Origin of the sequence: Paraburkholderia sp. GAS448, from assembly GCF_050435685.1 — a bacterium.
Taxonomy (GTDB): domain Bacteria; phylum Pseudomonadota; class Gammaproteobacteria; order Burkholderiales; family Burkholderiaceae; genus Paraburkholderia.
The window spans coordinates 172210-286550 of sequence record NZ_JBNDKT010000003.1; the positions used below are offsets into that span (position 1 = coordinate 172210).

Genomic DNA, 114341 nt, shown 5'->3' on the forward strand with positions numbered 1-114341 from the left:
TCATCGAAACGATACTCGTCGGTCACTTCGGCGACACATGGGGTAGCCGTGCCGCGCGCGCGTCCGCCCTCAACGACTATCTGAACGACCGTCTCGTCGCGTTGACGAACAGTCACTATCTGCTGCGTCTGTCGCACGAAAGGCTGGAAAAAGATCTGCTCTCGAAGCCGACCACGCTGCGCGATTCGATTACCGAATTGCGCCGCCTGTCGGTCGAGGGCAGTGCGGAGGCCGCTTCGATTGGCGTGGCAGGAACGGCGCAAGGGCAGATGCAAGGCGAGACGCAAGGCGAGATGCTGCCGGGCGCACATGGCCTGCTCGAGTTCGTCGCCCAGGCATGCCAGATCGAAGTGGCGGCTGTCTATCCGGTGCGCGGCGGGCGGCCGCTTGCCGAGCCGGTTGCACGCATTGGCGACCGCTTCGAGTTCGTTCCGAAGGACGAACTCGTCACTCACGCAATCGGCACGCAGGCCATCGCGCACCTGAAAAGCGAAGACACGCCGCTCGCAAATACGCAGTACCTGGTGTGTGCGCCGCTCGTGTCCGCCGACGGCGTGCTGCTGGCGCTCCTGGTCGTCAAGCGCATGCCATTCCTGTCGCTCAACTTCGACAATCTGCAACTGCTGCTCGTGCTGCTCGGTTATTACGCCGACGGCGTCAAGCATGCGAAATTCGTGCAGAGGATCGTCGATACGGTGCCCGGTTGCCCGTCTGACTTTGCGCTCGACCTTGGCCGCCTCACGCGCATGCAACGCGACGCGGGCGTCGCTTCGTCGCTGGTTGCGCTCGCGTTCCCGCGCGACGAAGCCGGCGATTCGCTGTTCGAGCACGTGATGCGCCGCCGCCGTTCGCTGGACGTGATGTGGCCGGTGCGTAGCGCGACGCAGTCGGTGCTCGTCAACCTGATGCCGGCCACCGATACGACCGGCATCGACGGTTACCTCGCGCGTATCGAAGGGAGCCTCGCGGCGCAATTCAATACCGATCTCGAACGGGCGCGCATCGGTGTGCACACGTTGCACCTCGACGGCACAGATCCTGGCCAGGCGCTGTTGCGTCTTCTCAAGCGAAGCGGCGTCGATGTCTAAAGCCCGGACCCTCATCGTCGCGGCGCTGCTGGCCGTGCTCGCCATGTTTGCGCAGGGCGCGGCGCTTGCGCAGCTCCTGCATCCCGTGCGCGGCGTCGATTCATTGCTGCTTTTCTTCGTGCTCCAGGCGCTCGCCGGTCTGGCGGAAGCCGCCGTCTTTCACGCGTTTTTACCGGCGCGCTACCGGGAACCGCGCGCATGGTCGCTGCTGTTGCTGTGGCTCATATGCACCTTCGTGCCGTTCGGCGGAGGCCTGATCGTGCTTGCAAGCTGCATCTGGGCCGCCTGCTTCCCCGGCTCGAAAGAAAGCGGACTGCTGGGCGACGTGGCGCGCCCCGAGTTCGTCACATGGCTCGTGTCGCGCGTCTCGCACGGCGGCGGCGCGCGCCTGCAGGCGCGGCTCGCGAACACCCAGGTGAGCGCCACCGACCGGCTCTCCGCACTGGTCGCCATCCAGGGCATGCCGACCCGCACGACAGGTACGTTGCTGCGCGAACTGCTCGCCGATCCGCTGGAAGATGTCCGCCTGATTGCCTACGGCACGCTCGATCATGCCGAAAACGAAATCATGCAGAAGATCTTTCATACCGGCAAAGCGCTGGAAGTCGCGGCCGACGACGGCGAGCGCCACGCGCTGAACCGGCGTCTGGCGGAATTGCACTTCGAGCTGGTGTATCAGAACCTCGTTCAGGGCGCGGTGTATCGACACACGCTCGAACAGGCAGACCGCTATGCCCGTGCCGCGCTCGCCACCGACGCTTCCGACGCCGCGCTATGGCTGATCCGCGGCCGCCTCGCGCTCGCCGACGGCAAGCCGGAGGAGGGGCAGGCGTGCATGTCACGCGCCCAGGAGCTGGGCTTTCCGCGCGAACGGCTGGTTCCGTGGCTGGCCGAAGTGGCGTTCCTGAACGGCGACTATCCGCAGGTTGCCGCGCTGCTTGCGTCGCTCGGCAATGCGGCCGTGCTTCCTACACTCAAACCGGTTGTGAGCTACTGGTCATGACGAAACTGTCCCTGCTGCGCCGGGCCGTCGACGCCGATGTCTGCCTGCTCCTCGAAGGCACGTTTCCCTACGTGCGCGGCGGCGTATCGAGCTGGGTCAACGAAATGGTGCGGGCCTATCCGTCCACCCGTTTTTCGATCGTGTTTATCGGCAGCCGCGAGGAAGACTATCCGGGCGCGGCGTATGCGCTGCCTGAGAACGTCGTGCATTTCGAAACGCACTATCTCTACGAGCACGGCGCCGCCGACGAGCGTCAGCCGCACGCAATGGATGGGGACGCCGCTGCGTTCGCCCGCTCGGCGGAGCTACACGCGGCATTACGCGACCGGCGTGGCGAACAGGACGCCGGCGTGTTGATGGCCAGCATGATTCCGATGCTCGGCGAGAGCGGGGCGTTGAGCGAGGCGCAATTTCTGACCAGCCGCCGGGCATGGCAGAACATCGTCGACCAGTATGAGCAGTACTGCACCGACCCGTCATTTACCGACTACTTCTGGACCGTGCGCATCATGCATAAGCCGCTGTGGCAGCTCGCGCGCGTCGCGGAACAGCTGCCGCCGGCGCGCGTGTATCACACGGTGTCGACAGGCTATGCCGGTTTTCTCGGCGCGATCCTGCATCACCGCACGGGGCGTCCGCTGCTCGTGTCCGAGCATGGCATCTATACAAAGGAACGCAAGATCGATCTGCTGCAAAGCCGCTGGATTCGCGACAATCGCGGCGTGTTCGAGCGCGACATCTCAAAGGTCAGCTATTTCCGCGAGCTGTGGGTGCGCTTCTTCGAGGCGATCGGCAAGCTGGCCTACGATGCCGCCGACGAAATCGTCGCGCTGTACGAAGCCAACCGCCAGCGCCAGATTGCCGATGGCGCTAAGGCCAGCCGGACCCAGAGCATTCCGAACGGCATCGACGTCGCCGGTCTCGCGCCGCTCGTCGGGAAGCGCGGGTCGGGTCCGCATCGCGTGGTCGCGCTGATCGGCCGGGTGGTGCCGATCAAGGACATCAAGACCTTCATTCGGGCGATTTTCATCGCGTCGCGCACCTTGCCCGATATCCAGGGCTGGATTATCGGACCGGAAGAGGAAGATCCGGCCTATGCGCTGGAATGCCGCGCGCTCGTGGAGAGCCTTGGTCTCGCCGGCAACGTGAAGTTTCTCGGCTTTCAGCGCATTGACGACGTGCTGCCGAAGATCGACGTGATTGCGCTGACGTCGATCAGCGAGGCGCTGCCGCTCGTCGTGCTGGAAGGCTTCGCGGCTGGCGTGCCCGCCATCACCACCGACGTGGGATCGTGCCGCCAGCTGATCGAAGGCGAAGGCGACGAAGATCGCGCGCTGGGCGCGGCGGGGCTCGTCGTGCAACTGGCGAATCCGGCGGCTTTCGCGTCGGCCGTGCTGTCGCTGCTGGGCGACGATACCCGCTGGCTCGCCGCGCAGCAGGCAGGTCTTGCGCGCGTGCGGCGCTACTACACCCGCGCGCAGATGGTCGAGCGATATCGCATTCTTTATGACCGTCTGGCTGCCGCGCCCGACCGTGCGCCTGGATCGCACGGCACGGCGGAACAGGTCGGGAAGTGCCCGGTGCCGCACAGCGCCCGTGCGGCCGCCACCGCCACCGATACGCAGGAGGCACGCTGATGGCCGGGATTGGTTTCGAACTCCGCAAGATACTGCGCCGCGAGACGCTGACCGGCGTCGCGCGGGCCTATGCCTACGCCGGCCTCATCAGTTCAGGGCCGCTCATCCTGTCGATCTTCGGCATTCTGATCATTGGCGTGCTGAGTCTCGCGTCCGTGATACCGAAATTCGCGATCGTCGAATTCCAGGTGTCGGTGACCTACATCATCGCGCTCAGCCTGATCCTGACGGGACCGCTGCAGCTTTCGTTCACGCGTTTCATTTCGGACCGCCTGTTCGAAAAGCGTGCCGACCTCGTGCTGTCGAACTACAACGGCGTGGTGCTGGTGTCGACCATCGCATCCGGGCTGCTCGGGTTCGTCGCGATGGCCGTGGCGTTTCGCGCCGAGCCGCTCGTCTACCGGCTGTTGATGATCGCGGGCTTCGTGGTGGTGAGCAACATCTGGATCGCGGTGATCTTCCTGTCGAGCGTCAAGCAATACCGGCAGATCCTGTTCGTGTTTCTGATCGGCTATGCGTGTACGGTCGCGTTCGCGCTGTTGCTGAATGGGCACGGTCTCGTGGGGCTGCTGGGCGGTTTCGTCGCCGGGCATCTGGTTTTGCTCGGCGGATTGTCGGGGCTGATCTACCGCGATTATCAGAGCGCGCGCTTCATCTCCTTCGAGGTGTTCCAGAAGCGCTTTGCGTATCCGAGCCTCGCACTCGTGGGCCTGCTGTTCAACCTGGGCGTGTGGCTCGACAAGTTCATGTTCTGGTACGCGCCGGGCACGGGTTCGAAGGTGATCGGACCGCTGCATGCATCCGTGATCTACGACATTCCGGTGTTTATCGCGTATGTCTGCGTGATGCCCGGGATGGCGACTTTTCTGGTGCGCATCGAAGCGGATTTCGTCGAGTACTACGACGCCTTTTTTGATGCCGTGCGTAATGGCGCCACGCTGCGCCATATCAACGACATGCGCGACATGATGGTCGGCAGCGTGCGTACGGGCCTCTATGAAATCATCAAGGTTCAGGCCATCGTGTTGCTGCTCATCGTCGCGTTCGGGCAAAGGCTGCTCGAAGCGCTGCATATCTCTGCGCTCTACATGCCGCTGCTGATCGTGGACGTGGTGTCGGCGAGTCTGCAGGTGTTGCTGCTTGGGCTGCTGAATGTGTTCTTCTATCTCGACGGACGCCGTATCGTCCTGAAGCTGACAGCGGCGTTTGTCGTGCTGAATGGTCTCTTCACCGGCATCACCCTCTGGCTGGGTCCCGATTCGTATGGATACGGATTTGCGCTCGCGCTGCTGGTGGTCGTGATAGCCGCCGTTACCGTGCTCGATCGCAAATTCGCGTCGCTCGAATACGAGACTTACATGCTGCGTCACTAGAGCGTTGACGACGTGAGCCGTATCCTTGAGCCCGGAGTGCGCGTCGCTTGCCTGACAGCGCTTCGAACCTGGCAGCAACGGACGCGCAGGTTGGGGCGGGCGGCTTTCAGCGTGGCGGCCGGGTTCGTGTTGGCACACGGCACGGCCGTACAGGCCGGTGCAGAAAATGCGGCGGAGTTGAGGCAGAGCGCTGGCTTGCAGGTGGGCACGCCGGATGGCGCATCGGGTAGCGCCACAGACAAGGCGATGTCAGAGGCTCGCGCGCTGCCGCCCAGACCCACGTGGGTGGCCTACTACGGCGCCGCGGCGGACATCGACGTGGAGCGGCTGGGCCGCACGTTCAAGGTGATCATCATCGACGCCGATCCCGATCCGGACACCGATTACGGTCCCGCGTTCGACGCCACGCAGATTGCGTTACTGAAAGCGCATGGCGCAAAGGTACTCAGCTACCTGAATTTCGGCGCATGCGAACAGTCGCGATCGTACTGGAGCAGGGTGCCTGCGGGCTTCGTTTCGTGCCGCGCGAACAAGGCCGCGTGGCTCGGCCGCTATCAGGGATACCCGGAATACTGGATGAACGTCGGCAACGCCCAGTTTCAGCATCTGATCGCCGACTACGTCGCGCCTCGTCTCGTCGCCGCGGGCGTCGACGGCTTGATGCTCGACAATGTCGAAGTCATCGATCACGATCGCGACGCGCGGGAGGGGATGTGCGATGCCGCGTGCAGGCAGGGCGGTCTCGATCTCGTCGCAACCTTGCGCAGCCGCTATCCGAAGCTTTCGATCGTGCTCAACAATGCACCTGTGTCTGCCCTCGGCGCGACCGGTGGGCGGGTGGCGTTCCCATTGCTGGTGGACGGCGTATTCGCGGAAGATGTCTTTTTGCCGTCGACAAGCCGTTCGCTCGTCTCTCAACTGCGCGCCTGGTCGGATGCAGCGCGCATCGCCGGACGACGCCACTTTTTTGTCGGCACACTCGACTATGCTACGTCCTGTTCCGCCAATGCCGCTGCACGGCGCGCCTGGAACGCCAGTACGCGCGCTGGATTCAGTCCGTCCGTTGAAACGATTGATCTGGACTCGATCTGCTGGTGGCCATGGTTCAAGGGTAGCGGCTGAGACGGCTGAGTGATTGCATCGACAGGAATGGATCTCTTGAAGTCAAAGAACAGTGACCGTAATCTTGCGCATACCGCGCTTGGCCGCCTCTTGCGCGTCGCGCGCGTGGTCGTGGTTGGCGTGCTGTCTTCTGTAGCGCATGCGCAACCGGCGGGCAGCGCGCCGTCCATCGCATTTTTTTATGGCGCCAATCCGCCGGTTGCTCCTTTGAGCGCGTTCGATGTGGTGGTGATTGAACCGGATAGCGGCTTCGATCCGCTTGCGCACAGGAGCACGCACACGGCCTGGTTTGCCTACGTGAGCGTCGGCGAGGTGGCGCCGCAGCGCCCGTACTACGCCGCGATTCAGAAAGCCTGGCTCATGGGACGCAATGCGGCGTGGGCATCGACGGTGATCGATCAGGACGCCGATGGCTGGCCTGCGTTCTATGTCGAGCACGTGATTGCGCCGCTCTGGAAGCGGGGTTATCGCGGCTTCTTTCTCGATACGCTCGATTCATATCAGCTGGTCGCCACGACGGACGAAGCGCGGGCGCGGCAACAGGCGGGGCTCGTCTCCGTCATTCGCGCGATCAGGGCGCGTTATCCGCAAGCCAGACTGATTTTCAACCGTGGCTTTGAGATTCTGCCGCAGGTGCACACGCTCGTGTATGCGGTCGCGTTCGAGTCGCTGTATCGGGGCTGGGATCAGGTGCAACAACGCTACACCGAAGTGCCACAGGCCGACCGCGACTGGCTGCTTGCGCAGGCAGCGACGATTCGCGAGCGCTATCGTCTGCCGGTCGTCTCGATCGACTACTGCCCGCCGGGCGATGCAGAATGCGCGCAGCTCGCCGTCGCCGCGATCAGTGCAACGGGTATCGTGCCGTACGTGACGGACGGGGCGCTTCAGACTGTCGGTGTGGGCCCGGTTCGCGGCTCGAATTGAAACAGGTGGTCGATCTGGAGGACGTCCACATCTCACCGCAATTGCGTAACAGCGATCAGCAAAACCATACTTCCGATGGCCCCATCCAGAATCCTCCACGCGGTAGCACGTCGAAAGAGGGGCGCGAGCACACGGGCGCCATATCCGAGCAGAACAAACCAGACGGCGCTGACAGCCATGGCGCCGAGGGCAAACGCAACCCGCCCGGAGGGTAATTCACGCGCCCCAGCGGTGCCGATCAGCAGGAAAGTATCCAGATAAACGTGGGGATTAAGCCAGGTGAGCGCAAGCGTCATGAGGACGACGGACAACGCCCGCTGCCCGCCGGCAGACGCAGAAACGGAAGCAGCCGAACCCGCCCCCTGAACCTCGAGCACCGCATGCCCCGGCTTGAAGGCGCGCTTCAGCGCCCCCATCCCAAACCAGGCAAGATACGCAATCCCCACATAAAGCATGGCATGCACGAAAACCGGATACCGTTCGACAAGCGCGGAAGCACCTCCCACACCCGCGCCGATCAGAATGAAATCCGACACGGTGCAAAGTAAAACAATCTTGCCGACATGCGAGCGCATGATCCCCTGCCTGAGCACGAAAGCATTCTGTGCGCCAATCGTGACGATCAGCGAAGCGCACAACGCCGCACCATGTGAAAAAGCGAGCCAGTCCATATACGATCCGATAGACGATTGAGACGAATGACGCTAGTCTGCGGTTTCGTCTCTGGTAAGAAAAGCTAATTTAGTTAACGCGGATTAAGGAACGCTAATGCTCGACTATGCCCTGCTCGATGCGCTCGCCGCGGTGGTTCGTCACGGTTCCTTCGAACGCGCGGCGAACGAGCTGAACGTGACGCCGTCCGCCGTGTCGCAGCGCGTCAAGCTTCTGGAGGAGCGGGTCGGCAGCGTGCTCGTCAAACGTGGCCAGCCATGTGTCGCGACCACATCGGGCGCGCTGCTGTGCCGGCATACGGAACGCGTCCAGCTTCTCGAGGCCGAACTGGGCGGCCGCCTGCCCACGCTTCCCGGCGCGCTCGTCGAATCGTGGCCGACGCTGCGCGTCGCAGTCAACGACGACAGCGTCGGCACCTGGTTTATTGACGCCGTCGCGGGCTTTTGCGTCGAGCGCGAGATGCTGCTCGACCTCGTCATCGACGATCAGGACCACACCGCGCAGCGCATTCGCGACGGCAGCGTGCAGGGCGCGGTCACGACGCAGGCCGAACCGGTGCAAGGTTGCCGCTCCACGCGGCTCGGACGGATGCGCTATCTCGCCGTCTGCGCACCGCAATACCTCGAGCGGCATTTTGCGGACGGCGTCACGCGCGACACGCTGCGCGGCGCACCGTGCGTCGACTTCAATCCGAAAGACCAGCTTCAGAAGCGCTACATGCGCCGCGTCACGCGTGCGGAAATCGATCCGCCACTGCACTGGATTCCACACGTGGCGGGTTTTCTGCGTGCATGCATGACGGGAATGGGCTGGGGCATGTGTCCCGAGCGCATGGTCGCACCGCACCTCGCGCGCGGCGAACTGGTCGAAATGACGCCGGGCAAGCACCTCGACGTCGATCTCTACTGGCAGAGCTGGCGCCTGTCGATCGGCTGGCTCGACGAGTTCAGCGCCGTACTGCGCAAGCGGGCCGCCGAATTTCTCGATTGACGCAGGCAGCCATCCGATCGCATGAAAGCGCCGCTGTGGTCCCTATGCAGCGACCGCGCGTCTTCATCGATCATCGATCATGGATCGCTAGCTGCTCCGGTTGCCTGGCGCCTCCGGCACGGCCGCCGTTTCGCTGGCGGTATCGCTGTCGCGCGTTTCCGGCATCGCGGCCCACACCAGCAGCACAGCCAGCGCGCCGGCACCAGCGAGGCCGAAGAAGCTGGTCGCATTGCCGAAGCGGTCGGCGATGAACCCGGCTGCTGCCGTGCTCAAGGTCGCGCCGATGCCGGCCGCCAGCCCGAAGAGTCCGATGCACAGGTTGTAGCGTCCCTTGCCGCCGGCCACGTCGGCCGCGATGAGCGGCAACATCACGCCGAACACCGCGGCGCTCAAGCCGTCGAGCATCTGCACCGGCACCAGCAGGTAAGGGCTGCTCACCCCAGAGAACAGCAGCGCACGCACGGGCAGCGCGGAGAAGCCGAGCAGCAGGATCGGCCGCCGGCCCCAGCGTTCGGCTGAGCGTCCCACCCACGGCGACATCATCGCGACGATCGCCTGCGGCACGATGATGCACGCGGCGATCACGAGCTGGACGTTGTCGCCCATGCCCGCAGTCACTTCGCCAGCGGCGAGATTGAGCATTGCCGCGTTCGCCAGATGGAACAGCACCACGCACGCCGCGAAGATCAGCATCCGCTTGTCGCGCAGCAGTTCGAGCAGCGTCTCGCGCTCGCCTGGGTCGGTCTTCTTCTTGTGTTTCACCGCGACAGGTGTCGGCGCCGGATTCGTATGAATCATGCTGAGCGCGACAAGGGCGGGCAGCGCAAGCGCACCCGTCAGCCAGAACACGGCGCGCGGCGAAAAGTATTCGCCGAAGAGACCCATCAGGCCGGCCGCGACCGCGCTGCCTATCGACGCCCAGCGCGCATTGCGGCCAAGCCGGTCGCCAAGATCGTGGCGTCCGACGAGCGTGATCGAGATCGCCGCCATCGCCGGCACCAGCATGCAGCTCGCAAAGCCGTGGAAGACCTCGGCGATCATCACCGGCAGCACGGTTGGGCTGGCCGCGAGCAGCAGCGCGCTCAGGATGATGGCGATGATCGCCCATGCCGCAGCGGCCTTTTTGTTGCGTAATGCGTCGACGGCGGCGCCCCCCGGCACCTGGCTCACCATTGCGCTGATCGTGCCGACGGAGAGCGCGAGGCCGATTTCCCCTTGCGTCCATTTGTGCGACGCGAGGTACGACGCGATGAATGGCCCGAAGCCCGTCTGCACATTGGCGACGAAGAAGTTCAGCCAGTCGAGCGCGCGCAGGCTGCGCGCATGGATGAGATGTTGGTTCGTCATCACCTGGGCCGCGCAGAAGAGGCCGTAGCCGTGGATGGCGAAGCGGCTGCGACGGGCGCAGGCGCGGGAGCAGCTGGGGCCGCTGGTGCAGCCGGTGCAGCCGGTGCAGCAGGTGCAGCAGATGCAGCAGATGCAGCCGGTGCGGCAGGTGCGGCAGGCGCAACCGGCGAAACGGCACGGATCGGCTGGTCGGCGGCGTAGGGTGGCGACGCCTTGATCTGCGCTTCGTTGAGATCGATCAACGGCATGAGCGCCTTGTTCCTCACGCCGAAGCGCATCGCCGACCAGTTCGCGGCAATCGTGCGGCGATCCAGATTGATGATGCCGCCCACGTCGAGCACGACCGCCTGCGGCTGTGCATTACCGTCGATCAGCACGTCGACGATACGGCCGACTTTCTCGCCGTTCGACCGTTCGACCGTTGCATCCAGCAAAGGCACCTGCCCGGGGTCGACAGGCGGCGTCGTCGTGCCCGCAAACGGTCCGGCCAGTTTCGGACCCACGGCCGCGGGCGTCTTGCCGGGCGGCACGTTGAGCGTGATCGGCGCGGTTTTCGCGCCGGGCGTGAAGCGGAAAGCCGTCCACGGGAAATTGGCCTTACGGTCGCCAATCCCGAGAAAGCCCTGCAGATTGACCACCATTTCGCGCGGCGTGCCGCTCGCGTCGGTAATCATGTCGACCGCCCGGCCGACGACCTTGCCGTCCGGCCGCTGCACTTCGCTGTCGAGCAGCCCGTGGGCCGCATTGCGGTCGATGATCCGCGTCGTGATGATCGGCGCAGGCGGCGGAGGTGGTGGAGGCGGCGGCGGGGGCGGTGGCGGCTCTTCGACCTTGTGGGGTTTGACAACCGGCTTTTTGGGTTTCTTCTGCGCCTGGTGTTCCGGCGTCTCGGGCTGCTCCGGCGGCTCGGTCGCGACTGGCTCGATGGGTTCCTGCTCGACCGGGATTGCCTCTGCTTCGCGGACCGGCGCGGGCTCCTGCGTGGGATTGAACAGGCTGCAGCCTGACAGGACGAGCGCCACGAGGACGAGAAAGAACGGCAGACGGAAGGCTGGACGTGGGAAACCGCCACTCATCAAGAGGAACTCCATGTGCCATTGCGGGGGCGCGACCGGTCGTGTTGCCTTGCCCGCAGCGATTCGGTTGATAGTGCGTACGCGCCAGAGTTTAACCCGCGACGACCGGCGCGCCCGATTGGCGGCCCATTTGGCGGCCCATTGCGCGGGGTTCGAGGCCCGTTCCGCCCGTCGTTGCCACCTGTTTTTCAGGGGTGAAGGCCGTAGGTGTATACGCGCGGGCTGGGTCCGCGCGTTGCCGCGTCCCTAAGAATATAAGCGTCGCGACATGTCCGGCATGCCATCCATGCGATAGGAGATATGTTTGTGTTCACCTACATTTCGGCACAGCAGGAAGCGAAATCAATCAATAAACGTAACGAGACGAACCCTGATGACGGCCGGCTTTCCGACCGTTTCAGCATGCTGATAAAGGAGGCACTCATCATGATGGAACCCCAGGCCCAGCCGATTAGCGATGTCGGCACCCAGACTTTCGACGGAAAGGGCATTCTCGACCGCTATTTCGAAATCTCCGCACGCGGCAGCACGCAGCGTCAGGAAATCGTCGCGGGCGTCACCACGTTTCTGGCGATGGTCTATTCGGTCTTCGTCGTTCCCGGCATGTTCGGCAAGGCGGGCTTCGATACGAGCGCGGTGTTCGTCGCCGTTTGCCTGACCACCGCTTTCGGTTCAATGCTGATGGGCATCTGGGCCCGACTGCCGATCGCGATCGGCTGCGCGATCTCGCTGACCGCGTTCACCGCATTCGGGCTCGTGCTCGGCAAAGGGCTGCAACCGACGGTCGCGCTTGGCGCGGTCTTCCTGATGGGCCTCGTGTTCACCGGCATCTCGGTGACGGGCGTGCGCTCGTGGATCCTGCGTAACCTGCCGTCGGGCATTGCGCATGGCACAGGCATCGGGATCGGCCTCTTTCTGCTGCTGATCGCGGCGAACGACGTGGGTCTGGTCGTCAAGAATCCGGGCCCGGGGCTGCCGGTGCAACTGGGTCACATCACCTCGCTGCCGGTGATCATGTCGGTGGCGGGTCTCGCGGCCATCTTCGGCCTGGTGCGCCGTCGCGTGCCGGGTTCGATCCTGCTCGTGATCGTGGCGATCTCGGCGCTGGCGATGGTTCTCGATCCGGCTGTGGCGTTCCACGGTGTGTTTGCGTTGCCGTCTCTGTCCGCGCCGGGTCACGCTTCGCTGATCGGTTCGATGGACATCAAGGGTGCGTTGTCGCTCGCGGTGCTGCCTAGCGTGCTGGCGCTGGTGATGACGGCGGTGTTCGATGCCACGGGGACGATTCGCGCGGTCGCAGGGCAGGCGGGGCAACTCGATGAAAACGGCCGCATCATCAACGGCGGCCGTGCGCTGACAGCCGATTCGCTCAGCTCGATCTTTTCGGGCTTCTTCGGTGGCGCGCCGGCTGCGGCTTATATCGAATCGACCGTCGGCGTGGCCGCCGGTGCGAAGACGGGGCTTGCGGCGGCCGTAGTCGGTCTGCTGTTCCTCGTCGTCATGTTCTTCTCGCCGCTGGCTGGCCTCGTGCCTTCGTATGCGACGGCGCCCGCGCTGATGTATGTGGGTCTCCTGATGCTGAGCAGCGTCAGCAAGCTCGACATGAACGACATGATCGACTCGATGTCGGGCCTCGTCTGCGCCGTGTTCATCGTGCTGACCGCGAATATCGTGACGGGCATCATGCTCGGCTTCTGCACCCTCGTGATCGGCCGGGTAGTGAGCGGCGAGTTTCGCAAGCTCAACGTCGGCACCGTGGCGATCGCACTCGTGCTCGCGGTGTTCTATCTCGGCGGCTGGGCGATCTGATGCGCGGCTTCGCGGACGCGATTCGCCGATCGTGATTCACGCATGAACGACTGATCGCCACCTGGTCGGGTCGGGCAGCACGAGGCGCTTCACGGTGTTCACCGTGAGGCGCCTTGTTCTTTGGATCCCGCCCGCGCGACCCGCATTGCAGGCGCGCTTGACATGAGGCACTGATCGTCTAAGCTTAACTCCATGGTTAAGTATCAGGAAGCAACCCAGGAAGCAACCCAGGAAGCGACCCGGGAAGCGGCGCTGGACCGCACATTCGCCGCGCTCGCGGACCCCACGCGGCGCGCGCTGCTCGCACGTCTTTCGGATCAGCGCGACCTGTCGGTCAGCGAACTTGCGCAGCCCTTTGCCATGTCGCTGCCGGCGGTGATGAAGCATCTCGACGTGCTGTCGGGTGCGGGGCTCGTTACGCGGAGCAAAACCGGGCGCACGGTTGCATGCCGTCTGTCCGCCGCGCCGATGGAGGAAGCGATGCAGTGGCTGACCCACTATCAGCGCTTCTGGTCCGAACAGCTTGACCGGCTTGCAGCCTTTGTGGAGGAAGAAGCATGTCCGCCCGACCCAGTCTCACGCTCCAGCGCCGTCTCAACGCGTCGCCCGCGAAAGTCTACGGCGCCTGGACGGAACCGGCGCAAATAGCGAAGTGGTGGCATCCCGCCAGCAACCGTGTCGTGCATGCCGAAGCGGACGTACGCCCAGGCGGCCGGTTTCGCGTGATCATGCGCACGCCGGACGGCGAGGAGCATGACGTGAGCGGGGTATATCGCGAGGTCGTGCCCGACGCGAAGCTTGTCTTTACGTGGGCGTGGCGCACCGCGCCCGAACGCGAATCGCTGGTTACGGTCGTGTTGCGCCCCGAGGGTGAGGCAACCGTTCTTACGCTCACGCACGAACAGTTCGACGACGAAGCCGCGCGTGACAGTCATCGGTCCGGATGGACGGATGCGCTTGACTGGCTCGAACGCCTGTTTGCCTGAGAGGGGTGCCGTATTCAGCCTGGCGCATCGCTTGCGGCGAAGCCTACAGCGACATGTCGAAGGCTGGCTTCAGAAAGAGCTCGATGCCCATCACGATGAGACCCATTGCGCCGGCCGCCAGCGTCAACGTCCCGTACTCGTCATAGCGCGTGTCATAAAGACAGGCGACGACGAACAGGATCGCAAGCAGATTGGTCAGCCAGTCGAAATTGAGTGCGAGATACATCAGGGAATCCGGGCGGTGGTCTCGTCGCGCCTTGTGTTATGCGCGATTCTAGCGAGCCGGGCTTACGGATTCGCTACAGGACGGCGCGGCGTTGCGCGCGCGTCACTGTATCTGTCGCACCGATTACAACGCCTCCAGGACGTTTACACCATCTCGTTGCGGATCCAGTCGATCACCGAGGTGCGCTGCGGCTTCCAGCCGAGCAGTTCACGCGCACGTTGTCCGCGCACGCGGCTGTTCGAACCGAGACCGTACGACGCCATTTCGTAGCCCCATTCCTGTTTCGCTTCGTCGAGCGGCCAGTCTTGCGGCTTGCCCATGCCGAGCACGTCGGCCATCGCGGTCGTCATGTCGCGGAACGACGCTTCGCCGCTTTCGACGAAGTAGAAGGCGCCGGCCGGCGTCTTTGCGAGCGCGAGACAGTATAGCTCGACGACGTCGTCGATATGCACGTTCGACCAGATATTGCCGCCGCTACCCACGTGGCGCACGACGCCGCTCTTCTTCGCCTGGCGCAGCAGGCGCGGCAGTTGCACGCTTTCGGCGCCGGGCACCTTGCCGTGACCGTAGATCAGCGTGTTGCACAGCACGGCCGAACGGATGCCCTTGTTCGCGGCATCGAGCACGAGCCGGTCGATCGCGACGCGTGCTGCCTTGTCGGCGGTCGGCTCGGGGAGCCTGTCTTCGTCGTAGATCGCCTCGGTGCCTTCGCCGCCCGAGGCGTCGCCGACGATGCTCGAGCCGCTCGTATGCAGAAGCGGCTTGCCGGAGCCGGCGAGTCCTTCGATCAGCGCTTCGACCGCGCCACGGTGGTCGCTGCTGGCGGCGTTGATGACGGCATCGGCGGCCTTCGCCTCACCGATCAGCAACGCGCGGTCGTCGAGATCGCCGATCACGGGTTCGATGCCAAGGCGCCGGAGCGCGTCCGCCAGTTCGGGGCGGCGCACGAGCCCGCGCACGTGATGCCCGGCGCGCACGAGGCCTGCCGCGATCGATCCGCCAATAAAGCCGCCTGCGCCGGTAATGAAGATCTTCACAACGTTCTCCTGCTGGTTGATCTGGAAAAGAGGTGCCCAGTATCCGTCGAAGCGATTCTCGCAAAAACCGTGCTAGTCTCAAATCAATATTGACTGGAAATCAAGAATGAAGACTTCCACCGACGAACTGCTGGCCTTCGTCACGGTGATCGACAGCGGCTCGATCACAGCGGCCGCAGAGAAGCTTCAGCAGACGGTGTCCGGCGTGAGCCGCGCGCTCACGCGCCTCGAAAAGAAACTCGATACCGCACTCATACGGCGCACCACGCGCCGCTTGCAGTTGACGGAGGAGGGCGAGCTGTTCCTTGGCCGCGCGCGGGCCATCCTCGATGCGATGGAAGAGGCGGAGGAATCGGTCGCGCGTCGCCGGGAACGGCCGTCTGGACGCCTGCGGGTGGACGCGGCAACGCCCTTCATGCTGCATTGCATTGCGCCGCAGATGAAGGCGTTCAGCGCGCTCTATCCCGAGATCCGGCTGGAACTGACGAGCAACGAGCGCATCGTGGATCTGCTGGAGCAGAAGGTCGATATCGCGATCCGCATCGGGGCGCTGCAGGATTCGACGCTGCATGCCCGCGCGCTTGGCAGCAGCAAGCTGCGCGTGCTCGCGAGCCCGGCCTATCTGGCGGAATACGGCGAGCCGCGCAGCGTCGACGCGCTGCACGGGCATCGCCTGATCGGTTTCACCGCGCCGGACCTGCTGAACCGCTGGCCGCTGCGCGACGGCCCCGACCTGCTGAAGATCGAGCCGGCCATGGCGGCGTCGAGCGGCGAGACGATCCGGCAGCTTGTCCTCAGCCACTGGGGCATTGCCTGCCTGTCCGACTTCATGACTTCCGCCGATGTGCGCGACGGCCGCCTCGTCACGATTCTCGACAACGTGCTCGTCGACGTGCGGCAACCGGTGAGTGCGGTGTATTACCAGAGCGCAACACTCGCCGGCCGCGTGCAGTGCTTTCTCGATTTCATCGCCACGCGGCTGAGGTTCTGACGCCGCAGCCCGCAGCGTGGGTCCTGCCGGCTTTATTGTTCTGTTGCTGGCGGCCGTGACTGACGTGTATATACAAGTCGTGGCCGAACGCCGTGCCGACCTGTGTCGGCAGCGCTGACCCGCGCCCCGCAGGCGGACCTCGCAATCGTAGCGAGATGCGTGCCACAAGGCGCCATGGCGTCTAATGGAAAGCCCTAACGTCGAAACTGCAAAAACGAGTTGTATATACAAGATGGCGACGCTAGACTTCACACACACTTGTATAGACAGGACACTCCATCATGATTCTTACGCCCGGCTACCTGACCCTTCCGCAACTGCGCCAGATCGCCCGTGAGCAGGTCACGCTTCAGCTTGACCCCGCGAGCTTTGCCGCGATCGACGCCGGCGCCAGGACCGTCGCGGACATCGCCGCGAAGGGCGAGCCGGCCTACGGCATCAATACCGGTTTCGGCCGTCTCGCCAGCACGCACATTCCGCGCGACCAGCTCGAACTGCTGCAACGGAATCTGGTCCTGTCGCACGCTGTCGGCGTGGGCGAACCGATGTCGCGTCCCGTCGTGCGTCTCCTGATGGCGCTGAAGCTGTCGAGCCTTGGCCGCGGTCATTCGGGTATCCGTCGCGAAGTGATGAACGCGCTGATTACCCTCTTCAATGCCGACGTGCTGCCGGTGATCCCGGTGAAGGGCTCGGTCGGCGCCTCGGGCGACCTCGCGCCGCTCGCGCATATGTCGGGCGTGCTGCTCGGCATCGGCGAAGTGTTCATTCGGGGCGAGCGTGCCGAGGCGACGGAAGGCCTGCGCATTGCCGGCCTCAAGCCGCTCACGCTGCAGGCCAAGGAAGGTCTCGCGCTCCTGAACGGCACGCAGGCCTCGACGGCCCTCGCGCTCTACAACATGTTCGCGATCGAAGACCTGTATCGCACGGCGCTGGTCTCGGGTGCGCTGTCGGTCGACGCAGCAATGGGTTCGGTCAAGCCGTTCGATCACCGCATCCACGCGCTGCGCGGCCATCAAGGCCAGATCGAAGCCGCAGCGGCGTATCGCTCGCTGCTGGAAGGTTCGGCAATCAATGTCTCGCACGCCGACTGCGACAAGGTGCAGGACCCGTACAGCCTGCGCTGCCAGCCGCAGGTGATGGGCGCGTGTCTCGACCAGATGCGCCACGCCGCTGACGTGCTGCTGATCGAAGCGAACGCCGTCTCCGACAACCCGCTGATTTTCCCGGACACCGGCGAAGTGCTGTCGGGTGGCAACTTCCACGCCGAGCCGGTCGCGTTCGCAGCGGATAACCTGGCACTCGCCGCCGCCGAAATCGGCGCGCTCGCCGAACGCCGCATTGCGCTCCTGATCGACGCGACGCTGTCGGGCCTGCCGCCGTTCCTCGTCCGCGATGGCGGCGTGAACTCCGGCTTCATGATCGCGCACGTGACGGCTGCCGCGCTCGCATCCGAGAACAAGACGCTTGCGCATCCGGCTTCGGTCGATTCGCTGCCCACCTCCGCGAACCAGGAAGACCACGTGTCGATGGCAACCTTCGCCGCGCGCAAGCTCGCCGACATGGCCGAAAACACCGCGTACATCCTGTCGATCGAACTGCTCGCGGCTGCCCAGGGTGTCGATCTGCGCGCGCCGCACAAGACGAGCCCGAGCCTGCAGCGCGTGATGCAGACGGTGCGCAACGAAGTCGCGCACTACGAACTCGATCACTACTTCGCGCCGGACATCGCTGCGATCACGCGCCTCGTGCAGAACGGCACGATTGCCGCGCACTCGCCGCTCTCGTTCGCTTCTGAACAACAGTAAGGCAACGCTGCCACCAGCATGAACGCACCGGCTTATCAGGGGATCAAGGACTTCATCCTCGCCCGCATCCACGCGGGCGAATGGGCGGAGGGCGACCAGGTCCCATCGGAAAACGAACTTGCACGCGAGTTCAACGTGGCGCGCATGACGGTCAACCGCGCGCTGCGCGAATTGACGTCGGAGCAGGTGCTCACGCGCGTGCAGGGTTCGGGCACTTTCGTCGCGCGGCCGAAGTATGAATCGACGCTCGTCTCGATCCGCAGCATTTCCGATGAGATCGTCGCGCGCGGTCATCGCTATCAGGCGAACGTGCTGCACGTCGGCGCGACGATCGCCGACGAGGCGCTCGCCGAAGAAATGCAGGTCAACGCGGGTAACCCGCTGTTTCACTCGCGTGTGCTGCATTTCGAAAACGACGAGCCGGTGCAGTTGGAAGAACGCTGGGTGAACCCTGCTGTCGCGCCTGAATACGCGCTGCAGGATTTCACCGTCACCACGCCGAACCAGTATCTCGTGCGTGTCGCACCGCTGCAACGCGTCGAGTACAGGATCGAGGCACTGGCAGCCGACGCCGATACCCGTACGCTCCTGACGATGGATGAACTGGAGCCCTGTCTGGTGCTGCATCGACGCACCTGGTCGCAGGGCATGGTCGCTTCGGTGGCCAATCTTTGGCACCCCGGCAGCCGTTATCGCTTCACCGGACACTTCTGAACTTTCTCTCTGGGCATTTGAGGGCCACCAACATGAACAACCCGAAACACATCGATCCGCGTCTCGACCCGTCCCGCACGATCCGCGCGCCGCACGGCAGCGAAAAGAGCTGCAAGAGCTGGCTGACGGAAGCCGCGTACCGCATGATCCAGAACAACCTGGATCCGGAAGTGGCCGAACATCCGCACGCGCTGGTCGTGTACGGCGGTATCGGCCGCGCTGCGCGCAACTGGGACTGCTTCGACCAGATCCTCAAGTCGCTGAAAGACCTGAACGACGACGAAACGCTGCTGATCCAGTCCGGCAAGCCGGTCGGTGTGTTCCGCACGCACGCCGATGCGCCGCGCGTGCTGCTCGCGAATTCGAACCTCGTGCCGCACTGGGCGACGTGGGAACACTTCCACGAACTCGACCGCAAGGGCCTGATGATGTACGGCCAGATGACGGCCGGCAGCTGGATCTATATCGGCAGCCAGGGCATCGTGCAGGGTACGTACGAGACCTTCTTCTCGGTGGCGAACCAGCATTTCAACGGCGACCCGAAGGGTCGCTGGATCCTGACGGGCGGCCTCGGCGGCATGGGCGGCGCGCAGCCGCTCGCAGCGACGATGGCCGGCTTCTCGATGATCGCCGTCGAATGCGACGAGACGCGCATCGACTTCCGCCTGAAGACCCGCTACGTCGACCGGAAGGCGAAGACGCTCGACGAAGCGCTCGCGATGCTCGAAGAAGCGAAGAAGGCGGGCAAGCCGGTTTCGATCGGTCTGCTCGGCAATGCGGCGGACGTGTTCACGGAATGCGTGACGCGCGGCATCACGCCGGACTGCGTGACCGACCAGACCAGCGCGCATGACCCGATCCACGGCTACCTGCCGCAAGGCTGGAATGTCGAAGACTGGCGCGAGCGTCAGAAGACCGTGCCGGACACCATCGTGACGCCGGCGAAGCAATCGATGGCCGTTCAGGTGCAGGCGATGCTGACGCTGCAGGAACGCGGCGCCGCAACGCTCGACTACGGCAACAACATCCGTCAGATGGCGCTGGAAATGGGCGTCGAAAATGCCTTCGATTTCCCGGGCTTCGTGCCGGCGTATATCCGTCCGCTCTTCTGCGAAGGCAAGGGGCCGTTCCGCTGGGTGGCGCTGTCAGGTGATCCGGAAGATATCTACAAGACCGATGCGAAGGTCAAGGAACTGATTCCCGATGATCCGCACCTGCACAACTGGCTCGACATGGCGCGCGAACGCATCGCGTTCCAGGGTCTGCCGGCACGGATCTGCTGGGTTGGCGTGAAGGATCGCTATCGCCTCGGTCAGGCGTTCAACGAAATGGTCAGGAACGGCGAGTTGAAGGCGCCGATCGTGATCGGTCGCGACCACCTGGACACCGGCTCGGTCGCAAGCCCGAATCGCGAAACGGAATCGATGAAGGACGGCTCGGACGCCGTCAGCGACTGGCCGCTCCTGAACGCGCTGCTGAACACCGCGGGTGGCGCGACGTGGGTCTCGCTGCACCACGGCGGCGGCGTCGGCATGGGCTTCAGCCAGCACTCCGGCGTGGTGATCGTGGCGGACGGCACCGAGGCCGCGTCGCAACGTCTCGGCCGCGTGCTGTTCAACGATCCGGCGACGGGCGTGATGCGTCACGCGGATGCCGGCTACGAACTCGCGCAGGAAACGGCGCGCGAGGCCGGTCTCAAGCTGCCGATGCTCGGTCGCTGATGACGGCAGCGAACGTGGCGATGAGCGCTACGCCGCACACGACGCTGATACGCGGCGTCGATCTCGTGGCGTCGCCGTGGAAGAACGGCGGCGGCGTCACGCGCGAAGTGGCGGCCTGGCCGGAAGGCGCCGGTCTCGATACGTTCGTGTGGCGCGTGAGCGTCGCCGACGTAGCGCAGCCGGGTCCATTCTCACGCTTTGCGGGCATCGACCGGACGCTCGTGCTGTTGTCCGGCGCGGGCATGCTGCTCGATGACGCGCAAGGCTATACGCATGCGCTGAAGCAACCGCTCGATATCGCGCGCTTCAAGGGCGAAGCCGCCATCGTTGCGCGGCTCGTCGATGGCCCGACGCGCGATTTCAACCTGATGCTGCGTCGTGGCGCGGCCGCGGGCGAAGTCGAGCTATGGCGCGGCGACGGTGAACACACGTTGTCGGCCGACGTCGCGCTGCTGTTCTGCGCCGAAGGCCCGATCGCGGTGACAGTCGGCGATGCCGCTCCGATTCGGCTGGATATCAACGATACGATGCGTATCGACAGGGCTGACGCCGCGCAGGCGTTGCACTGCACGACGGGCGGCACCGGCGCGCTGCTCGCGATCGGCATCCGCTACGCATGACGGACGCGGCCTCGCTGTGTCGAGACCGCGTATTTCGCCCCACACGGCTATGAGCAAGCGATGAAGCAAACCGTCTGGCATCACCTGAAACTTTGCCCGCAGGGCGACCCCAACCAGACGATCGCCGACGCGGCGATCGCCGTGCGCGACGGCCAGATTGCATGGCTCGGCGCCGCACACGAACTTCCCACGGAATATGCGGCCTGGCCGCGCGAAGACCTCGGCGGCGCGTGGGTGACGCCAGGTCTCGTCGATTGCCATACGCATCTGGTGTATGGCGGCCAGCGCGCCGACGAATTCGCCCAGCGGCTCGCGGGCGTCAGCTACGAAGAGATCGCCCGGCAGGGCGGCGGCATCGTGTCGACGGTGCGCGCCACGCGTGCCGCCGACGAAGACGCCTTGTTCCGCCAGTCGGCCGCGCGGCTTGAACCGCTGCTCGCCGAAGGCGTGACTGCCGTCGAAATCAAGTCTGGCTACGGCCTCGACCTGGACAGCGAGCGCAAGATGTTGCGCGTCGCGCGCCGGCTTGGCGAGCGCTATCCGGTATCGGTGTACACGACGTTTCTTGGCGCGCACGCGTTGCCGCCGGAATTCGCCGGACGTGCCGATGACTACATTGCCGAAGTTTGCGACCGCATGCTGCCCGCGCTCGCGGATGAAGGCCTCGTCGATGCGGTCGATGTGTTCTGCGAGCGCATCGGCTTCTCGCTTGCGCAGAGCGAGCGCGTGTTCGAAGCGGCGGAGCGTCGCAAGCTGCCGGTGAAGATGCATGCCGAGCAGCTGTCGAATGGTGGCGGCACGGCGCTTGCCGCACGTCATCGCGCGCTCTCGGCCGATCACCTCGAATTTCTCGACGAAGCAGGCGTTGCCGCGATGAAGGAAGCGGGCACGGTCGCCGTACTGCTGCCCGGCGCGTACTACTTCATCCGCGAGACGCAGTTGCCGCCGATCGATCTGCTGCGCCGCTACGGCGTGCCGATCGCCATCTCCACCGACAGCAATCCTGGCACGTCGCCCGCCACCTCGCTCCTGCTGATGATGAACATGGCGACCACGCTGTTCCGCATGACGGTCCCCGAAGTGTTGCAGGGCGTGACCTGCCACGCAGCGCGCGCGCTCGGCCAGGCGGAGCGCCACGGTACGCTTGCAGCAGGACGCTCGGCCGATTTCGCGGTGTGGTCCGTCGATACGCTCGCGGAGCTCGCATACTGGATCGGCCGGCCGCTGTGTGCGCGTGTCGTACGGGCGGGCGAAACTGTCCATACGCGGCGCGATCACGCGTAGACCCGCCGTCCTGACCACCCTCGAGGTCCGAAGATGACTCAATCGAATCAATCGCTGCTCGCCGAATACGCGTATCTGCCGGGCGGCTGGCGGCGCAACGTGCTGCTGGAATGGAACGCCGATGGCATGCTGACGGCGGTGACGCCCGACAGCACCGCGGCAACCCCGGGTGTCGCGTATGCGGCGGGCCCTGTTCTGCCCGGCATGCCGAATCTCCATTCGCACGCGTTCCAGCGTGCGATGGCCGGCCTCACCGAATATCGCGCGAATGCCACCGACACCTTCTGGAGCTGGCGCGACCTGATGTACCGCTTCGCCGCGCGTATCTCCCCGGAAGGGCTCGGGGCCATCGCGCAATGGCTGTACATCGAGATGCTGAAGGCGGGCTATACGTCGGTGTGCGAGTTTCACTACGTGCATCACACGCCCGACGGCACGCGCTACATGAACCCGGCGGAACTGGCCCAGCGCGTGGTCGATGCCGCGAAGCACACCGGCATCGGCATAACGATGCTGCCGGTGCTGTACCAGTACAGCGGATTCGGTTCGCGCGCGCCGCGCGCCGACCAGCAGCGCTTCATCAACACGCCGGACAGCCTTCTCGATCTGCTCGGAAAATTGCGCCACGCGCGCGGTGAGGATGCGTCGCTGCGCTACGGCGTGGCGCCGCATTCGTTGCGCGCGGTGTCGGAGGATTCGCTGCGCGCCGTGCTCGGGGGCCTCGACGCGATGCTGCCCGGCGCGCCCGTGCACATCCACATCGCCGAGCAGACCGCCGAAGTCGACGCCTGCCTCGAAACCGAAGGCGCGCGGCCTGTGCAATGGCTGCTCGACCGTTTCGATGTCGATTCACGCTGGTGCCTCGTGCATGCAACGCACGTCGACGCCAGTGAAACCGTCGCGCTCGCGAAGAGCGGCGCGATCGCCGGTCTGTGTCTTACGACCGAGGCGAATCTCGGCGACGGTATTTTCCCGGCGCAGGAGTATCTCGAAGCGAAAGGGCGGTTCGGTGTCGGCTCCGATAGCCATATCGGTGTCGACTGGCGCTCGGAACTGCGTCTGCTCGAATACGGTCAGCGGCTCTCACGCCGTCAACGCAATGTGCTGGCCTCCGCAGAGGCAACCCATGTCGCCGATCGCCTGTACGCCGCTGCGCTGGACGGCGGTGCGCGTGCAACCGGCCGCCCGGTCGGCGCGTTGCAACCCGGCTATCGCGCCGACTGGCTCGTGCTCGATGCCGATCATGCGAGCATCGCCGGGCATGCGCCTGACAGCTGGCTCTCGGGTGTCGTATTCTGCGAGCATGGCGAATCGCCGGTTCGCGACGTGTATGCGGGCGGCGAGAAACTCGTCGACAATCGCCGGCATCGCGACGAAGAACGCGCCTACGCGCAATACCGCGTCGCGCTCGCCGACCTGCTGAAGTGATCGAACGGTCGATCGAACGAACTGAACCCGGACTCACATGACTGCATCGAACTCCACACCGGTCTTCTCGCTGCACCAGGGAAGCCTGCCGCTTCTGATCTCGATTCCGCATCTGGGCACGCGCATCCCGGACGACATCGCCGCGACGATGACTCCGGTCGCCGCGCGCACCGACGACTGCGACTGGCATCTCGACCGCCTTTACGCGTTCGCCAAAAACCTCGGCGCATCAATCCTGACGCCGACCTACGCGCGTTATGTCATCGACCTGAACCGTCCGCCCGATGGCGCGAACCTGTATCCGGGGCAGGATACGACGGGCCTCCTGCCCGTCGATACGTTCGACAAGGAGCCGCTGTATCGCGACGGCCAGTTGCCCGACGACGCCGAAGTCGCCCGTCGCCGCGACGCATACTGGAAGCCGTACCACAACGCGATCGAGAGCGAACTCGCGGCGCTGAAGGCGAAGCACGGCAAGGTGCTGCTGTGGGAGGCGCATTCGATCCGCTCGCACGTGCCGCGCTTCTTCGAAGGGCGCCTGCCGGATTTCAACCTCGGCACGGCGAACGGCGCGAGCGCGGCAGCGGGGCTCGCCGACGAACTCGCGGCGATCGTCGAGGCCCATGGCGGCGGCTATACGGCGGTGGCCAACGGCCGCTTCAAGGGTGGTTACATCACGCGTCAGCATGGCCAGCCGGAGCAGGGCGTGCACGCGGTGCAGCTCGAACTGTCGCAGATTACCTACATGCAGGAGCAGATGCCGTATTCGTATGACGATGCGCTCGCCGCGAAGGTGCAGCCGGTACTCGAGGCACTGCTGAAGACCGCGCTGGCGCGGGTCGCGGCGGCCTGAGGCCCGGGAAAGCCGCTGCGCGGCGCATGTCGCCGCGCGTCTCGCGGCCTGTCCCGATGTGCTTCGAGGAGCGCGCCGCAAGCGGCGCCTCCTGCGCGGTTGCCAGATCAGGGGAAACACAAGCATATAGCGCGCCAACCCGCTCGGGCTGGCGCTCCCCGCGTGCCGCACGCCGTTACACCATCCTTCAGTCTGTCAGGAACGCTGCTCCGTTAGACGGGTCAACGGGTAACGCCGTCGATCCGGCGTTTGCAGCGCCGCGCGCGTCGGTGTGCACACGCCATACGTGCGGGTTGCGCGCAGCACGGCGAAGCGACTACCCTTCATGAAGACGACGCCTGCGGTACCGGCCGCGCAGTGGCGTCACGACAACATCGGGCGAGAAAAGATGGACGACTCATCGATGGAAGATTCCGAAGAATCCCAGCTCCCGGTCTGGCGGGCGAACCTTGCGGTGCTGACCCGCGAGGTGGGAGCTGTGACGCGGCTCGCGCGCATGATGACGTTTTCCGCGAGCTATCTGAAGCTGATGCTGTCCGGCCAGCGCGAGTTCAGCGAAGAGTTCGTGCGCGGTGTGGAGGCCGTGACGGGTCTGCCGGCGGGCTGGATGGACACGCCGCATGAAGAGGGCGACATTCCCGCCGATGCGCGCGCCGCGATCGACAACGAGGCGCCGCTTACGCGCTTTCGCGGCACGGCCCATCCCGTCCGCAAGAAATCGGTGCTGCGTCCGCCCGAGCCGATCTTCAGGCAACCGGGCGCTTCGCGACGCGCGGAGGAGGAAGCGTTCGATGCCGAGGCGCACCGGCGTCACGCGCATTTTCGCAAGGTCCGCGATCTTGCGGTGCAGGACGTGCGACGCTTCGAACGCTATTTGAGTCACCCGCCTGTCGAACTCAGCGTGGTTCGCGCCAAAGTCGAGGACGTGCTGGCCGCCACGGATCTCGACGGTCATGTCCATGCGGACCTGGAAGGCCGTCTTGAACAGATCGAAAAGCACCGCGATCTGCTGCTGCGGCATGTGGAGAAACTGCAGGAACTGCTGAACCGGCTTGGCGATGGCGACTGAGCGGCACCGACAGAGACTGACCGCCCCCGATTGCCCAGGCGCGCGCGTTTAAAGCCGCAGTTCAGTCAGGATCTGTTCGGCGAGAAAGTCACACGGCGGCCGGTTCGAGCGCGCGCTGCGCGCCAGTACGATCTCGAGTTCCGGGAGCTTCGGCAGCCCATGGGGGCGACCCAGCTGCACGAAATGCTGCGGCACTGCGCATCGCGCGAGCGGCGCAATCGCAAGTCCGGCCTCGACCATGCTGAAGAGTCCCATCAGGCTCGGGCTTTCATACGACGTGCGGTAAGCGATCTTCGCGCGCTCCAGCGCATGGATCGCATTGGCCCGCGCGACACTGCCGGCACCGAAGAGCGCAATCGGCAATGGCCGCTCCTTCCAGATTTCCCGTCCGCCTGCCGAGCCGGCCCAGACCATCGGCTCGAAGCGGATAAAGTCGCCGCTCAAGCCTTTCATGCGCGTGACGCAGGCAAGATCGACCTTGTTGTCGCGCACGAGCGGCGCGAGCGCGTGGCTCGGCAGACCCATCACCTGGATCTCGACTTTCGGATACGTCGCCGAAAACTTGCGCAGCACCGCAGGCAGCAACGACGACGCGTAATCGTCCGGCACACCGATCGACACCCGGCCTTTCACCTCGGGATGAACCATCGACGCCCATGCTTCGTCGCGCAAGGCGAGCATACGGCGCGCATAGGCGAGCAGCACCTGGCCGTCCTGGGTCAGTGTGACGCTGCGTGGGCCGCGCACGAAAAGCGGCTTGCCGAGCGCATCTTCCAACGCGCGGATCTGCATGCTCAACGCCGACTGCGACCGATGCACAAGCGCCGCCCCGCGCACGAAGCTGCCGGCGTCGGCGATCGCCACCACCATCGAGAGAACGTCGAGATCGAGTGCTTTCATCGGTATCAGAAAAACTGATCGAAAGATTCAATATAACGCGTTTGTCTGAACCTAGGGCGGCCCGCATACTGGCGGCAGTTCAACGATATGCCGCAAGCGCGGCCGGAGACTCACGCAATGCCGATGACCTACGAAGATTTCAAGAAACTGGGAATGCGCCTCGACATGTCGCGCGGCAAGCCTTCTGCCGCGCAGCTCGATCTGTCGCGCGCGCTGCTCGACGAAGCGGGCACGGTAGGGTTCGTGTCGCGCGATGGCATCGATTGCCGCAACTATGGGCACCTGCTGGGTTTGCCGGAAGCGCGCGAATTCGGCGCGGACCTGCTCGACGTGCCGGCTGCACAGGTGGTGGCCGCCGGCAATTCGAGCCTCGAGCTGATGCACGACGCACTCGCGTTCGCGATGCTCTCGGGCGTGCCCGGTGGCGACGCGTGGCGCAGGCATGACGACATCGCGTTTCTGTGTCCCGCGCCGGGCTATGACAGGCATTTCGCGATCTGCGAAGCGCTTGGCATCCGGATGATCGCTGTACCGTTCAACGACGACGGCCCGGATATGGATTTCGTCGAAGCCAAGGTGCGTGACGATGCTTCGATCAAGGGCATGTGGTGCGTGCCGCTCTACAGCAACCCGACGGGCGCGATCTGGTCGGCGCAGGTGGTGCAGCGCCTCGCGTCGATGCAAACCGCCGCGGCCGATTTTCGCCTGATGTGGGACGACGCATACCGCTTTCATCACCTGACCGAACACCATCACACGACGCCCGATATCCTCAAGGCATGCGAGAGAGCCGGCCATGCGGATCGCGCGCTGGTGTTCGCTTCGTTGTCGAAGGTCACCTTTGCGGGTGCCGCGATTGCATTTCTTGCGTCATCGCAGCGGAACATCGCGTGGTGGCAACAGCGTGTGTCGATTCGCTCTATCGGGCCAGACAAGCTGAACCAGTTGCGTCATGTGCGTTTGTTGCGCGACCGGGCGGGGCTCATGCGTTTGATGGAGCGTCATCGCGCCTTGTTGAAGCCGAAGTTCGACGCGGTCGTGGCGACGTTCGATGAGTGGCTCGGCGGCGTGCCGGATGTGTCGTGGAATGAGCCGCAGGGCGGTTACTTCATCAGCCTGTACGCACCGCGCGGGCTCGCGAAGCGGACCGTCACACTGGCTGCTGAAGCCGGGCTGGTGCTCACGCCCGCGGGCGCGGCGTTTCCCTATGGCATCGATCCTGATGACAGCCATCTGCGTATCGCGCCGTCGTTTCCTTCGCTCGACGAGGTGCGCGAGGCGGCGCGGGGCATTGCGCTGTCGCTGTTGAAGGCGATCGAAGAGACACGCCGCTGAAGGCTGTCATGGAGCGGCAGGCGAAGCGATAGCGAACAGAAGGGTGGATCGCGCAAATCTTCCCGCACGTGAGCATTTGCGGTAAAAGAGCGCATGACCGATCGCGCCCGACTCATTCCTCTCATCGTTGCCGCTCCACTGTTCCTGCAAAACCTCGACACGTCGATCATGGCGACGGCGTTGCCGTCGATTGCGCGTTCGCTCGATGTCGAAGCGCTGCATCTGAACCTGGCGATTACTTCCTATCTGCTGAGTCTCGCGGTGTTCCTGCCCGCCAGCGGCTGGCTGGCGGACCGCTTCGGCGCTCGACGGGTGTTCTGCACGGCGATCGCGCTCTTTTCCGCAGGCTCGGCGCTGTGCGGGCTCGCGGGGTCGCTGGGGCAACTGGTCCTCTTCCGCGTGCTGCAGGGGATGGGCGGGGCGATGATGGTGCCCGTCGGCCGGCTGATCCTGCTGCGTAACGTGCCGCCCGCGCGGATGGTCGCGGCGATGGTCTGGTTCACGGTGCCTGGCGCGGTCGGCCGTGTCGCCGGGCCGCTGTTCGGCGGCCTGATCGTGACCATTGCGTCATGGCGCTGGATCTTTCTGCTCAACGTGCCGTTTGGCGTGCTGGGCGTGATGATGGCGTGCGCCTTCGTCGACGATAGCCACGAGCCGCTCCACGAACGCTTCGACCTTGCCGGTTTCATCCTGCTGTCCACCGGCCTCGTTGGGCTGGTCGGCGGTCTCGATACTGCCGGCCGGGGGCTCGTGCCGCAGATGGTGACGTTCGCGTTCATCGGCATCGGTGCGTTGTCGTTGCTGGCGTACTGGCGCTATAGCCGGCGGAATGAACGCGCGATCATCGATCCGGGCATCCTGCGCTACAAGACATATCGCACGGCGGTGGTCGGCGGGATGCCGTTGCGGATTGCCATCGGCGCGTCGCCGTTCCTGCTGCCGCTGATGCTGCAACTCGGTTTCGGGCTTTCGCCGCTGCAGTCGGGCTCGCTCAGCGTGGCGACGGCAATCGGCTCGCTCAGCGTGCGCGCCGTGATGACGTCCGCGATCAGACGCATCGGCTTTCGCCGGCTGCTGATCGGCGCGACCCTCTTGACCGGCACGTTCTACGCCTGCTACGGGCTGTTCCGGCCCACGACGCCGCATCTGCTGATCTTCGTCGTGCTGCTGTTCGGCGGCCTGTTCAACTCGCTCGCGATGGTGACGCTCAACACGCTCGGCTACTCCGACGTGCCCAAGCCGACAATGAGCCGCGCTACTGCGCTGTCGAGCATGGCGCAACAACTGTCGATCAGCGTCGGCGTTGCGTTCGGCGCGTCGCTGCTCGCGTTGACCGCGCACCTGCACGGCGGCAGCGCCGCCCATCTGACGGCGCGCGACTTCTCGCCGGCCTTCGTGGTGGTCGGCATGCTGACGCTGTGTTCGCTGTTTTTCTTCGTGCAGCTTTCGCATGACGAAGGGGCGGAACTGCGGCAACGATAGCGCGCCGGTCTCACCTCTTACCGCATGCGCCGGGCAAGGAATTCGGCTTCGAGCCGCCACGTCACGCCATCGGGTTCGAGCGCAACGCCGGTCCAGCGGAAGGAATCGCTGGCGATATCCGTGAAATTCCAGCGGATCGGCGTGCCGTCCGCGTGCGCGCCGACCTGGATGATGTCGTGGCCGACGCGCCGTCCGATCAACTCGTCGCGCTGACCGGTCGCCGGGTTGAGATAGGTGACGCGCCATGCACGCAGCGTTGCGTCCCAGATGCGCAGCGTCGTGCCGTACATGTCGTCGCCTGCATCGAGGCGAGGCGTGCGCTGGCTGCGCGGCGGCATGATCCATACGTCCTGCACCGCCCGGCCTTCGAGCACCCAGGCGAAATGGCTCTCGCCCTTGATGTGTTGTGCGGCGACGTCGACGCGGTAGTGCCTGACGTCAAGTTCCCAGCTCCCGACGAGCCATCCGTAGACATCGTCGGCTTCGGGAATATCGGCTGCGCGGCCGGGCGCGGCGAGCGCCGGAAAAAAGCCCTGTTCGAGGTTCGCTTCGCTGAGGTTCATCCTGCGTGCTCCGTCGTGTGAAGAATTCATCGACACGCGCGCGGCGCAGCAAAACCGCGTTCGTTGCCGATGTGATAAAACAATCATACGGACCCGGGCGAGGTGACATCTTGGGGAAAATTGCCGCAGATCTGGAACAGGCGCTCGAGCAGCGTGCGCTCGCAGGCGGTCGTGGGCGGACTACCGCGCGTCCCGTCGCGGCGGGCGACGGCTGGGCGATCCACGACATGCTGTGCACCTTCGGCCCACACGATCACCCGTTCGAGGAACAGCACACGGACGTGTGCATCGCAATGGTGGTTGCCGGTTCGTTCACGTGCCGCGCGGATGTCGGGTGTGAACTGCTGACGCCGGGTTCACTGCTGCTCGGCAACACGGGCCAATGTTTCGAGTGCGGACATCGACACGGCGCGGGTGACCGCTGCCTGTCCGTGCGCTACACGCCCGCCTGGTTCGAGCGGCTGGCCGCAGACGCTGGCCTCGGCAGCCGCGATCTGGATTTCCGCCGTCTGCGCATTCCGCCCTTGCGGGTGCTGTCGCCGCTGATTGCGCGGGCCTGCGCCGGCGCAGCGGGGGGCGGGACGGCAACACAGCCGGCCTGGGATGAACTGGTCGTTCAACTGGCCGGGGCCACATTGCAGGCGACTCAGGAAGGCACGCGCCGTATGCCGAAGCCGACGCCCGCGGCCTGGTCGCGCGTCGCGCAGATCGTGCGCATGATCGACGGCACGCCCGATGCTTCCCACACGCTCAGCGGTCTGGCGCGCGCGGCATGCATGAGCGAATTCCATTTCCTGCGCACCTTTCAACAGGTGACCGGCGTGACGCCACATCAATACGTGCTGCGCGCGCGCCTTCGCGCAGCGGCGCTGCGGCTGGCAGACGATACGGCAAAAATCGTCGAGATCGCGCTGGACAGCGGCTTCAACGACATATCGAATTTCAATCACACGTTTCGTGCAGAGTTCGGCGTCAGCCCGCGCGCCTGGCGGGCCGGTGCGCAAAGCAGGGTGCACAACGCATGAGTGAGCGCCGTTTGTCGGGACGCCTGTTGCTCCGGTCATCGCGACGCTCCTGGCGCCGCACATTGCGCCGCTCATTCCGACATTTTGTGCACTTTGGCCTCGTCTCATCGCTGATCGCGTGCTGCGGCGTGACGATCGCGCACGCCGAAGACACCCCCGGTGCGGACGACGTCCCGCCGTCGGTGGTCGAACGCGACGTTCACCTGTTCATCGTGCAGAAAGACGGTTCCATCGAGGAACGCGACGACACGGTTCTGCGCGCGAACACGACGAGCGGCGTCGACGACATCGCGCAGCGCTATGTATGGTTCAACAGGGACATCGAGCAGGTCCAGTTGCTGGCGGCGGAGACGATCGGTCGCGATGGCGTTGCTCATCCGGTGGGCCCGGAAGGTATCCGCGATGTGCAGGAGCCGCGTTCTGCGGGAGCGCCGACCTTTGAGGACGGCGTGCTGCGCACTGTGATCTTTCCGGGCGTCGAGCCGGGCGCGCGCGTGCACCTCGCGTTTCGCAAGACGCGCTCGAAACCGCTGCAGGCAGGCACGTTTTCGTATTTCGTCGAACCGGCGCGCGGGCCGGTCGAGTTGCAGCAACTGATCTTCGATCTGCCTGCCGACGTGCCGCTGCATGCGGATGCACGCGGCTATGTGCCGCTTGATCCCGTGACGGAGAACGGCCGGACCCGCTACACGTTCGAGTATCGCCACGGGACGTACCCGCCGATCGAGAGCGGGGCGGTGGGCTACGCGACATGGGGCGACCGGCTGATGGTGTCCACCACACCGGATTTTGCGGCGTTCGCAGCGCGTTACCAGTCGGCCGCCGCAGACCCGACGACGGCCGATCCGGCGATCGTCGAACTGGTCCGCTCGCTGACCGCGCAGACCGACGCTCCGCGCACCCAGGCACAACTGCTATACGACTGGATGCGCTTCAACGTGCGCTACGTTGCGCTCTTTCTCGGCGAGACGGCGGCGAAACCCCATCGGGCGATCGACATCCTGCGCAACCGGTACGGCGACTGCAAGGATTACGTTGCGCTTTACGGCGCGCTGCTGGCGACGGTCGGCATCCGCAGCGAGCCCGTTTTGCTGAGCCTGGGGCCGGTCTATACGCTGCCATCGGTGCCGGGCTATGGCACGAGCGCGATCAATCACGCGATCCTCTGGATGCCCGATCTGGGACTTTACGCGGACGCCTCGGCGGGCGGTACGGCTTTCGGCTATCTGCCGGCGGGCGTCATGGACCGGCCTGTGCTGCTGGTCGGCGAGGGCGTGCTGTCGCGCACGCCCGCTGTGCAGCCACGCGGGCGCAGCGTGCGATTGCAGATCGACGTCGGCGCGGACGGAAACGCGACGTACATGTATCGCGTCGAGGATACGGGCGCGACCGCCGAGCCTGAGCGAAACATGTTCCGGCGCTCGACACATGCACGCGCCCAGCAGATCGCGTCCGACCGTTTGCGTCAGACGGGTTTGCACGGCACGGCGCAGATCCGCACGGGCGATCTTGCCGCAACGGATGGAGACTTCACGAGTTCGATCCAGGGCACGGTCGAACATCTGGTCTGGCCGGATGGCACGACCGCGCTGCCTGCACTGACGAGCCTGTCAGGCGGCATTGCGACGCAGGTTCAGACGTGGCTGGCGGAACCGGTGCGAACGCAACCGTATGTCTGTATCGGTGGAGATTTCGACGAGACTGCGCAGATCACGCTGCCGGCGAACGTGCGCGTTACCGATGTGCCGCGCGATGCTGCCGTGCGCGCACCGTCTTTCGACTATGCGTCGCACTATGTCTTCGATCCTGCTACGCGGACCTTACAGGTTACGCGGCGTTTGCATGCCGCGTTCGGGCACCAGGTGTGCTCGCCGGAAGAGTTTGCGCAGTCGCGTGCCGCGCTGGAGCGTGTCGAGCGGGACGCATTCTCGCAGGTGGTGGCGAAAGCCGAGGGAGGCTAGTCGAGGCTCGTGCCGCCCCGCGCGTTGAAAGCGGGACGGCACGGGGGTGGGTAAGACCGTTGCAGCGGAGGAAGGCCTAGCTGCCGCTCTTCGTGACCACCGGGACCCAGACACCGCCCTTCACCTGATACAGCGTGGACTGGGCATTCTTCAGCGCACCGGTGTTGTCGAACGAGATCGGCCCGGTCACACCTTCGAAGCTGATGGTCTTCAGCGCAGGGCGGTACACCGACGGCGTGGACGACTTCGCCGCCTGCATCGCCCTGATCGCCGCCCACGTCGCGTCATAGCCGAACGGCGCATAAGACAGGATATCGACGCCGTACTTCTTCCTGAACTTGTCGGAGAAGTCCTTGCCGCCGGGCAGTTGCGCGAGCGGCCTGCCGTATTCCCACGCCATCGCGCCGTCCGCTGCGTCGCCGGCCAGCTTCACGAACTCGGGATCCTCGACGCCGCCGCCGCCGAGCAACTGCGCCGTCATGCCAAGCTGTTTCATCTTCTTCGCGATGGCCGCTGCCTGATTGTCGAGGCCGCCGAAGAAAATCAGATCGGCGTTGGTCGCCTTGATCTTCGTCAGCTGGGTGCTGAAATCGACGGCGTGGTTGTCGGTGTATTCGCGCGTCACGATGTTGCCGCCGTGCGCTTTCACCGCCTTTTCGAACTCGTCGGCTTCGCCCTGACCGAACGCGGTCCGGTCGTCGATGATCGCGATCCGCTTCGCCTTCGTGACATCGACGGCATACGCGCCTGCATTGCCGGCGTTCTGGCCATCGGTAGAGATCACCATGAAGGTGTTCGCAAAGCCGCGGCCCGTGATGGTCGGGTTGGTTGCGGCCGGGTCGATCATCGGAATGCCGGCCTGCTCATAGATCTGCGAGGCCGGAATCGTCGTGCCTGAATTGAAGTGGCCGACCACCACCGATACGTTCTGGTCCACCAGCTTCTGCGCCGCCTGCACGCCGATACGCGGGTCGGCCTGATCGTCTTCGGACAGGAGGCTGAAATTCGCGACCTTGTCGCCGATCTTGATCTTCTGCGCGTTCGCCTCGTCGATCGCGAGCCGCACACCGTTCTCGAGATCCTTGCCGTAGCCGGCGTTCGCGCCCGTCAGCGGCGCGGCGAAACCGATCTTGACCGGCAGATCGTCCGCGAAGCTGGATAGCGGTGCGACCGACAACACGGCACCCAGCAGCACAGCGACAGGTTGCATCGTCTTGCGAAGACTCATGTTCTCTCCTTCCATCTACAAGGTTCAAGGGACGAAAACCGGCTCGATCATCTGCACCGGAGACACGCCGCGGATGAATGCGGGGAAATGCGCCTCCGGCCGGCTGCCCAAAGACAGCCTGATAAATCGCGGTGCATGGTACGTCTGGAAACAGAGACAGCTGACTGCCCGGTACGCCGCGATTGCAGTGATCAATCTGGCGCGAATATAGAAAGCCAATATGAGGTCGTCTTGGCAGTTCGCGGCGCTTTGACTGCGCATTTCAGCACAGACCAAAAATGGGAAGTAGAGCGGGTTTACTGCAGGAGGGTCAGTGGTGGGGGGAGAGTGGGGGAATGGCGTGCGCTGCAGCGCGACAAACTGAGAGCCGGCGCGCTTGCGCCGGCCCGCATATCACTGCTCGCCTTGCAGACGCAGCAGTTCCTCGCGCAGGCGCACGAGCGGTTCCTTGACGTCGTCGCTGGCCCACGTGTCGAGGTCGTCGATTGCGCGCATGCAGCCGTCCAGCACGATATCGAGATCGACCGGCACACCGTTCGCGAGCGCGAACTGGATCGTTTCCGCGAATTGCGCGCATTCGTCCGCGCCATACGAGATGTCGAGGTTGTCGGCGATCACGACCGCGATGTTGCTGCGTGCCTTGTCGTCGGCGGCGACGAGGTCGATGATGCCGCGCGCGACGTCCGGCGAGTAGTAAAGCGCGATGTCGAGCCATTGCGCCGGGTCGAAATCCGCTTCGCCGAACTGGTTCTCGAAGTACTCGATGGCTTCCTGTTCGTGCGCTTCGTCGGCATCGACGCTGATGCACAACTCCTCAAAATATTCTTCCCGCTCGCTGCGGATCTGTCCGTCCATCGGTGCCTCTTTACCTGTGCTGGGATGATGCTGGCGCGGAATGCGCGGCTCGAATTATAGGACGTCCCGCCGCTGTGCATCTGCACGCAGGTCCGCCACCACGAACCGGCCGCGGCCTGGTCGTTCATTGAGTAATCCGCAGGAAAGCTTTTCGCGCGCGGGGGATTTTCCACGGCGCTTCTCTCGCTAGACTGGTCAGTAGACGTGTATGCGCATCGAGCCAGCCGAAGGGGTGAGGGCTGAGCGCTGGGCGCGGACGATCGGGACGCCTGTTCTGAGTCGTTCCCGCGTCACTCGGTTTCGGCCGCCACCCACGCATCGAACCAGTCGCGCGGATGCGCGATTTCGTTCTGCGCCGCGACGAGTTCGAGCTCGTAGCGGTGCGCTTCCCAGGTCGCCTTGACGACGGCGTTCACGGCCGCGAGCGTATGTTCGAATGCCGAGCGCACCGGGTCGCCCAGCAGCGTGCGGGCGACGAACACCGCGCTCGTCAGGTCGCCGACACCAACCGGCTGGCGTGCGAACGGGTAGAGCGGGCGCTGCCCCATCCACGCTTCGCGCTCGGTGACGACCAGCATGTTGAAGCGGTCGGCCGGGCTGTTGCGGTCGAGCAGGTGTTTGACGAGCATGATCTTCGGCCCGCGGCTAATCACTTCGCGACACGCGGCGACGGCTTCCTCGACGGTTTCGATCTCGCGCCCGACGAGCCGCTGCAGTTCGGTATGGTTAGGCGCCATGCCGTCGGCGACCTCCGGCATCGTGCGCACGAGAAACTCCTCGATGCCGGGTTTGACCTTGCAGCCGCCCGCCGCGCTTTCCGGCGCGCCCATCACGGGGTCGCAGAAGTACCACGCATGCGGGTTGGCCGCCTTTACCGCACGTACGATCTCGATCACGGCTTCGCCCTGGTCGGGTGCGCCGAGGTAGCCTGACAACACCGCATCGCAGCGCGGCAGCACGCCGATCGCGCCGATGCCTTCGACGAGATCCAGCAGTTGCGCCGCGTCGATCGAACTGCCGGTCCAGTGCCCGTACTGCGTGTGATTCGAGAACTGCACGGTGTTGAGCGGCCAGACGTTGACACCGAGGCGTCGCATCGGGAATTCCGCCGCGCTATTGCCTGCATGACCGAAGACGACATGCGACTGGATGCTCAGGACGTTTTTCATGATCTGCATCGCCGGTGCGCCCGGTGCGCGCCTCTGGAATTGACGGGATGGGAACGCACGCCGCCGTCATGCCGCGAAGCGCCGCCGTGCGGGCCTCGTGCAGGTGCAGCATGCGCGTGCGAGAACCTAAGATACATGAGTTTTCACGTGCGCGGACCCGATCAGGCCCCGTGCTGTTGCGCCGAACCATCAGGTTGCGGCGTAAAGATGCCGAAACTTCGCGCAACGTGAGGCGATGTCAGACCAGCTCCCGATAGAGCGCGAGATAGCGCTCCGCCGATGCCCCCCAGCCGAAGTCCTGACGCATCGCGCGTTGCTGCGTCGCCTTCCAGTCGGTGCGGCGCGCGTAAAGTGCGAACGCGCGACGGATCGCGGCGCGCAACGCCTCGGGTTCGAAGTGCTCGAAAACGAAGCCGGTGGCGAGGTCGTCGGCGAGATTTTCGAGCGAGGCATCGAGCACCGTATCGGCGAGGCCGCCCACGCGATGCACGAGCGGAAGCGAGCCGTAGGCGAGCGCATAGAGCTGCGTGAGGCCGCACGGCTCGAAGCGCGACGGCACTGCGATCACGTCGCTCCCGGCGACGATCATGTGGGCGAGCGTCTCGTCGAAGCCGCGTTCGACGGCAACCGTGTCCGGATGTGCCTGGGCGACGCGCAGGAGGCCGTTCTCCAGCGCCGGGTCGCCGGTGCCGAGCACGACGAGCTGGCCGCCCCGCCTGATGATTTCCGGCAACGTGGCGAGCAGCAGGTCGAGCCCTTTCTGCTCGGTCAGCCGGCTCACGACGCCGAACAGCAGTGCATCGCCTTTTTCCGCAATGCCGAAGCGCTTTTGCAGCGCTTCCTTGCAGGCGCGTTTGCCGGGCAGCCGCGACGGGCCATAGCGCGCGGCCACGGTCGTGTCGTTGATGGGGCTCCATACCGCGTAGTCGACCCCGTTCAGGATGCCGCTCAGATCTTTCGAGCGCTCACGCAGGAGCGCATCGAGGCCGCCGCCCTGGGCGAGCGTCTGGATTTCGCGCGCGTAGGTCGGGCTCACGGTCGTGATGCGGTCGGCGTAATACAGCCCGGCCTTCAGGAACGACAGCTGGCCGTAGAACTCGACGCCATGCATGTTGAAGAAGTCCGCCGGCAGACCGAGCAGGGCGAACTGCCGGGCCGGAAAAATCCCCTGATACGCGAGGTTATGGACGCTGAATATCGTGCGGGCGATCGTCTTGCCCTTTTCACGTTCTGCCGCTTTCAGATAGGCCGGCGCGAGACCAGCATGCCAGTCGTGGCAATGCACGATCTGCGGCACCCACGCCGGATCGACGTGTTGCGCAATCTGTGCCGCCGTCCAGCCGAGCAGCGCGAAACGCTGGGCGTTGTCGCCGTACGGCACGTGATCGTCGTCGAGATAGGGGTTGCCGTGGCGGATGTAAAGCTCGTCCGCGCGGATCATGTACACCGCGATGCCGGTCGACGGCAGCGTGCCCAGTTCGAGGGTCACGCTGGCCGCGCCGAAACGGTTGCCGAACTGCGCGACGGGCTTCAGGTCGGCAAGGCCCGCCGCCACCGACGGAAAGCCCGGCAACAGCACCCGGACGTCCGCGCCGCGTTCGATGAGCGCGGGTGGCAGGGCGCCGACCACGTCGGCCAGCCCGCCGGTCTTCAGGAGCGGATACAGCTCGCTCGCGACGTGCAGGGCGCGCGTCGTCATAAGGGAGACTCCTTGTGTCGATACAGCTTGTCAGGCTGCGGCTAGCGCGCGGTCTGTCGTCGCAGCGCCTCGGGGGTGACGAGCACGACGCCGCTTTCCGTGCGATAGAAACGGTCGCCGTCGAGGGTTGGGTCTTCGCCGATCACCGTGCCATCCGGAATCGTGCAGCCGCGGTCGATCACGACCTTGCGCAGCCGGCAGCTCGCACCGATTGTCACCTGTGGCAGCAAGACTGCCTCATTGATGTTACAGAACGAATTCACGACGACATTCGACGACAGCACCGAGCGCGAAATCTGCGACCCGGAGATCACACAGCCGCCGCAGACGATCAGGTTCGTTCCCGAACCCTGCAGGCCGTTCAGGTCGCGCACGAACTTGGCGGGCGGCAACTGCTCCTGGTGGGTCCAGATTGGCCAGTTGCGGTCGTACAGGTCGAGCGTCGGAATGGTGGAGGCCAGATCGAGATTGGCGGCCCAGTAGGCGTCGATGGTGCCGACGTCGCGCCAATAAGGCTCGGTTTCCGTCCCTGAGGACACGCACGACATGCTGAACGGATGGGCGATCGCATGTCCCTGGGTGACCACGCGCGGCAGGATGTCCTTGCCGAAGTCGTGATCGGTGGCGATGCTCGTGATGTTTTCCTCGAGCAGCGAGTACAGGTAGTCCGCGTTGAACACGTAGATGCCCATGCTGGCGAGGGCGATATCCGGGCGTCCCGGCATCGCGGGCGGATCGGCGGGCTTTTCGACGAAGCCCGTCACGCGCCGGTTTTCATCGACGTGCATCACGCCGAAGGCCACAGCGTCCATCCGGGGGACCTCGATGCAGCCGACGGTGCAGTCCGCGCCGCTTTCTGCATGATCGAGAATCATCCGCGTGTAATCCATCTTGTAGATGTGGTCGCCCGCCAGCACCACGACGTACTTCGGGCGGATCGAGCGGATGATGTCGAGGTTCTGGAATACGGCGTCGGCCGTGCCGCGATACCAGTGCGCGCCTTCCACGCGCTGCTGCGCCGGCCACAGGTCGATGAACTCGTTGAATTCGCCGCGCAGGAAACCCCAGCCGCGCTGCAGATGACGCAGCAGCGAGTGCGCCTTGTATTGCGTGACGACGGCGATGCGGCGGATGCCGGAGTTCAGACAGTTCGACAGCGCGAAATCGATGATCCGGTATTTGCCGCCGAAATGAACCGCCGGTTTGACGCGTTTGTTCGTCAGGGGGCCGAGCCGCGTGCCGCGACCCCCGGCCAGCACGATGGCGAGCGTGGTGCGTTGCAGATCGTTGAGGCTTGCCGGAGTTTCCATGTCTTTGTCTCCCTGGATGGTGCCCCCGGATTGCAATTTTTTTTTCGTGGCGTCGCTGCTATTTCTAGCACCGATTGGCAGCGCGCGAATAGTCTGGATTATGTGGATGCGGACTCGCTGCTGTCTGCCAGTATCACCCGGGACGACATGGTATGCGAGTGCGGTATGACGCACAGTGCGTGATTGTCCGTCGTGCCCATGGTGGGCAATAACCGTGCCACAGACAGGTGGCCGTAAGCGTGCCGGGCGCCGGCCAGCACGTCCGCCGCTGGCGACGTAGAATCGTCGGCGCCTTGTGGGCTGGGCACCGCGCGAAGCTTGTGAGCGTAGTGGGCCAGGGTGATGCCTGCCTTCGCTCCGGCATGAAGCGCGTAGCCTGCGAGAAATTTCTTCCTGACTCCCTGAACCGCCTAACCGCACTGTTCCAATGATTTTCAATCGCAAGATCCCTTCTGCCTGGCTTGTCTGCGTTGCTGTGGCCATTTCGTCAGCGGGTTCAGCGCTCGCCCATGCCGCCGATGACAGCGCCGATGGCCCGGCGTACGGCCCAGAACTGCAAGGCTTCAACTACCCGGCGCCAGTCGAACAGTTCGAGTTCACGTCGCAGCAGCAGACGCTGCATATGGCGTATATGGACATCAAGCCGGAGCATCCGAATGGCCGGACGGCGGTTCTGCTGCACGGCAAGAATTTTTGCGGGGCGACGTGGGAAACCACGATCCACCGTTTGAGCGAGGCCGGCTATCGGGTCATCGCGCCGGACCAGATCGGCTTCTGCAAGTCGAGCAAGCCGGCGCAATACCAGTTCAGCTTCCAGCAGCTCGCGCGCAATACGCATGCGCTGCTCGCGTCGCTTGACGCTGAAAACGTTACGCTGATCGGGCATTCGACGGGCGGCATGCTGGCGATCCGCTACGCGCTGATGTATCCGCATGAGACGCAGCAACTGGTGCTCGTCGACCCGATCGGCCTGGAGGACTGGAAGGCGAAGGGCGTGCCTTCGCTATCCGTCGATGAGTGGTACGAGCGCGAACTGAAAACCACCGCCGACGGCATCCGCCGATATGAACAGACAACGTACTACGCGGGACAGTGGCGTCCGGAATACGAGCCCTGGGTGCAGATGCTGGCCGGCATGTATCGCGGGCCGGGCAAGAAGGAAGTGGCGTGGGACTCGGCGCTGCTGTACGACATGATCTATACGCAGCCGGTGGTCTATGAGCTGGGGCAACTGCAGATGCCGGTGCTGCTGATGATCGGCGACAAGGACACAACGGCGATCGGCAAGGACGCGGCGCCGCCCGAGGTGCGCGCAAAGATCGGCCGTTATCCGGAACTGGCGAAGCTGACCGCTCGCGCGATTCCGCACGTCAAACTGGTCGAGTTCGCTGAACTGGGCCATGCGCCGCAGATGCAGGACCCGCAGGCGTTTCACAAGGCGCTGCTCGACGGGCTTGCGGTTATTCCCACGAATCAGTGAGCTTCGTCGGCTGCAGGCGATCTGGCGTGGCAGCGCAGCCGCGCCAGATCGCGCGGCTGCTCTTCCCGGCGTCAGCCCTTGCTGCCGGCGATCTCTTCGCGCACCTGCGCGGCGATCTCGAACGAACGCAGGCGCGCTGCGTGGTCGTAGATCTGCGCGGTCAGCATCAGCTCGTCGGCACCGGTCTGTTCGATCACCGACAGCAGGCCTTCGCGTACTGCGTCGCGCTCGCCGATGACCGAGCACGAGAGCGAATGTGCGACGCCGCTCAATTCCATCTCCGTTGCCTCGATGCGCTCGACGGGCGCCTGCAGTTGCCCCGGCGTGCCGCGTCGCAGGTTCACGAACTGCTGCTGCAACGACGTGAAGAGGCGTTGCGCCGCCTCGTTCGTGTCGGCCGCGAACAGGTTCACGCCGACCATCGCATAGGGTTTGGCGAGCGTCGCGGAGGGACGGAACTGCGCACGATAAATCCGCAGCGCCGTCAGCATGTGGTCCGGCGCAAAGTGCGACGCGAACGCGAAGGGCAATCCGAGCGCTGCCGCCAGCTGCGCGCTGAAGAGGCTCGAGCCCAGCAGCCAGATCGGCACGTGCAGCCCGGCACCGGGGACCGCGCGCACGCGTTGGCCGGGCACTGCATCAGAAAAAAACCGCTGCAACTCGACGACGTCGTCCGGAAACGACTCCGCGCTGCCGTGCAGATCGCGGCGCAATGCGCGGGCGGTGGTCTGGTCGGTGCCGGGCGCGCGCCCGAGGCCCAGGTCGATGCGGCCCGGGTACAGCGATTCCAGCGTGCCGAACTGCTCGGCAATCACAAGCGGTGCGTGATTCGGCAGCATCACACCGCCCGAGCCGACGCGAATGGTCTTCGTGCCGCCTGCGACGTGGCCGATCACCACCGAGGTCGCCGCACTCGCGATGCCGGTCATGTTGTGATGCTCAGCGAGCCAGTAGCGCAGATAGCCCCACTGTTCGGCATGCTGCGCGAGATCGAGTGTGTTTCTGAAGGCCTGCGTCGCAGTCGCGCCGACGGTGATGGGGGAGAGATCGAGAACCGAAAAAGGGATCATGTTGTGTTCGTCCGACGCCCGGCGCGGTACGGCCCGCGGCCGGACGAAGTGTCCGGATACACGAAAGGGCCGGTGGCTGCCAGGGCAAAGCAGGATTGTGCCAAAGCGTTCATATTCGCGCTGACGGCCTCCACAAGTCCCTGCACTCAGCAGGGTGTTGTGGTGCAGCATGCGATTAACAGATCAGAAAGAGGCCGTACGTGCGACGTCGCACAGAAATGGCCATGCCACGGCGTTAGCGTGAAGCTGTCATTTCCCTGCGCGGTACACGTGGGCGTGCCTCACGGGAAGCGACGCTCAGGCAGGAAGTTGACGCTGATCGGTCCCACATCGTCACGCGTAGGTCGGCTACGCAGAACAATCCCGGACGATGCGGACCGGTCGGTCAATTCGCGCGCAGCCGACCCGTCGCGATGGTGCCCGTCGGGTGTCGGGAGAAGGGTGCGGTTGGCGCGCGTCGGACACGATCGCCGTCGCGCTGAAGGAGCGGAAGATTCGTCAGCCGGGTTGGTGTAAACGCTCTCTCGCGTTGCCTGACAATCGCGGCTAAATTGTCGGCACCCAGACAGGATAAGTCGAGGGACCAGACGACCGCGAGCAGCGGTCAACATTCCGGTTGCAGGCACGAACAGAGCACGGTTTCTGTCCGGATGCGCCGGGTTGTTGCGCCGCTGCCAGGCGTCTTTTTCTTTTTCCGGCACACAGTCTGATCAGTCCCCCGCGCTCCCTCATGCCCTCCCGCGTTGCAGCTTCGCTGCAGTGTTGCGACGTGTCTTCCGTCTCACGCATTTTCACCCGCTTCCACACTGCCCCCCGCGACTGCGCTTCATCGCGCGTCGCGCTGCTAATGCGCGTGGGCGCACGCATCCGGCAGGCCAACGCTCGCCCTTTTCGAAGCAGGCGGTTATCCTGTAGTACAACCTTCATACAGGACGTGCTTCGTTTCGAAGATGGCTCACCGTTCCAGACTGCTTGCCGTGATGGTGATGGGCGTCTCGCTCGCACTGACGGCTTGCGACGACCAGCAAACCGATCGCGCCGTGCAAAAGCTCAAAGACATCTTTAACGCCGTCAAACCGGACGCGCTGCTGCTCAAAGGCCTGACCCCCGGCATCACGACGGAAGACCAGGTCCGCAACCAGATGGGCCGGCCGGAAACCGAGCGTACCTACACCGACGGCTCGAAACGTCTCGAATATCCGCGCGGTCCGCAGGGGCTCAACACCTATATGGTCGACATCGATCGCAACGGCACGCTGAGCACGATCACTCAGGTGCTGACCGCGACCAACTTCGCGAAGATCCGGCCAGGCATGACCGAGGATGAAGTGCGCCGGCTGCTCGGCAAGCCCGGTGAAGTCGCCCGCTATCCACTCAAGCCGGAAACGGTGTGGAGCTGGAAATGGCTCGAAGGCGGCGTGACACAGGAGGCCTTCTTCAACGTCCACTTCGACCCGGGCGGCAAGGTCTACACCACGTCGCGTTCCGACGTGATTCGCGGGCGATAGGCGAGGAACGTAACATGATCCGCCGACGTCGCCATCAATGTATCGGTCTCGTGCTCGGCGGCGGCGCCGCGCGCGGCTGGGCTCATATCGGCGCCATTCGTGCGCTGCTCGACGCGGGCATCAAGCCGGATGTCGTCTGCGGCACGTCGATCGGTGCACTGGTCGGCGCGGTCTACGCGAATGGCGATCTCGACTGGCTCGAAGAGTGGGTGTCGCGTCTCACGTGGCAAACCGTTGTGCGTCTGCTGGATCTGCGTTTTTCGGGCGGTCTGCTGGGCGGACGGAAAGTGATTCAGGTGTTTGCCGACCGCTTCAACGGCTGCGAAATCCGCGACCTCAAGATCCCCTTCGCGGCAGTCGCGACCGAACTCGATTCGGGCCGCGAAATCTGGTTGCAGGACGGGCGCGTGGTTGATGCCGTGCGTGCCTCGATTGCGATTCCGGGCATTTTCACGCCGATGTGGCATGAGGGAGCGTGGCTCGTCGATGGTGGCCTCGCCAACCCGGTGCCGGTATCCGTCGCGCGTGGGATGCGGGCTGACTGTGTGATCGCGATCGATCTGAATAACGACATCCTCAACGGGCGCGATCTGGGCGGCGTTGCGGTCGACACGTCGGTGCCCATCGAGGAAGTCGATCCGGACGCGCCGCCGCCCATCGCCTTGCGCAAGAACGGCAAGCCGTGGCCGCGCTGGCTCGCGCCGGAGAACGACCGCGCAGGGGGCACAAGCGACGTGCGCGTGCCGCGGCCGCCGAGCGCACGCGTGCCGTCGATGCTGAGTTCGATCGGGCAGAGCATCGACATCATGCAGGTGCGTATCACGCGCAGCCGCCTCGCGGGCGAGCCCGCCGACATCCTGATCCAGCCGCGCCTGGGCGGCATGGGTATCTTCGATTTTCATCGCGCAGGACCTGCCATCGACGAGGGCCGCGCGGCGGTCGAATATATGATGCCGGCGATCAAGGCGCGGCTCGGCATGGAGTGAAACCGCTCTCGTCCGGGCAGCGCATCAGGGCGAGCGTGCCCTGAGCAAGACGACGCGGTCCACATCGGCCCTGTATCGTCAGCTTTCGCTCTTCGACGCAATCACCCGGCAGATCCGCTTGCCTGAACTGGCGCTCGTCACGTCCTCGAACAGCAGGATGGGGCAATCGGGCAGCGCATCCATCACGAGCGATGGTTCGAACGCGCTATAGAGCCTGCCGTCGGACTGGCGCTGGTCTTCTCCTTTGGTCACGCGCCACGACAGATACAGCACGCCGCTCGGCCTGAGAATGCGCAGCAGGTTGTCGATGGCCAATGTGATGGAACGGGTCGGCAGATGCATGATCACCGTTTCGCATACGACGTTGTCGAACGTCTCGTCGATTTCGCTGAGCGAGGGCAGCGAGGCCGTCCTGAAGGCGACATCAGGATGCAGTCTGCGCGCCTCGGCAAGCAGGGCCGCCGACGCATCGAGGCCAGTCACCTGGTAGCCGTTTGCGGCGAGCCATGCGGCGTCGCGGCCATTGCCGCAGCCCACGTCGGCCGTCACGCCGCCGGGCACGAGATGCGTTTCGAGCAGTGCGTAGAGATCGGTGGGCGGCGGCTGGTCGAGCCAGTCCTGGCTATAGCGGGCGGCGTCCTTCGAGTAGGCGTCGAGCGTGACGGAGTCAAACGGGGCTGTCATACGCGGATCCTCAGGCAGCAGGCGATCGAGGGGGCGGTCCTGCCAGCAGGCCGGCCGCAGATCAGGCCGATCAGTCTAACGAAAACGCCCGTGAGACGGGCAATCCGTCTATCGAAAAAGCGACCCGAAACTTGCTAAATCGCGGCAGCCTTCGCGCTTGCCCCGTCACCTTACAGATTCGTATTGCCCGTCAAAACAGGCGTTTCGCGCCGGGGCAGCTCCCGATCGGGTCATGTTGCGACGCAGCAAGGCGCATGACCGTGATTTGAGCGATTTATTTTCGCCTGCGAGTATCCGCGCCATGCCGGAAGGCCGCCCGCCGCCTCATCAGACCACGCGCTGACGAGCGCGGACCAGAGAGAAGAGGGCGGTGCCGGCCATGACTCAACACTTCGACGGAGACACGCGTGTTCCTTTACGGCTTTGGTCCGGTGCTCCTCGCCGGTACGATCCAGACGATCGAGCTGTCCGTCCTGTCGCTTGCGGCCTCTGTGGTGCTCGGTCTCGCGGGCGCGGCGGCGAAGCTCTCCGCCAACCGCCCCTTGCGCACCCTCGCAACCGGCTATACGACGCTGATTCGCTCGGTGCCGGATCTCGTGCTGATGCTGCTGCTCTTCTACAGCATCCAGATCGCGGTTAACAACCTGACCGACGCGCTCGATCTGCCCCAGTTCGACATCGATCCGTTCGTGGCCGGTGTGCTAACGCTCGGCTTCATCTACGGCGCGTACTTCACCGAGACGTTTCGCGGCGCATTCCTGTCGGTGCCGCGCGGCCAGCTCGAAGCGGGCAGTGCCTACGGGATGAGCGGCATGCGCGTCTTCACCCGCATCATGTTCCCGCAGATGATGCGCTTCGCGCTGCCGGGCATCGGCAACAACTGGCAGGTGCTCGTCAAGGCGACCGCGCTGGTGTCGATCATCGGTCTTGCCGATGTCGTGAAAGCCGCCCAGGACGCGGGAAAAAGCACCTTCAACATGTTCTTCTTCATTCTCATCGCGGCGCTGATCTACCTCGCGATCACGACGGTCTCGAACCTCGTGCTCGTGTGGCTGGGGCGGCGTTATTCGATTGGCGTGCGGCACGCGGAGCTTTGACACCACCATGACTGAAATCCTCACCGAGTACTGGCGCGCATTTCTCTACTGGGACGGCCATCGCATGTCGGGGCTGGCGGTCACGCTGTGGCTGCTGGTCGTGTCGATCGGCTTCGGCTTTGTGATGGCGATTCCGCTGGCCGTGATGCGTGTATCGAAGAAGCGCTGGCTGTCGATGCCGGTGCGCTTCTATACCTACGTGTTTCGCGGCACGCCGCTGTACGTGCAACTGCTGCTGATCTATACCGGCATCTACAGCCTCGAATTCGTGCGCGCCCATTCGCTGCTCGATGCCTTCTTCCGCAGCGGCTTCTACTGCGCGATCCTCGCGTTCGCGTTGAACACCTGCGCCTACACGACGGAGATTTTCGCGGGCGCGATCCGCTCGACTTCGCACGGCGAAGTTGAGGCGGCGCGTGCCTACGGCATGAGCTGGTTCACGATGTACCGGCGCATTGTGCTACCGTCCGCGCTACGCCGGGCGCTGCCGTTGTACAGTAACGAAGTGATCCTGATGCTGCACGCAACGACCGTTGCCTTCACAGCGACCGTGCCCGACATCCTCAAGGTGGCGCGCGACGTCAATTCGGCGACGTACCGCTCGTTCGAAGCCTTCGGTATCGCGGCGCTGATCTACTGTGCGGTATCGTTCGCACTCGTCGCCGCGTTTCGACGCGCCGAGCGCCGCTGGCTCGCGTATCTGGCGGTACGAACGCACTGAGCCGGGCGCACGCACTCAAGCGCTGCAGCAGGCGGATCAGCGGCCGCGGTAACGCGCTGAACAGAACGTATCACCCTGTCGCAAGACGGGCCTGCATTCACACTGGGAGAGCATCTTGCTCCATACATCTCAAACCGAAGCCTGCAAGCTCGCCGTGCAGGACATCCACAAGCGCTATGGCGACAACGAAGTGCTGAAGGGCGTGTCGATGAACGCGAACAAGGGCGACGTGATCAGCATCATCGGCGCGAGCGGTTCGGGCAAGAGCACGTTCCTGCGCTGCATCAATTTTCTGGAGCGCCCGAACGCCGGGCAGATCGTCGTCGACGGCGAAACGGTGCGCACCAAAACCGACCGCCACGGCAATTTCGAAGTGGCCGATCACAAGCAGCTGCAGCGCATCCGCACGAAGCTCGCGATGGTGTTCCAGCATTTCAACCTGTGGTCGCACATGAACGTGCTCGAGAACGTCGTCGAGGCGCCGATTCACGTGCTCGGTCTGTCGCGTCGCGAAGCCGAAGAGCGCGCCCGCCAGTATCTGGAGAAGGTCGGCCTCGCGCCGCGTCTGGAGAAGCAGTATCCGTCGCATCTGTCGGGCGGCCAGCAGCAGCGCGTCGCGATTGCCCGTGCGCTGGCGATGAATCCCGACGTCATGCTGTTCGACGAACCGACTTCGGCGCTCGATCCGGAACTCGTCGGCGAAGTGCTGAAGGTGATGCAGAAGCTCGCCGAAGAAGGCCGCACGATGATCGTCGTCACGCATGAAATGGGTTTCGCGCGCAACGTCTCGAATCACGTGATGTTCCTCCACCAGGGGCGCACCGAAGAAGAAGGGTTGCCCTCCGAGGTGCTCACTTCGCCGCGCAGCGAACGGCTCAAGCAGTTCCTGTCCGGCAGCCTCAAGTAGCGCCTCGACGACCCGCGCTTCAGAATCAGATGGCCCGCACGTCCAGCCCGGCACGCACGACCCAGGTCGCGATCGTCGCGTTGCCGCCTGTGTCGATGTCGGGCGTCGGGCCGATCGTCGACGCACTCCATCTCGCCAACGAAATCGACGGACGCGCGCTGTACCGCTGGCAGGTCTGTTCGTGGGACGGGCGTCCCGTGCCACTCTCAGGCGGCGCGCAGTGGCCCGCCGATGCCGCGTTCGGCGACGCCATTTCCGCCGACTGGCTGATCATCGTCAGCGAGCGCTTCCAGCAGTTCGCCGACTACCGGCTGTTCCTTGCGAGCCTGTCACGCGTCGGGCAGCGCACGCCGCTCGTCACGGGCATCCATCACGGCGTCTGGTGGCTCGCGATGGCCGGGCAGTTGTCCGGCTATCGGGTGAGCGTCAACTGGGAAACCTATCAGCAGTTTTCCGAGCAGTTCGAGCGCTCGATCGTCACGCAGCAGATCTTCGAAATCGATCGCGACCGTGCGACCTGCGCCGGCGGCCAGGCCACCGTCGACTTCATGCTGGCCATGATCGCCCGCGAACACGGCCCGGAACTGGCGGACCGGATCGCCGACACGCTCGGCGTCGGTGTGTTGCGCGCGGGTGAGGAGCGTCAGCGCATTCCGTTCGTGACGGCGCCCGGCGAGCGCCATCCGCGCCTGAACGACGCGCTTCTGCTGATGGAAGCCAATATCGAAGATCCGCTGACCACCGATGAAATCGCGGGTCTCGTCGGTGTCTCGCGGCGCCAGCTGGAGCGGCTGTTTCGCCAGTATCTGGCAGCGATGCCGTCGCGCTACTACCTGGGGCTGCGCCTTTCGAAAGCACGTACGCAACTCCAGCGCACCAGCAAATCGGTGGTGCAGATCAGCCTTGCATGCGGGTTTTCGTCGGCTGCGCACTTTTCGAATGCGTATCGCGAACATTTTGGCGTCACACCGCGCGAGGATCGTCGCAATTACATCGAAAAGCAGCATGGCGGCGGGCCGGACGGCCGCGCGAGCGCGAGTGTGCCGCGCCCGGCCGCGCTGATCGAGCCGCCCGATACGGACTAAAGCCGCGAATGCGGCCGCAGAACACCAACCCCGATAGAACGCGTCGCGTATAAGCAAGACGGTTCGCGCGCGGTTTCCTACACTAGTGACATTACTGAAACGAGGATTTGCCATGAACGACCTGACTGTGACGCGCCAGACCTTCGACGAAGTGATGGTGCCGGTGTTCTCGCCAGCCGCTTTCGTGCCGGTGCGCGGCGAGGGCTCGCGTGTCTGGGATACGCAAGGCCGCGACTACATCGACTTCGCCGGCGGCATCGCCGTCACGGCGCTCGGCCACTCGCACCCGGAACTGCTGAAGGTGCTGCAGGAGCAGGGCAGCAAGCTGTGGCACATCGGTAACGGTTACACGAACGAACCGGTGCTGCGCCTTGCAAAGCGCCTCGAAGACCTGACGTTCGCCGACCGTGCATTCTTCGCCAACTCGGGCGCGGAAGCGAACGAAGCCGCCCTGAAGCTGGCGCGCCGCGTCGCGTTCGAACGTTTCGGCGCCGACAAGTATGAAATCGTCTCGTTCACGCAGTCGTTCCACGGCCGGACCTTCTTCACGGTGAGCGTCGGCGGCCAGCCGAAGTATTCGGAAGGCTTCGGCCCGGTGCCGGAAGGCATCATCCATCTGCCGTACAACGACACGGAAGCCGCGCTGAAGACCATCGGTGCGAAGACCTGCGCGGTGATCGTCGAGCCGATCCAGGGCGAAGGCGGCGTCATTCCGGCCGATCCGGCTTTCCTGCGCGCACTGCGCGAGGCCTGCGACAGGCACGGCGCGCTGCTGATTTTTGACGAGGTACAAACGGGTGTAGGCCGCAGCGGCTATTTCTACGCGTACCAGGACACGGACGTGACGCCCGACATCCTGACCACCGCGAAGGCGCTCGGCAACGGCTTCCCGATCGGCGCGATGCTGACGACGACCGAACTGGCCGCGCATTTCAAGGTTGGCGTGCATGGCACGACGTACGGCGGCAATCCGCTGGCTTCGGCGATTGCGGAAAAGGTCGTTGAACTGATCAGCGATCCGGCCGTGCTCGAAGGCGTGCGCTCGCGCAGCGAACTCCTGAAGGCGAAGCTCGCAAAGATCAACGAACGTTTCGGCATCTTCAAGGAAGTGCGCGGCAAGGGTCTCCTGATCGGCGCCGAACTGACCGACGCGTTCAAGGGCCGCGCGAAAGACTTCGTCACCGCTGCCGCGAATCACGGCGCGATGATGCTGATGGCGGGGCCTGACGTGCTGCGTTTTGCACCGTCGCTGATCATGCCGATCGACGATCTCAACGAAGGTCTTGCGCGCCTCGAAACGGCAATCGAGGCTGTCGTCGGCGCGACCGCTGAAGCAGCGGCACGCTGATCCACCTGCATCACATTCAACCACTGGAACGATGATGCTCTTCGTACGCCCTGGCCGCCTCGCCGATCTCGATGCGCTCGAACACATGGCGCGCACCGCCCAACCCGTGCTGCACTCGCTGCCGCACGACCGGCGGGCGCTCGAGGCGCGCGTCGCGCTGTCGGAAGACTCGTTTCTCGCGGAAGTCGACTTTCCGGGCGAGGAGTTCTACCTGTTCGTGCTCGAAGACGCCGCAACGGGCAAGCTGCTGGGCACGGCCAGCATCGTCGCGGCGGCCGGCTACTCCGAACCGTTTTACGCGTTTCGCAACGACGCGCTGATCCACGCGTCGCGTGAGCTGCACGTGAACCGCAAGATTCACGCGCTGACCATGTCGCATGAACTGACCGGCAAGAGCCGGCTCGCGGGCTTCTATATCGATCCCTCGTTGCGTGGCGATGCGGCGGCGCATCTGATGTCGCGCGCGCGGATGATGTACATCGCCGCGAACCGCAAGCGCTTCACGCCGGAAGTGTTTTCGCTGCTGCTCGGCGTGACCGACGATGCGGGCGTGTCGCCCTTCTGGGAAGCGGTGGGGCGCAAGTTCTTCGGCCGCAATTTCGCCGATATCGAAGTGGAGTCGGGCGGCCGCAGCCGCACCTTCATCGCTGAAGTCATGCCGAGCTATCCGATCTACGTGCCGCTCTTGCCTGAAGCGGCGCAGCGTGTGCTGGGCGAGCCGGACGAGAAGGCGCTGCTCGCCTACGACATCCACCAGGAAGAGGGCTTCGAGACGGACCGCTACGTCGATATCTTCGATGCCGGTCCGGTGGTGACGGCGCAGGTCGATCGCGCGGCGTGCGTGGCGCGCAATGAAAACCGCATGGTCCGCGAAGCGGGTGCCGCTCTCCAGGGACCGACGTATCTCGTCGCCAGCAATCGCGCGGGCGATTTCCGCTGCGTGCTGGCGGATCTGCCAACGGACAAGGCGCGCGGCGCCACGCTGGCGACAGCCGCACGCGAAGCGCTTGGCGTGCAGGACGGCGACACGGTGCGCTGTGTGCCGCTGCATCAGCAGACGCAGAATGAACACTCGGGAGAAGCACAATGATCGTCGTTCGCGTCGTGCAGACGGGCGATGTGGACGCGCTCGTCGCGCTCGCTCAAGAGACCGGTCCCGGTCTTACCACCTTCAAGCCGGATCGCGATGCGCTGGCAGCGCGCGTCGAACGCACGCGCCGGACGATGGAAGGCAAGGCCGCGCCGCACGAAGAAGGCTATTTCTTCGTCATGGAAGATGCGCAGACGGGCGACGTGGCAGGCGTGTGCGGGATCGAAACCGCAGTCGGTCTCGAACAGCCGTTCTACAACTATCGCGTGAGTACGGTCGTGCACGCGAGCCAGGACCTCGGCATCTGGACGCGCATGCGCGCGCTCAACATCTCGCATGATCTGACGGGCTACGCCGAAGTGTGCTCGCTGTTTCTGAGCCCGCGTTACCGGACGAGCGGTGTCGGCGGTTTGCTGTCGCGCTCGCGCTTCATGTTTATCGCGCAGTTCCGCGAGCGTTTTCCGCAGCGCATCTGCGCCGAACTACGCGGGCACTTCGACGCGGACGGCACCTCGCCGTTCTGGCGCGCGGTGGGCTCGCACTTCTATCAGATCGATTTCAACGCCGCGGACTATCTCAGCTCGCACGGACGCAAGGCGTTCCTCGCCGAACTGATGCCGCGCTATCCGGTGTACGTCGATCTGCTGCCGGAAGAGGCGCAGGCCGCCGTCGGCCTCACGCACAGTGACACGCTGCCCGCCCGCCGGATGCTCGAAGCTGAAGGGCTGCGCTACGAAAACCACGTCGATATTTTCGACGCCGGTCCGGTGCTCGAATGTCATATCGCCGATCTGCGCACGGTGCGCGAGAGTGTCGTCGTGCCGGTCGAGATTGGCGAGCCGCGGGTGCAGGACGGTGCTCCGCGTTCGCTCGTATCGAATACGTCGCTGACCGACTTCCGCGTCGGCATGGCGCCCGGCGTGCCGGAGGAGGGCGTGTTCCGTCTGTCCGCCGAAGATGCCGCTGCGCTCGACGTGCGCGCTGGCGATCCGGTGCGTGTACTGCCGCAGAAACCAAAACAGGGATGATCATGACTGAGCTTTTTATCGACGGCGAATGGGCCGCCGGCACCGGCCACGTGTTCGCGTCGCGCAACCCGGGCACCAACGCAAAAGTGTGGGAAGGCAACAGCGCTTCGGCAGAAGACGTTGACCGTGCAGTGCGCAGCGCGCGCCGCGCTTTTGCAGCGTGGTCCGCGCTGGATTTCGACGCACGTATCGCGATCGTGCGCCGCTTCGCTACGCTTCTGACCGAACGCAAGGAAGCGATCGCCGAGGCGATCGGTCGCGAAACAGGCAAGCCGTTGTGGGAAGCGCGCACTGAAGTGGCGTCGATGGCCGCGAAGGTCGAGATCTCGATTCAGGCCTACCACGAGCGCACCGGCGAAAAACGCACGCCGATGGCCGATGGCGTCGCGGTGCTGCGGCATCGTCCGCATGGCGTGGTCGCGGTATTCGGGCCGTATAACTTCCCGGGCCATTTGCCGAACGGGCACATCGTGCCGGCGCTGATCGCCGGCAATACAGTCGTGTTCAAGCCGTCCGAACTGGCGCCGCGCGTCGCGCGTGCGACGGTCGAGGTGTGGCGTGAGGCCGGTCTGCCGGCCGGCGTGCTGAACCTCGTGCAGGGCGAGAAGGACACGGGCGTGGCGCTGGCGAATCATCGTCAGATCGACGGCCTCTTCTTCACGGGCAGCTCGGACACGGGCACGCTGCTGCACAAGCAGTTCGGCGGCCGTCCGGAGATCGTGCTCGCGCTCGAAATGGGCGGCAACAACCCGCTCGTCGTCGCGCCGGTCGCCGATCTCGACGCCGCCGTGCATCACACGATCCAGTCGGCGTTTCTGTCGGCAGGGCAGCGCTGCACCTGCGCGCGCCGCATCTTCGTGCCGAACGATGCCTTTGGCGACCGCTATCTCGAGCGTCTCGTCGATGTGACTTCGCGCATCGCCGTGGGTGAATACAACGCCGATCCGCAGCCGTTCATGGGCGCGGTGATCTCGGCGCGCGCCGCCTCGCGTCTTGTCGCGGCGCAGGACCGGCTGCTGGCGGACGGCGCGAAATCGCTGCTGACGATGGAACAGCGCGATCCGCAACTCGGCTTCGTGACGCCCGCGATTCTCGATGTGACCGGCGTGCAGGACCTACCCGACGAAGAGCACTTCGGCCCGCTTGCGCAGATCATCCGCTACACGTCCTTCGACGCCGCAATCGACGGTGCGAACGACACCGAGTTCGGCCTGTCCGCCGGTCTGCTGGCCGACGACGAGTCGCTGTGGACGCAGTTCCAGCGCCGCATTCGCGCGGGCATCGTCAACTGGAACCGGCCGACCAACGGGGCCTCGTCGGGGGCGCCATTCGGCGGCTCGGGCCGCTCGGGCAACAACCGGCCAAGCGCGTACTACGCGGCCGATTACTGCGCGTATCCGATGGCATCCGTCGAAAGCGCACAACTGCAGATGCCCGCGAGCGTTTCGCCGGGCCTCCAATTCTGAGGATCGACGATGCAAGCCACTGAAGCCAATTTCGACGGACTCGTCGGCCCGACTCACAACTATGCGGGGCTGTCGTTCGGCAACGTCGCATCGCAGAACAACGAGAAGTCCGTCGCGAACCCGAAGGCCGCGGCGAAGCAGGGTCTGCGCAAGATGAAACAGCTTGCCGACCTCGGCTTTGATCAAGGCGTGTTGCCGCCGCAGGAGCGGCCGTCAATGCGCCTCTTGCGTGAACTCGGCTTTTCCGGCGATGACGCCACCGTGATCGCACGCGTGGCGAAGGACGCGCCCGAGCTGCTCGCCGCCGCGAGTTCCGCCTCGGCGATGTGGACGGCGAACGCGGCGACCGTGAGCCCGTCGGCGGACACGCACGATGGCCGCGTGCATTTCACGCCGGCGAACCTGTGCAGCAAGCTGCATCGCGCGATCGAACACGAATCGACGCGCCGCACGCTGCAGGCAATCTTCGCGGACAACGCACGCTTCGCGGTGCATGAGGCGCTGCCCGGCACGCCGGCGCTCGGCGACGAAGGCGCGGCGAATCACACGCGCTTTTGCGCGGAGTACGGTGTGCGCGGCGTCGAGTTCTTCGTCTACGGGCGCAGCGAGTATCGTCGCGGGCCGGAGCCGAAGCGATATCCGGCGCGCCAGACGTTCGAGGCGAGCCGCGCGGTCGCGCATCGTCACGGTCTGGTCGAAGGCGGAACGGTCTACGCGCAGCAGGCGCCTGACGTGATCGATGCCGGTGTGTTCCATAACGATGTGATTGCCGTCGGCAACCGCAACACGCTGTTCTGTCATGAGACGGCGTTTGTCGACCAGTCCGCGGTGTACGACGAACTGCGCACCAAGCTCGACAGGCTCAACGCGTCGTTCAATGTGATCGAAGTGCCGGACGCCCAGGTGAGCGTCGCGGATGCCGTGACGTCCTATCTGTTCAACAGCCAGTTGCTGACGCGCCCGGATGGCCGCCAGGTGCTGGTGGTGCCGCAGGAGTGCCGCGAGAACGCGCGGGTTGCCGCATATCTCGACAGCCTCTCGACGCAGCATGGTCCAATCGACGACGTGCTGGTGTTCGATCTGCGTGAAAGCATGAAGAACGGCGGCGGCCCGGCCTGCCTGCGGCTGCGTGTCGTGCTGAACGACGCAGAGCGCGCCGCGGTGGCGCCGGGCGTGTGGATCAACGATAACCTCTTCGGGCGCCTCGATGCGTGGATCGAAAAGCATTATCGCGATCGCCTCGCGCCGGCCGATCTCACCGATCCGCAACTGCTCGCCGAGTCGCGCACCGCGCTCGACGAACTGACGCAGATTCTTGGCCTTGGCTCGCTCTATGACTTCCAGCGCTGATCGCGGCGCGCACGCGCTGCTCGACGATTTTCTGGCGTACACGCTGGGCGGCAAGCGTCCGTCGCCGGAAGAGGCCGTGGGGGCGTGCGCGAACGGCACACGCTTTACGTGGCAGGGCGATGGCGTGCTGCAGCTCGAACCCGCGGTGCTCACGAACGGGACGCGTAGCGTGCTCGCGTCGGCGGGCATTCACGGCGACGAAACCGCGCCGATCGAATTGCTGTCGCTGATGGTGCGCGATATTGCAACGGGGCGCATGCCGCTCGCGTGCCGGCTGCTCGTGATTCTCGGCAACGTCGATGCGATGCGCGAAGCGTGCCGTTATCGCGACGACGACCTGAACCGCCTCTTCAGCGGCCGTCATGCACAGGTCGCAGAGAGCCGCGAAGCCCCGCGCGCGGCCGCACTCGAGCGCGCCGCAAAGCGTTTCTTCGATGCCGCATCCGCTGCGCCCGAAGCACGCTGGCATGTCGATATGCACACGGCGATCCGTGCCTCGGTGTTCGAGCAGTTCGCGTTGTTGCCGCACACCGGCGCGCCGCTATCGCGTGCGATGTTCGAATGGCTGCGCGATGCACGCATTGCCGCTGTGCTGCTGCATACGACGAAGGGCAACACGTATTCGCATTTCACCGCCGATACGTGCGGCGCACTGGCCTGCACGCTCGAGCTCGGCAAGGTACGCCCGTTCGGAGAGAACGATCTCGTGCGTTTCGCGGGGGCCGATCACGCGCTGCGCCGGCTGGTCGCAGGCGAACCGGTCGATGAATCGGCGCCGCTGCCGCGCGTGTTCACGGTCATCGACCAGATCACGAAGCAGAGCGACGCGTTCGAACTGCTCGTCGCTTCGGATGTGCCGAATTTCACGCCCTTCGAAAAAGACACGCTGCTCGCCCGCGATGGCGATTATCGCTACGCGGTGCGCCACGACGAAGAGCGCATCGTGTTTCCGAATCCGGCGGTGAAGCCCGGCCTGCGCGCCGGGTTGCTCGTCATCGAAACCACCGACAGCACGCTGGCCGCGCTCGTCTGACCCATCGTACGGCCGCGTGGTCGCTGGGGCCGCTGCCGCGTCATGGGGCAGCTCCGGCATGTGTGCTGCGCCTGCCCTGTACAATCGCGCCTCCGCGGCTGTTGAGGGGCACCGCATCAGCCGCAAGGGTTTAAGTTGCAATTCTGGCGCTGCGACCATGCGCGCCTCGATTCGGCCCGGTTTTATCTCATCATCAGCAAAGCGAGGACTCCCCGGATGAACATGAATTGGCGAAAGATGGCCGCGCTCGCGCTTTTTGCGTCCGCGACGGTGGCAGCAGGCAGTGCGTCGGCGGCCGACATCAAGGAAATCCGCTTCGGCGTTGAAGCGTCGTATGCACCGTTCGAATCGAAGTCGCCGGCGGGCGACCTGCAAGGGTTCGACATCGATATCGGCAACGCCGTTTGCGCGAAGCTGAAGGCGAAATGCGTGTGGGTCGAGAATTCGTTCGACGGCCTGATCCCGGCACTGGAAGCGCGCAAGTTCAGCACGATCAACTCGGACATGACGATCACCGACCAGCGTCGTCAGGCGATCGAGTTCACGGATCCGATCTACACGATCCCGAACCAGATGATCGCGAAGAAGGGCAGCGGACTGCAGCCGACAGCCGCCTCGCTGAAGGGCAGGCACGTCGGCGTGCTGCAGGGCACGATCCAGGAAACGTATGCGAAGGCGCGCTGGGCGCCTGCGGGCGTCGACGTCGTACCGTATCAGACGCAGGACCAGATCTACGCCGATCTCGCGGCGGGCCGTCTCGATGCATCGTTTCAGGATGCGGAAGCTGCCTCGAAGGGCTTCCTGAAGCGTCCGCAGGGCGCGGGCTTCGAATTCGCGGGTCCGGCCGTGAGCGACGAGAAGCTGCTTGGTGGTGGCGTCGGCTTCGGTGTCCGCAAGGGCGACAAGGCGTTGAAGGATGCGCTCAATCAGGCGCTGAAGGACCTGAAGTCCGATGGCACGATCGACCGTTTTGCTGCGAAGTACTTCGACGTGAAAGTGGTGCTGAAGTAACGCACCAGATGGCGCGCGCGGCCAGGCATCGTTACGGAGGTCCGCGCTCCGACTGGAAAAACCGGCCGCCTGCGCGGCCGGTTTTTTTTCGAAATCGTTTGCGCGCGGCTGCCTGATGACTTCTGCGTGCGCTAGAATCTGCCAGTGCCTGAGGCCCGCGTCGAGAGCGCCGGCCGGTCGGATTCAGGCACAACGAAAACACCACAAGAGCAGGGCAAACGAGGCGTCGATACGCTTCGCGGGGGACGGGTATGACCAGGATCGCAGTCGAAGATCACCAACATCCGGACGGTACGTCCGGTCAGGCGGGCCATGCGCCGGACGACGTCTACGTCGCGCGTCAGCCGCTGCTGGATCGCGATGGCATGCTGTGCGGCTTCGAGCTGAAAGCACGGCACACTGCCATTCCGACGCCGAATCCCGCCGCATTCACCGACAGCGAAACCGCCGACGCCGCGATGAAGGCGGCCGAAGCCGCGCGCGCAGCGGACGCGAAGGCGGTGATCTGGGCCATCGCGCAGCCCGACGTAAGCGGAGCGCTGGCCGGACATATGGCCTATGTCGATGCGAGCCGTGAAATGCTCTTCGACGACACGCTGCGCCTCTTGCCCGCCGAACGCTTCACGCTCGAACTGCCTCCCTACCTCGAAGCCGACGATCAACTCGTCACACGCGTCATCGCGCTGCACGGGCGTCGCTATCGTTTCGTTCTCGACGATGTGACGCAGCCGGGCGACACCTTCGCCAAACTGCTGCCCTATGCCGATGCCGTAAAGATCGACTTCCGGCGCACGCAGCCCGCGCTGCTGCCGAAGCTGACGAAAGTATTGAAGGCGGCGGGCAAGATTCTGATCGGCAAGGGCATCGACACACCGGCGGATTTCGAGGCCGCGCACGAGCTCGGCTTCGATCGCTTTCAGGGCTACTTCTTTGCCCGTCCGCAGACCCAGAACCTGCGCCGCGCGAGCGCGCCGCGTCACGCGTTGCTGAATCTGCTGCAACTGCTCGCCTCCGATCCGACGGTCGCGCAGCTCGAAGCCGAATTGAAGCTGAACCCGGTGCTGGTGATGCATCTGATGCGGCTCGCAAATTCGAGCGGCCTGGGCGTCGGTCACAAGGTCACGACGTTGCGCGAAGCCATCAACGCGACCGGTACGAACCGCATCGCGCGCTGGACGCAACTGCTGCTGTACGCGGACGGCCGCAAGGTCTCGCTGGAAGACGATCCGCTCCTGCAGCTCGCCGCAACCCGTGCGCGTTTCATGGAACTGGCCGTGGAGCGTCTGCCCGAGGCGGGCCGGGACGAGGCCGATGCGGCCTTCCTCACCGGCGTGTTTTCATTCGTCGATGCGGTGTTCGGTGGTTCGCTCGAAAACACGCTCGACATGCTCATGCTGACGAAGCCGATCCGCGCGGCGATCCTGCGGCGCGAGGGCGCGCTGGGCATGCTGCTGTCATCGATAGAAGCGCTTGAGCGCGCAGCATGGACGGATGTCGATACCGCATGCCTGCAGCTGGCGCCGCTGACGGCTGCCGATATCGCAAGGCTCGGGCTGGTGGCCGCTGCGTGGGCCGGCGTGGCGGATCGCAGCGCCGAAGCGGCGGGGCTTGAACGGATCGAGGATTGAAGAACCGAAGGCGGGCAAGAAGCCGCGTCATGCAGGTTGCCGTACCGCTCGCCCCGGCGGGGCGCTGGGCGCAACAGGCACGATGAGCGCTCAGGTTGGCTGTCCCATCACACGCTCAAAGCAGTTCCATTTCCCGCGCGGGCGCGTGTGCGAAGAACCTGCCGAGTTCACGCGCAAGCTCGTTGAGCGCGCCCATCTCCCCTTGGGAAATCTTGCGCGGCTCCTGCTCATGCGTCCAGTCGCCGTATATCAGTGCAACCGTCGACTGGTTCTCCAGCGCGACCGGCAACAGAACAAATGAACGCGTGTCGCCGAACGAGCGGCGGAACCATTCCGGCAGGCGCGCCATCATCTTCGGGTCGCGAGCGTTCTCGATGAAGATGCCGACCGAGTTCGCAATCGCGAGATGAAACACGTCCGGCTGGAAAGCTGCGTTGAATTGCAGCGTCGGCAGGAGCGCCTCCATCTTCGGTCCGAAGCCGAGCCGCGCCTTGAAAGAACCGGCACCGTGCCTGACGAAGACGACCGTGCGCGCAAAGCCGAGGCCGGCCAGCACCGTTTCCGATGCAAGCGCGAGCGCCGGCGCAAGTGCGTTGTCCGACGGCAGCGCGCGCAGGTCTTCGACACCCGCACCAATGCGCGCCTCCGGATCGAGTGCCTCGCGCGCAATCGCGTCGGCGTTGGCGCGCAGTTCGCTGATCTCGCGCATGACGCCATCGCCGGCCTCTTCGCGGGCCAGCGCAACGCTCATCTCCACGAGTACGTCCGGATCGGTTCCGAGCGTACGGCCGTAACGCTGCGCGAGTTCTCCGATGCGCGCTTCGCGTACCGCGTCGGGAAGATTCGGCGTCGTGAGGACGTGCGAGACCTCGGTCGAATAGTTCGTGATCGCGCGCAGCCACTGCACCTGGCGCGGCGCCTCATCCTGCGGATTGAACTGGCTCATGCCGGCGCGGATCATCTCCGGCAGACGCCAGCGTGTCGCGGCTTCAAGGCCGATTTCGTCGAACGTCACGCCGAGTTCGGCATTGCACGCTTCGGTTTCTTCCATGCCGGCGTCGACGTGGCGGCGGATCTTGTCCCATTCGGTATCGAGATAGAACACGACGAGCAGCTTGCCGACCTGACGCATCAACGTGCAGACGACGGCTTCTTCCCCGGCGCGCAGGTCGCCGCGCTCGGTGAGCTTGCGCGCGACGCAGCCCGAGAGCATCGTGCGGTTCAGTTCCAGCTTGGCGTCGATGCGCCGCGGCACGCTGTGATGAAAGTGATCGACGAGCTTGAGCCCGACGACGAGATGGCCGACGGCGTCCATGCCAAGTACCATCAGCGCCCGCGTAACGGTGGTGATGTTGCCGCCGAAGGCCATGTACATCGCCGAGTTGGCGAGCCGCAACACCTTTTGCGTCAAGGCGAAGTCCGACAGCACGACCTGCACGAGCGCCGAGAAGTCGAGGTCGTCGTTGGTCATCGCCGCCATGGTTGTGCGCAGGGACTGCGACAGCATGGGGAAGTCGCCGCGCTCGCTCATCCGCGACCACAATCTGTCGAGTAGCGCAGCCTTTACCATGTGATTCCCGCGAAAGCCATACGTGTTCCAGTGATTGGCATACCGGCGCGTGACCGGTGCTCGATGCGGATGCGCGCCGTCCGCATCAGGACGGCGCGCCGTGCAGGTGGAGCGTGCGTGCCTCGAAGCGCTGCGCCAGTTCTTCCGATGGCAGCGCCTTGCAGACGAGCCAGCCCTGTATGTGATCGCATCCCATCTCGGTCAACAATGCGCGCTGCGCTTCGGTCTCTACGCCTTCGGCAACCAGTTCGAGGTCGAGCGTTTGCGCGAGGCCCACGACCGCGCTGACGATCGCCTGATCGTTTCGCGAGGTTAGCAGATTCTCGACGAAACTGCGGTCAATCTTCAGCTTCGCGAGTGGAAAACGCTGCAGATACGCGAGACTCGAGTATCCCGTGCCAAAATCGTCGACGGCGAAACGGATGCCGATCGCAGTCAGTTCCTCGAGCAGCGCCTTGGCGTGGACCGGGTCGTGCATCAGCAGGCTTTCGGTGATCTCGAACACGAGGCGGCGCGGGTCGATGCCGGTCAGGGCGATCGCTTCGCGCACGCTGTCCGTGAAGCGCGGGTCGCGGAACTGCTGCGGCGATACGTTGACCGCCACGTATTGCAGCCTGATACCCTGGTCGTCCCACTGAATCAGTTGCATGCAGGCAATCTTCAGCACCCAGTTGCCCAGATAGTTGATGAGGCCGACCGATTCCGCGAGCGGGATGAACATCGACGGCGGCACGAGCCCATGCACTGGATGCAGCCAGCGGATCAGCGCCTCGACGCCCACGACGCCATGCGTATGGCTGCTCGTGATGGGCTGGAAGTGCAGCGAGAATTCGCCGTTGCGCACGCCGTCGTAGAGATCCGCCTCGAGCTTGAGGCGCTCGGCGTCGGCGGGATTGTCGTCCGGGACGTAGAAGGCGAGGGTGTTGCCGCCGCCGGACTTGGCCTGCAGCAATGCATGGTCGGCCCAGCGCATCAGATGGCTGCCGCCAGGCGTTGCGTCCTTCATATGGCGCGCATCGGGATACAGTGCGATGCCGATGCTCGCCGACAGGTGAACCTGCTGGCCGTTGAACGAATACGGTTGCTGGATGGCCGTCAGGAGACGCCGGGCCAGCGCCTCGGCGGCAAACGATGCATTCGGATGCGTCGAGATCAGGGGCAGCAGGACCGCGAACTCATCGCTCGCGACGCGCGCGATGGTCTCGCCCTGGTTCACCATGTTCTGCAGCCGCCGCGCCGTGTCGCGCAACATCTCGTCGCCGGCGTCGTAGCCGAGCGCGCGGTTCACGCGCTGATAATCGTCGATATCGAGCAGCAGCAGTGCGGCGGTCGAGCCGTGCATATCGGCTTGCTGTTGCGCGTTGAGCAGCGCGGGCACGAGCGCAGCCTGGTTCCACAGGCCGGTCAGGCGGTCGTGATGCAGCGCATGCTTGAGACGGTCTTCGGTCGCGCGCCACGCCGACACATCGAAGCCCGCGATCGCAAAGCCATCGGTACCGTCGTGACTGTTGCGCACCACGCGCAGTTCGACCGCGACCGGGTAGGTCAGCGATTTGACGAGTTCGAGCGTGATCTTTTCGACGGCCGCGCTGGCGGCGGCATGGGCGAGCACGGCGTCGAGCTTCGCGACATCGCCGGGGGCGACCAGATCGTGCAGCGTGATGGTCTGCAGGTACTCGCGGTGGTAGCCGATGAAGCGCAGGCTTGCGTCCGACACATAGAGGAACTTGAGGTCCCGGTCCACATGAGCGAGGAAGTCGACGGCGCTGACCGTGTGCTCGAGGCGTGGGTGGTCCTCGCGCGGCGGGGCCTCGCCGTCGGTGCGCCGGCCGAGCGCACGCAGGCGGTCGATGACCGTGCGCAGAGGGCCCCGGCGGGGCGCGGTGACGCTATTCGCTTCCATGTTTGTCGCTGGCAACCCGTATTCTCACTTGCAGGCGGAAGGCCGGTTCCGCCGTTTCCGGCAGACCGGTCTCAGGACACGAGACCGTCCATCAGAACGAGATATCGACCCCGGGGCGGAAATCTTTAGCCGATCCGGTAAAAAAGCAACGGTAAGTGAAACCGCTTCCAGTCGCCACTGCAGCGGCCCGCGGTTTCGGTTAAAGTGGCGCGGATTGTCGTCGATGCGGCACAGTCCAACAGACGCGCGGGCCGATTGGTGCAGTCAGCTCGCGCGCCCCGCGGTCCACCCGAATGCAAGCTGCCAAGAGACATGTCTGATCCGTTCGATGCCGGGTCCACGCGCGCCGGCGCAGGCGAAGAGCTGCCCGGAGAGCCTGCCGTCGCGGCCGGCCAGTTCGTCTATCTCGGCCGACAGCCGATCCTCGACCGGAGCGGCGCGCTCGCGGCCTACGAACTGCTGTTCCGCGCCGGTGCGCACAACTACGCCGAGGTCAACGACGACGCCCAAGCCACCGCGCAGGTCGTCTCCCGTACGATAGGCGGGCTTGGAGTGGCCGCCGTGCTGGGCCATCAGCGCGGCTATGTGAACATCAGCCGCGAGCTGCTGTTCGACGACATCGTCCATCTGATGTCGCCCGAGCACTTCGTGCTCGAGATTCTCGAAACGGTCACCTTCGACGCACACCTGCTCCAACGCATCGGGCAACTGCGCCGCGCGGGCTTTCAGATTGCGCTCGACGACGTGGTCGAACTGACGGGCGGTCTCGTCGCCCTGCTGCCGCACGTGGACATCGTCAAGGTCGACTTCCTCGCGACCAACCGCGCGGCGCTGCCGGCGCTGGCCGCGACGGTGCGCCGCCATGGCAGGACGTTATTGGCCGAGAAGGTGGAGACGCAGGAAGACTTCGCTTTTGCCCGCGAGCTGGGCTTCGATCTGTTCCAGGGTTACTTCTTCGCACGCCCTCAGGTATTGAGCGCGCCGGTCACACGCTCGACGCGCCCTGCGCTGTTGCGGCTCCTCGCGCTGCTCGCGCGCGATGCCGGCATGGCGGAGCTCGAAGCCGAGTTGAAGCTGAATCCGAACGTGGTCGTGCAACTGCTGCGACTCGTGAATTCGAGCGCGTTCGGGCTTGGGCGCAACATCTCGTCGCTGCGCGAAGCGATCATCGCAACCGGCACGCGGCAGATCGCGCGCTGGGCGCAACTGCTGCTGTACGCCGATGGCCGCGACCTGCCATGGCGCTCCGATCCGCTGGTGCAACTCGCCGGGACGCGCTCGCGTTTCATGGAGCTGGCGGCGAGCTGGCTGCGACCTTCGGAGGAGAGTTTTGCCGAGGCCGCCTTCATGACCGGGATCTTTTCGCTGGTGCATGTGGTGGTCGGCGCGACACCGGAAGCGACGCTCGACCGTCTGGGCCTGTCGCCGCCGATCCGCGATGCGATCGTCAACCGAACCGGTCCGCTTGGCGCGTTGTTACGCCTGACCGAAGCGGCCGAGCAGGGCGAGGACGCGGCGGCGGTCGCCCGCAATGAAGCCTTGCCCGAATTCGCGGTATTTACGCCCGAAGTGCTCGCGGAGCTTGGCCTGTCAGCGGCGGCCTGGTTCGGCGCGCACGCCGGCGAGTAATCCTGTCAGAGCGCTCGTGAACCGGGGCGTGAAGGCGTCGCGATTGCGCATGTAGCGGGAGCGAACGAACCTGCGTCCCCGCTGCGCGGTCCAATCGAAGTGGCGTTACGATGCCTCGACGTGCACGCTGCCCGACAGGTGTCGTTCGTCAGTCAATCTAAAGGAAAATCCTTATGAAACGAAAGTTCATGTCGCTCGTGCTGGCTGGGTGTCTGTCGGCGGGGCTTGCACTGCACGCGGGTATGGCCAGCGCAACGCTCAAGCCGGGCGATGCGGCGCCGGACTTCACCGCGCAGGCTTCGCTCGGCGGCAACACGTATACCTACTCGCTTGCCGACGCGTTGAAGAAGGGCCCGGTCGTGCTGTATTTCTATCCGGCAGCGTTCACCAAGGGCTGCACGATCGAAGCCCATGAATTCGCGGAAGCCGTCGATGAGTACAAGAAGTATGGGGCGACCGTGATCGGCGTATCGCACGACAACATCGAGACGTTGACGAAGTTCTCGGTCAGCGAGTGTCGCAGCAAGTTCCCGGTAGCGGCCGACGAGGACCACAAGATCATCGATGAATATGACGCAGGCATGCCCATGCGTATGCCGATGGCCAACCGGGTGTCGTATGTGATCTCACCGGATGGCAAGATCATCTACGAATACACGAGCCTGTCGCCGGACAAGCACGTCGAGAATACGTTGAAGGCCGTGAAGGATTGGGCGGCAACGCACAGGCAGCCTTGACGGATTGGGTTGCGTATCGCGCGGCGGATTAGACCGCCGCTTTCTTTTTGTGCTTCCAGTCCGACTGGAGTTTCTGTTCGCGCCGGAGTGATGCCAGATGCCGATTGTAGTTGTCCTGCTGGCCCTGATCGCGCTGATTTACGGCGCGGTCCGGGCGTTTGATTTCCTGTCGACGCAATTCGGTCTGGGCGTTGCAGTGGGCGTGGCGGTGGTGGTCGCGATCGCTCTGCTGCTGGCTATCGCATGGTGGTGGCGGCGCCGCCGCGAGGTGGCCGCGAATGTACGCGATGGCGACTGGACGCACGAACTGAAGGGCGAATGGGGCGAGATCAGACTGGCCGCCGCCAAGCGGTTCCTGAAGGTGCGTGTGGGAAATGCCGTCGGGGAGTATATTTTTGCCGACGTCGTGCAGGCAGAGGCCGAACGCGCGGGCGACGGCTGGCAGGTCGCCCTCAAGGTGAAGAGCGGCACGCAGCCGGCCTGGCAACTGCCCATGAGCGGAGAGCGGCAGGCCCGGCAATGGGCGCGGATTTTCACGCTGGCCGCAGCGCAGAAGCTCTGAGGCACCGGTCGGTTTCGTTTTCGCGCCCGTCGCCCTGCGCGGCAGACAGACGCGAGAATCGACTGGTGAGGCGAGCGCTATTCAGTCGCCGGCGCACCTCGCGAGCGCCGCTGGCGTCTCGTTTCCCATTTCACGCGAATCCGGTCCATATAAAGATAGACGACGGGCGTCGTATAGAGCGTGAGCATCTGGCTGACGATCAGGCCGCCGACAATCGCAATCCCGAGCGGGGCGCGCAATTCCGCGCCTTCACCCTGGCCGAAAGCGAGCGGCAACGCGCCGAGCAGGGCCGCGCAGGTCGTCATCATGATCGGCCGGAAGCGCAGCAGGCAGGCCTCTCGAATGGCATCGTGCGACGATAGTCCTGTCCTCGACGCCTCGATCGCGAAGTCGACCATCATGATCGCGTTCTTCTTGACGATGCCGATCAGGAGGATCACGCCGATCAGCGCGATGATGCTGAACTCCGTCCTGAACAGCAGCAGCGCGAGCAGCGCGCCGACACCCGCGGACGGCAGCGTCGAGAGAATCGTCAACGGATGGATGTAGCTCTCATAGAGCATGCCGAGCACGATGTACACCGCGGCGAGCGCGGCCAGAATCAGGATGGGCTGATCGGACATCGACTGCTGGAACGCCTGCGCCGTGCCCTGGAAGCTGCCGCGAATCGTGCCCGGCATGCCGATCTCGGCCATCGTCTGATAGATCACGTTCGTGGCCTCCGACAGGGACCTGCCCGGCGGCAGGTTGAACGAGATCGTCGATGCCACGAACTGGCCCTGGTGGTTCACCGCCAGCGGGGTATTACCCGGCCCGAAGCTCGCGATGGCCGATAGCGGGATCATCGTTTCCTTCGAGGTCGATACTGCCGAGCCCGCCGACGCGCTCGACTTGCCGCTTGCCGCGATCGAGTTGGTGGCGAGGTTGCGGGCGGAGTCGGCGGCGATCGCCGCCGCGCTCGATGCCGTCGTGCCTGCCGTGCCGCCCGTGGTCGCGGCCGTGACCGTGCCGGCGGTCGCGTTGGTGGTCTGCGCGCCGCTCGCGCTGCCGCCCGACGTGCTGACGTAGATCTCGTTCAGCATGTCCGGGTGCTGCCAGTATCGCGGCGCGACTTCCATGACGACGTGATACTGGTTCAGCGGGTTGTAGATCGTCGAGACCTGGCGTTGTCCAAACGCGTCATACAGCGTGTTGTCGATCTGCGACGGCTGGATTTTGAGGCGGGACGCCGACGCGCGGTCGATCGTCACCATGGCTTCGAGACCGCCCTGCTGCTGGTCGGAGTTCACGTCGGCCAGTTCGGGTCGGCGCTGCAGCGCCTCGGTGAGCTTCGGTCCCCACGCGTACAGATCGGTGGTCGAATCGGACAGCAGCGTGAACTGATACTGCGCGTTCGACTGCCGGCCGCCCACGCGGATATCCTGCACCGCCTGCAGGAAGGTGCGGGCGCCCGCGACATCGGAGAGGGGCGCACGCAGTTGCTGGATGACCTGGTCCGCCGAGGCACGGTGCTCGCTCTTCGACTTCAGCGTAACGAACATGAAGCCCGAATTCGTCTGGCGGCCGCCCGTGAAGCCCACCACGCTGTCGACCGCCGGATTCTTCTGCACGATCGCCATCATCTGGGAGAACTTTCCCTTCATGGCCTGAAACGACGTGCTCTGGTCGGCCTGGATGCCGCCGATCAGCCGGCCGGTGTCCTGCTGCGGGAAAAAGCCCTTCGGCACGATGATGTACAGATAGACGTTCAGGCCGATCGTCGCGATCAGGACGGCGACGATCAGGCGCGGATGCAGCAGCGCCCAGCCGAGCGTGCGTTCGTAGCCGCCCTGCATGCGCGCGAAGCCGCGTTCGAGCCAGCGTCCCAAACGGCCTTCCTCGCGCTTGTCGTGATGCTCGGGCAACAGGCGCGAACACATCATCGGCGTGAGCGTGAGCGAGACGAGCAGCGAAACGCCGATCGCCAACGACAGGGTGATCGCGAACTCGCGGAACAGCCGCCCGACGATGCCGCCCATCAGCAGGATCGGCAGGAACACGGCCACCAGCGAGATGCTGATCGACAGCACCGTGAAGCCGACTTCGCGGGCGCCGATGAATGCCGCCTTCATGCGCGGCACGCCGTTCTCGATGTGCCGCGAGATGTTTTCCAGCACCACGATGGCATCGTCGACGACGAAACCGGTGGCGATGGTCAGCGCCATCAGCGACAGGTTGTCGATCGAAAAGCCGAGCAGGTACATCGCGGCGAACGTGCCGATGATCGAGATCGGCACCGCGACGCTCGGAATCAGCGTGGCGCGCCAGTTGCGCAGGAACAGGAACACCACCATCACAACGAGCACCACCGCGACGATCAGCGTGCGCTGTGTGTCTTTCAGCGAAGCGCGGATCGTGGTGGAACGGTCAGCAGTGGGAATCACGTCGACGTCGGCGGGCAGCGAGGCCTTCAACTGCGGCAGCATGGCCTTCACCCGGTCGACGGTCTCGATGATGTTCGCGCCCGGCTGGCGATACAGGATCACGAGTACCGAGCGCTTGCCGTTGATGAGACCCAGGTTGCGCAGATCCTCGACCGAATCGACCACCTGCGAGACGTCCGAGAGATGCACTGCCGCGCCGTCGCGGTACGCGATCACGAGATCCTTGTACTGCGCGGCCTTGGTCGCCTGATCGTTGGTGTAGAGCTGTACGTGGGTCGGGCCGAACTCGATCGAGCCTTTCGGGCTGTTCGCGTTCGCGGCGGCAAGCGCCGCCCGCACGTCTTCGAGGCCGATGCCGTAGTGGAACAGCGCGTGCGGTTCCAGTTCGACGCGCACCGCCGGGTTGGCCGAGCCGCTCACGTCGACTTCGCCCACGCCGTCCACCTGGGACAGCGACTGCTGCAGCACCGTGGCCGCCGAGTCGTACAGCTGACCGGCGGGCAGCGTGTTGGAGGTCAGAGCGAGAATCAGGATCGGCGCGTCGGCGGGGTTGACCTTGTGGTAGGTCGGGTTGCTGCGCAGGCTGGTCGGCAGGTCGGCGCGGGCGGCGTTGATGGCGGCCTGCACATCGCGCGCGGCGCCGTCGATATCGCGGTTCAGACCGAACTGGAGCGTGATCCGCGACGAGCCCACCGAACTCGACGACGTCATTTCGGTCACGTCGGCAATCGAGCCGAGGTGCCGTTCGAGCGGACTCGCGACACTGGTTGCGACGGTTTCCGGGCTCGCGCCTGGCAGGGTCGCCTGCACCGAGATCGTCGGAAAATCGACCTGCGGCAGCGGCGCGACCGGCAGCTTCACGAACGCGAACATGCCGGCCAGCGCGACGCCGATCGCCAGCAGCGTGGTGGCGACCGGCCGGGAAATAAACGGACGCGACAGGTTCATCGCTCAGTTCCCCGCGTCGGTGGCAGGCGGCGTCGGGGTTGCATCGCCGCGATGAAAACGCGCACGGGCGCGGCGTGCCAGCGAATCGAAGCCGAGATAGATCACGGGCGTGGTGAAGAGCGTCAGCAACTGGCTCACGATCAGACCGCCGGCGATCGCGATGCCGAGCGGGCGCCGCAGTTCGGAACCCGCGCCGGTGCCGAGCATCAGCGGCAGCGCGCCGAGCAGGGCGGCCATCGTCGTCATCAGGATCGGCCGGAAGCGCAGCAGCGCGGCCTGAAAGATGGCCTCGCGCGGCGGCTTGCCGTGTTCGCGCTCGGCTTCGAGCGCGAAGTCGATCATCATGATCGCGTTCTTCTTCACGATACCGATCAGCAGCACGATACCGATGATGCCGATGATGTCGAGATCGTGCCCGGTGATGAGGAGTGCGAGCAGGGCGCCCACGCCCGCCGATGGCAGCGTCGAGAGGATCGTGATCGGATGGATGAAGCTCTCGTACAGCACGCCGAGCACGATATACATCGTGACGATGGCCGCGAGGATCAGGAACAGCTCGTTCGCGAGCGACGCCTGGAACGCGAGCGCCGCGCCCTGGAAACGTGTCTGGAACGAAGCGGGCAGACCGATGTCCTTTTCCGCCTGTCCGATCGCCTTGACTGCCGCGCCGAGCGACGCGCCCGGTGCCAGGTTGAACGACACGGTGGTTGCCGGGAACTGGCTCAGGTGCGTGACGAGGAGGGGCGCCGGCTGTTCATGGAAACTCGCGATGGCCGACAGCGGCACCTGTCCGCCCGTCGACGTTGCCGACGGGAGATAGATCGAGTTCAGCGACTCGACGTAATGCTGCATCTCCGGCTTGGCTTCGAGAATCACGCGGTACTGGTTCGACTGCGTGAAGATCGTCGAGATGATGCGCTGGCCGAACGCATCGTATAGCGCGTTGTCGACGGTGGCGGGCGTGATGCCGTAGCGCGCGGCGGTCGGCCGGTCGATTTCGATGAATACCGACTGGCCGTTTTCCTGCAGGTCGGTGGCGACGTCGGCGAGTTCAGGCGACCGCTTCAGCCGGTCGATCAGCTTCGGCACCCAGGTGGCGAATTCCGTGATGTTCGGGTCCGTCAGCATGAACTGATACTGCGTCGGGCTGACCGTCGAATCGATGGTCAGATCCTGCACCGGCTGCATGAAGAGCGCCGCGCCCGGAATATGCGCGACATCTTTCTGCAACTGGCGGATCACTTCGCTCGCGGTATTGCTGCGGTCGTCGCGCGGCTTCAGGTTGATCAGCATCCGGCCGCTGTTCAGCGTGATGTTGCTGCCGTCGACGCCGATGAACGACGTCAGGCTTTCCACGTCCGGATTCTTCAGGATCTGTGCGGCGAGTTCCTGCTGCCGCTCTGCCATCGACGCGTACGAGACCGACTGCGGCGCCTGCGTGATCGCCTGGATCACGCCGGTGTCCTGCACGGGGAAGAAGCCTTTGGGAATCACCACGTATAGCAGGGCCGTGAGCACGAGCGTCAGCAGCGCGACGAAGAGCGTCGCGCGCTGCCGGTTCAGCACCCACGTCAACGCCACCGCGTAACGGGCAATCACGTAGTCGATGAACTGGTGCGCTTTCGCTTCGAAGCGGTGGCTTTCTTTCGGCGGCGTGTGACGCAGCAGCTTCGCGCACATCATGGGCACGAGCGTCAGCGAGACGACCGCCGAAATCACGATCGTCACCGCCAGCGTGATCGCGAATTCATGGAACAGGCGTCCGACCACGTCGCCCATGAACAGCAGCGGAATCAGCACCGCGATCAGCGAGACCGTCAGCGAGATGATCGTGAAGCCGATCTGTTTCGAGCCCTTCAGCGCGGCTTCGAGCGGCGGGTCGCCGTCCTCGACGTAGCGCGCGATGTTCTCGATCATCACGATCGCATCGTCGACGACGAAGCCGGTTGCGATCGTCAGCGCCATCAACGACAGGTTGTCGAGCGAGAAGCCACACAGATACATCACGGCGAGCGTGCCGATCAGCGACAGCGGCACCGACAGGCTCGGGATGATCGTCGCGTAGATGTTGGCGAGGAACAGGTACATCACGAGCACGACCAGCACGACCGACATCAGCAGTTCGAACTGCACGTCGCGCACCGACGCGCGGATGGTGGTGGTGCGGTCGGTGACGATTTCGACATCGAGCGAGGCCGGCAGCGACTGCTGCAGTTGCGGCAGCAGCTTCTTGATGTTGTCGACCACCTGGATCACGTTGGCGCCCGGCTGGCGCTGCACGTTCAGGATGATCGCCGGCGTGTCATTGACCCATGCGCCGAGCTTGGTGTTTTCCGCGCCCTCGATGATTCTCGCGACGTCGGTGAGCATGACCGGGCGGCCTGCCTTGTAGGCGATCACCGCGTCCTGATAGGCCGCGGCGTCGGTCAGCTGGTCGTTCGAGTTGATCGTGTACGAACGGCTCGGGCCGTCGAAATTGCCCTTCGGCGTATTGACGTTCAGGTTCGAGACCGTCGTGCGCAGGTCGTCCAGATTCAGGCCATACGCTGCGAGCGCGCGCGGGTTCGCCTGGATGCGCACCGCCGGCCGCTGGCCGCCCGACAGGCTCACGAGACCGACGCCCGCTACCTGCGAGATTTTCTGTGCGAGACGGGTGTCGGCGAGATCCTGCACCTGGGTGAGCGGCAGCGTCTTCGACGTGATCGCGAGCGTGATGATCGGCGCGTCGGCCGGATTGACCTTGGCGTAGATCGGCGGCGCGGGCAGGTCGGACGGCAGCAGGTTGCCCGCCGCGTTGATCGCGGCCTGCACTTCCTGTTCGGCGATATCGAGCGGCAGGTCGAGACTGAACTGCAGCGTGATGATCGACGAACCCGCCGAGCTTTGCGACGACATCTGGTTGAGCGACGGCATCTGTCCGAACTGCCGCTCGAGCGGCGCGGTCACGGACGACGTCATCACGTCCGGGCTCGCGCCCGGATAGAAGGTCTGCACCTGGATGGTCGGGTAGTCGACTTCCGGCAGCGCCGAAAGCGGCAGGAAGCGCAGTGCGACAAGCCCGACCAACATGATCGCCGCCATCAGCAGGGCGGTACCGACCGGGCGCAGAATAAAAGCGCGGGATGGATTCATGCGGTATCAGCCGTGCCTTATTCCGAGGCTTGCGCCGCGCGTTTGTGACGGTGGGCGTGCGCGCCCGATGCGCCGGACGCTGCGGCAGCACCGGATGCGCCCGCTGCAGCCCTCGGCCGTTCGGCGGGAATCGTGATCTTCGCGCCTTCGCGCAGCCGGTCGGAACCGTCGATCACGACGCGCTCGCCAAGCGCGAGGCCCGACTGGATGCTGGTGCGCTCGCCATCGACCGGGCCGACCTTGACCGTGCGCACGGTCACCGTGTTGTCCGGCTTAACGACGTACACGAACTGGCCCATCGACCCGTTCAGCACCGCCGAGGTTGGCACGATGGTCGCGTTCTTGACCACGTCGACGAGCAGGCGCGTATTGACGAACTGGTTCGGGAACAGCCCGTTGTCGGGGTTCGGGAACAGCGCGCGCATCTTGAGGGTGCCGGTGGTGGTGTCGATCTGGTTGTCGATCGTATCGAGGTAACCCGATTCCAGTGCGGTGGTGTTGCTGCGGTCGTAGGCGGTGGCCGACATTCTCGTGCCCGCGTGCATCTGTTTCATGATGGCGGGCAGGTTGTCTTCGGATGTCGTGAAGAGCACGCTGATCGGCTGCAGCTGCGTGATGACGACGATGCCGTTGGTGTCGCCCGAGGTCACGTAGTTGCCAGGATCGACCTGGCGCAGGCCGACACGGCCCGACACCGGCGCCGTGATGCGCGCATAGATGAGGTCGAGCTTGAAGGTATCGACGTTCGCCTGGTCCGCCTTGACGGTGCCCTCGTACTGCCTGACGAGCGAGGCCTGCGTGTCCACCTGCTGGCTCGCGATGGAGTCCTGCGCGAGCAGCGTCTGATAGCGCTTCAGGTCGAGGCGCGCGGTTTGCAGCAGGGCTTCGTCTCTCGCCAGCGTGCCCTGCGCGTTGGCGAGCGATATCTGGAACGGGCGCGGGTCGATCTGCGCGAGCAGGTCACCCTTCTTGACCATCTGGCCTTCCTGGAATGCGACAGTCTGCAGGGTGCCGCTCAACTGCGTGCGTACGGTCACGTTGGCAAGCGGGGTGACGGTGCCGAGCGCTGTCAGCACAACGGGCATGTCGCCTTGTGTCACGCTAGCGACGTGCACCGGCTGGGGCAGGTTGGCCTGGCCCGCGCCGCCGCGGCCAGCGCGCGCGCCACTGGCGCCGCCGGGCGCCTGCGCGGCCCCCGGATCGCTCGCCCATGGATGCCAGCGCACCAGCACGATACCCGCGACCACCAGGGCCGCGACGATCAAGCCAATCGTGCGGGCCCGATGCGGTTTCGCGCCAGGCGGGACGCGAGGCGTACCGGCTGGCCCTGTCGGTTCAGGCGATTGGCGGGCGGGGTCAATGCTGCGTGGCGTATCCGAATGCTTTTGTTGTTCGTCCATCAGTTCGTTCAGGTGGCTGGCGTGTAGTTGAGCAAGGGCGCGTTGCGCGACGCGATAAGCTGGGGTAGCAGGCAATAGACAACAGAAGGCGTCAGGCGACGTCCATGAGCGCCGTGTGATTGATCCATGCCGATGCCTTGCTCGATGCTACGCGAGGGGCGGGAAAAAGATGTTAAGGCGCGTCGTTGCGATCGTGACTGTGTTCGACAGGTGAAGATTCCAGGTCGAACCAGTTTATAGGCGTTGCAACGGGCGCCGCCGCGCTGAAAGCATGATGCTACGTCCCCCGGCTTGTTACAGTCCAGCGGCGTATTTTTCGATTGGTTACCTGAGTTACACCCGCGGCGGCCGCAATCGGGGATTCGGTGTCTCAATCGTCGAGACGCCGGCCGGGCGCGCCGCCAATCTCGCGCACGATTTTCTCGATGCATTCGATGAGGGCTGGCACGGCGCGCGATGTGAGCCAGTCGCGCGGGCACTGATGCGCCGCGCCGCCGCAGTTGACCGCGTACCGTTCGCCGGATGGGCCGATGAAGCCCACGGCGACCGCGTTGAGGTTTTCGTGCCATTCACCGGTCGCAATCGCGTAGCCCTGGGCGATGGTTTCCTGCAGGGCGTCGTCGAGGCGGGTGCCGAGATGCGCCCACTCGTCCCCGGCGGCCGCCTGCAGGCCGACGAGCAGCCGTTGCCGCTCTGGCTCGCTCAACGCGGCCATGTAGGCTCGACCGACGGCGGTGCGGCACATGTCCATCCGCGAGCCGACATCCAGTCGCGACACGAGCACGGCCGAGCGCGGGCGGATGGTATCGATGACCACCATGTCCAGACGGTCGCGTACCGCCAGATGCACCGACAGCGAAGTGCGCTCGGCCAGTTCAATCAGGAAGGGCCGCGAGCGTGCGCGGATATCGAAGTTGCGCAGAAAGCCGTTGCTCAGTTCGAGCACGGAGGCGGTGAGGACGAAGCGCTCGCTATCCGGCAGCCGGAACAGAAAGCCGGCGCCAACCAGCGTCGCGGTAATCCGCGACACGGTCGGCTTCGGAATCCCCGTCAGTTCGGTCAGTTCGCGGTTACTGAGGGGTGCGTCGGCAGCGGCAATCTGCCTGAGCACGGTGATGCCGCGCGCAAGCGCGGTCACTTCGTCGCCGGAACCGTCCTTTTCCTTCAGTGGATCGGTGGTGCGCGTGGGTGTCCGTTGCAGGCTCATTTCGTTTTTATGGAACTCTATTTCATTTTTTTGATTACGCCGATGGGTCCCAATCCATCCCATCGACGCCCGGAAACCCTCTCGGCGGGGTTTTAGGAGCTGATTTCATCTGAAGATTCATTGTAGCGAATCTAGTGCGGTAGGGCGTACAGTGGGACGACATTTTGCTTGACTTAGTCAGCATAAACATAAAAAATGGAATCTCATTTCGAAAGACGATGTTCTGTTGACGCTTTTGGGATCCTTTCAAAGCATGTCTGAACCGCGCCGGGCGCGGGTTTCAAGGCTGGAGCGCAAGGGTTTGAGCAGAGCCAGATGAGGAAATCGGATTTCGGATCCCGTCTCTCAGGTTCTAGCACGGCCCTCGGAATGGCTAGAACTTTTTAAGGCGTCACGGTTACGTGACGCTTTTTTTTTCGGCTTTGTCTGCGCACAACAATGTCTGCAGCGAGCCTGCTGCGCGCTTTCAGTGACAAAAAAGTTTGCCCACCGCATGCGTATCCTGCTGCGCCGCATCATGAATGATAGCTTCTAACTATGGCGGAGCGTTTGCAACGCCCTGACAGCACGGGGGATTTTCCAATCTCTCAAAACAAATTGTTTTAGATTTTGGACGACACATTCTTCGAACTGCCGCCGTTCGTATGGACCGGCGGACCCGTCGACGCTCGCGGACATCAGCGCACACGGGTCGACGTCCAGGGCGATTCCCAACCGGTGAATCGTGTCCAGTTGCAAGCGCGTACGCCTTTCTGTTCGAGTTCATTGGCCGACGTTCGTTTGCTTTATCTGGACTACGACAATTGCCTCCATGCTTGCGATGCGTACAAAGCTGGTGACCGGATTGCGCCTGGCGCTCGGTCGGAAAATTTTTTTGAGTTTGCCGGAGTGCTCGAAGACCTGCTCGCACCATATCCTGCATTGCAAATCGTGTCAGTGGTTGGTTCTCGACGATGAGGCATGGGATGTGCCTTCCGAATTCGAGCAGCATTTTTTGCAGACAGAATCAGAAACAGCACTCGGGGCGCCGAAAGTGCGCACACGACTTCGAGACTGGCTGGCTGTCTACTGCGGCCCGCAATGATGGACATCGGTCGAGAGTTAGTGCGGCTTGCGGCTCCGCGCGGTTCCTTTTGGGAGCGGCCGTCGAGGTTTGCCTGGACGAGGGCTTATCCATGGACCCGACCGGTCCCAGAAGCGGAGGACGTTCCCGGTGAATACGATTCAACCTTTGTCGAGTTGGGACCATCGTCCGCTCGATGCGAAATCGTGAACAAAAGTGATAGCAGCGGATGGTCGTCAGTCTCGACTATTGCGTGATGCAAAGCGTGGTGAACTGTCACTAGCGACGCGCCTGAAATGCGCTTGGGAAGCCATTTGTTTTTGTTGCTGCGGAGTCGCTGCGAGACGAGGTGAAAGCATTAGCAGCTTGGACCATCCGGACGCCGATGTTGTCGAACTCCTGCTGCGGGCCCTCGCCGTGTCGCCAGACGAACGACCTCAGGTCGACGCGCTTTTTCGGTGGGCCTCGTACATGCAGCCTTTGACGCCCGAACCATGTTCTCCCGTAGAGGCCTGCGACCTGGCCGAAAGTCTCCACTTACGAACGGCGGCATTTCTGTCGACAGAGTAAGGCTTCTACGTCCTATCCTGATTGCGTCGGACATCCCATCAAGATATGGAGGCAGCCATGAAAGTGCGAGATTTACTGCGACACCTGAAAGAGGCCGACCCGGATGCCGTCCTTCTATATCTCGCGCCATACGTCGACGCAAGCGAGGTCGATGAGATTGTTCAGGTCGCGGTCTCAAACGAACTCTGGACCTGCGAGCGCCATCGTTCCGAGGACGGTCGGTTTGACAAGATTTACTACCCGGCGGTCGCCGGGCACATCGCTTGGGTGGGATGAAGCGACCGACCAGCGTTGGACAGAGCGCGTGGTCATCCTGTCTTTAATACCGGGAGCTTTGGATGGCTAAAACGGGCTGGCAAATTGCGATGCGTCGCATCGATGCGGAGTTCGACATTTCGCAAAACGACGTGTCATGCCTTGTGCGCAAAATCGCAGATGAGTTCCGGCTGCCGCCTGATGGCGCATTCACTGTTGGGCTGATTCGTCGACGGCCATGTTCATCAAGTTTGTCGTCGTTTGACTAAACTACAACGGACGGACGGCCCCTTACCGAACAACGCCTATGCGCGCGGACCATTGTTGGTTGTCCAGACTCGAGACACTGCGAACAGGGCATCGTCGCAGCGCTGCGCGCTTCGTTTTGGAAAAAAGACGACCTGTCCCGCGGATGCAAACACTGAGACTCGCGCGAGAAGCGTTCGATGCGCTGGTTTCAGGCAACGAGGAGGACCGTTGAGTGAAGCACCAGCAGCTGACGATGGGCCTCCTGTCGATTATCCAAAGTATCAGTCCTCTTTTTGAAATTCAATAGATTCCAGGCGCGCTTCAAACACATCGGCAAGTAAAAAGGTGGTAAAGAACGTCTTGCTAATACCACACGAAGATCGTGGTTTCTTTGTTTCGCTAGCGTTGAGGGGAAACCGGGCGTACCTGTTAGTAAACCTGGCACGTTCCGGGATTCTTTTGCGTGAGCGGCCCTACCTGGTCATCTGGTAGTCGGAAAGACGCCAATTGTGCGCCGCTACAAGTTCGCATACGGTTTACGCTGGCGGTGTATTCTTTTTCGGCAAGCATCGCCCAATCGCGACTACTCCAGTCGCAGTGGACCGTGACACTCCGTCGTCCGAAGACATTGAACGTATCTACGACGCGGCCGATGGCGTCGATATATCGCGGCTTTCTTCAATTTTGGAAAACAATTATGGCAACCGGTACTGTGAAGTGGTTTAACGATGCAAAGGGCTTTGGCTTCATTACGCCAGACGATGGCGGAGAGGACCTGTTTGCTCATTTTTCGGAAGTGAAGGCGGAGGGCTTCAAGTCTCTTCAGGAGGGGCAAAAGGTGAGCTTCGAGGTCAAGCAAGGACCGAAGGGTAAGCAGGCGGCCAACATTCAGCCAATCTGACACCTAAGCGCACTCGCTGTCGCGTAAAGAATGGTCCGCCGAAGCGGACCATTCTTTGCAGCTATGTGCCGTTTGTAAGCTTCGGCGCGAAGTTGACCAGTATTCAGTGCCGCGCGAGAGGTATACGCGGCTTCAACAGCACTCGAGGCGCGCTTTGCCGAGGAAGGAAGTCGGCAACCGTCCACACTGGAGCTCGGGAGATTCGCCGCCGCCATGCAGGAACTGAGAGACGCGCGCGAGGCATTCGACCTCCTGGTTTCATGCAACCCGGAGTCATGTCATGGATTGAGCGCCCGCCTGCGATGGCAGGGTCGTCATGCAACCGGGCGTAGGTTGATTGGGGCGCTTCCGATTGCGACGGATTGTCTTGGAGCGAGAGAACTGACACCTGAGTCCATCAGTGAGAAAAGTCTGTAGCGGTCAGGCTTATCGGCTCGTCCGGGACTCTCAGCACCTTTCGTTCAACTGCAGCCGCAATGCGCTTGTGTCCGTCCGTATAAGCTTTTAGAAGACGCGCATCGTTTGCGCCGATGGGTGCCCAGAAATACTGTTCGAGTACGTCGCGGGTAATCGAACATTGCACCGCACGTCCACGGGCAAATGCGGTGAAGACGACCAGCTTTCCGTCTGACGAAACGGTGGCTTCGATGGTGAGAGTGCTGTCCATGGCCGCGTTGGTTCTCTGTTGACCGAGCCGCCGGGCTGTCCCTGAGAGGACTCGCGTCGGTAGCAGTCTCATCATAAATCATACGGCCCTGCGTGTAGAGGCCCATCACTTGCGTCCATTGGGCCGCAGGTGACAGCGGTAAGTAAGACGCGTGCCATGTCATCAAGGAAACGCGGCATGGTCACGGAGTCGGCCGCAGGGCGCGGCGGCGATGCAGGCACTGTGCACCGGTCAGGTAAGGTGACCCAGCTCGAGCGATACAAGCACGACCATCAGTGCCGGCAACAACACCGCGATGCCCAACTTTAGAAAATCCAACGCACGCACCGCGATGCCTTCCCGCCGCAGCGCCGTCAGCCATAGAATCGTGGCGAGCGACCCCGTGACGGACAGGTTCGGCCCAAGGTCAACGTGACGCTTCTGCAAACACACGGCCAGGAAAACGGCGACGCCCGCCGCAAACGTCGGCCACCCCAGTGGCACATCCGGCGCCGACGCGCCGAGCATGACGACTGCCATCAGCGCAATGCCCCAGCCGGTCAATCTGCCGGCCGAAGACAGCATTGGTACATCTATGTCTTTCCCGATGGGCTGCGCCAGCGACGAGCGCTGCAAGAACCGAAGCGCCACGTATGTTGCGGCAATCGGCAGCGCCGACGGCAACGCAAAGCGAAAACAGGGCCAGGCCGTCCTGGCTATGCTTGCGGTGAGGCCGCGAAGCTCCGCTATCATTGACAGCATTTCGGACCGTCAGTCGCGACGGAGAACCCTTGCCCACCCGTTTATCCGGCTCAGCGAATGCCGACCGTAATCGCTTCATCGCGCTTTAAGAGATAGTGCAAACCGAACCGCAGGTCAGTATTCTTCGGCAAATTCCACGCAGCGTCTGGGTGCTTGGCTGTGTCAGCCTGTTCATGGATGTCTCGTCCGAAATCATCCACAGTCTGTTGCCGATGTTCCTCATGGCAAGTCTCGGTGCCAGCGCGACGACGATTGGCCTCATCGAAGGTATCGCCGAAGCGATAGCTCCCATCGTCAAGGTGTTCTCCGGAACCCTCAGCGACTACCTGGGAAACCGCAAATGGCTTGCTGTTGCAGGATATGGACTGGGGGCGTTAAGCAAGCCGCTATTTGCCATTGCGCCGAGCATCGGTATCGTGGTGACGGCGCGCATCATCGACCGCGTGGGTAAAGGAATCAGAGGAGCGCCGCGAGATGCGCTCGTCGCCGATGTCACACCGTCTCATCTGCGAGGTGCTGCATTCGGGCTGCGCCAGTCGCTTGACACCATCGGCGCGTTCCTCGGACCCCTGCTGGCCGTTGTCATCATGCTGGTATGGGCAGACAACTTCCGGCTCGCGTTCTGGCTTGCCGTTATTCCCGGTCTCCTGGCAGTCGCCCTGTTGACCTTCGGCATCGAAGAGCCGGCGCGGGAACCGGGCGCGAAGCGGGTCAATCCGATTCGTTGGGACAGCGTCAAGCAGCTCGGCACCCGCTATTGGTGGGTGGTCATCGTGGGCGCGGTATTCGCGCTGGCCCGGTTTAGTGAAGCCTTCCTCGTATTACGCGCCATGGGAAGTGGCGTGCCAATTGCGCTGGTTCCGCTCGTGATGGTCGCGATGAACGTCGTGTATGCGCTGTCGGCCTATCCGTTCGGGAAACTTGCCGACACGATGAGCCACACAAGGTTGCTGGTCGCGGGTCTCGTTATGTTGATTGCATCGGATGTGGTGCTCGCGCATGGCACGCACTGGAGCGTTGTGCTCGTGGGCGTCGCGCTATGGGGCCTGCATATGGGAATGACGCAGGGGTTGCTGGCCACGATGGTCGCTCACACCGCGCCTGCGCAACTGCGCGGCACCGCGTTCGGTTTCTTCAACCTGCTCAGCGGTGTCGTTACGCTTGTGTCCAGCGTCATCGCCGGAGCGTTGTGGGACCGCCTGGGTGCAGCTGCCACGTTCTATGCCGCAGTGGCTTTCTGCGTCTTGACCATCGCGTTGCTTATATTCGGGCGGACGCCGGGCGCCGCTGCGGCTCGCTGAGCCGGAGCGCTTGCAGCGAAGGCAAAGCGCCTTTGCCGCCTTGCCAGAGGCAGGGCAAACAGCAATGAGGAGTGTCTGCAACGGCTGAAACGCCCAAACGAAGGAATGTCTTCCAGCTTAGTGACAGTCCGTTGCGCCGGCTCCCTTTGCGCCGTGTGCGTGCGTGTCGATGCACACATCCTCTTCGACCTGAACCGTCACGTGTTCGATGCTGAAACGCTGGGCGAGCCGGCGCTGAACAGCCGTAACGACGTCTCGCGAGACGGTTCCCGCCGTAGGATGCACGTGTAGCGTCAGCAGGTGCTGTTCGCCGGTGATGGACCACGCGTGGATATGGTGAGCGTCGCGCACTTCAGGTACGTTCTGCTCGAGGTCTGCCTTGATATCAGCCAGGTTCATGCCCTCAGGCGTGCCTTCGAGCAGGATGTGCGCGGACGATTTGACGATGCCCCATGCGCTCTTGAGGATGATGACAGCAACGAATATTGACAGGATGGGGTCGATGGGGGTCCAGCCGGTGAGCAGAATCACGCCCGCCGCAACGATGGCCGCGACCGAGCCCAGCATATCGCCGAGAACATGCAGCCAGGCGCCGCGCAGGTTGAGGTTTTCCCGGTTGCCGCCGTGCAGGACCAGGAACGCGGCAATATTGGCGGCCAGCCCTACGAACGCGACGATGAGCATGGTCTTGCCCGCAACCGGCACCGGCGACGCAAACCGCTGAATCGCCTCGACCACAATCCATGCAGCGATGACGAAAAGCGCACATCCGTTGACGAACGCTGCGAGGATTTCCAGCCGCTTGTAGCCGTAGGACAGTTGCGCGCTCGCGGGGCGTCGGCCGTAGTGGATGGCTATCCAGCTGAATCCGAGCGCTGCCGCATCGCTGACCATGTGGCCCGCGTCGGCCAGCAGGGCCAGCGAGCCCGACAGCACGCCTCCGGTGACCTCGACGAACATGAACACTGCAATGATGATGAAGGCCCATCCGATGCGTCGCTGGTCCGTCACTCCGTGCAGGTGATTGTGGCCCGCATGGCTGTGACCGGCGTGACCATGTCCATGGTCGTGACCGCTATGGTCGTGGTCTGCATGCACGTGCCCATCATCGTGGTTGTGTCCGGTATGGTCGGCGTCGTGACGGTGATTGTGTGCCATCGGAGTGGCCCCTCGGCTAAACTGGTAAATAGGCTATTATATACACATATAAACATGCGTTGATATGAGTTTTCTGGAGTTCCGATGCAGGCTTCCGATTTGACCGACGACCAGGTGGTGGAACTGGCAGAAATGTTCCGGCTGATGGGCGACCCAAGCCGTCTGAAAATAATCGCGGCCTGTCTCGGGGCGCCGATGTGCGTCTCCGACATCGCTGCGAAGCACGGCCTGTCGCAACCGCTTGTCAGTCATCACCTGCGTCTTCTGCGAGCGGCCCGGGTGCTGCGTGCCGAGCGGCGCGGAAAGCAGATTTTCTACGAGGCAGCGGACGAGCACGTGAAGCGCGTCATCAATGACATGGCTGACCACGTTTGTGAGCACCCGCCCTCAGACCTCGAGGATTCGCCTCGCGACGGTTGACGTCTACGACTGTTCTCCCGGGCCATGCGAGCCAGGCGACCGGCCGTGCAGCTGGGTGTTCGGCGCGTCAGTGTCCCGAGACGATGGAGCCGTCCTCGTTCGACTCGCTGACCTGCCGCCAGATCTCGATGGCATCCCTCGCGACGTAGCCGGCAATGGCAAGTCCCGCCAGCAGGTCAGCGTAGCGCCAACCAGTAAACAGAACCACCAGACCCGATGTGAGCACGCCAAAGTTCGCAATGACGTCGGCGCGCATGCAAATCCAGCTGGCGCGCAGATGGACTTCGCCTCGCCGGTACTGTGCGAGCATCCGGAGGACGGTGACGTTCACGCAGAGCGACAGCAGCGAAAACGCCATCAGCGCAGCCGCCGAGCGGCTCACTGCCGAAAAGAAAACGTCGTATGACGTCGGCGACGATGCCGACGCTCAGGAGCATGAGCGTCGCGCCGGTCCAGCGTGCCGAGTATTGCTTGAACCGCAGACCCCGCGTTACCGCGATGAGGCGGAGTCCATACGCAGTCGCGTCGGTGAGCATCTATACATGCGACCACGCAGTTTACGCAGTTGTGTCCGGCGAGTGCTGCCTGCATGAGGAAGACCTTGTCGCGCTGACGAGGTTGTTCCGCAGCAGCGCGCGTACTCAGCATTGGCATCCAGGGGTTTCAAGGTGGATCACCAGGGCGACGGCTCGCGACCAGAAGTGCGCTCGCTTTAAAGCGAGTGACCCATTGCGCACAGCCAATCGCCGACGCTGGTTCGCTACTTTCTCTTTGTCTGATTGCTGCGCTCGTGCGCTCCGTCTTCAATCACCACGGTATTGGCTATCCGGTCGTGCAACGCCTGCTTTCGTGGATTGAACAGCACCCACAGGAATCCTGCACCGCATGTCGCGAAGCTCAGAAGGTAGCCTAGTGTGCGCAAACCGGCTTGCCTCACTGTCATCGGTTTCCCAGTGTCGGCATCAACAATCCGGATGTGCAATGTCCGTTTCCCTGGTGAAGTACCCCATACGGCCCATAGTACGCCGGTAACGAGTATAGGTATGCACTGCCCGACTGCCAGCCACAGCACGATGGACAGAGCGAAGGACTCCGGTGCCATGAGGATGTCTTCCGTGGAGACGCCGAGCGGGACGAAAAGTACGATTACGGTCCACCAGATTGAATCGATGGCCAACGCGGTGGCGCGTCGGGAATACGAGGCATATCGCATCGGGAAGCTTGATGTCGGACTGGCTGCTGGCACTTGCGTGGGTCGGTTTGCTCTACGCTACGAGTTCTAGAAGGGACACTGTTTAACGATGTCAAGCATCGCTCGCGCCTGGCCACACTGAAAGACCACTCTGGTGTTCCTGCCGACAATGCTCATATACGGCGAACGAAGAAATGGGCGACTCAAGTCACTTCTGCGGTTTGCCGATGATATACCTGGTTCTTTCCACGGCGCTTCGCTTCGTAAAGCGCCGAGTCGGCGGCTTCTGGCGACTTGTCAGCGTCGTCCGTCTCGCGTTCGCTGGTATGTGCTAAACCAATCCTAAGGGTGACTATGCCAGGCGGGCTGCCTACATGCGACGCAGCAAGTGCTTCGACGTTGACTCGAATGCGTTTGGCTGCTTCAACTGCTTCGGCATAGGGACAACCATGGAGCAAGACGACAAATTCATCTCCGCCATATCGAGCAGGCAGGTCGGCTTCCCGTATCGCTGCTTTGATGCTAACACTCAACCTACTGTCCCTTCAAAGGCGAAGCATCGTATTTCACTATCAGGGAAGGCGGTGAGCGCGGGGTAAACGTCGTGTGGTCGTATGTGAACGCCTACCCGGCAGTGGCACAGATTGACGGGTATCTGGCGTTCTATCCGGACCGCGTGGATTCCATAGAGGTTCTTGAAGACTGAGGGCGCCGAAAGGGGCTCGCCGAGCTTCTCGTAAATCCACGCAGCGAGCCCCACCGGCGAGTCGACCAGCGAATAGCCAATGGTCTGAGGACGAGTAGTCTGGATGTGGTGGTAGTACGAACCTTCATTCGCAAATAGCAGGCACTGGTCGATGGCAATCTGTTCTTCTGCAGTCGGCGTTTCTGGGAACGGCGTCGGGGCGACAAACGGCAGATTCACGTGAATTGCCTGCAGCCCTTCAAGCTTGATGCGACCCATCTCTAGCCTGCGGGATGTCAATGTGAAACCGAGTGACGTTCATAGCTGCCTTGAACCCTCCTGGTGAAGAGAGTCTGTAGAAGGAGGTAATGCCAGGCGCGCGTGTCCGTTCGAGAAAGCTGCGTCCAGGAGACGCTGTGTCGCCAGGCGGGAGACATTCAAGTTGCTGGATGTACCGAAGGAGCCGTCGTTGGAGGCGTAGTTGGGCATGTTGCCGGCAAACAGGGCGTAGCCGGCGCGGCAGCCGGATACACGGTGGGATATCATGAAGCCCCCAAGAAGCAGAAGGCCGCTAGCCAGGCCGCAGAGGCAAGCGCACCGGCATCAAGGTAATCGGGGCGGACATCTGCTCGGACAAGAGGAGGACAGGTGTACCAGAGACGACATTTGGTACTGCTGCTTTCACTGGCAGCTTTTGGCTCGACCGGAGCATGGGCGAACGATATTCAATGTGCAACCACGCGGCAACCGGCTGAGCGCGTAATATGCGACCACGCCATCCTGAACAATGAATACGACCACATCTTCGCGCGGCAGCAGGCCCTGCTGAGCAGTGGGAAGCTCTCGCCTGAACGACTCGCCCAATGGAGGCAATCGCGCAACTCGTGCACTGACGTGCACTGCATCGACACGGTATTCGCGCAATGGACGGCGATGGCCAAGTCTGTCGAAGCCACTTCTCGCCCGGCGGTGGGTCCGGTTATAGCTTCGGTCACCGCTATGGCTCCGGTAGGACCCACTTCCAACGTAATTCCCGAACCAACTCTACAGGCATCCCCGACATCGGAAGCATCCCTTGTGCAGCGAGGGAGTGCCGCTGGCATCGCGCTGCCGCAGCCTGTCGCGAGTCAAGCCTCTACGCCTGCGGTCGCTCCTGCTGCTTCCAGCGTGAGCAAGCCGCGCGGCGCGACCGGTATGAGCGCCGGCCTGATGGCAGTCGTGCTTGTCGCGATTGGATGCGGCGTACTCTTCAAACGCCGAAAGAAGAGTAGTGGCGCGCCGAAGAACCATTAGTTCACAAAGGCGCGAGTTCCGAGCACTCCAATGAAGGTAAGGAGTGATGCAGCTCAAATTTCTGATGACAGTCACCGACCGTACTACGAGCATCGGATGGCGGCATCAAGTAGCGCCAGGCATCACGCGTGTCAACACCGCGTCCCGGCATTGTTGCCGTGAGCCCAGGTCAAATGCTTGCGCTTGTCTGCGGGAAACGGCTGGTGACGCGCAGCGGAGACCTCTCAGCGTTCGCTGAGCCAATCCGGCGACATCGGCACTTTATGCAGGATGCTGCACCGCGCCTAACGCGGATGGTTTTCCTGCCGTGCGAGCGGGCCGCCCGCAAACGGGTCATTGCGCCAATCTACCGCTTCCTGATTTTTTTGCGGTGCCGCCGTCTTTGGCGACAATTGGAAATGTTCAAGGGACTGTCCCGCACTAATCGCTTGCTTCAGCCATTGCGGCATTTCTCCTTCACCGCTCCACGTGTTTCCCGTCGCACTGCGATAGCGCGCTTCCTTTTGCTCTGCCACGTCGCTCGCGATTGCTGCAGCCAGGTCGTCTATGCTGATACCAAACTCCTGCATACGGCGACGGAGATAAGCAACCATGCTATCTCGCTTTCTTTCGTCCATAAACCATTCATTCCTAAGATAATTGCTTAAGTTCGCCGAATACCGATTGCGGTGAATTGCACCGTGCGCGCATTGCGCCGAGGTAGTCGGTGACAGGTTGCTGCATGTCGGGAAGCGCAGAGGTCGTAGCCTATCTGACCGAAGAAACAGGAAGCCGGCTCTCAATGTCGCATTTGGGAATCGTGATTGATGCAGAACCTTCGCCAACCTATGAACTCATAGCAGCAGTATGCACGCCTGTGGCATAGTGCGCTCAGTCAATCAACAACACAGGGAGTCCATATCCCAACACTAGAACAAATTCAGGCAAAAATGAAGCGATTCAATTGAAGCTTGACGCGTTGATTTCAAACAAAGCCCAGACGGCTGTGAACCAGATCCGAGCATTAATGCTGGAGCACGGCCTGACCACAGCGGACATCGCCGCGCAAACCGGCACGACGAAGGGCGGAGCAAAACGTGGACCTAAGCCTGGCGCGAAGCGAGCCGGTAAGTCGGTGGTTACCGTGGTAAAAAGCCAGCCACCAGCGTGAAAGGAAATCTGCCGCCAAAATACATCAATCACAAGACCGGCGAAACCTGGAGCGGCCATGCTCGTCCGCCCGCGTGGATTAAGGACGTCAAAGACCGAAGCAGGTTCTTGATTGCAGGTGGTGTCAACACTGCTGTGGCAGCAAGCGCTGACGCGGTGAGCAAGGCAAGGATGCTACCAAAAAAGCTTTGGCAGCCGCGGGCACAACTGCTCACAAGGGGCAGCAGAAGGGGCCGTAGCCGGCCAAAATGACGTGATGCTTCGTCAAAGGAGGGCACGATGTTGATAGCCGACGGCAATCCGAGCGTCTGGTTCGACGCGAACTCGAATCAAAGTCAGGTCGTCGTCGTGCCATACGTCGAGTGGGCGCGCGACGCGCGTCTCGAATATCAACTGAATGTCGTCAACACCAGCGGGACGGGTACGTCCAACGTCTCGCAAGGGGGCACCATAAGCATTTCGCCGGGGCGGCCTCAAGCCGTGTCGACGGTTCGCGTTACCCCACAGGTGGGCGGTAGTTGTGAAGTCGACCTGACCTTGCGCGAGGGCAACAAGGAAATAGGCCGGTATTCATATGACTGCACGGCGAAAAAATAGCCGCATCGCGCTTGACGCCATCCCCACAATTGCCACAGATGTTTGTGCTCGCGCTTCAGGATGCGCTCGATCAGGAAGCACGAGAGGAAGCGCCGTACTTCGAGACCTCTTACCGCAGCGCTCCAGATACACAGTACGCGGTGAAGCCTGAGGCCAGGTGTCACGGCGCTTTGGACCTGAAGCGCCCGCAAGCGGGCATGCCATGCGGTTACTGCCGCTTCATCAGCGAGTTTGCCTAAGCCCGCCGCCAGAGGGGTTTCGCCCGTTCGAGCACCTCGAAGACAAACATTCCGGCCAGCATCGCGGCGACGAAGCCCCAGGCTTTAGCGTAGCCCGCGCCGAGCGCGACCAGCGCGGGGCCGGGGCAGAATCCCGCGAGTCCCCAGCCCACGCCGAATGCGGCACTTCCCAAGACGAGCCGCAACGTCACGGTCGAGCTGGCGGGGAGCTGGATCGGCAATCCCAGAAGCGACGTTTTCCGGCGTTTTGCGATCGCAAAGCCGATGCTGCCAACGGCGATTGCGCCTATCATCACAAACGCCAGCGAAGGGTCCCATCGTCCCCACAGGTCGAGGAAGCCGAGAATCTTCGCCGGGTTCGCCATGCCGGAAACCATCAGGCCGACACCAAAGAGCAGCCCTGCGATCAATGCGCTGACGACAATCACTTCAGCCTCCCGTCAGATGTCGTTGTACGAAAACAGTGGCAAAACCAGCGAGCATGAAGGTCGCGGTCGCAACGAGGGAGCGGACAGCGCCGCGCGAGATACCGCACACACCGTGACCGCTCGTGCAGCCACTCGCGTAGCGCGTGCCCATTCCCACGAGTAGCCCGGCAACGAGTATTCCGCCCCATCCGGCCTGGATGTCCAGCGCCATCGTCTGACCGGCCAGGCCGGCGACGACCGGTGCACCAACCAGCCCTGCCAGAAAGGCGGTTCGCCAGGCGACGTCGTTGCGCGGCCACGCCAGCAATCCGCCGAGGATGCCGCTGATGCCGGCGATTCGTCCGTTGAAGAGGATGAGTACGGTGGCTGCGACGCCAATCGCGAGTCCTCCCGCGAGAGAAAGGAGGGGCGTGAAACTCACGAGATCAATTGACATGATGGGTCTCTATGGCGATAAGTCGATGCGATGAGGTGAAAACCGGTTGCGCAATGGTTCATGAGCGCCAGCCGACCGCGGCGCCAAACAGGCCCGCGACGCAAACCAGCGCCGATACAGTGCACACGAGCCAGAAGTACACGCCGCGCGGCCGCCGCGCGGCAGGCAACGCTATTATGCTCAACGAAATCAGCAAGCCGACCACGAGCGGCAGCATCAATGCGTTGACGACCTGCGCTGCAACGTTCAACAGGACCAGGTCGGGCGCCAGCCAGACAACCAGTGCGCTGAGCGCGAGAGCGGCGGCATAGACGCCGTAAAACCACGGTGCGTGCGAGGGCCGCCCGTCCAGCGAGCGACTGTAGCCGGCAACTTCGCCCAGACCCCACGCCAGTGCCAGTGAGCAGACGATGCTGGCCACGAGCGATGCCCCCAGCACGCCGGCGCTGAAGAGCAGTCGCCCGATTTGCCAGCCGGCGATACCTGACAGCGCCGTGCCGATTTCGCCCACGCTTTGCAGGCCATGCTGTGGTCCCGTGCTTGATAGCGTCGTCGCGGCCGCGACGAGAATGGCCGCCGTCAGAGATTGCGTGAGCACGGCGCCAAGCGCCGTTTCAACGCGTGCCGAAGGATAGTCGCGCGCAGTGAGCTTCTTGTCGGCAATCGCCGCCTGCTGATAGAAAACCATCCACGGGTTGAATGTCGCGCCAATGAGCGCGGCAGAAAGCCAGGCGAATTGCGGATGCGCAAAAGGAATGTCACGCAACTGCCCGGCCAGCGCCCGAACACTCGGGTGTGCGTGCCAGGCGACCGCGAAAAAACTCAACTCAAAGGTTCCGATGGCAATAGCCACCCTGTCGACACGTCGATGTGAGCCGGTGAGGATCACCGCCAGCAGGATCACGACAGCCAGAGGCAGCGTCAGGTTGCGCGAGACGCCATACATTTCACCTACGCCTGCGACACCTGTGAATTCGGTAATCAGCGAACCCATCACGGCAACGACGAGTCCCAGGGCGGATATCCAGGCCCACGTCGGACCGAAGCGTTTGCGGATCAGTTCGCCATGACCTTGTCCCGTGAAAATGCCAAGGCGCACGCTGAGTTCCTGAACCATGTAAAGCAGGGGAACGAGAGCGAAGAGTACCGGCAGCAGGCGAATGCCCCATTGCGCGCCGCTCTGCGCTGCAGTCACGACATTGCCGGCGTCACAGTCGGCAAGCATCACGAGCAGACCCGGGCCCCAGGCTGCGCCTGCGCGCAGCATGTCGGACGTCTTTCTTTTCAGCAGTAGCGAGCCACGCATGGATGTCGGAAGCGATCGGGAGGAGAGCCGGGCGGCGAGGGATTGTAGCGCGTGGGATCTCGCCCCGGTCCCGGTCCCGGCTCAGGCGCTGGGCGTGGACAGCGCGCGGGAGCATGGGAAGCAGCCCCGCCGCGCAGTGCCAGGCCCTGCTATGTCGGGTGGGTGCGCAGCAGGGCCGTGTTGTCCCGGTCGCGGGTCGTCAGCCAGAGTGTCGACGACCCACAGTGTGATGCATGCCTAGCGGAGCAGGGTCATCTGCACAACCTTCACGATGACGAGGCCGACTGCCACTACCAGATAGCCACGCAACACGCCCATCCAGACTCGCTGGGACAGCGTCAGGTTCGGAGGCGGAAGTTCGTCCAGCGGTGGCATGCGCCAGCTGTTGCGCGCGTCTTTCGCGTACGTGAGCACATGTCCCGTTGCGCTGCCCACGGCTTCACGGCGCAGCTTGCGAATCCCGAGCGTTGCGACGTAGCCGGTCACGGCGAGGAGCGTCCCTCCGGCGAGCACTTCGAGCATCGCCTCGCCCGTGATGTCCGGATACAGCACTGACGCGGTCAGGATCATGGACAGCATCACCAGCACCCAGATGACGGCGCCCGTGAACAGGTTGAGCTTTTTCGAGTTGACCCACGGGCCCAGCACCGCCCGGTCATTGCAGAGCAGCAACAGGAACACCGTGGCGCTCGGCAGCAGCACGCCGGCAAGCGTCTGCACGGCTTCGGTCAGAAGACCGAGCGGGCTGCCCGGAATCAGCACCAGTGTCGCGGCCGCGGCGACGATGACGAAGTACACCAGATAGAAACCCTTCGCGTCCGACACGCCGCGATGCAGCGAGTGCCGGATCTTGAACACATCGCCGATGGCGTAGGCAGTCGACAGCGACACCGCGGCGGCGCCGATGATGCAGGCGTCGAAGAGCGCGATAGCGAAGAGGACGGCCGAGGTGCGCCCCGCATATCTTTCGAGACCAGCGATGACGCCACCTGCGTCCGTGAAATTTCCGAACTCGGGTCGTCCCGCAAAGAGCGCCGCGCAGAAGGAGATCATCGCTACTGCACCGATCAGCACGAACACGATGCCGATCCAGAGATCGGCCTTCTCGTACTTCATGAAGCGCGGCGTGATGCGTTTGTCCACCACGTAGCTCTGCTGGAAGAACAGCTGCCATGGCGCGACCGTGGTGCCGACGATGCCGATAACCAGCAGCATGACGTCAGAGAGCTTGGAGTGGGCGGGCCAGTTCGGAATGAAGAAATCGCGCGCCATCTGGCTGACCGGCGGATGGATCGACACCAGCACCGGCACCAGCAGCAGACTCAGCACGCACAGTGCCACCGCGAAGCGTTCGAAACGGCGGAAGTTGCCGGTGCTGACGGCGGCCATCGTGAGCGCCGCGGCGATGCACACGCCAGCGATCTTCGATACGCCGAAGAAGTCGAGCACAAACGTGATACCGATGAACTCGGTGACGATGGTCAAGGCGTTGAGGATGAACAGGTCGACGACGCTGAACGCCCCCCAGAATTTGCCGAAGCGCTCGAAGATGAGGCGCGCGTGGCCGACCCCCGTGACGGCGCCGAGCCGCAGCACCATCTCCTGGTTGACGAACAGCACGGGGACCAGCAGCAACATGGTCCACAGCAGGGTGGTGCCATAGTTTTGCCCCGCCTGGGTATAGGTGCCGAACGCGCCTGCATCGTTATCGCCGACCATCACGATGAGGCCGGGACCCAGAATCGCCAGCAAGGTGCGCAAGCGCGCCCACCAGCTGGTGCGCGGGGCGGTGTCATGGTAGGCAATGGTGCCGAGCGCGCCCTTGATGTCGCCGAGGTGGGCGTCATCGAGCACGGCGCTGCGCACGGATGAGACATTCGATGGTGTAGACATTTTCTTCTCTTTGAGTTGTCTGGCTATTGAAAGATAAATGCGTACCTCCGGCATACGCAAGAGCGTGAGCTGGCCGATGACCGCGCCGCTTGCGTATGACGGACACAGCGCAGCAGGTTACGAAACAAGCGTTTTGAGGCGCCGCCAGAACGCGGTGAACTGATGTGGCGCGCGGGCGTGCAGCGCGAGCATGGCGTCGTAGTAAACGCGTGATTCCTGAACGTTCGGCAGGTGTGGCAGAAGGAGGCCGAATTGCATGATGTTTCTCCAGGCGTCGGGCTTAACGCGGTTAGCGGAAAGCCGGCAGACGTGGAGTTCGGGCGTGTCGCGCGCGCCGAAGTGGGTCTACTCGCTTTCCTCAGGCAAAAATGAAGGTGAGTGGCATATGGGGTAACTGTCACTGTCTGGCATGGTGGCTCCTTGTCGGCGTTTGATACGCACGTCTGTTACACGCGTCTGTTACACGCGTGTTGATCCACGCGTTCGCCCGCACCCCGTCGAATCGACGAAGCGCGCACGAGCGCTGCCGCGAGCTGTGGCTCGCGACGCGGTGTGCCATATGGAACCGCGAGGCGCGCGGAACACGTGCGCAAACGCAAGTGCCCGCGGTTGCCCGCGTTGCCATATGACGCTAATCAGGGTGCACGGAGAGAGACTGCGGCGCGCACCGTCTGCCTGCTGGCAAGACGGCGGCTATGAAAGGAAGCGCGGACGTCCTGCCGAATCAGGCAGTGAAATTTTTCGAAAGTCGACTACTGCAGGTGTCCAAGGCGTCAGCCCCATTTGTGAATACTCTTAAAGTTTAGGGGGCTAGCGAATCTGAAGTCAACATGATTCTTAAGCAGAGCAAATAGAAAGCTACGCCATATCGCAGCGATACCCTCATGGCATAGGTGGAGAGATCAGCGGGCGGAGCAGGTCCTTCATACAGAATGATTCGGATGAAAGCATTCTGAAGGGATTGGCGTGACTGAAGTGAAATCGTCACCATTCGATCGGCGTATTCATGTCGCTCTTCAACGGCCGTAGCCGCGACCGGTCACGCCGGACCATGAGCGGCCGGCCTTCTCCATGGGCGAGGCGCCTCAGTCCCGGCGTATCGGTGCGCCGGTCAGCGTGCCATCAGCGCGACGGTTCCGAGGCCGAGTATGGTCATCAGGAGCGAACTGCCGACATGAATCGCGATCTCGCCGGCAGCCCAGCCGAGCCGTCCCTGTTGCAGGTGGCTGACAACTTCCGCAGAAAAGGTGGAGAACGTCGAAAGCCCGCCCATCAATCCGGTGATCACGAAGAGCCGCCATTCGGGGGAGATACCCGGATAGCGCGCGAACCCTGCGATCGCGACGCCGATGATGTAACCCGCGATGATGTTCGACGCGAGCGTGCCGAATGGCAGAAGCGGAAATACGCTGTTCAGACGTACACCGAGAACCCAGCGCAGCAGCGAACCAAGCGCGCCGCCGATTCCGACGGCAAAGATAGACAGATACATCGTTGTTAGAGTCCTTGGCGGAGGTCGATAAACCGGGTTGCGCAGGCGCGAAGCTGCCTTGCGCGGTTTCCCGGGCGAGGGCAGGCATCATCAGCCACGACGGCGGTTCAAGGACAACGGAGAATGCCATCTCCGGCCGGGAGTCTATCACCGGCAGTCGTCCGCAGCGATAGCGCAGGCCGGCTCCGTGTTGCACCATGGGATGGATGGCGGTGAACTAGAATGAAGCTTCAGGCGTCTCCGATACGGCGCGGCCTGTCAGGCATTTGCACAACCGGCTCCCGCTGGAGGCCGTTATGAAAGGCTACCAACTCACGTTTTACACCGAGCAGAACCGCAGGCATGGGCGTCAGTCCGTGGTCGAATGGCTGCTGGCGAAGGCGAAGCAGGTTGGCATCCACGGCTCGACGGTCATCACGGCCACCGAAGGCGTCAGTCACGCGGGCGTCCATCACGCCGCGCGCTTCTTCGAGCTGACTGACCAGCCGCTGCAGGTGATTTTCGCAGTCACCGAGATCGAGGCCCAATTGATGTTCGATGCGATCCAGCGCGAAAACGTCCACGTGTTTTATACGCGCTGCCCGATTGAATTCGGCATGCTCGGCGCCGATGAACCCGCGCAGCGCAAGGTGAAACGCTTTTCGCTGCTGCATCGCTTTCATCGCGCGGCCACCTGAGTTCCGTGCGGCCGCACCGGCGTGCGGGTCGCCCGGTATTGCGCGATGTCGCACCCCAGGCTTCAGCCGACGCTTTCGCGCTCCGGCATCGACGTGATCTGGTGAATCGACAGATCGGCTCCGTTGAACTCGTCTTCCTGATCGAGCCGCAGGCCGACGGTCGCGCGGATCAGGCCGTACACGACACCGCCGCCGGCCGTCGCGATCACGATGCCGCCCAGCGTGCCGACGATCTGCGCGCCGGGAGAGACGCCGCCAAGTCCACCCAGCGCGTGCAGTCCGAAGATCCCGGCGGCGATGCCGCCCCATGCGCCGCACAGACCGTGCAGCGGCCACACGCCGAGAACGTCGTCGATGCGCCAGCGGTTCTGGACGCAGGTGAACATATAGACGAACAGCGCGCCCGCGATACCACCCGTCACAAGGGCCCCAAGCGGGTGCATGACGTCCGAGCCGGCGCAGACGGCGACGAGTCCGGCAAGCGGCCCGTTGTACGTGAAGCCGGGGTCGTTGCGTCCCGCGAGCCAGGCGGTCAGCGTGCCGCCGACCATCGCCATCAGCGAATTGACGGCCACGAGGCCGCTGATCTTGTCGATCGTCTGCGCGCTCATCACGTTGAAGCCGAACCAGCCGACCGTCAGTACCCACGCCCCGAGCGCAAGGAACGGGATGTTGGAGGGCGGATGGGCGGCGATTCGGCCGTCACGCTGATAGCGGCCATGACGCGCGCCGAGCAGCAGTACGGCCGGTAGCGCGATCCACCCGCCGAACGCATGCACCACGACGGAGCCGGCGAAATCGTGAAAGGGCGCGCCGAACGTCTGGCTAATCCACGCCTGCACGCCGAACCGGTTATTCCACACGATGCCTTCGAAGAACGGATAGACGAAGCCGACCAGCACGAACGTCGCGAACAGCTGCGGATTGAACTTCGAGCGCTCGGCAATCCCGCCTGACACGATCGCCGGAATCGCCGCGGCGAATGTCAACAGGAAGAAAAAGCGCACCAGCGCGTAGCCGTTGTGGGCCGCGAGCACATCGGCGGGATCGAAGAACTGCACGCCGTAAGCGATCGTATAGCCGATGAAGAAATAGGCGATCGTCGAGACCGAAAAGTCGACCAGAATCTTGACGAGCGCGTTGACCTGATTCTTCTTGCGGACCGTCCCGAGCTCGAGAAACGCGAAGCCCGCGTGCATCGCAAGCACCATTGCGGCGCCGAGTAGCAGAAAGAGCGTATCGGTTCCGGTCTTTAAACTTTCCATCCTGAAATCCTGCTGTGCGCAAAAAGCGGGCATGGAACGCAAGAAGCGGGCCAAATCGGGGCGAAACGTCTGTCGGAGGTGCTAAATCGCACTGGATTGGGTTATCTGGGCTTGCGTGCAACTTTTTGGAAGTCCTTGTTCCTGTCTGGTATGCACGATAGCGGTGCGTCTGCATCAAAGGTGGGATTTTTGCGGACCAATAGTGGGCGACATATTCGATCTTGCTTACACGTAGTTTCGAATCGATAACAGCGGCCGTTGACGATCGCGCTTTCGGTGCATGCGGCGCCCGGTCCCGATACTGCGAAGATGCCGGAAGGCTTGCTGAAAGCAGGCCGAGCGGCCTTTGTCTTCCGTCCGAAACGCCGACATAATGTGCGTCCCAGGGCGGCGTCCGTCGTGTCCGGACTTTTCGCGCGCGCATGAAACTGACCACCAAAGGGCTGTTGCTGATTGCGATTCCCGCTGTGTTCGAGCTTGCGCTATTGATGGGCATCATCAAGGCGCAGGCCGACGCAATGGAGGCACAGCGTTGGGCGCTGCATAGTCAGGATCTGCTGCGCCAGACCACGGCGATTCTCCAGCCGGTGCAGCTCGAGTCGGTGCGCCTGCGCGGTGACGTGATGTCGGGCGAACCTGGCGGCGCGGCCCCGATTGCGCTGTGGATGGACCTCGACCGGCGCATCGACCGTCTGGCCGAACTGGTTGCCGATAACCCGTCGCAGGTCGAGCGTGCCGTGCAGATCCGTCAGGCGGTGCAGGCTTACCGGCGCTGGTCCGACGCGGTCCAGGATCTGCTGGGTGCGGGGCGCCGACGCGATGTGCTGGACCGTTTTCGCGATCCGAAGTCCAATGATGTGCTCGATCGCGTGCGAACCCAGATTGCCGCCTTCCAGTCGGAAGAACGTCGCCTCGACGAAGAGCGGATGAATGCGGCCGAAACGGCCCGTGGGCGTCAGCAAATGCTGGTCGTGGCGGCGGTGATCGGCTCCATCGTGTTTGTCGCCGTGGCGTTCGGCCTGTTTGCGCGCGGTGTGCGCGGCCGGCTGGCGTTACTGTCGGAGAGCGCGCGCCGGCTCGCGCAGAACGAGCCACTTGCTGAACCGCTGCCCGGTACCGACGAAATTGCGCGGCTCGACCTGACTCTGCACGACACCAGTCGGCGTCTGCTCGAGGCCGAACGGCTGAAGGCCCGCTTCCAGACCGATCTTGCCCGGCGTGCTGGTGAGCTCGCCCGCATCAACGAAACCCTGCGCCAGCAGACGCAGGAAAACGAGATGTTCGTCTATAGCGTGTCGCACGATCTGCGCTCGCCGCTTGTCAACCTGCAGGGCTTCTCAAAGGAACTGATTCACGCGTGCGACGACCTGCGTCGAGCCGTGCGCGAGTCTTCGTTGACAGACGCGCAACGCGCGCGCATCGAGCACCTGATCGACGAAGACATCCGTGAGGCGCTGCGTTATCTGCAGACCGCGGTGCTGCGTGCATCGCACATCATTGACGCGTTGTTGCGCCTGTCGCGCGTCGGGCGGGTCGAGTACAGGCAGCAGCAGGTCGAGGTGGCCGACATCGTGCAGCGCGTGATAGACGCGATGCAGATGTCGATCCGTGCACGCGGCGCCCGGGTTGTCGTGCACGATTTGCCGCCGGTTTGGGGGGACCCGATCGCGCTCGAGCAGGTGTTTGCCAACCTGATCGGCAACGCGGTCAACTATCTGAGCCCGTCACGCGAAGGGTGGGTGGAGATCGGCACGACGCCTGCACCGCCGGGTGTGCGTTCGCTGCGCATTTTCTACGTGAGGGACAACGGGCTCGGGATTCCGGAGATTGCTCTGCCGCGGCTTTTCAGCGCTTTTCAGCGGTTGCACGGCAACGTCGCGCCTGGCGAGGGGATTGGACTGGCGCTGGTGCGCCGTGTCGTGGAACGGCACGGTGGCCGCGTGTGGGCGGAATCGAGGGAAGGCGTGGGAACGACGTTTTACGTGTCGTTGCCCGAAGCGGCCTCGAGGATCGCACCGCGCGATCTGCTCGACGTCGTCGGATCCGGGGAGGCCCGGCCGTGAGAACCCGGCCGGAGCCTGGTTGAGCCCTATAGACCCGGGCCCTGGTAAAGGCGTGATTGACAACGGGAGGGGAGTCGCGGGCTGCGATGCGCGCAGCCCGGACGATGCGGCGTTACAGCTCGATGCGGGTGCCGAGCAGCACGAGGAACTGGCGAATCCATTCCGGGTGGGCCGGCCACGCGGGCGCTGTCACGAACGGCGCGTCGGTAATGGCGGCATCGATGGGAATGTCCGCGTATTCGCCGCCCGCCAGTTTGACTTCCGGCGCGCAGGCGGGGTAGGCGGAGATCCGCTTGCCGCGGATCACGTCGGCGGCCGCGAGCAGTTGTGCCGCATGGCAGACTGCCGCAATCGGTTTGTTCGCTTCCGCAAACTGGCGGACGATGTCGATCACTTTCTGGTTGAGACGCAGGTATTCAGGCGCGCGTCCACCCGCAATCGCGAGGGCGTCGTACTGGGTCGGGTCGACGTCGTCGAACGACGCGTTCAGCGCGAACTGGTGGCCGGGCTTCTCGGTGTAGGTCTGATCGCCTTCGAAGTCGTGAATCGCGGTCTTCACACGGTCGCCGGCCTTCTTGCCCGGACAGACGGCGTCGACCACATGGCCGATCGCCTGTAGTGCCTGAAACGGCACCATCGTTTCGTAATCCTCGGCGAAGTCGCCGGTCAGGAACAGGATTTTCTTTGCTGCCATCGCATGCCTCCAGTCAAAGGTGGAACACATCGAACGTTCACGCAGTCTACTCCACTGTGTTTGACAGAACAGCGACCGGTTGGGGCATGACACAGATCGAATGGCGCACGTTCGAAAAGGGCGATGCAGCAGCGCTCGCCGCCCTGTTTCGCGATGGGGTCATGCAACTGACGCTCGCCTGTTACGACACGGCGGCGCGCCTCGCGTGGGCGTCGGCGGCAGACGAAGCCGACGTATTTGCAGCGCGGCTTGCAGGCGCAGCGGTGCTCACAGCCGACGTGAGCCTGTGCGCCGCACACTGTTTCGCGCGGGCGGGTTTCCAGGTGCTCGGCGATGAAGTCGTCGAGCGCAACGGCGTATCATTGAGGCGTTTTCGCATGCATAAGCCGCTCGACGCGGCTCTCCCTCGACGATGACCTCCATCACCTGCCATCCCGTGATTCGCCGGACGGCCTTTGCCTTTGCGTTGCTGGCTGCGCTCGCCGCATGCCAGAAAAACGACGCGTCGGCGGGACAGGCCGACAGCAAACTCAACGACGCCGCCCAGGTCGCGGGCCAGAAGCTCGATCAGGCCGCGAGCTACGTTGGCCAGCAGGTCGATGCAACGCGTTCGGCGGCCGAACAGAACCTTGATTCGGCCGCCTCGGCGCCGTCGATCAAGATCGATCCTGCCGCACTGGCTTCGTCTGCCCAGAGCAATTTCCAGGGCGCGGCCAGCGCGACGAACGCAGCGATCGACCGCGCTGCATCGATGACCGGCGCTGGTCTCCAGACGGCCGGGCGTAAGCTGCAACAATGGTCGGGACAGAGCACAGCGGCTTCCACGTCGACCGCGGCTTCGACTTCCGGCGCGACGTCGGCCGATACGAGTGACGCCCAGAAGCAGATGGACAAGTGAGAACGATTTGACGCTGTCATTAAATGTAATTACTATGGTTACACATTGCCGCCGGGCGGATTCGCTGTGAACACGAGTAGCCGGTTTGCGTTTGCCGTTCATGTGCTCGCGCTGTTGTCGCAGCAGGACGGTGTACCGCTCTCGTCGGAGATGATCGCGGGCAGCGTGAATACGAATCCCGTGTTGATCCGGCGTCTGCTCGCCATGCTGTCCGAGGCGGGGCTCACCACTTCGCAGCTTGGCGCGGGCGGCGGCGCGCTGCTTGTGCGCGCGCCGGACGACATCACGCTGCTGGAGGTCTATCACGCGGTCGAAGATGCACAACTCTTCGCGATGCATCGGGAGGAGCCGAATCCGGCGTGTATGGTCGGGCGGAATATTCAGGAAGTGCTGCGCGGCATCATTGACGACGCGCAGCAGGCGATGGAGGCCTCGCTCGCTTCGCGCACGGTGGCGGATGCCATCGCCGATGTCGAGCGGGTGGAGCGGCAGCGCGAGCGAAAAAAGCGTGTGCGTGCCTGAAGTGCGCGGGATTGATCTGTCGTGACCTGAAGCGACGAAGCAGACAGGCCGGCGTCTGTTTCAGCGGAAACTTCGCTGGAACATGCGCTGGAGTTGAACCGGGGGCTTAGCCCCTCTTTTTTCCGGCATATATGTAATCGATATGGTTACATATATGCATTCCATGGGAGTACTGAAATGAACAAGACACTGAAAATCGCATTGTTAGGCGCCACCGGAATGATCGGTTCGCGCATCGCGGCGGAGGCAGCGCGCCGCGGGCATCAGGTGACGGCGCTGTCGCGCAATCCTGAGCGCGTAAGCGCGGATATCCCGAACCTCACGGCGGCAAGGGCCGATGTGCTCGACGCAGCCAGCGTCGCCGATGCGGTGCGCGGTCATGATGTCGTGGCGAGTGCCTATGCTCCGCCGCAAGGGGAGGTTGGGGCCGTCGTGGCGGCGTCGAAGGCGCTGGTCGAAGGGGTGCGCCGCGCCGGATTGAAGCGCCTCGTGGTGGTCGGCGGTGCAGGTTCGCTCGAAGTTGCGCCTGGCAAGCAGCTGGTCGACACAGAGGGCTTCCCGGATGCCTACAAGCCCGTGGCGCTCGCCCATCGCGACGCGCTCGCGTACTACCGCACCGTGACCGACCTCGACTGGACTTTTTTCGCGCCGGCCGCGCTGATCGCTCCCGGAGAGCGCACCGGCACGTTCCGCACGGGCGCGAACGCACTGATCACGGACGCCGGCGGCAACAGCCGCATCTCCGCCGAAGACTACGCGATTGCGTTCGTCGATGAACTGGAGCAAGGCCGCTTTGTCCGGCAGATCGCGACGGTCGCTTACTGACGGCTGACCTTGATGGTGCGCGCAGGCGTGATATTCCTGCGCGTGTGAGAGGTCGAAAGGCGGCGCAGGCGGGTTCGTCGTGTCCGCCCGTACCGCAAGCGTCCTAACATTCGGTTACGCATGCGAACGCGTCTTGCCCGCAACTGCGGCTACACTGGCGTGTCCCGTTTTGTCTCCGAATCCGATTCCAATGAAGTCATGCCCGTCGCGGCGTGAATCCGGGGCCGCGCCGTCTGCTGGCGCACCGCCGGCTGTTCGCGCCGCATATCAGTCCCCCCGTCGCCATCGCGCTTTCGCACGCGCGGTATCTTCGCTCGTCCGGCGGGGTGAGGGGGCGGGGTGGTCCGGGTGGTTCGCATGGACTGCCGGCGCGTGGCTGGCCGTGGTGGTCTGCGCCGTCTGTCTTGGCCTGTCGCCCGGGCTCGCGCGTGCGGCCGGCACGCCTGTGATTCCTGCTCTGCAGAGCCTGATCAATAGCGCGACCGTGTCGTCAGCCTCCAGCGCCGCTGCGGCATCGGCGGCGGAAGCGGCATCGGCGCCGTCGCCGGCCAGCCAGGCTGAGCTGACGCATTCGCTCGACGACGTCATCGCGACCCTCGATAACGACCATCAGCGCGCCGCGCTGGTCGCCCAGCTGAGAAAGTTGCGCGATGTTTCGCGAACCGTCGGACCCGCCGCGCCCGCGCAGCCAGGTTCTGGCCTGCTGGGCGCGATCGCATCGGGGATCGCGTCGGTCGAGGCCGACGTCAACAACGGTCGCACGCCGCTGCGCTACTGGTCTGGACGCTTCAACGCGGCGGGCAACGAGTTGTATACGATCGTCACGAGTCAGGGGCACGAGTCGCTCGGCCGCGTGCTGCTTGACATGTTTGCGATGCTGGCTGGCTGGGGCGCCTGCGCCGCGGGGCTGATCTACCTGCAGCGCCGGCTGTATGCCCGCTTTGGCATCGTCTACGAACTGGACCCCAATCCGACCACGCGCGAACTGCTGATTTTCGCGCTGCGGCGCGTTGGCCCCTGGATTGTCGCTTTCGTCGCCGCGTTGCTGTTCGCCCGCGCGATGCCGGATGCCCTGGGCCGTACCCTGGGCACGGTGATCGCCTATGCGATCGTCGCCGGTGCGGTGTTTTCGGCGATCTGCCTCATCATGTTTTCGCTGTTCGGCTCAGGACATCGGCGCGTTGCCGTGAGGCTGCTGCTCGTGCGCGGCCGCCGGCTGCTGTTCGTGATCGGCATATGCAGCGCGTTGGGCGACGCCGCGGTGAATTACGATGTCGCGCATCAACTCGGCTCGAATCTCGCGGGGCTGGTCTCGACGGTCGCGAACATGTCCGCAGCACTCCTGACCGGCTATTTCGCGCTGGCATTCCGCCGCCCGATTGCGCATCTGATCCGCAATCGTTCGTACGAGCAGCGGCACGGCCACAAGGCCGCGACCGACGCGTTCGATGTCCTCGCCTCCCTCTGGCATATGCCGATGCTGATGCTCGCGACGGTCTCGGTCATCGCGACGATAGCGGGCATCGGCGCGAGCGAGAACGTGCTGCAGATTTCGGTCGTCACCGCGCTGCTGCTGGTGCTGGCTTTCTTCCTGAGCGCGATCGTGTTTCGCGTGACGCGCCCCGGCGATGCCCGGCGGCGCCGGCGCTCGCCTTACGTCACACGGCTGCAGCGGTTCGTCGGCACGTTGCTGGTGCTGTTCATCTGGCTGGCGTTCTTCGAGTTTGCGGCGCGGCTCTGGGATATCTCGCTGGCGCAGGCTTTCGAGGAAAGCGTGACCGCGCGCGGTATCGCGCACGCAGTGACGGCGATCATCGCGACGGTGTTCCTCGCATGGCTTGTCTGGATTCTCGTCGACACGGCGATTCTCGAAGCGCTGAATCCGACCGGCCCACGCATAAAGGGTCGCAATCCCAGCATGCGCGCGCGGACGATGCTGCCGCTCATCCGTAACGCCTTGCTCGTGACGATCCTGACGATCGCGGGGATCGTGACGGCAGCGAATCTCGGCATCAACGTGACGCCGCTGCTCGCTGGCGCGGGTGTGATCGGCCTTGCGATCGGCTTCGGCGCGCAGTCGCTCGTGACTGACCTGATCACCGGCCTCTTCATCATCATCGAAGACACCATTTCGGTCGGTGACTGGATCGACGTCGATGGCGGACACGCGGGCACCGTCGAGCACCTGACGATCCGCACCGTGCGTCTGCGGGACGGGCAGGGTGCGATTCACGCGATCCCGTTCTCGCAGATCAAGATCGTGAAGAACCTGTCGCGCGATTTCGCGTATGCGGTGTTCGAAGTGCGCGTGCCGTTCTCGGCGGACGTCGACCATGTGACGCGCCTGATCCGCGAAGTGGGCGCTGACCTGATGGCCGACTTCCGCTACCGGCGCGAAATGCTGGGGTCGGTGGAAGTGTGGGGGCTCGACCGTTTCGACCCGAACTGGATGGTCGTCAAAGGGCAGATCAAGACGCGGCCGCTGCAGCAGTGGAGCGTCGCGCGGGCCTTCAACCTTCGGCTCAAGCGCAAGATGGACGAGGCGGGCATCGAGATTCCGGTGCCGCAGATGCGTGTCTATACGTCGGTGGCGGACAGCGAAGGTCTGGAGGTGGCAGAGGATGATGTAGAGGCGCGCATGGCTGCGCGATCTCAGGCCGCGGGCGGTTCCGCGTCGCCGGCGCAGACTGTCGCGCCGGCCGCGCGCGACGTGTCGCACGCGCCGCGTCCGGCGCCGCCATCGACGGGGGAAACCGCGCCGGTCGCACCGCAGATCCCCACCGCCGGCGAGCCGGGCAGAAGCTAGCAAGCTGGACGAAATCGTGCGACCGGCGTTGCTTATGCGCTGACTCGCTGGTCTGCGAGGCGCACGAAGTCGTTCACATGCGTCGCGAGTTGCGTGCCCGGCACGCCGTACAGATGCAGCGAAATGGCGGGCACGTCGCTCGCGTTGCCAAGCCGGTGAATGCCGGTGTAGCCGGCGCGCGTGAACGAAACCGCACCGCGCGAGCGAGGATGCGTGCGTACTTCGCTCGCGCACTGATCCGCCGCGATCCAGCCGTAGATATTTTCCGTGAGCGTGCCATCGATCACCGCGTAACCGCACCACGTGTGATGCGCGTGGACGCGGCTCGCCTGTCCGGGCATCCAGACGAGCGCCGCGACGGCGTAGCGGCCAAGCGGATCGGCCGCGAGCAGGTGACGGCGGTACGAATCGGCAGCCCCTTCGCGCTGGGCAGACGTGAGCAGTGCGGCGTCCGCGGCGGCCTCGGCCAGCGCCGCGCGGACGCTGCGTGTGAAGGCCGGCTGATGCGATGGTTCGTCGGCTTGCGCGGACCGATCGAAAGCCAGGTCGAGCGTGCGGCACAGGCGTTCCAGTGCGGTGGGCTGACCGAATCCGTCAGATGGCTGCGAAAGCAGACAGGCGTCGCCACCGGAAGATCGAACGGAGGCGGCACGGTCGAGAGCGAACAGGTTGGCGGCGTAGTTCATGGGGTGTTGGACTCTTTGTTCTGTAGTGATCGGACAACGTTATTTATACCGGTTTGCATGGAGAAAGAGTTTCCATATAATTTCCTGAGAAACCTGAAAAGTAGAATAATTTTCTATTGGGGTGGCCTCATGGGAATGGACCTCATCGATCGGAAGCTGCTGGAACTGCTTCAGGAAGATGCGACGATGCCGATCGCCGAGCTGGCGCAACGGGTGAACCTGTCGCAGACGCCGTGCTGGAAACGGGTACAGCGTCTCAAGGATGCGGGCGTGATCCGGGCGCAGGTGGCGCTATGCGATCCGCGCAAGCTGGGAGTGGGGACGACGGTGTTCGTCGCGGTGCGCACGAACCAGCATACGGAAGCGTGGGCGCAGGAGTTCACGCAGGCCGTACAGGGCATTCCGGAGGTGGTCGAGGTGTACAGAATGAGCGGTGAGACCGATTATCTGTTGCGCGTAGTCGTCTCGGGTATCGACGACTATGACCGCGTCTACAAACTGCTGATCCGGGCGGTGCCGCTTTATGACGTCAGTTCCAGTTTCGCGATGGAGCAGATCAAATATTCGACGGCGTTGCCGGTGCGGCCGGCGATAGCCACCTGATGCAACGCTGACGATTGCCGGCTACCGGGTATCGTTGCGACAGGGCGACGCGATCAGGACTGTGCCTCTGTGCAGCGCGGATGCGAAAAGGGCGCAAGGAGAGTGCAAGGCATGCGGGCGTAGAATGCCGGCTTTATCCAATAAATCCCGAGTACTGGGTGCTCTCCATGAACGATCCGCGCAAGAAGAACCCGACCTTTGGCATTGCTGTCTTCATTGTGGTCGCGGTGATGCTGGTGATCGCGACGCTGTTCTATAACGCGATCAGGGAAAAGCGCGATTTCGATGAACAGAACACGCCGGCCCCCGCCGCGGCGTCGGTGTCGACGACCACCGGTCCGGCAGGGGGAACCGGCGCGTCGCAATGACGTACGGGCCCACGCGCTGGTCAATAATCGCCTGCCTTTCAGATTTCTAGTCTTCGGGCAGACGGATGACGCTCGCGTCCTTGCGGATCAGGTACGACGCCACGACCATTTGTTTGCATTGGTGCGCAAGCAGTTTCAGTTCGTGAACCGAGTCCGCGGAATAGCCTGGCGACTGCTCTGCTGCAATGACCATCGCGTCGAGTTCGCGTGTCAGCAGCTTCGTGACCTCGGACTGGTCGTGCGGCGGAGGCGTGCCGGCCTCCGCCTCGGTCAGGTTCTCGCGAACGACGGTCAATGCCCGTTGCTGCGGCTGCAGCGACACGCTGTCATGCAGTTGCGCAGACGTGCGCAGTAACGGCGCGGCCGCCGTGATCTGCGACGCGAGCACGTGACTGCGCACCAGCAGGTCGTTGAGTTCGGGCACGAACTTCTGCACGGATTTCGGTTCGAGCATCATCCGCTGGAAGGCTTGTCCGAGATTCGCAAACGCCACGTGAACATTCTTGCGCGCGAGACGATAGCGGTAGTCGCGGTCGAGCGCGCTGGCGGCAGCCGTGGCCGCGGGCGTGGCTGCAGTGGCCGGGGCTGTCCTCGCGGACACCGGGGCGACGGCGGATCCTGCGTCGCCCGCTGCGACCTGATCGAGCATCGCTGTGCCGCCGCCTCCATTCAACGTCGCTTCTGCCAGTGCGACCATCGGCGCCAGCGCGCCGGCTTCAGTCACGGCGTCGGGCGGGATGGCTGCGCTGGCGGAAGCAGGCTGGCCGCTCCACCACCAGCTGGCTTCCAGATACTGCCGGGTGGCTGCGATCATGTCATTGACGAGCTTGCCCATCAGCCGGTATTCCCAGTACGGGAACAGGTGGCTGGCCGCGATCGCGATGGCGCAACCGACCACCGTATCGATCGCGCGCTCGCCGATGATGTGCAGGTTGCCCGGCGCAAGCAGATGGAACATCAGCAGCACGTACGATGAAGTAAATACGACACTTGCCGTGTAGTTGAACAGCAGCAGGCTGTAGCTCATCACCATCGACGCGAACATCACGACGAGCAGGACGTGCGGCTCCTTGACGAAGACGATCAGCGCGATACTGGCTGCGCAGCCGATCGTCGTGCCGACGATCCGCTGCCCGTTACGCTGCTTGGTCAGCGAATAGCCGGGTTTCAGGATGATGACGGTTGTCATTACGATCCAGTAGGCGTTCGTCAGCGGCAGCAGGCGCCCGAGCCAGAAACCGACGGCCACGGCGATCGTTACGCGCAGTGCGTGGCGAAAGCTCGGCGAGGCCATCGTCAGATTCGAGAAAATCTGTCGGTACGGCACACGGCGGCTCGAGATGAAACGCGACAGCGCCTGGTCGAGGCGCAGTTCGGTTTCCGTCACGTCCGCCTCGCTGGAGAGGCTTTTGCGCATCTTGTCGATGAGGCGCGTCGAACTCCATACGCGCCGGAAGGTGGCGGACACCGCCGCGTAGGCTTCCGGGTTCTTCTTTGGCAGATCGTTCTTGCGCATCAACTCGATCTCGTATTCGATCGCGCGCAGCTCGGCCTTCAGGTTCACGCGGGCGCGCGGCGGACGGTTTTGCAACACCGCGAGGCCGATGTCTTCGAGGTCCGCTGCGGCCTTGCGCATCAGGTCGCGATAGAAAACCAGCAGGTCCGAGGCACCGAACGTAGTGCGCACGAGTGGATAGTCCGTGTGGGAGCCGACAAACAGCTCGTGCAGATCGACCGTATTGATGAACAGATTGAAAAGTGCCGCGCGGCGCCCGTCCAGCTTGCCGCTCTTGAGCTTGGGCAGGTTGCGCAGCACGATGTCGCGTGCGGCGTCCTGACGTTCTACTGCGGCGATCTGCCTTGCGACCAGGTTGCGATAGCACTCGTCGAGGTCATTGTCGAGATCGTAGAAGTCCGCGCGCGAGGCCAGGTAGTCTGCGCAGGCGAATACGCTTTCGGCGAGCGCCTGCTGTTCGATGCGGTGCATCTGCCAGCGGCTTACGATGGTTGCCCAGTAGGTGTACCAGAGCCCGCCCAGCAGGATCCACGACGCGTTCTGGAGCGCCTGCAGCGGCGTGAAATGCTCTTCAAGCGTCATGATCATCATGAAGAGCGTCGCGAAGCTGATCTGCGGCCAGCGGTTGCCGTACACGACGATCAGCGAGAGCACGAACGTGAGCGGCACGACAGTACACCAGAGGGCGACCGCATTGACCGTGGCGAGCCCCGTGGCAAGCGCCGACAGAAAGCCGATCACACTGCAGGCAAGCATCTCGTTGTGCTTGTACTTGAGTGGCCCTGGCATGTCGACCACACAGGCGCCGAGTGCGCCCGTCGCGATCGTGAACCCCAGCTCACGGTTATGGAACACGATGAGACAGAGGACGGCCGGCAACGATACGCCGACCGCGATACGCAGTCCGCCATAAAAGTACTGGCTATACAGAAACTTTTTAATTTCGACCGAATAGCGCATCGGCTGCCTGGGTTTTTCCTGGGTCCGTTGGCGAAAAAAGCGATTGAGGGACAGGCTCAAGCTGCGTCGAGTCTAACTGATTTTGACCGTGTTCTGACCTCGTCCGTCTGGCCAGGTTCTGTGCCGTCGATGCCTTTGCTATGCTGTCGCCTCAACGTCGTTTGCGGCCCGGGTTTGACGAGGCGCCGCCGTTTCCATAGGCACCATGCTCCAGCTCTTCTATTCGAACCGGTACGAGATTCTCGTTTCCGCACTGCTCGACGATCTGTCCGCCGCGCCGTCCGACCCATGGACTGCGCAGCCTGTCATCGTCCCGAGTGCGGCCGTGCGGCGCCGGCTTGAACTCGATATCGCGAGGCGCCATGGCGTATGTGCCAATGTCAACTTTCGTTATCTCGCGCAATGGCTGTGGGCACAGATTGGCGGCGTGATTCCGGTGCCCGTGCATTCGCCTTTCGCGCCGGACCGGCTGGTGTGGCGCTGCTACCGGCTGCTGGGCGAGGAGGGTGAGGGCGCGCCCTGGAACGCGTCGCCCCGCTTGCGCAGCTACCTCGACGCCGCCGATGCGCCGATGCGCTACGAACTCTCGCGGCGTGTGGCCACCGTGCTGGATCACTATCTGACGTATCGCCCGGAGTGGCTGACGCAATGGCAGTCGGGCGGCTCGATCTTCGCCGGCGTGTCGGGTGGGCCGGGTACGGCAAGCGACAAGGGCCCAGGACTTACTGGCGGCACCGAGGTCACGCGCGAAGACGAACAATGGCAAGCCGCGCTGTGGCGCGCGCTGCTGGCGGAGGTTGGGGGAGATGCGCGATCGCTTGCCGCCGCAACGCCGCCTGCCTACCGGTTTCTCGACGAAGTGCGCACGCTCGATCTCGATACGGTGGCGCGGGCGAACTGGCCCGAGGCGGTCAGCGTGTTCGCGCTGCCGACGATGCCGCCGCTGCACGTCGCACTGCTGCGCGAACTGTCGCGCTGGGTCGATGTGCGTCTCTATGTGATGAACCCTTGTCGCGAATTCTGGTTCGACATCGTCAGCGAAGGCCGGGTCGAGGCGCTCGACGCAGCCGGACAACTCGACTACCAGGAAGTCGGCCATCCGTTGCTGGCGGAATGGGGCAGGCAGACGCAGGCGCAGTTGCTCATGTTGCACGAACTGACCGAGAGCGCGGCGTCGAGCGAAGCCTCGTATTACATCGATAACCCTGCGCCGAGCTGGCTTGCCAGCGTGCAGAACGCAATCCTCGATCTGCAGGACGAGCAGGAAGGCGAGCCGCCTGTCGAGCAGGGGATCGAGGTTCATGTCTGTCATAACCTGTCGCGCCAGCTCGAAGTGCTGCATGATCGTCTGCTCGGCTGGTTCGACGAGTTCGACGACCTTCAACCGTCCGATGTGCTCGTCGCGTTCCCGGATCTCGGCGCGGCCGGCCCGCTGATCGATGCGGTGTTCGGCACGGCGCCCGCTGGCGACACGCGGCGCATTCCCTATCGCATCACCGGCCTGCCGCCGTCGCAGGCCAATCCCGTCGCGCGCGTCCTGCTCGATTGGCTCGCGTTGCCTGAGCGTAGCGTGGGTGCACCGGACCTGATCGAATGGCTGCGTGTGGATGCGATCGCGGCGCGCTACGGTATCGATGCGCCTGCGCTCGAAGCCGCGCAGGAGTGGCTGGCGGCCGCGGGCGCGCGGCGCGGGCTCGCGCCCGTCGAGCCGGAACATGAAGCGGTGCCGGTCGCGCGTCATACATTTGCCGATGCCCTCACGCGGCTCTTTCTCGGCTATGCGATGCCGGACGGCGGCGAACCTGTCGATGCGTGGCTGCCCGTCGAAGGCGCCGATGGCTCGGACGCGGAGCTGCTCGGCCGGCTTTCGAGTTTCGTCGACGATATCGATGCCTTCGCGCGTCTTTGCGAAGCGCAGCACACGCCGGTCGAATGGAGCCAGCTATTGCTCGAAACGCTCGGCCGGTGCTTCGACGCAGGGGTCGAGTTTGCGGATTCGCTGGCCGACGTGCGCGACGCGCTCGACGCCATGAGCGAAGCGATGCGTGCCGGCGCCGAAGAGGTCGCCTTGCCGGCGGCGGTGGTGCGCACGGCGCTCGCAGAAGCGCTCGATGACCCCGCACGCGGCGGCGTGCCATGGGGGAGCGTCACGTTCTCGTCGCTGACGAGCCTGCGCGGCTTGCCGTATCGCGTCGTGTGTCTGCTGGGCATGGACGATGGTGTGCTGCCGAGCCTCGCACGTGCGGACGAGTTCGATCTGATGGCGGTGTTCGGCAAACCGGGCGACCGTCAACGCCGCGACGACGAGCGCAACCTGTTCCTCGACCTTGTGCTTGCTGCTCGTGACCGTCTGTTGATCGCCTATACCGGACGTAGCATCCGCGATAACGCGCCGTTGCCACCGGCCGCGCTCGTCGACGAGTTGCTCGACCATCTGGCGCGGGCGTCGGCAGGGCCCCACGCCGCGCCGGCTGAAGTCGACGAGGCGCGGCGGGCATTCATCGTCGAGCATCCATTGCAGCCGTTCGCGCCGGACTATTTCGACGCCCAGCGGGGCCTCTTCACATACGATGCGGATCGCGCGGAACTTGCCGGCTTGCTGGCCGCCCCGCAGGGCGCGCCCGCTTCGGTGTTCTTTGCTCAACCTTTACCTGCCGAACCGATAGCGCCGGTTGCGTTCGACGATTTCGTCCGTTTCTGGCGCCATCCGGCGCGCGCGCTGCTGCGCGACCGGCTTGGCATCGTGCTGTCCAATGCGCAGGGTGAATTGCTCGACACCGAGCCGTTCGAACTCGACTACGCGGGCCGCGATGCGCTCGCTGACCGGTTACTCCCGGGATTGCTGGATCGCGATCTGGATGAGGGTGCCATCGACCGTGCCCGCCGCATTGCGCAGGCGAGCCCCGAACTGCCGGGCGGCGCGACTGGCGCGGTCTGGCGCGCCCGTGAGCTTGGCGCTTTGCGTCAACTGGCGGACAGCGTGCGGCGAGAAGTGGCGGCGGGCGTCGAGCGCGCGCCGTTCGCGCTCGACATCCGGCCGCGCTGGCCCGACACGTTCGGTGCGCCGCTGTTCGGCTCATACGACCCGGAGTTGCGCGCCGCGGCCGAAGAAGCGCCGCTACAACTGCACGGTACGCTCAACCTGCTGACGGAAAACGGCCAGGTGATGTTTCGCTATGCACGGCCAACGGCGCGCGACTATCTTTCTGCATGGCTCGCGCACCTCGTCTATTGCGCGACGCATCCGTCGGGCCCGCGGCGCACGGTGTGGCACGGTAGTGGCGAAACGTTCGAACTTGCACCGGTTGCAGCGCCACTCGAAGAACTGGCGCCGCTCGCTGCGTTGTTCCGGGCGGGCCGAATGATGCCGCTGCGCTTCTTCCCAAAAAGCGCATGGGCGAAAGTGAGCGATGGCGATGCGGCAGCGCAGGGCGCCTGGATCAACGATCGCGTGCGCGGCGAATCCGACGACTCCGCGCTTCGCATCGCATTGCGGGGTACGCAGATGAAACTTGACGAGCCGTTCGGCGCGCTGGCTTCGATTGTGTTCAAGCCGCTCGTCGGACATCTGCGGAGTGCATCATGAGCGGCACGATGGGGGCGCATGCAACAGCCACACGGGAACTCGACGTGTTCGCCTGTCCGCTGGACGGCGTGAACCAGATCGAGGCATCGGCAGGAACGGGCAAGACATGGAATATCTGCGCGCTATACGTGCGGCTGCTGCTCGAAAAGAATTTGAATGCCGACCAGATTCTCGTCGTCACCTTCACGAAGGCGGCAACCGCGGAACTGCACGAGCGGATTCGCGGGCGGCTGGCCGAATTGCAGCGGGCGATCGAGACGGATGACGACGGCGGCGATCCGTTCGTCGCGCAGCTGTTCGAAACGACGCTTGCGCCTGAAGGGGGCATCGATCGCGAGGCGGCAGCGAAGCTTGTGCGCCGGGCGCTGCGTACTTTCGACCAGGCGGCGATTCACACCATTCACGCGTTCTGCCAGCGCGCGTTGCAGGAAGCGCCGTTCGCGGCTGCCATGCCGTTTGCGTTCGAAATGGAAGCGGATGATGCGTCGTTGCGGTTCGAGCTTGCCGCGGATTTCTGGCGCGAACGCGTCGAACCGGTAGCGGCTGCGCATCCGGCGTTCGCTGCCTGGCTGGTGGCGAAGGGGGCAGGGCCAGCTTCATTGGACCAGCAACTGGCCCGGCGCCTCAAAAAGCCGCTGGCGCAACTTCGGTGGGGCGGCACCGATGCCGCTGAGACCGGCGGCACGGCCGACACGCAAATCCGCTTCGACACCGCACGCGAGCTCTGGCGTGCGGAACGCGATGCGATTGCGAGTCTGCTCGAAGAATCGCAGGACCGCCTGAGCAAGACGTCGCACAAGCCGGATGCACTAAGTGCGGCGATTGCGGCGTGGAGCGCGTATTTCGCCGGCGACGACGCCCATGCGCCGCCTCCGCGTGCGGCATTGAAGCTGACCGCGTCCGCGCTGAAGAAAGCGACGAAGGTCAAGTTCGAGCCGCCCGAACACCCGTTCTTCGCTTTGGCAGATGAGCTGGCGGCCGCGGTCGTGGCGGCCGAGGCGGCACAGCGTGCCCGCTGGCTCATGCTCGTGCAGACATGGCTCGAAACCGCGCCAGCCGAACTCGCGGCACGCAAGCGTACGCGTCGCGTGGTGTCGTTCGATGACCTCCTGTCGAATCTGTATCAAGCGCTCACCGCTCATTCGTGGCTCGCCGACGCGTTGCGCGCCCGCTATCCCGCCGCGTTGATCGACGAGTTCCAGGACACCGACCCGCTACAGTTTGCGATCTTCGATCGCATCTTCGCGCCGGCCGGACCATTGTTTCTTGTCGGCGATCCCAAGCAGGCGATCTACAGTTTCCGTGCTGCCGATCTGCATACCTATCTCGCCGCGCGCGACGCTGCGTCCGCGCGCTACACGCTGGCAGTCAATCAGCGCTCGACGCAGCCGGTGGTCGTTGCCTGCAATCGCATCTTCGAAGCAAATCCGCAAGCGTTCGTGCTGGAAGGGCTCGCTTATCAGCCGGTTCGCGCCGGCATGCGGCAACGCCAGCCATTCATCGATTCGCACGGGCAGAGCGGCGACTTTCGCATCTGGATGCTGCCGGAAGGCGAGCGTGCGCTGACGAAGCGCGAAGCGCAGCGGCAGGCCGGTGATGCCTGCGCCGCGGAGATCGTGCGCCTGTTGCGCGGGGCGCGCGAGGGCACGGTAGCGATCGGCAATACGCCACTCAAGCCCGGCAACATCGCGGTGCTCGTGCAGACGCACCGCCAGGGAAGTCTGATCAAAAGCGTGCTGGCAAGCTGGGGCGTTGGCAGCGTCGAACTGGCTCAGGCGTCCGTGTTCGGAACGCTCGATGCCGAACAGATCGAGCGCGTTCTGGCCGCTGTCGATACACCCGGCGATCTGCGCCGTTTGCGCGCCGCGCTCGCCACCGATTGGCTTGGCCTCGACGCGGCCGCGTTGTGGCGGCTCGAACAGATGACGGACGCGCCATCGTCTGCGGACGATCCCGCCCATGCCGGCGACGCGATGAGCTGGGTCGAGCGCTTCTCGCGCTATCGCACGCTATGGCGCGAGCGCGGTTTTGCCGTAATGTGGCGCACCTTGATGCGCGAGCTTCGGGTCGCCCAACGGCTCGTCTCGACGCAAGACGGTGAGCGGCGCCTGACTGACGTGAACCATCTCGCCGAACTCATCCAGGCGCGCGCCGCGACGCAGCCGGGCATCGCACCCACGTTGCGCTGGCTGGCCGCACAGCGCGCCCAGGGCGGCGGCGAAGAGGCACAACTGCGTCTTGAATCAGACCGCAATCTGGTGCAGATCGTGACCGTCCACAAGTCGAAGGGTCTGGAGTACGCGGTCGTGTTCTGTCCGTTCCTGAACGACGGTTCGTTGCGTGATCCTCCGTCGTCGGGCCTGCCCGATGCACGTGAGTATCACGACGATGAAGGCGCGGCTGTCCTGCATTACGGCTACGACGATGACGAAGCCGGGCGGGCCCAGCGCCATGCCGCCCGCGAACAGGCGGCCGAACGGGCGCGCCTCGTGTACGTGGCTTTGACCCGCGCGGTCTATCGCTGTTATCTGGTTGGCGGGGTCTATCTGTCGTCGCGTTCGACGAAGGAGTCGCGCCGCAGTGTGCTCAACTGGCTGGTCGCGGGCAAAGGCCATGAGTTCGACAACTGGCTCTCCGATCCGCCCGACGAAGGCATGTTATCCGACCGATGGCATGCACTGGCTGGTGGCCCGGTGTCGATCGAGGCTCTGCCTCCCGTCACGCGCAGGGTGCCGCTCGAAAGCGGGCAGATCGACAGCGCAGGCATGCAGGCGCGTATGAACCGGCGCCTGCTACGCGACCAATGGCGGATGGCGAGTTTCAGCGGACTGGTGGCAGCGGGTGCGCGTAGCGAGGAGTTTGCTGCGCCTGTCGAAGAGGCGCGTCCCGATCATGATGAGATCGCGGAAGCAGTTTCCGGGCCGACACTCCTGGTCGCGCCGCGTCCGGCGCATGCGCCCGACGACATCCTGGCTTTCCCCCGCGGAGCAGCGGCCGGCGAATGTCTGCACCTGATGTTCGAACTGGCCGACTTCGCCAATCGGGAGACATGGCCGAAAGCAGTCGAACGCGCGTTGCACGAGCGCCCCGCGCAAGCGGTGCCCGAACTCGCGCAGCGGATGCCGGCGATGATGCGCAACCTGCTGGCGGACGTCGTCGCAACCGAACTCGTGCCGGGGATGACGCTTGCCGCGCTGAACCCGAAGCGGCGTCTCAACGAACTTGAATTTCTCTTTCCTGCTTCGGCGCTCGATTTCCCGGCGTTGCGCGAACTGCTGCTTGCACACGGGTACCCCGACGTTGCGCTGGAATCGGGCGTGCTGCGTGGTTTCGTCAAAGGGTTCATCGACATGATCGTCGAGCACGACGGCCGCTACTGGGTGGTCGACTGGAAGTCGAATCATCTTGGCGATACACCCGAAGACTACGGCGCCGCGTCGCTCGAGGCCGCTATGGCCAGTCACGCCTATCACCTTCAGGCGCTGCTTTACATCGTGGCGCTGCATCGCTATCTGCGTGCGCGCGTACGCGGCTACACGTATGAGACGCACATCGGCGGCTATCTGTATCTGTTCGTGCGCGGGGTGCGTCCTGCGTGGCGGGATGTCGAAGGCGCGGCGGGCGTGCATGCACGCTTGCCTTCGGCGGCACTGATTTTCGCGCTTGACGCGCTGATGGACGGAGGCGCGGCATGAGTACGTTCGACCAGGCGCCGCTCGACATTGAAGTCTCACTTCCCACGCCGGCGGATTTCAGTACGGCCCTTGCGGAAGGATTCGCGAGACGACTCGGCATCCTGACGAAACGTCTTGGCGGCGGGGCAATGAGTGTGCGCTGGGCGCAGCGCGCGGCATTCGCAATCAGCCGCGCAACCGCCGAAGGGCACGTCTGCGTGCCATTGCACGTGTTGGCCGACCGCTACGAGGCTTCCATCGAGGAGGTGCGCGAAGCGTTGTTCGCAAGCGGCGTCGCGTGCGACGGTGTGGCGGAAGCGGCGGCACTCCGGCCGCTGGTCGTCGATCAGCAGGGACGGCTCTACCTTGCGCGCTACTACGACTACGAGCGGCGCCTCGCGCGCTCGCTTGTCGCGCATGCTCATGGAGACGGTGCGCGCGGCGTTGACCCGGAGGCTGCCTCTGGTTCCGGCGGCCGTGGAGAAACCGACGATCCGTCAGCGCTCCGCGCCCGGTTGCTCCGCTATTTCGGCGCACCTCGGGACGCCGCAGTCGACTGGCAGCGCGTGGCGGCGGTGATGGCGCTATCCGGCAGGTTGACGGTGGTGAGCGGCGGCCCGGGAACCGGCAAGACGACGACGGTGACGGGCGTCCTTGCCTGTCTGCTCGATGCCGCGCCGGACTTGCGAATCGCGCTCGCCGCACCGACCGGCAAGGCGGCACAGCGCATGCAGGAAGCGCTGCTCGGCCGTGCGGGCGATCTGCCGCCCGATATCGTCGCCCGCCTGCCGCAGACCTCGTACACATTGCACCGGCTCCTTGGGAGCGGCCCTGGCGGTCGCTTCCGGCATCACC

101 protein-coding genes, 1 pseudogene and 1 riboswitch (2 of these 103 only partly in view) are annotated in these 114341 nt (G+C 63.9%); of the genes and pseudogenes, 63 read left to right on the forward strand and 39 right to left on the reverse strand.

The features are described from left to right. From P3T23_RS07210 to P3T23_RS07235, 6 genes are all read left to right on the forward strand, one after another. On the forward strand, positions 1–1088 hold the 3' portion of the coding sequence (locus P3T23_RS07210; RefSeq protein WP_429315495.1) for a PelD GGDEF domain-containing protein. It extends 388 nt beyond the left edge of the window; 1088 of the gene's 1476 nt are visible here — the last part of the coding sequence; the start codon falls outside the window, past its left edge; its stop codon occupies positions 1086–1088. Then, the gene (locus P3T23_RS07215) at positions 1081–2091 is read left to right on the forward strand and encodes a tetratricopeptide repeat protein (RefSeq protein ID WP_429315496.1); all 1011 of its coding nucleotides are present in this window, start codon (positions 1081–1083) and stop codon (positions 2089–2091) included. Before P3T23_RS07210 ends, P3T23_RS07215 begins: the two co-directional genes overlap by 8 nt. Further along, positions 2088–3728 carry a GT4 family glycosyltransferase PelF gene (pelF, locus tag P3T23_RS07220; RefSeq protein ID WP_429315497.1) on the forward strand — a complete coding sequence of 547 codons (1641 nt, stop codon included), beginning with the start codon at positions 2088–2090 and terminating at the stop codon, positions 3726–3728. The genes P3T23_RS07215 and pelF overlap by 4 nt, the downstream gene beginning before the upstream one ends. After that, complete coding sequence (gene pelG, locus P3T23_RS07225; RefSeq protein ID WP_429315498.1) at positions 3728–5101, forward strand: exopolysaccharide Pel transporter PelG; 1374 nt, start codon at positions 3728–3730, stop codon at positions 5099–5101. Before pelF ends, pelG begins: the two co-directional genes overlap by 1 nt. A 126-nt stretch (positions 5102–5227) precedes the next feature. Then, positions 5228–6223 (forward strand): endo alpha-1,4 polygalactosaminidase, encoded by a 996-nt coding sequence (locus tag P3T23_RS07230; RefSeq protein WP_429315499.1) that lies wholly within the window; start codon positions 5228–5230, stop codon positions 6221–6223. A 36-nt stretch (positions 6224–6259) separates the two neighbouring features. Continuing rightward, a complete protein-coding gene (locus P3T23_RS07235; RefSeq protein WP_429315500.1) occupies positions 6260–7150 on the forward strand; it encodes an endo alpha-1,4 polygalactosaminidase in 891 nt (296 codons plus the stop codon). Positions 7151–7182: 32 nt separating this feature from the next. Here the strand turns inward: P3T23_RS07235 and P3T23_RS07240 are convergent, their stop codons facing one another. Further along, on the reverse strand, positions 7183–7821 hold the full coding sequence (locus P3T23_RS07240; RefSeq protein WP_429315501.1) for a LysE/ArgO family amino acid transporter: 639 nt from the start codon (positions 7819–7821) through the stop codon (positions 7183–7185). A gap of 97 nt (positions 7822–7918) precedes the next feature. Here P3T23_RS07240 and P3T23_RS07245 point away from each other — a divergent pair, with 97 nt between their 5' ends. Beyond that, the gene (locus P3T23_RS07245; RefSeq protein ID WP_429315502.1) at positions 7919–8812 is read left to right on the forward strand and encodes a LysR family transcriptional regulator ArgP; all 894 of its coding nucleotides are present in this window, start codon (positions 7919–7921) and stop codon (positions 8810–8812) included. A gap of 87 nt (positions 8813–8899) precedes the next feature. On the opposite strand, the gene P3T23_RS07250 is transcribed toward P3T23_RS07245, so the two are convergent. Both P3T23_RS07250 and P3T23_RS07255 read right to left on the reverse strand, forming a co-directional pair. Next, the gene (locus tag P3T23_RS07250) at positions 8900–10159 is read right to left on the reverse strand and encodes an MFS transporter (RefSeq protein ID WP_429315503.1); all 1260 of its coding nucleotides are present in this window, start codon (positions 10157–10159) and stop codon (positions 8900–8902) included. Then, a complete protein-coding gene (locus P3T23_RS07255) occupies positions 10159–11235 on the reverse strand; it encodes a PRC-barrel domain containing protein (protein WP_429315504.1) in 1077 nt (358 codons plus the stop codon). Before P3T23_RS07255 ends, P3T23_RS07250 begins: the two co-directional genes overlap by 1 nt. A gap of 426 nt (positions 11236–11661) precedes the next feature. Between P3T23_RS07255 and P3T23_RS07260 the strand changes: the two genes are divergently transcribed. The 3 genes from P3T23_RS07260 (at position 11662) to P3T23_RS07270 (ending at position 14030) form a co-directional block, all read left to right on the forward strand. After that, a complete protein-coding gene (locus tag P3T23_RS07260; protein WP_429315782.1) occupies positions 11662–13044 on the forward strand; it encodes an NCS2 family permease in 1383 nt (460 codons plus the stop codon). 192 nt (positions 13045–13236) lie between these two features. Next, complete coding sequence (locus P3T23_RS07265) at positions 13237–13692, forward strand: ArsR/SmtB family transcription factor (protein ID WP_429315505.1); 456 nt, start codon at positions 13237–13239, stop codon at positions 13690–13692. After that, positions 13602–14030 carry an SRPBCC family protein gene (locus tag P3T23_RS07270; RefSeq protein ID WP_429315506.1) on the forward strand — a complete coding sequence of 143 codons (429 nt, stop codon included), beginning with the start codon at positions 13602–13604 and terminating at the stop codon, positions 14028–14030. Before P3T23_RS07265 ends, P3T23_RS07270 begins: the two co-directional genes overlap by 91 nt. Before the next feature lie 43 nt (positions 14031–14073). On the opposite strand, the gene P3T23_RS07275 is transcribed toward P3T23_RS07270, so the two are convergent. Next, positions 14074–14256, reverse strand: a complete 183-nt coding sequence (locus tag P3T23_RS07275; protein WP_429315507.1) for a hypothetical protein — start codon at positions 14254–14256, stop codon at positions 14074–14076. A gap of 143 nt (positions 14257–14399) precedes the next feature. Then, a complete protein-coding gene (locus tag P3T23_RS07280; protein WP_429315508.1) occupies positions 14400–15293 on the reverse strand; it encodes an NAD-dependent epimerase/dehydratase family protein in 894 nt (297 codons plus the stop codon). 106 nt (positions 15294–15399) lie between these two features. Here P3T23_RS07280 and P3T23_RS07285 point away from each other — a divergent pair, with 106 nt between their 5' ends. From P3T23_RS07285 to hutG, 8 genes are all read left to right on the forward strand, one after another. After that, positions 15400–16284, forward strand: a complete 885-nt coding sequence (locus P3T23_RS07285) for a LysR substrate-binding domain-containing protein (protein WP_429315509.1) — start codon at positions 15400–15402, stop codon at positions 16282–16284. A gap of 278 nt (positions 16285–16562) precedes the next feature. Next, on the forward strand, positions 16563–18089 hold the full coding sequence (hutH, locus tag P3T23_RS07290) for a histidine ammonia-lyase (protein WP_429315783.1): 1527 nt from the start codon (positions 16563–16565) through the stop codon (positions 18087–18089). Positions 18090–18107: 18 nt separating this feature from the next. Further along, entirely contained in the window at positions 18108–18803 is a 696-nt protein-coding gene (gene hutC, locus P3T23_RS07295) for a histidine utilization repressor (protein ID WP_429315510.1), read from the forward strand. A 32-nt stretch (positions 18804–18835) separates the two neighbouring features. Further along, positions 18836–20524, forward strand: coding sequence for a urocanate hydratase (gene hutU / locus P3T23_RS07300; protein WP_429315511.1), 1689 nt, complete (start codon positions 18836–18838; stop codon positions 20522–20524). Then, on the forward strand, positions 20524–21144 hold the full coding sequence (locus tag P3T23_RS07305) for a HutD/Ves family protein (protein ID WP_429315512.1): 621 nt from the start codon (positions 20524–20526) through the stop codon (positions 21142–21144). Before hutU ends, P3T23_RS07305 begins: the two co-directional genes overlap by 1 nt. A 60-nt stretch (positions 21145–21204) precedes the next feature. After that, entirely contained in the window at positions 21205–22428 is a 1224-nt protein-coding gene (gene hutI / locus P3T23_RS07310) for an imidazolonepropionase (RefSeq protein ID WP_429315513.1), read from the forward strand. 33 nt (positions 22429–22461) lie between these two features. Beyond that, on the forward strand, positions 22462–23856 hold the full coding sequence (locus P3T23_RS07315; protein WP_429315514.1) for a formimidoylglutamate deiminase: 1395 nt from the start codon (positions 22462–22464) through the stop codon (positions 23854–23856). 37 nt (positions 23857–23893) lie between these two features. Continuing rightward, on the forward strand, positions 23894–24709 hold the full coding sequence (hutG, locus tag P3T23_RS07320; RefSeq protein ID WP_429315515.1) for an N-formylglutamate deformylase: 816 nt from the start codon (positions 23894–23896) through the stop codon (positions 24707–24709). 195 nt (positions 24710–24904) lie between these two features. Here the strand turns inward: hutG and P3T23_RS07325 are convergent, their stop codons facing one another. Next, the gene (locus P3T23_RS07325; protein ID WP_429315516.1) at positions 24905–25036 is read right to left on the reverse strand and encodes a hypothetical protein; all 132 of its coding nucleotides are present in this window, start codon (positions 25034–25036) and stop codon (positions 24905–24907) included. 76 nt (positions 25037–25112) lie between these two features. On the opposite strand from P3T23_RS07325, the gene P3T23_RS07330 reads away from it, so the two are divergent. After that, positions 25113–25778 carry a hypothetical protein gene (locus P3T23_RS07330; RefSeq protein WP_429315784.1) on the forward strand — a complete coding sequence of 222 codons (666 nt, stop codon included), beginning with the start codon at positions 25113–25115 and terminating at the stop codon, positions 25776–25778. A 48-nt stretch (positions 25779–25826) separates the two neighbouring features. Here P3T23_RS07330 and P3T23_RS07335 read toward each other — a convergent pair whose 3' ends face one another. Next, entirely contained in the window at positions 25827–26678 is an 852-nt protein-coding gene (locus tag P3T23_RS07335) for a LysR substrate-binding domain-containing protein (RefSeq protein ID WP_429315517.1), read from the reverse strand. A gap of 117 nt (positions 26679–26795) precedes the next feature. On the opposite strand from P3T23_RS07335, the gene P3T23_RS07340 reads away from it, so the two are divergent. Beyond that, positions 26796–28013 (forward strand): aminotransferase class I/II-fold pyridoxal phosphate-dependent enzyme, encoded by a 1218-nt coding sequence (locus P3T23_RS07340; RefSeq protein WP_429315518.1) that lies wholly within the window; start codon positions 26796–26798, stop codon positions 28011–28013. A 93-nt stretch (positions 28014–28106) separates the two neighbouring features. Further along, a complete protein-coding gene (locus tag P3T23_RS07345) occupies positions 28107–29495 on the forward strand; it encodes a DHA2 family efflux MFS transporter permease subunit (protein ID WP_429315519.1) in 1389 nt (462 codons plus the stop codon). Between the two features lie 17 nt (positions 29496–29512). Here the strand turns inward: P3T23_RS07345 and P3T23_RS07350 are convergent, their stop codons facing one another. Further along, positions 29513–30058: a hypothetical protein gene (locus tag P3T23_RS07350; protein WP_429315520.1), complete on the reverse strand. Its 546-nt coding sequence runs from the start codon at positions 30056–30058 to the stop codon at positions 29513–29515. A 110-nt stretch (positions 30059–30168) separates the two neighbouring features. Between P3T23_RS07350 and P3T23_RS07355 the strand changes: the two genes are divergently transcribed. Together P3T23_RS07355 and P3T23_RS07360 are read left to right on the forward strand one after the other, a co-directional pair. Further along, on the forward strand, positions 30169–31083 hold the full coding sequence (locus P3T23_RS07355; protein WP_429315521.1) for a helix-turn-helix domain-containing protein: 915 nt from the start codon (positions 30169–30171) through the stop codon (positions 31081–31083). Positions 31084–31169: 86 nt separating this feature from the next. After that, on the forward strand, positions 31170–33044 hold the full coding sequence (locus P3T23_RS07360; RefSeq protein ID WP_429315522.1) for a DUF3857 domain-containing transglutaminase family protein: 1875 nt from the start codon (positions 31170–31172) through the stop codon (positions 33042–33044). A 76-nt stretch (positions 33045–33120) separates the two neighbouring features. Here P3T23_RS07360 and P3T23_RS07365 read toward each other — a convergent pair whose 3' ends face one another. Beyond that, positions 33121–34272 carry a branched-chain amino acid ABC transporter substrate-binding protein gene (locus P3T23_RS07365; RefSeq protein ID WP_429315523.1) on the reverse strand — a complete coding sequence of 384 codons (1152 nt, stop codon included), beginning with the start codon at positions 34270–34272 and terminating at the stop codon, positions 33121–33123. On the opposite strand from P3T23_RS07365, the gene P3T23_RS07370 reads away from it, so the two are divergent. After that, positions 34271–34483, forward strand: coding sequence for a hypothetical protein (locus P3T23_RS07370; protein WP_429315524.1), 213 nt, complete (start codon positions 34271–34273; stop codon positions 34481–34483). The two genes, P3T23_RS07365 and P3T23_RS07370, sit on opposite strands and share 2 nt — an antisense overlap. 182 nt (positions 34484–34665) lie before the next feature. Here the strand turns inward: P3T23_RS07370 and P3T23_RS07375 are convergent, their stop codons facing one another. From P3T23_RS07375 to glgC, 4 genes are all read right to left on the reverse strand, one after another. Next, complete coding sequence (locus P3T23_RS07375) at positions 34666–35127, reverse strand: hypothetical protein (protein WP_429315525.1); 462 nt, start codon at positions 35125–35127, stop codon at positions 34666–34668. Between the two features lie 290 nt (positions 35128–35417). Continuing rightward, positions 35418–36296 (reverse strand): pyridoxal kinase PdxY, encoded by an 879-nt coding sequence (gene pdxY, locus P3T23_RS07380; protein WP_429315526.1) that lies wholly within the window; start codon positions 36294–36296, stop codon positions 35418–35420. Between the two features lie 238 nt (positions 36297–36534). Further along, the gene (glgA, locus tag P3T23_RS07385) at positions 36535–37995 is read right to left on the reverse strand and encodes a glycogen synthase GlgA (protein WP_429315527.1); all 1461 of its coding nucleotides are present in this window, start codon (positions 37993–37995) and stop codon (positions 36535–36537) included. Between the two features lie 41 nt (positions 37996–38036). Beyond that, entirely contained in the window at positions 38037–39305 is a 1269-nt protein-coding gene (gene glgC / locus P3T23_RS07390) for a glucose-1-phosphate adenylyltransferase (protein ID WP_429315528.1), read from the reverse strand. Positions 39306–39732: 427 nt separating this feature from the next. Here glgC and P3T23_RS07395 point away from each other — a divergent pair, with 427 nt between their 5' ends. Beyond that, positions 39733–40785, forward strand: a complete 1053-nt coding sequence (locus P3T23_RS07395; RefSeq protein WP_429315529.1) for an alpha/beta fold hydrolase — start codon at positions 39733–39735, stop codon at positions 40783–40785. Positions 40786–40856: 71 nt separating this feature from the next. Here the strand turns inward: P3T23_RS07395 and P3T23_RS07400 are convergent, their stop codons facing one another. After that, on the reverse strand, positions 40857–41855 hold the full coding sequence (locus tag P3T23_RS07400) for an LLM class flavin-dependent oxidoreductase (protein ID WP_429315530.1): 999 nt from the start codon (positions 41853–41855) through the stop codon (positions 40857–40859). Between the two features lie 950 nt (positions 41856–42805). Here P3T23_RS07400 and P3T23_RS07405 point away from each other — a divergent pair. Both P3T23_RS07405 and P3T23_RS07410 read left to right on the forward strand, forming a co-directional pair. Beyond that, positions 42806–43363 carry a hypothetical protein gene (locus tag P3T23_RS07405; protein ID WP_429315531.1) on the forward strand — a complete coding sequence of 186 codons (558 nt, stop codon included), beginning with the start codon at positions 42806–42808 and terminating at the stop codon, positions 43361–43363. A 14-nt stretch (positions 43364–43377) separates the two neighbouring features. Further along, positions 43378–44349, forward strand: a complete 972-nt coding sequence (locus tag P3T23_RS07410) for a patatin-like phospholipase family protein (RefSeq protein ID WP_429315532.1) — start codon at positions 43378–43380, stop codon at positions 44347–44349. A gap of 78 nt (positions 44350–44427) precedes the next feature. On the opposite strand, the gene P3T23_RS07415 is transcribed toward P3T23_RS07410, so the two are convergent. Next, entirely contained in the window at positions 44428–45033 is a 606-nt protein-coding gene (locus tag P3T23_RS07415; protein WP_429315533.1) for a class I SAM-dependent methyltransferase, read from the reverse strand. Between the two features lie 407 nt (positions 45034–45440). Here P3T23_RS07415 and P3T23_RS07420 point away from each other — a divergent pair, with 407 nt between their 5' ends. The 12 genes from P3T23_RS07420 (at position 45441) to P3T23_RS07475 (ending at position 58797) form a co-directional block, all read left to right on the forward strand. After that, positions 45441–46130, forward strand: a complete 690-nt coding sequence (locus P3T23_RS07420) for an ABC transporter permease (RefSeq protein ID WP_429315534.1) — start codon at positions 45441–45443, stop codon at positions 46128–46130. A gap of 7 nt (positions 46131–46137) precedes the next feature. Continuing rightward, positions 46138–46851, forward strand: a complete 714-nt coding sequence (locus P3T23_RS07425; RefSeq protein ID WP_133663713.1) for an ABC transporter permease — start codon at positions 46138–46140, stop codon at positions 46849–46851. A gap of 115 nt (positions 46852–46966) precedes the next feature. Beyond that, positions 46967–47758 carry an ABC transporter ATP-binding protein gene (locus tag P3T23_RS07430; protein ID WP_429315535.1) on the forward strand — a complete coding sequence of 264 codons (792 nt, stop codon included), beginning with the start codon at positions 46967–46969 and terminating at the stop codon, positions 47756–47758. Between the two features lie 29 nt (positions 47759–47787). Continuing rightward, positions 47788–48843: a GlxA family transcriptional regulator gene (locus P3T23_RS07435; protein WP_429315536.1), complete on the forward strand. Its 1056-nt coding sequence runs from the start codon at positions 47788–47790 to the stop codon at positions 48841–48843. Between the two features lie 112 nt (positions 48844–48955). After that, positions 48956–50191, forward strand: coding sequence for an aspartate aminotransferase family protein (locus tag P3T23_RS07440; protein ID WP_429315537.1), 1236 nt, complete (start codon positions 48956–48958; stop codon positions 50189–50191). 34 nt (positions 50192–50225) lie between these two features. Next, the gene (gene aruF / locus P3T23_RS07445; protein WP_429315538.1) at positions 50226–51281 is read left to right on the forward strand and encodes an arginine/ornithine succinyltransferase subunit alpha; all 1056 of its coding nucleotides are present in this window, start codon (positions 50226–50228) and stop codon (positions 51279–51281) included. After that, positions 51278–52309: an arginine N-succinyltransferase gene (gene astA / locus P3T23_RS07450; RefSeq protein WP_429315539.1), complete on the forward strand. Its 1032-nt coding sequence runs from the start codon at positions 51278–51280 to the stop codon at positions 52307–52309. Before aruF ends, astA begins: the two co-directional genes overlap by 4 nt. 2 nt (positions 52310–52311) lie before the next feature. Next, a complete protein-coding gene (astD, locus tag P3T23_RS07455; protein ID WP_429315540.1) occupies positions 52312–53775 on the forward strand; it encodes a succinylglutamate-semialdehyde dehydrogenase in 1464 nt (487 codons plus the stop codon). Between the two features lie 9 nt (positions 53776–53784). Next, positions 53785–55125, forward strand: coding sequence for an N-succinylarginine dihydrolase (gene astB / locus P3T23_RS07460; protein ID WP_429315541.1), 1341 nt, complete (start codon positions 53785–53787; stop codon positions 55123–55125). Then, positions 55109–56158: a succinylglutamate desuccinylase gene (astE, locus tag P3T23_RS07465; protein ID WP_429315542.1), complete on the forward strand. Its 1050-nt coding sequence runs from the start codon at positions 55109–55111 to the stop codon at positions 56156–56158. Before astB ends, astE begins: the two co-directional genes overlap by 17 nt. A 216-nt stretch (positions 56159–56374) precedes the next feature. Then, entirely contained in the window at positions 56375–57169 is a 795-nt protein-coding gene (locus tag P3T23_RS07470; protein WP_429315543.1) for a lysine/arginine/ornithine ABC transporter substrate-binding protein, read from the forward strand. Between the two features lie 251 nt (positions 57170–57420). Then, positions 57421–58797 (forward strand): EAL and HDOD domain-containing protein, encoded by a 1377-nt coding sequence (locus P3T23_RS07475; protein ID WP_429315544.1) that lies wholly within the window; start codon positions 57421–57423, stop codon positions 58795–58797. A gap of 115 nt (positions 58798–58912) precedes the next feature. Here the strand turns inward: P3T23_RS07475 and P3T23_RS07480 are convergent, their stop codons facing one another. Beyond that, the gene (locus P3T23_RS07480; protein ID WP_429315545.1) at positions 58913–60367 is read right to left on the reverse strand and encodes an HDOD domain-containing protein; all 1455 of its coding nucleotides are present in this window, start codon (positions 60365–60367) and stop codon (positions 58913–58915) included. A gap of 85 nt (positions 60368–60452) precedes the next feature. After that, a complete protein-coding gene (locus tag P3T23_RS07485) occupies positions 60453–62270 on the reverse strand; it encodes a putative bifunctional diguanylate cyclase/phosphodiesterase (protein WP_429315546.1) in 1818 nt (605 codons plus the stop codon). Between the two features lie 312 nt (positions 62271–62582). On the opposite strand from P3T23_RS07485, the gene P3T23_RS07490 reads away from it, so the two are divergent. From P3T23_RS07490 to P3T23_RS07500, 3 genes are all read left to right on the forward strand, one after another. Then, positions 62583–63899, forward strand: a complete 1317-nt coding sequence (locus P3T23_RS07490) for an EAL and HDOD domain-containing protein (RefSeq protein WP_429315547.1) — start codon at positions 62583–62585, stop codon at positions 63897–63899. A gap of 173 nt (positions 63900–64072) precedes the next feature. Then, positions 64073–64636, forward strand: a complete 564-nt coding sequence (locus P3T23_RS07495; RefSeq protein ID WP_429315548.1) for a peroxiredoxin — start codon at positions 64073–64075, stop codon at positions 64634–64636. A gap of 97 nt (positions 64637–64733) precedes the next feature. Further along, positions 64734–65198, forward strand: a complete 465-nt coding sequence (locus P3T23_RS07500) for a hypothetical protein (protein WP_429315549.1) — start codon at positions 64734–64736, stop codon at positions 65196–65198. A 77-nt stretch (positions 65199–65275) separates the two neighbouring features. Here the strand turns inward: P3T23_RS07500 and P3T23_RS07505 are convergent, their stop codons facing one another. From P3T23_RS07505 to P3T23_RS07520, 4 genes are all read right to left on the reverse strand, one after another. Continuing rightward, on the reverse strand, positions 65276–68569 hold the full coding sequence (locus tag P3T23_RS07505; RefSeq protein ID WP_429315550.1) for an efflux RND transporter permease subunit: 3294 nt from the start codon (positions 68567–68569) through the stop codon (positions 65276–65278). Between the two features lie 3 nt (positions 68570–68572). Next, on the reverse strand, positions 68573–71701 hold the full coding sequence (locus P3T23_RS07510; RefSeq protein WP_429315551.1) for an MdtB/MuxB family multidrug efflux RND transporter permease subunit: 3129 nt from the start codon (positions 71699–71701) through the stop codon (positions 68573–68575). A gap of 17 nt (positions 71702–71718) precedes the next feature. Continuing rightward, positions 71719–73101 carry an MdtA/MuxA family multidrug efflux RND transporter periplasmic adaptor subunit gene (locus tag P3T23_RS07515; protein ID WP_429315552.1) on the reverse strand — a complete coding sequence of 461 codons (1383 nt, stop codon included), beginning with the start codon at positions 73099–73101 and terminating at the stop codon, positions 71719–71721. A 370-nt stretch (positions 73102–73471) separates the two neighbouring features. Beyond that, the gene (locus P3T23_RS07520) at positions 73472–74308 is read right to left on the reverse strand and encodes an IclR family transcriptional regulator (protein ID WP_429315553.1); all 837 of its coding nucleotides are present in this window, start codon (positions 74306–74308) and stop codon (positions 73472–73474) included. Positions 74309–75998: 1690 nt separating this feature from the next. Between P3T23_RS07520 and P3T23_RS07525 the strand changes: the two genes are divergently transcribed. The 3 genes from P3T23_RS07525 to P3T23_RS07535 all read left to right on the forward strand — a co-directional run bounded on the left by P3T23_RS07525 (position 75999) and on the right by P3T23_RS07535 (position 77346). Beyond that, complete coding sequence (locus P3T23_RS07525) at positions 75999–76217, forward strand: hypothetical protein (protein WP_429315554.1); 219 nt, start codon at positions 75999–76001, stop codon at positions 76215–76217. A 62-nt stretch (positions 76218–76279) separates the two neighbouring features. Further along, positions 76280–76465, forward strand: coding sequence for a hypothetical protein (locus P3T23_RS07530; protein ID WP_429315555.1), 186 nt, complete (start codon positions 76280–76282; stop codon positions 76463–76465). A gap of 677 nt (positions 76466–77142) precedes the next feature. Next, positions 77143–77346, forward strand: a complete 204-nt coding sequence (locus P3T23_RS07535) for a cold-shock protein (RefSeq protein WP_007581066.1) — start codon at positions 77143–77145, stop codon at positions 77344–77346. 397 nt (positions 77347–77743) lie between these two features. Here the strand turns inward: P3T23_RS07535 and P3T23_RS07540 are convergent, their stop codons facing one another. Together P3T23_RS07540 and P3T23_RS07545 are read right to left on the reverse strand one after the other, a co-directional pair. Continuing rightward, entirely contained in the window at positions 77744–78013 is a 270-nt protein-coding gene (locus P3T23_RS07540; protein WP_429315556.1) for a DUF1488 family protein, read from the reverse strand. A 231-nt stretch (positions 78014–78244) separates the two neighbouring features. Next, positions 78245–78577, reverse strand: coding sequence for an ArsB/NhaD family transporter (locus P3T23_RS07545; protein WP_429315557.1), 333 nt, complete (start codon positions 78575–78577; stop codon positions 78245–78247). Positions 78578–78849: 272 nt separating this feature from the next. Here P3T23_RS07545 and P3T23_RS07550 point away from each other — a divergent pair, with 272 nt between their 5' ends. Continuing rightward, positions 78850–80055 carry an MFS transporter gene (locus P3T23_RS07550; RefSeq protein ID WP_429315558.1) on the forward strand — a complete coding sequence of 402 codons (1206 nt, stop codon included), beginning with the start codon at positions 78850–78852 and terminating at the stop codon, positions 80053–80055. Between the two features lie 117 nt (positions 80056–80172). Here the strand turns inward: P3T23_RS07550 and P3T23_RS07555 are convergent, their stop codons facing one another. Then, entirely contained in the window at positions 80173–81213 is a 1041-nt protein-coding gene (locus P3T23_RS07555; RefSeq protein ID WP_429315559.1) for a cation diffusion facilitator family transporter, read from the reverse strand. Between the two features lie 84 nt (positions 81214–81297). On the opposite strand from P3T23_RS07555, the gene P3T23_RS07560 reads away from it, so the two are divergent. After that, positions 81298–81633, forward strand: coding sequence for an ArsR/SmtB family transcription factor (locus P3T23_RS07560; RefSeq protein WP_429315560.1), 336 nt, complete (start codon positions 81298–81300; stop codon positions 81631–81633). Positions 81634–81700: 67 nt separating this feature from the next. Here the strand turns inward: P3T23_RS07560 and P3T23_RS07565 are convergent, their stop codons facing one another. The 3 genes from P3T23_RS07565 to P3T23_RS07575 form a co-directional block, all read right to left on the reverse strand. Beyond that, on the reverse strand, positions 81701–82015 hold the full coding sequence (locus P3T23_RS07565; RefSeq protein ID WP_429315561.1) for a cation transporter: 315 nt from the start codon (positions 82013–82015) through the stop codon (positions 81701–81703). 378 nt (positions 82016–82393) lie between these two features. Then, a complete protein-coding gene (locus P3T23_RS07570; RefSeq protein ID WP_429315562.1) occupies positions 82394–82846 on the reverse strand; it encodes an RDD family protein in 453 nt (150 codons plus the stop codon). A gap of 182 nt (positions 82847–83028) precedes the next feature. Continuing rightward, positions 83029–83358: a diguanylate cyclase gene (locus P3T23_RS07575; protein ID WP_429315563.1), complete on the reverse strand. Its 330-nt coding sequence runs from the start codon at positions 83356–83358 to the stop codon at positions 83029–83031. On the opposite strand from P3T23_RS07575, the pseudogene P3T23_RS07580 reads away from it, so the two are divergent. Together P3T23_RS07580 and P3T23_RS07585 are read left to right on the forward strand one after the other, a co-directional pair. Continuing rightward, a pseudogene (locus tag P3T23_RS07580) lies at positions 83352–83531 on the forward strand (DUF427 domain-containing protein); the annotation flags it as partial. The gene P3T23_RS07575 and the pseudogene P3T23_RS07580 overlap by 7 nt on opposite strands. A gap of 393 nt (positions 83532–83924) precedes the next feature. Next, positions 83925–84122, forward strand: a complete 198-nt coding sequence (locus tag P3T23_RS07585; protein ID WP_429315785.1) for a hypothetical protein — start codon at positions 83925–83927, stop codon at positions 84120–84122. Between the two features lie 965 nt (positions 84123–85087). Here P3T23_RS07585 and P3T23_RS07590 read toward each other — a convergent pair. After that, positions 85088–85420: an H-NS family nucleoid-associated regulatory protein gene (locus tag P3T23_RS07590; protein ID WP_429315564.1), complete on the reverse strand. Its 333-nt coding sequence runs from the start codon at positions 85418–85420 to the stop codon at positions 85088–85090. A 322-nt stretch (positions 85421–85742) separates the two neighbouring features. Further along, positions 85743–86012 carry a hypothetical protein gene (locus P3T23_RS07595; RefSeq protein WP_429315790.1) on the reverse strand — a complete coding sequence of 90 codons (270 nt, stop codon included), beginning with the start codon at positions 86010–86012 and terminating at the stop codon, positions 85743–85745. On the opposite strand from P3T23_RS07595, the gene P3T23_RS07600 reads away from it, so the two are divergent. Together P3T23_RS07600 and csgH are read left to right on the forward strand one after the other, a co-directional pair. Next, positions 85950–86204 carry an H-NS family nucleoid-associated regulatory protein gene (locus tag P3T23_RS07600; RefSeq protein ID WP_429315565.1) on the forward strand — a complete coding sequence of 85 codons (255 nt, stop codon included), beginning with the start codon at positions 85950–85952 and terminating at the stop codon, positions 86202–86204. The two genes, P3T23_RS07595 and P3T23_RS07600, sit on opposite strands and share 63 nt — an antisense overlap. A 27-nt stretch (positions 86205–86231) precedes the next feature. Further along, positions 86232–86549, forward strand: coding sequence for a curli-like amyloid fiber formation chaperone CsgH (csgH, locus tag P3T23_RS07605; RefSeq protein ID WP_429315566.1), 318 nt, complete (start codon positions 86232–86234; stop codon positions 86547–86549). Positions 86550–86784: 235 nt separating this feature from the next. Here csgH and P3T23_RS07610 read toward each other — a convergent pair whose 3' ends face one another. From P3T23_RS07610 to crcB, 6 genes are all read right to left on the reverse strand, one after another. Next, complete coding sequence (locus tag P3T23_RS07610) at positions 86785–87216, reverse strand: DUF6691 family protein (protein WP_429315567.1); 432 nt, start codon at positions 87214–87216, stop codon at positions 86785–86787. Between the two features lies 1 nt (position 87217). Continuing rightward, positions 87218–87652: a YeeE/YedE family protein gene (locus tag P3T23_RS07615; RefSeq protein WP_429315568.1), complete on the reverse strand. Its 435-nt coding sequence runs from the start codon at positions 87650–87652 to the stop codon at positions 87218–87220. A gap of 58 nt (positions 87653–87710) precedes the next feature. Next, positions 87711–88958, reverse strand: coding sequence for an NRAMP family divalent metal transporter (locus tag P3T23_RS07620; protein ID WP_429315569.1), 1248 nt, complete (start codon positions 88956–88958; stop codon positions 87711–87713). A gap of 237 nt (positions 88959–89195) precedes the next feature. Beyond that, positions 89196–90851 carry an Nramp family divalent metal transporter gene (locus tag P3T23_RS07625; RefSeq protein ID WP_429315570.1) on the reverse strand — a complete coding sequence of 552 codons (1656 nt, stop codon included), beginning with the start codon at positions 90849–90851 and terminating at the stop codon, positions 89196–89198. Between the two features lie 117 nt (positions 90852–90968). Continuing rightward, positions 90969–91109, reverse strand: a complete 141-nt coding sequence (locus tag P3T23_RS07630) for a hypothetical protein (RefSeq protein WP_429315571.1) — start codon at positions 91107–91109, stop codon at positions 90969–90971. An 853-nt stretch (positions 91110–91962) separates the two neighbouring features. After that, the gene (gene crcB, locus P3T23_RS07635) at positions 91963–92343 is read right to left on the reverse strand and encodes a fluoride efflux transporter CrcB (protein ID WP_429315572.1); all 381 of its coding nucleotides are present in this window, start codon (positions 92341–92343) and stop codon (positions 91963–91965) included. A gap of 74 nt (positions 92344–92417) precedes the next feature. Beyond that, positions 92418–92486: riboswitch (Fluoride riboswitch) on the reverse strand. Between the two features lie 153 nt (positions 92487–92639). On the opposite strand from crcB, the gene P3T23_RS07640 reads away from it, so the two are divergent. Then, positions 92640–93020 (forward strand): DUF190 domain-containing protein, encoded by a 381-nt coding sequence (locus P3T23_RS07640; protein ID WP_429315573.1) that lies wholly within the window; start codon positions 92640–92642, stop codon positions 93018–93020. 62 nt (positions 93021–93082) lie between these two features. On the opposite strand, the gene P3T23_RS07645 is transcribed toward P3T23_RS07640, so the two are convergent. Beyond that, positions 93083–94285 (reverse strand): ammonium transporter, encoded by a 1203-nt coding sequence (locus P3T23_RS07645; RefSeq protein ID WP_429315574.1) that lies wholly within the window; start codon positions 94283–94285, stop codon positions 93083–93085. Positions 94286–94707: 422 nt separating this feature from the next. Here P3T23_RS07645 and P3T23_RS07650 point away from each other — a divergent pair, with 422 nt between their 5' ends. After that, positions 94708–96348, forward strand: coding sequence for a sensor histidine kinase (locus tag P3T23_RS07650; protein WP_429315575.1), 1641 nt, complete (start codon positions 94708–94710; stop codon positions 96346–96348). Between the two features lie 112 nt (positions 96349–96460). Here P3T23_RS07650 and P3T23_RS07655 read toward each other — a convergent pair whose 3' ends face one another. Further along, on the reverse strand, positions 96461–97042 hold the full coding sequence (locus P3T23_RS07655; RefSeq protein WP_133663679.1) for a DJ-1/PfpI family protein: 582 nt from the start codon (positions 97040–97042) through the stop codon (positions 96461–96463). 86 nt (positions 97043–97128) lie between these two features. Here P3T23_RS07655 and P3T23_RS07660 point away from each other — a divergent pair, with 86 nt between their 5' ends. The 5 genes from P3T23_RS07660 (at position 97129) to P3T23_RS07680 (ending at position 102093) form a co-directional block, all read left to right on the forward strand. Further along, positions 97129–97458 carry a hypothetical protein gene (locus P3T23_RS07660; RefSeq protein ID WP_429315576.1) on the forward strand — a complete coding sequence of 110 codons (330 nt, stop codon included), beginning with the start codon at positions 97129–97131 and terminating at the stop codon, positions 97456–97458. After that, complete coding sequence (locus tag P3T23_RS07665; protein ID WP_429315577.1) at positions 97455–97940, forward strand: hypothetical protein; 486 nt, start codon at positions 97455–97457, stop codon at positions 97938–97940. Before P3T23_RS07660 ends, P3T23_RS07665 begins: the two co-directional genes overlap by 4 nt. Before the next feature lie 66 nt (positions 97941–98006). Next, complete coding sequence (locus P3T23_RS07670; protein ID WP_429315578.1) at positions 98007–98462, forward strand: Rrf2 family transcriptional regulator; 456 nt, start codon at positions 98007–98009, stop codon at positions 98460–98462. 177 nt (positions 98463–98639) lie between these two features. Further along, positions 98640–99287 carry an NAD(P)-dependent oxidoreductase gene (locus P3T23_RS07675; RefSeq protein WP_429315579.1) on the forward strand — a complete coding sequence of 216 codons (648 nt, stop codon included), beginning with the start codon at positions 98640–98642 and terminating at the stop codon, positions 99285–99287. 190 nt (positions 99288–99477) lie between these two features. Further along, a complete protein-coding gene (locus P3T23_RS07680) occupies positions 99478–102093 on the forward strand; it encodes a mechanosensitive ion channel domain-containing protein (protein ID WP_429315580.1) in 2616 nt (871 codons plus the stop codon). A gap of 32 nt (positions 102094–102125) precedes the next feature. Here the strand turns inward: P3T23_RS07680 and P3T23_RS07685 are convergent, their stop codons facing one another. Next, positions 102126–102779: a cysteine dioxygenase gene (locus P3T23_RS07685; RefSeq protein WP_429315581.1), complete on the reverse strand. Its 654-nt coding sequence runs from the start codon at positions 102777–102779 to the stop codon at positions 102126–102128. A gap of 129 nt (positions 102780–102908) precedes the next feature. Between P3T23_RS07685 and P3T23_RS07690 the strand changes: the two genes are divergently transcribed. Continuing rightward, on the forward strand, positions 102909–103382 hold the full coding sequence (locus tag P3T23_RS07690; protein WP_429315582.1) for an Lrp/AsnC family transcriptional regulator: 474 nt from the start codon (positions 102909–102911) through the stop codon (positions 103380–103382). Between the two features lie 167 nt (positions 103383–103549). Continuing rightward, a complete protein-coding gene (locus P3T23_RS07695) occupies positions 103550–103750 on the forward strand; it encodes a hypothetical protein (RefSeq protein WP_429315583.1) in 201 nt (66 codons plus the stop codon). Positions 103751–103796: 46 nt separating this feature from the next. Here the strand turns inward: P3T23_RS07695 and P3T23_RS07700 are convergent, their stop codons facing one another. Continuing rightward, on the reverse strand, positions 103797–106226 hold the full coding sequence (locus P3T23_RS07700; RefSeq protein WP_429315584.1) for an FUSC family protein: 2430 nt from the start codon (positions 106224–106226) through the stop codon (positions 103797–103799). 205 nt (positions 106227–106431) lie between these two features. On the opposite strand from P3T23_RS07700, the gene recC reads away from it, so the two are divergent. The 3 genes in view from recC to recD are tightly spaced (each overlapping or abutting the next) and all read left to right on the forward strand, a layout consistent with a single transcriptional unit that may run on beyond the window. Beyond that, entirely contained in the window at positions 106432–109812 is a 3381-nt protein-coding gene (recC, locus tag P3T23_RS07705; protein WP_429315585.1) for an exodeoxyribonuclease V subunit gamma, read from the forward strand. Further along, positions 109809–113507 (forward strand): exodeoxyribonuclease V subunit beta, encoded by a 3699-nt coding sequence (gene recB, locus P3T23_RS07710; protein ID WP_429315586.1) that lies wholly within the window; start codon positions 109809–109811, stop codon positions 113505–113507. Before recC ends, recB begins: the two co-directional genes overlap by 4 nt. Beyond that, positions 113504–114341, forward strand: partial view of an exodeoxyribonuclease V subunit alpha gene (recD, locus tag P3T23_RS07715; protein ID WP_429315587.1) — the 5' portion only. 1202 nt of this gene lie beyond the right edge of the window; 838 of the gene's 2040 nt are visible here — the first part of the coding sequence; its start codon is at positions 113504–113506; its stop codon lies off the right edge, out of view. The genes recB and recD overlap by 4 nt, the downstream gene beginning before the upstream one ends.

What these genes read in the sequence shown, in the direction of transcription:
- glgA (WP_429315527.1), bottom strand. Translation starts at nt 37,995, where the DNA reads ATGACGACGCGCGCCCTGCACGTCGCGAGCGAGCTGTATCCGCTCCTG.
- P3T23_RS07325 (WP_429315516.1), bottom strand. Translation starts at nt 25,036, where the DNA reads ATGAAGGGTAGTCGCTTCGCCGTGCTGCGCGCAACCCGCACGTATGGC.
- P3T23_RS07435 (WP_429315536.1), top strand. Translation starts at nt 47,788, where the DNA reads ATGGCCCGCACGTCCAGCCCGGCACGCACGACCCAGGTCGCGATCGTC.
- P3T23_RS07315 (WP_429315514.1), top strand. Translation starts at nt 22,462, where the DNA reads ATGACTCAATCGAATCAATCGCTGCTCGCCGAATACGCGTATCTGCCG.
- P3T23_RS07265 (WP_429315505.1), top strand. Translation starts at nt 13,237, where the DNA reads ATGGTTAAGTATCAGGAAGCAACCCAGGAAGCAACCCAGGAAGCGACC.
- P3T23_RS07480 (WP_429315545.1), bottom strand. Translation starts at nt 60,367, where the DNA reads ATGGTAAAGGCTGCGCTACTCGACAGATTGTGGTCGCGGATGAGCGAG.
- P3T23_RS07540 (WP_429315556.1), bottom strand. Translation starts at nt 78,013, where the DNA reads ATGGACAGCACTCTCACCATCGAAGCCACCGTTTCGTCAGACGGAAAG.
- P3T23_RS07560 (WP_429315560.1), top strand. Translation starts at nt 81,298, where the DNA reads ATGCAGGCTTCCGATTTGACCGACGACCAGGTGGTGGAACTGGCAGAA.
- recB (WP_429315586.1), top strand. Translation starts at nt 109,809, where the DNA reads ATGAGCGGCACGATGGGGGCGCATGCAACAGCCACACGGGAACTCGAC.
- P3T23_RS07570 (WP_429315562.1), bottom strand. Translation starts at nt 82,846, where the DNA reads ATGCGATATGCCTCGTATTCCCGACGCGCCACCGCGTTGGCCATCGAT.
- csgH (WP_429315566.1), top strand. Translation starts at nt 86,232, where the DNA reads ATGTTGATAGCCGACGGCAATCCGAGCGTCTGGTTCGACGCGAACTCG.
- astE (WP_429315542.1), top strand. Translation starts at nt 55,109, where the DNA reads ATGACTTCCAGCGCTGATCGCGGCGCGCACGCGCTGCTCGACGATTTT.
- P3T23_RS07700 (WP_429315584.1), bottom strand. Translation starts at nt 106,226, where the DNA reads ATGCGCTATTCGGTCGAAATTAAAAAGTTTCTGTATAGCCAGTACTTT.
- astD (WP_429315540.1), top strand. Translation starts at nt 52,312, where the DNA reads ATGACTGAGCTTTTTATCGACGGCGAATGGGCCGCCGGCACCGGCCAC.
- crcB (WP_429315572.1), bottom strand. Translation starts at nt 92,343, where the DNA reads ATGTATCTGTCTATCTTTGCCGTCGGAATCGGCGGCGCGCTTGGTTCG.
- P3T23_RS07260 (WP_429315782.1), top strand. Translation starts at nt 11,662, where the DNA reads ATGATGGAACCCCAGGCCCAGCCGATTAGCGATGTCGGCACCCAGACT.
- P3T23_RS07535 (WP_007581066.1), top strand. Translation starts at nt 77,143, where the DNA reads ATGGCAACCGGTACTGTGAAGTGGTTTAACGATGCAAAGGGCTTTGGC.
- P3T23_RS07305 (WP_429315512.1), top strand. Translation starts at nt 20,524, where the DNA reads ATGACGGCAGCGAACGTGGCGATGAGCGCTACGCCGCACACGACGCTG.
- P3T23_RS07640 (WP_429315573.1), top strand. Translation starts at nt 92,640, where the DNA reads ATGAAAGGCTACCAACTCACGTTTTACACCGAGCAGAACCGCAGGCAT.
- aruF (WP_429315538.1), top strand. Translation starts at nt 50,226, where the DNA reads ATGCTCTTCGTACGCCCTGGCCGCCTCGCCGATCTCGATGCGCTCGAA.
- P3T23_RS07440 (WP_429315537.1), top strand. Translation starts at nt 48,956, where the DNA reads ATGAACGACCTGACTGTGACGCGCCAGACCTTCGACGAAGTGATGGTG.
- P3T23_RS07285 (WP_429315509.1), top strand. Translation starts at nt 15,400, where the DNA reads ATGAAGACTTCCACCGACGAACTGCTGGCCTTCGTCACGGTGATCGAC.
- P3T23_RS07500 (WP_429315549.1), top strand. Translation starts at nt 64,734, where the DNA reads ATGCCGATTGTAGTTGTCCTGCTGGCCCTGATCGCGCTGATTTACGGC.
- P3T23_RS07530 (WP_429315555.1), top strand. Translation starts at nt 76,280, where the DNA reads ATGGCTAAAACGGGCTGGCAAATTGCGATGCGTCGCATCGATGCGGAG.
- P3T23_RS07595 (WP_429315790.1), bottom strand. Translation starts at nt 86,012, where the DNA reads ATGGCCGCTCCAGGTTTCGCCGGTCTTGTGATTGATGTATTTTGGCGG.
- P3T23_RS07485 (WP_429315546.1), bottom strand. Translation starts at nt 62,270, where the DNA reads ATGGAAGCGAATAGCGTCACCGCGCCCCGCCGGGGCCCTCTGCGCACG.
- P3T23_RS07370 (WP_429315524.1), top strand. Translation starts at nt 34,271, where the DNA reads ATGTTCTCTCCTTCCATCTACAAGGTTCAAGGGACGAAAACCGGCTCG.
- P3T23_RS07520 (WP_429315553.1), bottom strand. Translation starts at nt 74,308, where the DNA reads ATGAGCCTGCAACGGACACCCACGCGCACCACCGATCCACTGAAGGAA.
- P3T23_RS07655 (WP_133663679.1), bottom strand. Translation starts at nt 97,042, where the DNA reads ATGGCAGCAAAGAAAATCCTGTTCCTGACCGGCGACTTCGCCGAGGAT.
- P3T23_RS07545 (WP_429315557.1), bottom strand. Translation starts at nt 78,577, where the DNA reads ATGCTGTCTTCGGCCGGCAGATTGACCGGCTGGGGCATTGCGCTGATG.
- pelG (WP_429315498.1), top strand. Translation starts at nt 3,728, where the DNA reads ATGGCCGGGATTGGTTTCGAACTCCGCAAGATACTGCGCCGCGAGACG.
- hutG (WP_429315515.1), top strand. Translation starts at nt 23,894, where the DNA reads ATGACTGCATCGAACTCCACACCGGTCTTCTCGCTGCACCAGGGAAGC.
- P3T23_RS07675 (WP_429315579.1), top strand. Translation starts at nt 98,640, where the DNA reads ATGAACAAGACACTGAAAATCGCATTGTTAGGCGCCACCGGAATGATC.
- astB (WP_429315541.1), top strand. Translation starts at nt 53,785, where the DNA reads ATGCAAGCCACTGAAGCCAATTTCGACGGACTCGTCGGCCCGACTCAC.
- P3T23_RS07615 (WP_429315568.1), bottom strand. Translation starts at nt 87,652, where the DNA reads ATGTCAATTGATCTCGTGAGTTTCACGCCCCTCCTTTCTCTCGCGGGA.
- P3T23_RS07475 (WP_429315544.1), top strand. Translation starts at nt 57,421, where the DNA reads ATGACCAGGATCGCAGTCGAAGATCACCAACATCCGGACGGTACGTCC.
- P3T23_RS07510 (WP_429315551.1), bottom strand. Translation starts at nt 71,701, where the DNA reads ATGAATCCATCCCGCGCTTTTATTCTGCGCCCGGTCGGTACCGCCCTG.
- P3T23_RS07415 (WP_429315533.1), bottom strand. Translation starts at nt 45,033, where the DNA reads ATGACAGCCCCGTTTGACTCCGTCACGCTCGACGCCTACTCGAAGGAC.
- P3T23_RS07425 (WP_133663713.1), top strand. Translation starts at nt 46,138, where the DNA reads ATGACTGAAATCCTCACCGAGTACTGGCGCGCATTTCTCTACTGGGAC.
- P3T23_RS07410 (WP_429315532.1), top strand. Translation starts at nt 43,378, where the DNA reads ATGATCCGCCGACGTCGCCATCAATGTATCGGTCTCGTGCTCGGCGGC.
- P3T23_RS07680 (WP_429315580.1), top strand. Translation starts at nt 99,478, where the DNA reads ATGAAGTCATGCCCGTCGCGGCGTGAATCCGGGGCCGCGCCGTCTGCT.
- P3T23_RS07620 (WP_429315569.1), bottom strand. Translation starts at nt 88,958, where the DNA reads ATGCGTGGCTCGCTACTGCTGAAAAGAAAGACGTCCGACATGCTGCGC.
- P3T23_RS07660 (WP_429315576.1), top strand. Translation starts at nt 97,129, where the DNA reads ATGACACAGATCGAATGGCGCACGTTCGAAAAGGGCGATGCAGCAGCG.
- P3T23_RS07330 (WP_429315784.1), top strand. Translation starts at nt 25,113, where the DNA reads ATGGAAGATTCCGAAGAATCCCAGCTCCCGGTCTGGCGGGCGAACCTT.
- P3T23_RS07350 (WP_429315520.1), bottom strand. Translation starts at nt 30,058, where the DNA reads ATGAACCTCAGCGAAGCGAACCTCGAACAGGGCTTTTTTCCGGCGCTC.
- P3T23_RS07250 (WP_429315503.1), bottom strand. Translation starts at nt 10,159, where the DNA reads ATGACGAACCAACATCTCATCCATGCGCGCAGCCTGCGCGCGCTCGAC.
- P3T23_RS07630 (WP_429315571.1), bottom strand. Translation starts at nt 91,109, where the DNA reads ATGCAATTCGGCCTCCTTCTGCCACACCTGCCGAACGTTCAGGAATCA.
- hutI (WP_429315513.1), top strand. Translation starts at nt 21,205, where the DNA reads ATGAAGCAAACCGTCTGGCATCACCTGAAACTTTGCCCGCAGGGCGAC.
- P3T23_RS07690 (WP_429315582.1), top strand. Translation starts at nt 102,909, where the DNA reads ATGGGAATGGACCTCATCGATCGGAAGCTGCTGGAACTGCTTCAGGAA.
- P3T23_RS07215 (WP_429315496.1), top strand. Translation starts at nt 1,081, where the DNA reads ATGTCTAAAGCCCGGACCCTCATCGTCGCGGCGCTGCTGGCCGTGCTC.
- P3T23_RS07365 (WP_429315523.1), bottom strand. Translation starts at nt 34,272, where the DNA reads ATGAGTCTTCGCAAGACGATGCAACCTGTCGCTGTGCTGCTGGGTGCC.
- P3T23_RS07505 (WP_429315550.1), bottom strand. Translation starts at nt 68,569, where the DNA reads ATGAACCTGTCGCGTCCGTTTATTTCCCGGCCGGTCGCCACCACGCTG.
- P3T23_RS07275 (WP_429315507.1), bottom strand. Translation starts at nt 14,256, where the DNA reads ATGTATCTCGCACTCAATTTCGACTGGCTGACCAATCTGCTTGCGATC.
- P3T23_RS07245 (WP_429315502.1), top strand. Translation starts at nt 7,919, where the DNA reads ATGCTCGACTATGCCCTGCTCGATGCGCTCGCCGCGGTGGTTCGTCAC.
- P3T23_RS07335 (WP_429315517.1), bottom strand. Translation starts at nt 26,678, where the DNA reads ATGAAAGCACTCGATCTCGACGTTCTCTCGATGGTGGTGGCGATCGCC.
- P3T23_RS07395 (WP_429315529.1), top strand. Translation starts at nt 39,733, where the DNA reads ATGATTTTCAATCGCAAGATCCCTTCTGCCTGGCTTGTCTGCGTTGCT.
- P3T23_RS07495 (WP_429315548.1), top strand. Translation starts at nt 64,073, where the DNA reads ATGAAACGAAAGTTCATGTCGCTCGTGCTGGCTGGGTGTCTGTCGGCG.
- P3T23_RS07405 (WP_429315531.1), top strand. Translation starts at nt 42,806, where the DNA reads ATGGCTCACCGTTCCAGACTGCTTGCCGTGATGGTGATGGGCGTCTCG.
- P3T23_RS07255 (WP_429315504.1), bottom strand. Translation starts at nt 11,235, where the DNA reads ATGAGTGGCGGTTTCCCACGTCCAGCCTTCCGTCTGCCGTTCTTTCTC.
- pdxY (WP_429315526.1), bottom strand. Translation starts at nt 36,296, where the DNA reads ATGAAAAACGTCCTGAGCATCCAGTCGCATGTCGTCTTCGGTCATGCA.
- P3T23_RS07240 (WP_429315501.1), bottom strand. Translation starts at nt 7,821, where the DNA reads ATGGACTGGCTCGCTTTTTCACATGGTGCGGCGTTGTGCGCTTCGCTG.
- astA (WP_429315539.1), top strand. Translation starts at nt 51,278, where the DNA reads ATGATCGTCGTTCGCGTCGTGCAGACGGGCGATGTGGACGCGCTCGTC.
- recC (WP_429315585.1), top strand. Translation starts at nt 106,432, where the DNA reads ATGCTCCAGCTCTTCTATTCGAACCGGTACGAGATTCTCGTTTCCGCA.
- pelF (WP_429315497.1), top strand. Translation starts at nt 2,088, where the DNA reads ATGACGAAACTGTCCCTGCTGCGCCGGGCCGTCGACGCCGATGTCTGC.
- P3T23_RS07340 (WP_429315518.1), top strand. Translation starts at nt 26,796, where the DNA reads ATGCCGATGACCTACGAAGATTTCAAGAAACTGGGAATGCGCCTCGAC.
- P3T23_RS07515 (WP_429315552.1), bottom strand. Translation starts at nt 73,101, where the DNA reads ATGGACGAACAACAAAAGCATTCGGATACGCCACGCAGCATTGACCCC.
- P3T23_RS07270 (WP_429315506.1), top strand. Translation starts at nt 13,602, where the DNA reads ATGTCCGCCCGACCCAGTCTCACGCTCCAGCGCCGTCTCAACGCGTCG.
- P3T23_RS07650 (WP_429315575.1), top strand. Translation starts at nt 94,708, where the DNA reads ATGAAACTGACCACCAAAGGGCTGTTGCTGATTGCGATTCCCGCTGTG.
- P3T23_RS07400 (WP_429315530.1), bottom strand. Translation starts at nt 41,855, where the DNA reads ATGATCCCTTTTTCGGTTCTCGATCTCTCCCCCATCACCGTCGGCGCG.
- P3T23_RS07625 (WP_429315570.1), bottom strand. Translation starts at nt 90,851, where the DNA reads ATGTCTACACCATCGAATGTCTCATCCGTGCGCAGCGCCGTGCTCGAT.
- P3T23_RS07375 (WP_429315525.1), bottom strand. Translation starts at nt 35,127, where the DNA reads ATGGACGGACAGATCCGCAGCGAGCGGGAAGAATATTTTGAGGAGTTG.
- hutC (WP_429315510.1), top strand. Translation starts at nt 18,108, where the DNA reads ATGAACGCACCGGCTTATCAGGGGATCAAGGACTTCATCCTCGCCCGC.
- P3T23_RS07590 (WP_429315564.1), bottom strand. Translation starts at nt 85,420, where the DNA reads ATGGACGAAAGAAAGCGAGATAGCATGGTTGCTTATCTCCGTCGCCGT.
- P3T23_RS07665 (WP_429315577.1), top strand. Translation starts at nt 97,455, where the DNA reads ATGACCTCCATCACCTGCCATCCCGTGATTCGCCGGACGGCCTTTGCC.
- P3T23_RS07470 (WP_429315543.1), top strand. Translation starts at nt 56,375, where the DNA reads ATGAACATGAATTGGCGAAAGATGGCCGCGCTCGCGCTTTTTGCGTCC.
- P3T23_RS07685 (WP_429315581.1), bottom strand. Translation starts at nt 102,779, where the DNA reads ATGAACTACGCCGCCAACCTGTTCGCTCTCGACCGTGCCGCCTCCGTT.
- P3T23_RS07555 (WP_429315559.1), bottom strand. Translation starts at nt 81,213, where the DNA reads ATGGCACACAATCACCGTCACGACGCCGACCATACCGGACACAACCAC.
- hutU (WP_429315511.1), top strand. Translation starts at nt 18,836, where the DNA reads ATGAACAACCCGAAACACATCGATCCGCGTCTCGACCCGTCCCGCACG.
- P3T23_RS07525 (WP_429315554.1), top strand. Translation starts at nt 75,999, where the DNA reads ATGAAAGTGCGAGATTTACTGCGACACCTGAAAGAGGCCGACCCGGAT.
- glgC (WP_429315528.1), bottom strand. Translation starts at nt 39,305, where the DNA reads ATGGAAACTCCGGCAAGCCTCAACGATCTGCAACGCACCACGCTCGCC.
- P3T23_RS07645 (WP_429315574.1), bottom strand. Translation starts at nt 94,285, where the DNA reads ATGGAAAGTTTAAAGACCGGAACCGATACGCTCTTTCTGCTACTCGGC.
- P3T23_RS07695 (WP_429315583.1), top strand. Translation starts at nt 103,550, where the DNA reads ATGAACGATCCGCGCAAGAAGAACCCGACCTTTGGCATTGCTGTCTTC.
- P3T23_RS07345 (WP_429315519.1), top strand. Translation starts at nt 28,107, where the DNA reads ATGACCGATCGCGCCCGACTCATTCCTCTCATCGTTGCCGCTCCACTG.
- P3T23_RS07490 (WP_429315547.1), top strand. Translation starts at nt 62,583, where the DNA reads ATGTCTGATCCGTTCGATGCCGGGTCCACGCGCGCCGGCGCAGGCGAA.